Below are 115,343 nucleotides of genomic sequence, written 5' to 3' on the forward strand. Positions count from 1 at the left end.
CCATGTGCTCTCCCCAACCTTTCTCTTACTTCCATTTTAATGGGTTTGAGAGTTTACACAATATATTTTACAGACTCAAAGCCAACTCTCAGTGGGGGGGTTACATCACGATTTATCCAATATATACCATATATCCACATAGCACATCCATTCCTACACTTAATTTATTTTTCTCTTCCTTCTAACACACAACTACAATTTTTTCCATACAAAGAATCGTCTATCGTGTAAAAAATTATTAGCCATTAGTTAAACGGGCATCTAGGTCACTCTTCTTATATAATTAATGTTAAATCTTATCATGCTACAACCAACAGGAAACTTTATACCTGATTCATTGGTGAGGTTTGAGTTTGTAGAATTAAATAAAGAAATTGAGTCTTGAAATTGATGTGAGTAATCTAGGATCGTGAAAAAGAATGTTATTCAATTCAATAAATTAAAAATAACTAATATTGAGTAGTCCAAGGCTCGCAAGATTTGGTTGATTAAAATCCATGCCCTATTGAATCAAAGCATTTCCATATTATGTTTTTTGCATTAAGGAAAAACTTTTGCCCCAATATATGCCCCACGATAAGCCCCCCAGTGATCGAAATCAATGGTTTACATAAATACTTGAATTAAACGAAAAAACAAAAAACCCTTATAGAATAAGGGCTTTAAGCGAGATATGTCTGATAAAACCGTATAGGACGGATGGGGTTCGAACCCATGACCCCTACCCTGTCAAGATAGTGCTCTCCCGCTGAGCTACCGTCCTGCAACGAAATTTATAATACCACAGGATGCAAGGTGAAGGCAATATTTTTTTCTGGGCAGGTTCGGAATTTGGGATCAGTTCGCTAGATCCAGGGAAGTATTCGTATCTGAATCATTTTCACAGAAGGGCTGACGAGATCTTTGTGATCTTTTCGGGCCCGGCCACGAACCTGGGGATCGATATTTGCGAATACCTGGATTCCGGGAAGATCAACATTTTGCCTTAAGAATAAGTCGGTTTCTTCTATTAATACAGTTCCGGTAGTACAGAACGAATCCACAGTTGTCCCGCTCCCCCCACAATAGTGGAATCGCTGCCGTCAACATGATAATCTGGAATCAAACGAAGAAAAAGGAGCAAAGAATTTGCCAGAACCCAATGAACACAAGAATAAATCTTCCGCCGGACTGAAATGGCTGGGAGGCGGGGCAGCCATGCTGCTCCTGAAAGGAAAGGCGATACTGTCTCTTTTGAAGCTGGGAAAAATCGCCGGTCCGCTTATATCCATGATGGTTTCCGTAGGGGCTTATGCACTAATCTATCCTTGGCAATTTGCCATCGGCTTTGTCCTGCTGCTGTTTATCCATGAGCTGGGACATGTAATCGCCGCCAAGCGGATCGGTCTGCCGGTCAGTGCTCCGCTATTTATCCCTTTTTTGGGAGCCTTAATCACCATGAAAAAACAGCCGCTTGACGCAAAAATGGAAGCTTATGTAGCCTTTGGCGGTCCTCTTTTGGGCAGCGCTGGGGCGGCTGTTGTCTTTGCTTTCGCCTATTATTATCACAGTCCGCTGTTGTATTCACTGGCCTATATCGGATTTCTCCTCAACCTTCTGAATCTGCTGCCGATCCATCCACTGGATGGGGGGCGTATTGCGACTGCGGTCACGCGCTGGCTCTGGCTGGTGGGGCTGATTGGCGGTTTGGGCGTGATTCTGTACCTGAAGTCGATCCTGTTCCTGATTATCTGGGTGCTGTTTGCCTATGATATGTACAAGAAATATATCAGCCGGCGCAAGAACAGCCAGGTGAGGACGGTTATGTACAGATTTCTGATTCCTGTAGAGCATTTGCAGGAACAAGGGTATCTGATTCCAGGACCTGAGCATAAACGGGATTTGCCGTTCACCACCTACAGTGATCTGGAGCGGGAGCAATATATCGGCATCCGCTATGAAAGCCTGGATTATTACGGAACCGCCAGACTTCCTGTACAGTGCATTATTGAGAAGGTCAGACTGACCGGGCTTGACCAGGTGACGGCAGAGAACGGACTGCACCTGAGTGCACAATGCGAGGTCCAGTATACGGTGTTTGAGAACGATAAATATTATGAGGTGCCGGCCAGCTCACGCTGGAAATTTGGTGCAGCCTATTTTGCGCTTGCGGGTTGTATCGGCATCCTGATGTACCTGGTGCATGTAGTGGGAAATGTAAATCTGTGATCCCCTGTTTAACAGCACTCCAAACCGTCAAAGCTGTAAAAAGCTAAAGGATAGGAGGAGTATGCTTATGCGCAGAAGATTCATGGTGGAAGCTGCATTCTGCTTGCTGGTGCTGGTGGGAATAGCGGGATGCACGGCTAGAGATGAGGCTCCCGGCGTGATGGAGCTCCATCGGCTGTCTGATCTGGAAGGTCCATTAGACCGGACAGACAGCACGCTGTCGCCGGTACTAGAGGATGTCTATGGTCTTTCCATCCCGGAAGATGTCTATTCCACGCAATAGAGATGCTTGAAGGCCATCTTTCTTGCGCTGTACAGAAAAATGGAATTTCTGTATAATGGGTCAACTATCATTTTTGATCTATGGAGAGGAGATCCAATAAGCTATGGCAGCAGAAATTGTCCGAATAACTACAGAGGAACAACTCCAAATGGGGCTGGATATCCGCAAGAAAGTATTTGTAGAAGAACAGAAGGTTCCCATGGAAGAGGAAGTAGATGAATATGATGTAGTGGGTGACAACGCCCATCATATGCTTCTTGTGGATGAAGGGATTCCGGTAGCGACCGGAAGACTGATCTATTATAAATCCGGAGCTGCCAAAATGCAGCGGATAGCCGTCCTTAAAGCTTACCGCAGCAAGGGGTACGGAAGGATTCTTTTATTGGCGCTGGAGGAGCTGGCCCGGGAGGTTGGCCTGGAAACCTCTATTCTGGACGCCCAGTGCCATGCAGAAGATTTTTATACGAAGTTGGGCTACAAAGTAATCTCCCCGGAGCCTTTCTATGATGCCGGTATCCTGCATGTACGGATGGAAAAGGCGTTGTAGACGGGCAAGTGGATACATACTCTTTGGCTTGGGAGGACAAACTATGGTTGATTTTGACCATGGACAATCCAAATGCGAAGGAGCAGCTTTCAAATGAACAGTAACAGTACACGCGAACGGTTTATTGCGGCTCAGCGTAACGGGGACGGCGATTTAACCAGCTTCCAGACCTCTTCAGGACGGGTGCTTGATTATCAGCAGGCGCTGCAGGAGGTTCAGGCAGGCGCAATTGCCGGAGTGAATGTGTTTAAAGGCAAAGACGGCGAGATGTATATCCGCGGGGATGCGGACGGCGATCCCACCAACAATCTGGATCAGCTTCCGCAATTTTAAGGCGGTATAGATAAAAACAGCCGGACAGGCGTACATTGACGCTGTTGTCCGGCTGTTTTTGTATGTCCCAATCCATCAAAATCTATAGAGCCTCTGTTGTTCCATAAATTCCATTTCTCCCGTCAGGCCTTCAAAGCCAGGCTTCTCATCGCTGTAATGCATCAGCAGAATCAGCTTCCTTACTTCTTCCGGCAGGGACATCAGCTCTTTGAGGGTAGTATGAACCTGCCCTTGTCCACGCAGCTGGCAATCATGCAGGATGGTTGTCACCCCGCGTTCCTGGACAAGGCGGAGCAGAAGCTCAGGCTGAAAGGTCAGATCCGCACTGTAAAAAACCTGCTCATTCAGCAGGAGTGAATAGCTGTCTTTTCCGGGGATATGCGGTGTGCGGATCAGCTCCACGGTTAGTGAGGGTGACAAGGAATGGGGAATCCCTGTTGTAAGCGGCCGGATATCAAACACATCGGATAGGGAGCGGTTGCCTTCCTGATGAAGTTGATGAAGCAGCGGATGCTGCCATAACGGTTCAATCAGAGTCTCAGCCAGCAGCAATTTCATTTTGCCGTGTGATTCCCGGTGCATGGTATGGGCCAGCTCCACCAGTCCGCCGATATGATCACCATGGATGTGTGTAATCAGGGTTTCGTTCACTTCACGGAATGACTTCCCCAGTGCCTTCATAGCTTTGGGGGCAGTTACTCCGCAGTCGATAAGCAGGGTATAGTCATTGACCTGCAGCAGCGCGTTATTATTATAGTAGTTTTTGGAAAAGGCATCTCCTGTGCCCAGCATTTGTAAGTTCATTGTCATGGTAAAAAGCCCTCCAGGAATTGATAACCATTCTATTTATCCTATCGTATCATTCTTCACAAATAGAATGAAATAATTCCCTGTCATTCCGCAACTTGTCGTAATTTTCACAGTATATATTAACAGCATGAATTACTTGGAGGGTCTCTAGGGATGAGATGGAGAAAAATAGCACTGTGCGTGGTTGTATTTTCCTTAATGGGCGGTTCATTATTGTTTGCGGATGCTGTTAATCAGAAGATCAGAGTCTGGAGCAACGGCAAAGAAATATCGGACGGCGGTTACTTGATTGACGGTAAAGCCTATATTCCGGCCAGAGAGGCGGGAGGCGTTGTCAGTTGGGATGGTTCGGGGAGACTGAGTATCCTGAAGCCCAATGTGCATATTGCTCTTTTTAAAGGGGATAACGTCTTTGGCAATGTGAACGTAGGCAAGCTTAAGATCAAGGTGCTGACCCAGGTAGATAGTCTGACCGAGGATGTTGCGGCGGTAAAGGTTGCGATCACAGACCCGTCGGGCAACGTGAAGGACATCCAGGCACAGGAACTGGGGAGCTCGAGGAAAGAGGACTTCTGGTTTCCAACTTCAGAGTTCACCTATGATTTCAAGGCTGCCGGGAAATACCGGGTAGGCTTCTATATCAAACCTTCCAAAGGCGCGGATTATGTACTTGTGTCAGAGAAGGTAATCACTGCGCTGGATTAATCCATTCAGGGCCCGCTCAAATTGACCTTGCTTATCTTACGTGTTACGATACCAAATGTAGGATAATTCTATTCAAAGTGAGGTATTACAATGAGCGATCACAAACATGAGCATGGCCATGAACATGGTGAAGCATGCGGTTGCGGACATGATCACGACCATGAGCACGAGGAGTTTGTGCTGACCTTGACGAACGAGCAGGGCGAAGATGTAGAAATGGTGCTGGTGGAAACGTTCGACGTAGGCGAGAAGTTATATGCTTTGCTGCTGGAACGCGAAAACCCTGAAGCTGACGGCATCATTCTGCGTATGGAAGAAGAAGATGAAGAAATGGTGCTGTACAACATTGAAGATGAAGCTGAATGGAAAGCTGTAGAAGAAGCTTACAACGAGCTGCTTGCCCAGCAAGAATAGATTTCATGAAGCAAGTGGGCCTCTCGATCATTGGACAAGACCTGCGAGGCTTGCATACAAAAACCCGATACTGAAGAAGTATCGGGTTTTTGTATGTACAATGTATGAAGGGGAGGCGATCAGGAGATCGGATCCGCCTCCACAATGACTTTGACGTTCGTGATACTGCGGTCCTCCGGACCTTTGACGGGCAGCCCGATTTCCACATGATCAATGATATAATCGATGTTATCCTGGGTAATTACTTCACCAGGAAGCAGAATTGGAATTCCCGGAGGATATACGTATATGAATTCTGCGATGATATAGCCAGCAGATTCACGGAAAGGAACCAGTTGGGTATCAGCATAGAACGCATCCCGCGGGATCAGCGCCAGCTGTGGAATTTCCGGTACTTGCACCTTGAGCTCGTAGATTTCACCCTTGCTGTAATGAATAGCGGAGAGTACTTTCAGTGCGGCAAGCAACTTGTCCACCGATTCCTGGGTATCTCCTGGCGTAATCAGGCAAAGAATGTTATACATGTCACTAAGCTCAACTTCAATGTTGTATTTCTGGCGCAGCCAGTTCTCGGTTTCGTAACCGGTAATGCCGAGGTGGCGCACATGGATGTTCAGCTTGGTCGGGTCTAGATTGAACGTTGCTTCCGTACCCAGAATTTCTTTGCCGAAGCTGTACAGGCCTTCAATGCTGTTAATGGCATCCCGTGCATAGTTCGACAGGGCAATGGTTCTGGCAGCCATCTCGTGGCCGTTCAGGGCCAAATTACGTCTGGAGGTATCCAGAGATGCCAGCAGAATATATGATGTTGAAGTTGTGGTCAGCATGCTGAGAATGGTCTGAACCCGCTGCGGATTGACCAGGCCGGTCTTGGCATTCAGATTGAGCACCGAGCTCTGTGTCATCGAGCCGCCCAGCTTGTGTACACTGGTTGCCGCCATATCCGCTCCGGCCTGCATAGCCGATACCGGGAGATCCTCATGAAAATGAATCAATACTCCATGTGCCTCGTCCACCAGTACGGGAACTCCGTAACTGTGGGCCAGGTCGACAATCGAACGCAGATCGGCACACACGCCAAAATACGTTGGATTAATAACAAGTACACCCTTGGCATCGGGATGGCGCTTTAAGGCCTTCTCGAGTGCGCTGGTAGTAATACCGTGGTCTATCCCAAGATTCTCATCCTGTACAGGAGAGACAAAAACAGGCTTGGCTCCGGAGAAAATAATCGCAGACATCACGGATTTGTGAATGTTGCGCGGTACAATTATTTTATCTCCTTCCGAGCAGACAGAGAGGATCATAGTCATGATGGCATTGCTCGTGCCTTGTACGCTAAAATACGTATAGTCGGCGCCGAAAGCCTCTGCAGCCAGCTTTTGAGCTTCAAGAATTACGCCGGTAGGCTGATGAAGGTCATCAAGCGGTGCGATGTTGATCAAATCTATGGATAGAGCGTTATCGCCGATAAACTCACGGAATTCGGCATCGGTTCCTAGCCCCTTCTTATGCCCGGGAATATGAAATTGAACTGGGTTTCCGGCGGCATGCTTTTTGAGAGCGGTGAAGAGGGGAGTTACGTGTTGATCCATTTAATGCTGTCACAACCTTTCATGAAGAGTAATTTTTCAAGCAAGCATCAGTATAACAAATCAATCACCATAATACTAGGATGTGATAAAATGTCTGGCAAAGTAGCAGAACGTATGCATATCAATTTGGCCTCTCCGTTTATTATGGAGATGTGGGTCATTATCTTTCTGGTTGAATTTGTAAAAGGGTCACTCCTGGTAGCTCTTCTGCCGGTTTATATGGAGAATGTCCTTGGACTTTCGGTAACGGTAGTAGGCTTCGCATTTGCCATGCAATACCTCGGTGACAATCTTTTCCGCAGCCCGTCGGGCTGGGTTATGGAACGTATTGGATACCGCTGGACGATGACAGGGGCTCTGCTGCTGATCCTTGTGGCCGTTGGACTGATCATCTATGCCAAAGATGCTGTGTGGTTATCGGTTGCCTGTCTGATTCTGGGCATTGGCACCTCGCCGCTCTGGCCTTGTACCATGACCGGAATTACCGAGCTGGCCGGTTCGACCAAAAGCGGAAGCAGCGGGGCGGCCATGGGTGCGGTAGAGATGGCCTCACTGGCTGGGACAGGGATTGGCCCCATCGTCGTCAACTTTATGATGGATCATGGCGGACAGAGCTACCGGGTAGTCTTTCTGGTGCTTATGGGCTGTGCTGCAGCTGTAGCGGCCGTTGCCCTGCTGTTACCGTCAAGGATTGGAACTCATGCGCCTCATGCAGTTGTGCGGGATCTGGGAGATGAGGGAGCGGCAGCCGTACGCGGACGGATGAAACCTCTGGAAAGTCTGAAGCGAACATTGCATCAGGTCAGAACCTCGCTGAAGGTCAGCCGTCTGCTGTTTCCTGCACTGTTTCTGCAGGCATTTGCGATAGGTCTCATGACCCCTGTGGTCACCCTGTTTGCCCGTTCCGAGCTGCATGTGACGCCGAACCAATTCAGTCTGCTGCTGATCGCAGGAGGCGGCATTACCGTTCTGGCACTGATTCCAGCTGGTAAACTGGTGGACCGGATCGGAACAACCATCTTCCTGAATATAGGATTCCTGCTCGCTGCCGGCTCTCTGGCCTTCTTTTCACAGGTGCGCTGGCTGCCGCTCGCCTTCTGTGCAGTAGCACTCGTAGGTATCAGTTATGCATTGATTCTTCCGGCCTGGAATGCTTTTCTGGCCAAGCAAGTACCTAAGGGAGAGAGAGGGACTGTATGGGGGCTTTTCCTAACGTTGCAGGGCTCTGGTATGGTGGCTGGTCCCGTGATCTCAGGGAAACTCTGGGATTCAGTGGGTCACAGCACTCCTTTTCTGGTTAGTGCATTTGTTATGGTAGTGCTATTCGGGCTGCATCTGCTGATTGTCCACAGAACCGGACGGAAGACCGGACAAGCTGAGGTGTGATTAGAGATCGTATTTAAGACAGCATAAGCCGCTGGCAGCCGGAGATTCCGGAAGCAGCGGCTTTTTTTATGTAAATGGGTGCGACGCTTCAGTTTCAATAAGAGCCCTAGGAGGAGAGAACCAGTTATTTGCAGCAAAACCGGAGAATAGCGTTTGAAAATGACGGAAAGCGGGTAAAAATAGTCAATAAACCAAGTTACCGCTACATAAAATGAAGTATAAAATAAGAGTAAGACGAACGCATAATTTTAACAAGCAGGTTGAGGTCCGGCAGTCGGTTCTGCTCGAAGTTAAGCTAATGAAGCTGGCTTTGCTGTAACAAAGCAGTGAGGGGGGAGTGCCGTGAACAAAAACGACGAAGTCGAGTATTGCAATCTGGAGCTGCGCTTTGACAGACAGCATCTCCAGGACCTGATTAAGGACTTGATTAAGGAAGGCTATTCCCTTTATTGGAGCGAGAATGAAACAGTTTTTCTTATCTCGGTGCGCACCGGCCGCAAGCTTGTGAAGCTGCGTTTCCAGCGGATTAAGGAAGGCTTCAAACTGGTGGGAGATTACATGATCCGTGATGCGCGCCTGTCTGAGTGGATGGAGAAGCTGATTGGTGATATGCGGGGGCATGCCGTCGTTAAACGGTTCCGTGACCGCCAGATCATTATTGAAAATATTTTGTTCGGCGAAGTGATCCGGTTGGTGGAAATCTCCGGGTATCAACAGCGGGTGCTCTACCAGAAAGGTCCGCTGCTCTCTGATCAGGAGCTGACTAAGCTGTTCTTCTCTGTAGATGGGGAAGAGCGGATCCGTGACCGCAGGCTTGAGGTGGATGAGTATCTGGACCAGCTTCACGAGGCCATTCAGGCCAAGGATACGGAACGTATAGCGGCATGCAAAGCCAGGCTTCTGGTGTTGACAAGAGAACTCAATATGCTTGAATGGTGAAACAACCGAAATTCACGCAGGTCAGGGCATCCCGCTTATGGGGTGCCTTGTGTTTTGGAGGAGTAGCAGGGCGCGGGGGTTCACTTCTGACGGCAAAACCGTTAAAATACTCATTGTGAGCAATTTCCACGATTTACGCAGGAATTTGTCAATGAAATTGATCGCTTTCAAGCAGGCAGAACTTTGCTGTCTCTGATAAAGGATGGTATTCTAATACTGCGAGAAATGGATTTCACAAAAATATATGGTGCAAAGGGTGGAGAACCAGATGGCAAAACAACAAATCGGTGTGATTGGCTTGGCAGTAATGGGCAAAAACTTGGCTCTTAACATCGAGAGCAGAGGCTTCACAGTATCGGTATATAACCGTTCCCCGGAGAAGACTCATGACCTTATCAGCGAAGCGGAAGGCAAAAACCTTGTGGGTACTTTTTCCGTCGAGGAATTTGTTGAATCGCTTGAAGTACCGCGTAAAATTCTGATTATGGTTCAGGCGGGTAAAGCAACCGATGCTACCATTGAGCAGCTGCTGCCGCATTTGGACCAGGGCGATATTATCATCGACGGGGGCAACGCATATTTCCCTGACACGGTTCGCCGTAACAAGGAATTGGAGGAAAAAGGCTTCCGCTTCATCGGTACGGGTGTTTCCGGCGGTGAAGAAGGCGCGCTCAAAGGACCTTCCATCATGCCTGGCGGCCAGGAAAGCGCCTATAAGCTGGTTGAACCTATACTTACAGCAATCTCGGCCAAAGTGGACGGAGAGCCTTGCTGTACATATATCGGACCTGACGGTGCCGGACACTATGTGAAAATGGTGCATAACGGTATCGAATACGGCGACATGCAGCTCATCGGGGAAGCCTATCATTTGCTGAAGGATGTTCTTGGTCTGGATGCCAAAGAGCTTCACAGCATCTTCGAGGACTGGAACAACGGAGAGCTGGACAGCTATCTGATCGAGATTACCAAGGATATTTTTGCAGTATATGATGAAGAAACCGGTAAACCGATGGTGGATGTCATCCTTGATGCTGCCGGCCAAAAAGGTACAGGCAAATGGACAAGCCAAAGCTCCCTGGATCTTGGCGTGCCGCTGTCCATGATTACCGAATCCGTATTCTCACGCTTCCTGTCTGCTATGAAGGAAGAACGTGTGGCAGCCAGCAAAGTACTGAGCGGTCCGGTAACCGAGCCTTTCCAGGGCGACAAAGCCGAGTTCATTGAGAATGTCCGCAAAGCTCTGTTCGCCAGCAAAATTGTATCCTATGCCCAAGGTTTTGCGCAGCTTCGTGTAGCTTCCGAGGAATATAACTGGGATCTGAAGTATGGCAGCCTGGCCAAAATCTGGCGCGGCGGCTGTATTATCCGCTCCCGTTTCCTCCAGAACATCACTGATGCTTACGAGAACAACCCAGAGCTTAAGAACCTGCTGCTTGATCCGTTCTTCAAGGATATCATGGACTCCTACCAGTCTGCATGGCGTAAAGTGGTATCCGCTGCTGTAATGCAGGGGGTTCCGGTTCCGGGTTTCTCCAGCGCCCTGGCTTACTATGACAGCTACCGTACAGAACGTCTGCCTGCGAACCTGCTTCAGGCACAGCGTGACTATTTCGGTGCCCACACCTTCAAACGTGTGGATAAGGAAGGCGTCTTCCACCACGATTGGTTGTCTGAATAGATTCAGACATAAGCTACAGACAGCAGTCCGAATGGCTACCCGCGCGAATGCGGGGGCTTTCGGGCTTTTTTTTATGCAAACTGCCTCTATTTAATGATCGTGAAGCCTATTCTGCTGGGCGATTTATCATTTGTGCAATGTTTTTACCCTGTGTTATGATATGACAAATGTCGCGGTTGGAGGGTCGTTATGAATTACACCAATAAAAATATCATTCTTGTCGGGATGATGGCCACAGGCAAGTCGACGGTGGGTGCACTGCTGGCGGAGCAACTGGGCTATGAGCTGGTTGACCTGGATCATGTGATTATACAGAACGAAGGACGGAGTATTGCAGAACTCTTTGCTGAGGGCGGAGAAGAATATTTCCGGAAGATTGAATCGGCTGTACTGAAAGAAATGCTAGAGGGGGAAGGGCGTATTATCTCCACAGGCGGCGGCGCGGTACTGGCTCCAGGGAATGCAGAGATTATGCTGCAAAAAGGACTTGTAGTCGCACTGACAGCTACAGAGGATGAGATTATCGCCCGTGTCAGCGGGGATGAGAATAGACCGCTGCTCGCCGGCAACGCACAGGAACGGGTACGCACGATTTTGGAACAACGCCGGGACGCTTACCGTTTTGCACATTGCACGGTCGATACAACGGAGCTTAGTGTGGAAGAAGTGTCGCAGCATATTTTAATGCACTACCGCGGTTGAGCTTTTAAGCGTATGTGTGCTAGACTTAAGCGTCTGCAGTTTCATTCCACTCAATCATCCCGCCGCTGAGGTTGGATGTTCTGTAGCCAAACTGCTGCAAATATTCGCAGACACGCTGACTTCGTGCACCGGAGCGGCAGATGAAGATGAACTCTGCTTCCTTGGGAAGCTCGTCCGCATGCTGGGGAATCTCACCCATGGGGATATGCTGCGCGCCGGGAATCATCCCGAAAGCGACTTCGTCGTCTTCACGGACGTCTATCAGTACAAGGTCTTCACCTGTCTCCAGACGCTGCCGCAATTGCACTGCTGTGATTTGGGGAATTTCATTCATGGTTGTGACCTCTTTTCATCAGAAGAATGCCTTCATGATAACACAATCGCGGATTACCCTGTCAAACCGAGCAATACATAATATATATTCCAACCGATAAGGAGAGCTAATACATGGATGTTATCGTTAGGCCTACACCTGCCCTTCAAGGTGAATTCGGAGCTCTGTCCTCCAAGAATTACACTACACGCTACCTGCTGGTCGCCGCATTATCGGAAGGAGTCAGCACCATCTATCACCCTGCGCACAGTGAAGACAGTGATGCGATCCGCAGGTGTATTGCTGATCTGGGAGCTGTGCTTACTGAAGATGAGGAGAAAATCGTCATTCAGGGCTTCGGCCGCCACCCCCGTGACGTCAAAGAGCTTAATGTCGGCAACGCCGGTGCAGTACTGCGGTTTCTGATGGCTGTGGCCGCGCTCAGTCCTGAGGTCACCTTTGTGAATACGTATCCCGATTCTCTGGGCAAACGGCCCCACGATGATCTGATTACTGCACTTGGTCAGCTGGGTGTTGAGGTTGAGCATCATAACGGCAGATTGCCGATTACGATCCGCGGCGGCAAACCGGCGGGTGGACGGATCACGGTATCAGGCGCGGTCAGCTCGCAGTATCTAAGCGCGTTGCTGTTTCTGACACCGCTGCTTGAGGAAGACAGCGAAATTATTGTGCTGGATGACCTGAAGTCAAAAGTAGTTGTAGGACAGACGCTGGAGGTTCTGGAGCAGGCAGGGATTGTCGTTCATGCTGCTGAGGATTATATGTCCTTCAAGGTGCCGGGCGGCCAGGCCTATGAAGCCAAATCATACACGGTACAGGGAGATTACCCGGGGTCGGCAGCTGTGCTTGCGGCGGCGGCGGTCACGAAATCGGATGTGAAAATCCACCGGCTTGCCGAACAAAGCAAGCAGGGAGAGAGAGCGATTGTTGACGTGCTGCGCATGATGGAAGTACCGCTTACCCATGAGAAAGGTACAGTCCATGTGCAGGGTAACGGTATCCTGAAGGCTGTGGAATTTGATGGTGATGCGGCAACGGATGCGGTCCTCGCGATGGTGGCTGCGGCTGTTTTTGCCGAAGGAACTTCACGTTTCTATAATGTAGAGAATCTGAGGTACAAGGAATGCGACCGCATCACTGACTATTTGGCTGAGCTGACCCGGGCAGGAGCCAGTGTGGAGGAGCGCCGGGATGAGATCATTGTCCACGGCAAGCCGGAGGGCGTTGAGGGCGGTGTAACGATTAATGCACACTATGATCACCGGGTGATTATGGCACTGACCGTAGTTGGCCTCCGCGCCCGTCAGCCTCTGCGGATTAAAGATGCTCATCATGTTGCCAAATCATATCCGCAGTATTTCGACCATCTGCGTTTGCTTGGAGCAAATGTAGAGTGGGTAGAATAAGTCTCCCGCCTGTATAGCTTATTTTATTTTGAGGTGTTAATAATGACTAAGCTTGGTAAGCTAAGCATCAGCACACTTACTCCTGAGGATATTCAGCCGGTCATTCAGCTTTTCACATGTTCGATCTCGGATGCCTTTGAACAAGAAGGACTGGCTCATTTGCAAGAGGACATTCACAATGAGGTTGAAAAAAAGAAGTTAATGGCTGAAGCTTCTCTGGATTCAAAAAATACATCCCCCTATTTCCTCGTTGCAAAAATAGATGGGGTTGTCGTCGGTACGATTTCATTTGCACCGTGTGGTGAGGATATCCGATCATGTACCGGAAACCAGCTTGATGATGTTGGGGAACTGGGGAGTTTATACATTATGCCGAACTATCAGGGGCAAGGTATAGGTTCGGCGCTCATCAAGGAACTTATGGCGTATCTGCGCCAGCAAGGAATTGAACAGTTCTGTCTTGACAGCGGCTATACACGTGCACAGGCAAGATGGCTGCGGAAATTTGGAGTACCCTACAGGACGGTTAAGGACTATTGGGGTCCTGATTCTGTTCACATGGTGTGGTTGTGCAAAGTAAGCGAATTTTAGCTGACGCTGTAAATTTGGATCTTCTTACGCTGCGCGGTATGATGGAATAGCAAAAGATTAATTTGCTGTGTGGAAAAAGCATTTATGTTGCTTAAGTTACCAGCGGCACAATTAGCAGAAAGGGGAAATAGATATGAGCTTTGAGAACCCAAGCCGTGAGCAGATTGGAGAAATCCTTGCCGCCGCAGGCAATATAGCTGTGGTCGGGCTCTCCGACAAAACAGACCGAACTTCGTATATGGTGGCAGGTGCCATGCAGAGCCGGGGCTATCGCATCATTCCGGTCAATCCATCGGTGGATGGCGAGATCCTTGGCGAGAAATGCTATCATACGCTGGCGGAAATCCCTGAGCCTGTGGATATTGTCAATGTGTTCCGCCGCAGTGAATACTGCGCGGATGTAGCCCGGGAAGCCGCCGCTATCGGTGCACGTGTCCTCTGGCTCCAGCAGGGCATCATCAGTCAGGAAGCAGCCGATATCGCGGCTGAGCACGATATGATTGCCATTATGGACCGCTGCATCAAGGTCGAGGAAGCAATCACGATGAAAGGCCGCAGCCGGCTGTAAGGTTGAAGGTGGAGCCAACCGGCCGGAATGGTTATATTGAACGCAGACGAAGAACGTCCTTTTCTCCGGTTCACTCTTGGAGCAGGACGTTCTTTTTTATGGAGCAAGCACACAGTTTCTTCATGGACTTGCATACGCATGAAAGGACTGGCGAGCGGTGGGGAAGGCTATACTGTAGTCCGGAAATCGTGAATTTAATAAATAACACCCTAATAAAATGCAACTATTGCACTTTGTGCGAATTCCTCATTTACCCGGTAATTTAAGTTCATAATCTTTTGACAAAAGCTGCTGTAGCGCTTACCATTCAATATAGAATGAAAGGAGAGGGTCACCTTGAATTGGCTCGGATCTTTGCAGCAATTGGGCAGAGCCATAATGCTTCCAACCATGGTGCTTCCGGCAGCGGCTATCCTTCTTAGTCTGGGCAGTCTGCCGTGGTCTGCATGGGGACTTTCTTCGGTATCCGAAGTGACTACTTACGCGGGGCAGGGGATTTTTTATTTCATGCCTTATTTGTTTGCTGTCGGTGTGGCATGGGGGTTGTCCAATCAGGCCGGACCGGCAGGGATGGCAGCACTCGCAGGAATGTTCACTTATGACCGGATTGTTTCCAACATGGGAGACGGGGCCGTACAGCCCGCAACACTAATCGGAATTATCCTTGGAATTGTCTCCGGTGTAGCGCATAACCGGTTCAAAAATATCAAGCTTCCGGAGGCGATCCAGTTTTTTGGAGGATCGCGTTTTGTTTTGCTGTTTATGGGACTGTTCTCTGCGCTGTTCGCCTGGGTGATGCTTGGACTGTCGCCGGTGCTGCAGCATGGCCTGGACATTATGTTCCAGGATATTCAGGCGACGGGCGGATACGGAGTCTTCGTCTACGGGGTTCTTTACAGGGTTCTCACAGCCTTTGGTCTGCATCATATTTTGAATAATCTGTTCTGGTTTCAAATGGGTACCTTTGCTACGCCTGACGGCAGTGCTGTTGTTCAGGGGGATTTGCCGCGTTTTTTTGCCGGGGATCCTACTGCAGGCGTTTTTATGGCGGGACTGTTTCCAATCATGATGTTCGCGCTGCCGGCAATTGCGTTCGCCATTATCCAGGAAGCGCGTGAGGACTTGAAGCCTAAGATCAAGAAGACGTTTTTGCGCGCCGCATTGGTCTGCTTTTTGACCGGGGTATCGGAGCAGATTGAGTTTGCTTTCCTGTTCGCTTCGCCCTACTTATTTGCACTGCATGTGGTGATGTCCGGACTGGCGATGGTGCTGACCTATTCACTGGGCATCCATCACGGCTTCTCCTATTCTGCAGGGGCCATTGATTTCTTTCTTAATCTGCATTTATCGCAGCGGGCCTGGCTGCTGATTCCGATAGGGATCGGCTATGGCATTGTTTACTATAATGTGTTCCGCTGGGCAATACGGCGCTTTCAGATTCCGACGCCAGGACGCGAAGAGGGCTCGGAGCTTGGGGATTGGGCGGGCAATATCCCTTATCAGGCCCCATTGATCCTGGAAGCGCTGGGCGGGAAAGAAAACATCGTACAAGTGCAAGCCTGCATCACAAGGCTAAGATTAACAGTGCACAATGACCGGAATATAGATACAGGAGCACTAAAAGGTCTGGGCTCGGCAGGTATTATCAAGCTGGGTGGAGGAAATGTCCAAGTCGTATTCGGGACCTATTCGGAGCTGATCCGTGAGGAGATCAATAAGCTTCTGCTCCGCGATCTGCCTCAGGTGCTGTTCAGTTCGCCGATTCAGGGCCGGATGATGCCGATTGAAGAAGTGCCGGACCATATTTTTGCCGCGAAGTTGGTGGGCGACGGTGTGGCTTTTTTCCCGGAAAAAGGGGAGCTCGTCTCACCAGTCTTCGGTAAGGTTATGCACGTATACCCGACCATGCATGCAGTGGGCATTTCGACTCCGGAGGGGCTAGAGGTGCTGATGCATATCGGGATCGATACTTCACAGCTAAAAGGGCCGTTTGAGGCGCTTGTGAAGGAAGGGGACAGCGTGGAGCCAGGGCAGCTGCTGGTCAGGTTTGACCTGACTTACCTGCGTGACCATGCAGCCTCACTCGCTACCCCGATGGTCATCACCAACCCGGACCGCGTTAAGTCCTGGAGCTATGCTCCTTTTAAAAGTGTAAAAAAAGGACAGTCTTCCGTGATGTCCGTAGTTCTACATGAAAGCAATGTTGGAGGGATTGAAGCATGATACAAGGCATAGGCGCCGCAGCAGGTGTAGCCATCGGGAAGGCCTTTGTCTTGCCGAACTGGGAATGGAGCCTACCGGATACACAGGTCAGCCCTGTAGATCTGGCGAAGGAATTTGAACGTCTGTATGAAGGCATCCGTACCTCAAAGGATGAGATCGAGTTCATCAAAAAAGAATTCCGGGAGGTTGTCGGGCCTGAGGAATCAAGCATTTTTGACGCCCATCTGGCCATACTGGATGACCCGGTCTTCATGAGTGAAATCCGCGGTATTATCGAGCGCCAATACAAGGCTGCCGAGGTGGCAGTCAAGGAAGCAATCGACCACTTTGTCGCCATGTTTGATCTGCTGGACGATGAGTATATGAAGGAGCGGGCTGTCGACATCAAGGATGTCGGCAACCGTCTGCTGAAGCATCTCCTGGGGGCGCCAGAGGTCACACTTCCGTCTGATACGCAGCCTTATATTCTGGTTGCTAAGGAACTGTCACCTTCACAGCTGGCCCATTTGAACCCTACTTATGTGCTTGGCATCGTAACTATGATGGGAGGCAAGACCTCTCACTCGTCCATTATGGCGCGGGCGCTCGGGATTCCGCTGGTAGCCGGGCTGGAGAACAAGATACTGACTCCAATTCAGACCGGCGACATGCTGGTTATGGATGGTGAAGCCGGCGTCGTTCAGCTCTATCCGGATGAACGGACTGTAGAGGATTATGCATCCAGACGGGCGAAGCAGCAGCGCAAGAAAGAGCAGCTGGAGCTGCTCGCTACCGTGGAAGCCGTCACCAAAGACGGCGTACCGCTGCGTCTGGCCGGTAATATCAGCTCCGTGAAGGAACTGGATATGGCGCTCAAGTACGGGGCGCAGGGTGTCGGGCTGTTCCGGACCGAATTTCTGTATATGGACCGCACCTCCTTTCCTACTGAGCAAGAACAATTCGAAGTCTATAAGCTCGTTGCGGAAAAAGTAGGTGCCGAAACGGTAGTCATCCGCACACTGGATATTGGAGGAGACAAGCATCTGGATTACTTCCAGCTTCCTGAAGAGCAGAATCCATTTCTGGGCTACCGGGCAATCCGTATCAGCCTGGATCGTAAGGACATGTTCAAAACCCAGATTACCGCTATACTGCGGGCCAGTCATTACGGAAATATGAAAATGATGTTTCCCATGATTTCTTCCATTGAGGAAGTACAGGCTGCCAAAGCGGTACTTAACGAGGTCAAGGATGAGCTCGATCAACTGGGTGTTCCTTATAACCGCAATATACCTGTAGGCATAATGATTGAGGTTCCGGCAGCAGTGATGATAGCAGATCTTTTGGCAGAAGAGGTCGACTTCTTCAGTATCGGCACGAATGATCTGGTACAGTATGTACTGGCGGTGGATCGGATGAATGAGCAGATTGCCCATATGTATCATCCATACCACCCTGCAGTGCTGCGGATGATCCGGATGACAGTGGAAGCAGCGCGGAGAGTGGGGATCGATATTAGTGTATGCGGCGAGATGGCTGCAGACGAACGGTCCTTGCCGCTCTGGCTGGAGCTGGGAATCAGTAACCTCAGCATGTCGCCGCAGGCGCTGCTGAAGGTGAAGCACCGTACCCTGAATACGCTGGCTTCGGAAGCCAGAGAAACGGCCAAGCTCTGTTTCAAACACCGGACCAGTACAGAGACGGAAAAGCTGTTGACAGCTTTTCCTGGACGGAGTGGGGTGCCTCTTGGATCAGGTGCCGAGGCGAAGAGTAAAAGCTCGTAAGTTTCAGGAGGACTCAACTCAGAAGATCAATAGCTACCTAATCTGATAAAAGAAAACCTCCCTCTCCATCCGTAAACAGCTGCATATACCATAATAAAAGCCCTGATCCTCTGCATAGCAGAGGGTCAGGGCTTTCTAATCTTATATTTCCGCCAGCGCATCGCAAAAGGCTTTGCCATAAGGCGGCAGATCTGGTGGGCGGCGGGCTGAGATAATGTGTCCGTCTGTGACGACAGCTTCATCTTTCCAGATCGCTCCGGCATTTTCCATGTCATCACGGATTCCTGGGGTGGAAGTGACAGTGACACCGTTCAGAATTTTCGCGGATATCAGCACCCAGCCGGCATGGCAGATTTGGCCGATCGGCTTCTTAGCAGCATTGAAATCCTGCACCAGCTTCAGTACAGCGCTATAGCGGCGGATCTTATCGGGAGCCCAGCCGCCCGGTACGAGGATGCCATCATAATCAGAAGCGTTCAGTTCATCCCAGGAATAATCGGCTTTGGCGGGTACGCCATATTTTCCAACGTAAGTTTTGTTCTTCTCCAGTCCGGCCAGATGTACCTCGGCACCTTCTTCCCTGACACGGTACACCGGGTACCACAGCTCCAAATCTTCGAACTCATCGTCTACGAGTGCTATGACCTTTTTTCCGGTTAGTCTCATGCTTTGCAGCTCCCTTCATTAATCTTGACTTCAGTACATTCTAGCAAATTTGATATATGAAGTCATCCTGGTGACAGCAATCTTTTACTTAATTTCCAATTAAATCATTTTATGCAAATCAGAAGGGTTTGGAGGATGCGAGTCGAATATAGCAATGGAGCAGGAGAATTTTCGCAATTTTCCCTAGGATAGACGTTCAGTGAATTTTACTATTAAATCTGAGGTGTGGGAGATGTATAAAGAGCCATTAATGAAGAAGTCGTGTGGCTGCGGCGGAATCATGACCATACATATGCATACGCTGATCTACAGCGCAAAAATAAAAATCACACATGTTCCAGTCTACACCTGTGGAGTGTGCGGCCGTTACGACCCTCTGCCATTCATCAGAAGCGATCTGTCCAAGCTGATTCATGAACTTGGGGATTCTCCGCCTAAGAGGCATATTTCCTTTGCGGATAACAATGAATGGGCAAGCGTTCTGAAAGAAACTTTTGCTGCGGGATTGTTCGAAGGCGGAATGTCTGAGGTAGAGGAAACGATCCGGTGTGCCATACAGGGGCGTGTAGATTTACTGCTGGATGTCTACCGGGTAGCGGCAGATAGTTCCGACCGGAAGTGGATGGAGGAAACTGGTAAAAGACTGTCTCAATTGACAGTTGAGCCTGCAGAAAGAACGTAATTAATGCAGAATAAAGCGGATTCTGAAATTTTTTCTGCAAAATCAATGAAAATATTTCACGAATGTTGGATTTTTCACGCGCTTTTTGATACGATAGTATCAGATCAGACAAACCTATGAATGCGACTGGCTCATTAGTGGCAATTACTCGGAGGAAATGTAGCAACACCAGGCCTTTATTCCGTATAGCGAATAGCGTTTTAACCTTTGAAAGAAATTTTGAAAGGAAAATGAAGCGTTATCATTGCACAATTGTACAAAGTGTCGTATCATAATTTTAATTAGTCGAACGATAAAATTTATCGCAATGGAGAGAGTAATTTGACGGTAACCATTTACGATGTAGCTCGAGAAGCAGGCGTATCTATGGCTACGGTATCACGGGTTGTGAATAATAACCCGAACGTGAAACCGCAGACCCGGAAGAAAGTTTTTGAAGCGATTGAACGTTTGGGCTATCGTCCAAATGCCGTGGCGAGAGGTCTCGCCAGCAAGAAAACGACAACCGTTGGGGTTGTTATCCCCGATATCTCGAACTCGATTTTTGCAGAAATTGCGCGCGGGATCGAAGATATTGCCAACATGTATCATTACAATATTATTTTGTGTAATGCGGATAAACGCAAAGAGAAGGAAATTCGTGTAATTAATACGCTTTTGGAGAAACAAGTGGATGGTCTGCTCTTCATGGGCGGGACTGTAACTGAAGAGCATATTCAAGCTTTTCAGACGTCTGCTGTGCCAATCGTACTTTGCGCGACGCGTGATGAAAAGGGTAGCTATCCGTCGGTGGATATCGACCATGAGACTGCTGCCTTTGACGCAGTGAACACACTGATCCGTCATGGCCACCGCGAAATTGCGATGATCAGCGGTACCCTGCAGGATCCTGCCAACGGCTATGCCCGTTTCCAAGGCTATAAGAAAGCGCTGGAAGCAGCAGGTATTGAGTATCAGGAGGACCTGGTGCGTATCGGGAACTATCGTTACGAATCCGGTGTCGAAGCCATGAAGTATTTCCTCGGACTCAAGAAGAAACCAACGGCAGTATTTGCTGCAACCGATGAAATGGCGATCGGAGCCATCCACAGCATTCAGGATGAAGGTCTTAAAGTTCCGGATGACTTCTCCATTATCAGTGTCGATAACATCCGTATGGCTTCAATGGTTCGTCCGTTGCTGACGACAGTAGCACAGCCAATGTACGATCTGGGTGCGGTAGCAATGAGACTGCTGACGAAGCTGATGAAGAAGGAAACCGTTGAGAACCCGCGGGTTATTTTGCCGCATGAGACGATTCTCCGTTTGTCTGTTAATCATTTGAACAAGTAAGCATTCGGAATAGGTTGGAACATAAGTGCGTAAAAAGCTCCTTTTGGGGCTTTTTATGTTTTATATCTTTAAATTTACCGTAGGGGGATACATATGAATGAAGTCATTGGATTAATTGGAGCGATGGATGAGGAGATCAAGCTGTTGTTAGACAGTATGGAAGACAGAGAGAGCACTATTAAGGCAGGTATTGCGTACTATTCAGGTACCATCTCGGGCCAAAAGGTAGTTCTTTGTAAATCTGGGGTCGGCAAGGTGAATGCTGCGGTGACGACGCAAATACTAATCGATAGCTTCGGAGTGGGGTGTGTGTTGTTCACAGGCGTTGCGGGAGCGTTACACCCAGATCTGGGAATTGGGGATATCGTCATCTCTTCACAGTGCATTCAGCATGACATGGATGCTAGCGCTCTTGGATACCCGCGGGGAGTGATTCCTTATCAGGAGGTATCCTTTTTCCCAGCAGATCCAGTCCTTGTGCAGCTGGCAGAAGGGGCTTGCCATGCCATGAAGCAGAGGTCGATTACGGGAATCGTACTGTCAGGGGATCAATTTATTGCCAGTACGGCCGCTGTATCCGAGCTTCGGGAGCAGCTGGGCGGAGCATGTGCGGAAATGGAAGGCGCTGCTGTGGCACAAGTCTGCTTCATGAATGAGATTCCTTTTGTCATTATCCGCTCGATGTCTGATAAAGCAGATGGTTCGGCGCATGCGAATTATCGTGAATTTACGGTAACCGCTGCCGAACGCTCCCATGCCATCCTCGAATATATACTGAAAGCAATGTGAACCATTTCTCCGGAGGTTTATCTGCAGCCTAGTACATGAATCGCTGTCTGAATCGCACCCGGTCAAAAGTTTCCTGTGAAGACATCGGCACTTCATGACCGATACGGACCATGAGGCAATTGGCAGGGTGGGAGCAAATCTCCGGATCATCTGTGGCATACCAGACCATATCCACCGTTTGCATAAGTTTTTCCATCATCTGGCGGTAAGCCCATACATCAAGACCACTGCCTTTAAGATCCCAGTGCCAGTAATATTCAGTGGTGAATACGATGCAGTTCTCCAGCTGTTCCCGCTCAAAAGCAGTGCTAATCAGCAGCTTCGCAAGCCCCATCCCCCTGTATACATTTGCTACTTCTATAGCACCCAGCTCTATAAGATCTACCATACCACCCTGCGACCACAGCTCCAATTCATCGGGATAATGAAACGTAACATATCCGGTGATCATGTGGTCAGCAACAGCGGCTATTACACGCCCTTCAGGCAGTCCAGCAATCTCTATAAGCGCTTCCAGCTGCTCCTGCGGTTTACGGAAGGCGTCCAGATCAGGATGCATTTGGAGCCTCCTCAGCCTGTCTGGAGACAAAGGTCCACTAACGGTAAGGGTGCTTTCTTGATGATGAAGAATATGGGATACAGGGATTTTGCGGTGCTCCATGGACAGGCTCCCCTCCAAGTTAGGCAAATCTAGAATGTAACCGCTTCCTGTGATATACTAGTTCCGACATAAAATATTCACATTTAATCCATTGACAGCATTGCTTAAGAGAAGAGTCTCGCCCTTAAAGCTTAAATCAAACGAGTGAGGGAGGCAAGAGTAATGGGGCAAGTCCACAGCGAAATTTTACCGGGCCGCGTGAAGCAAGCCAATATGGCGGATTATTCCCGGGCAGTTAGCGAATTCCGGTGGGAGGATGTGGAGAAAGACTTCTCCTGGCATGAGAGTGGCAAGGTGAATATGGCCCATGAAGCGATTGACCGGCATGTCCAGGAAGGCCGCGGAGCGGCGACGGCTTTAATCTACAGTGATTCCACCAGGGAAGAGATGTATACGTTCTCTGACCTTCGGGAGAGATCCAATCGTTTTGGGAACGTGTTGCGTGCGCACGGTATTGGCCGGGGGGACAGGGTGTTTATTTTTATGCCCCGCAAGCCGGAGTTGTATTTCAGTCTGTTGGGTGTGCTCAAAGTCGGTGCGGTGGCGGGACCGTTGTTTGAGGCGTTTATGGAAACAGCTGTTAAGGACCGTCTGGAGGACAGTGGTGCCATAGCTCTCGTTACAACCCCGGAATTGCTGCAGCGGGTCAAGCGTGAAGAGCTGCCTGCGCTGAAGCATATTTTTGTGGTAGGAGGCACTGCAGATAGTGAACAAGGGCTAATCAGCTATGAAAAAGAGACCGCTGCGGCATCTGCGGAGCTTGAACCCGAATGGCTTAGTCTGGAGGATGGGCTGATTATGCATTATACCTCCGGCTCCACTGGCAAGCCCAAGGGTGTATACCATGTGCAAAGAGCAATGATACAGCATTATTATACAGGTAAGGTTGTACTTGACCTGCGTCCTGATGATATCTATTGGTGCACAGCAGATCCGGGATGGGTCACTGGAACATCTTATGGGATCTTTGCTCCTTGGCTGAACGGTGTGACCAATGTTGTTCGTGGCGGGCGCTTCAGTCCGCAGGATTGGTATAAGACGATTGAACGTTTTGCGGTTACTGTATGGTACAGCGCTCCTACCGCCTTCCGGATGCTTATGGGGGCAGGAGAGGCGAGCCTGCAGGGGACCAATCTAAGCAGTCTGCGGCATGTCTTGTCAGTAGGGGAACCGTTGAATCCTGAAGTGGTGCGTTGGGGGGATAAATTCTATCAGCAACGCATTCATGATACATGGTGGATGACAGAAACCGGAGCACAGCTGATCTGCAATTATCCGGGAATGGACATCAAGCCCGGCTCCATGGGGCGGCCCTTGCCTGGTATCGAAGCTGCAATACTGGATGACAGGGGTAATCTGTTACCGCCTTATTCCATGGGGAACCTCGCGATCCGGACCCCCTGGCCCTCTATGATGGGACAGATCTGGAACAATCAGGCGAAATACGAGGAGTACTTCCGCATTCCAGGCTGGTACATTTCCGGGGACTCTGCTTACATGGACGATGAAGGTTATTTCTGGTTTCAGGGTCGCATTGATGATGTCATCAATTCCTCTGGTGAGCGGATAGGACCTTTTGAGGTGGAGAGCAAACTGGTAGAGCATCCTGCAGTTGCTGAAGCTGGGGTTATCGGTAAACCGGATGTCATGCGGGGAGAGATCATCAAGGCGTTCATTTCTTTACGGGATGGTTATTTCCCTACGGCAGAGCTGAAGGAGGAAATTGCGGCTTTCGTCAAAACCGGGTTATCTGCCCATGCGGCGCCGCGTGAAATTGAATTCAAGGAAAAGCTGCCCAAGACGCGCTCCGGCAAAATTATGCGCCGCGTGCTGAAAGCCTGGGAGCTGCATCTTCCCGCAGGAGATCTATCCACCATAGAGGATTAATTGATTCCAGAGACATGGCAAAAACACCACCGCCGGTGATGAACCGGTAGTGGTGTTTTTTGGGGTTTCGAAAGTATAATGGTGTCTGCAGACCTAATATTAAGGGGTTTTAGCTCCACCGTTGCCAGAGCCGGCATTCCCGCCGCCGCTGGCATTACCTCCGGCGGCATTGCCGCCACCAGCGGCGTTACTACCACCAGCGGCGTTACTACCACTAGCGGCGTTGCCACCACCAGTTGCGTTTCCGCCGCCAGCGGCATTGCCGCCGCCGGCAACGTTGGTTCCGGATCCCGTAGGAATGTCAGAGCCATCCGATGGCGGGATAATAATCATCCCGGGATCCTCCGTAGCTCCCGGTAGAGCTCCCGGCTCTGGTGTAGCTTCTGCATCTGGAAGATCTACGGGTGGAGGGGTGGTTTCTGGTGTTGGTGTAGCCCCGGCCACGCTGCCGGAAGCTGACTCATGACCGGCAACATCTACTGCAGCTACATAAAAGGACGCATTCACACTGGCCGGAGTGCCCGGTGTGAAAGTAGTTCCTTCGCCAACTGACAGAATGGCCTGCTTTTGAAACGAACCACCATTCAGCGAGCGGTACAAACGGTAGCCAATTACATCCGGCGAACCGCTCGGATTAAAGGTGATAACCGCTTTACCTGTATTGTAGGATATATTGACTCCGCTTGGAGCCGTTGGTGCACTTCCGTCATCCACACGGGGATCAACCTCGGTAGGATAATCGGATTTCGCATCTTCAGGCATATAATATTCCAGCGATTCATGCTCTTTCATTGACGGGAATGCGGCAAGCAGCTCCTTCACCAGATCCTGAATTGGTTTTTCACGCTTGACGACAATTTTTTCTTTGAGGAAATCCTCAGGAGTGCCTTCGAGAGGGATATAATTAACTCCGTTATAACTAATATACTTGGCTCTTGAGATTCCATCATCGCTTGAAGTAGGTACATACTTCACATTAAATACATCTGTGGTGAACCTGTCGGTCAAGTCAGTCGGGAGCTTGCCGCTGTATGCAGAAACTGTCCTTTTGACGATTCCTTCAGGTTTCGGAAATTCCTTGGTAACAAAAAGCTCAGGCTGCTTGTCAATAACGGCGTTCATCACTTTTGTCCACAGGGTCTGTGCCTGACGTTTTTGGGTATCGCCCTGTAGTGTATTGATTTGTTCCTTGTAGCCCACCCACATTCCAAGTGTTACATCCGGTGTATAGCCCATAAACCACACATCTCCATAGTTTTGGGTAGACCCGGTTTTGCCGACAATGGGTACATCTTTGAAGTGTTTATAGTTTTTCTTAACTGTGCTTGCTGTACCGTCGGTAATAACCGTACGCAACATATCCGTCATTAGATAAGCGGTTTGTTTGGAGTAGACCTGCTCCGGATTCACTTTATGCTGGTAGATGATTTTACCCTGTGAATCCACAATCTTCTCGATCATATAGGCATCATTGAATGCCCCCTGATTCCCAATCGAAGAGTAGGCATTTGTTAATTCCTCAACAGTAACCCCATAACGTAACCCGCCGATAACCCCGGTCTGAGCGTTGTAATCATTATCCTGTATAGTTGTAATGCCCAATTTCTTGGAGAAGGCCCATGCTTTCTCGATGCCAACCTTATCGTTGAACAGCTTAAGGGCTGGCAGATTTAAGGATTTGTTAAGCGCATAACGGGCTGTTACCAGTCCCTGATACCGGTTGTTGGCATTCTTTGGAATGTGGAAGCCTTTGCCACCGTCTTTGAGAATAATCGGCGCATCATCCAGAATGCCTGCAGGCTGAATTAATCCGGCGTCCAGTGCAGGGAGGTAGGCTGCTATCGGTTTCATGGTTGAGCCCGGCTGACGAACCATTTGTGTGGCATAGTTCATTTGCTCAATATTAAAGTCTCTGCCTTCAATCATGCCCAGGATAGCCCCTGTTTTGTTGTTGATCATCATGCCAGCTGTCTGTTCCTTACCTCTGGCCTTACTGTCCTTCGTGAAGTTTTCGCTGTCCTCGGAGATGCTGTGCATGGCGCTGTATACTTTTTTATCTATCGTTGTGTATACGCGGTACCCTCCGGTCATAAGCTGCAGGCGTGCTTCCTCCAACTGCACACTGTTATCTTCAGTGGCAGGGGTGTTCGGATCGATCACACCATTATTGCCTTCATTGATGGACAGAATGATCTCGGCCGCTTTGCGCTCCGTCTCCAGCATCAAATAAGGATATGTTGCATAAGCCTTCTTCGTATGCGGTGCTAAAGAACCCTTGATATCAAACTGAAGCGCTTCGTTATACTGGGAGTTAGTAATTTTGTTCTCCTCCAGCATCCGGCGAAGTACAAGCTTCTGCCGCTCCATAGCACGATTAAATGCGGTTTCATTAAATTCACCGACTCCATTAAACGCGGAATATTTGGAGGGCAGTTGGGGGAGTCCGGCTAAATACGCGGCTTGGGCTGTATTCAGCTTATCCAGATCATCCAAGCCAAAAATCCCTTTTGCCGCTGCTTTGATACCGTACACGTTGTAACCGTTCGATCCATTCCCGAAAGGAACCTTATTCAAATAGGCCGTTAAAATTTCCTGCTTGGATAAATAACGTTCCAGTCTTAGAGACAGCAGAATCTCTTTGATCTTGCGGTCCTCGGTCCGGTCCAGATTGAGGAACACGCGCCGCGCCAATTGCTGGGTCAGGGTACTGCCGCCGGTCTGGACAGATTCGTTCAGCAGCTTTTGCTTTACGGCACGCAGGGTGCCGCTGAAATCGACCCCTTTATGATTGTAGAAATTATTGTCCTCTATAGCGAGGACGGCATCAATAACAAGCTGCGGAATATTGTTGAATTCTACAAGTCTGCGGTCCTCTTCAGTCCGGAGCTGGCCGATCGGTTGGCCATCCCGGAAATACGCAAAGCCGGTAACGGCATTCTGGCTGACTTGCTGTTGGATCAATTCTTCGGAACGGACAGGATCGTCCTTCACTATGGAAGTGACGTAGCCTGCCACAGCACCACCGGCAAACAGTATGCCAAGTATGCCGAGTATAAACATCCACTTCACGACGGAACCGAACCTGCGGAGCCAGGATCTACGGGGTGGACGCTGCTTTGCGGTCTTCTTTTTGTTCTCCTCAACCATCGACGTTAATCCTCCTTTTAACGGAACTATTATAGCACAATTTGCCGATTTTGAATGCGCCCCTGCTTTATGGGCTTTTTAGCCTTATATTGACTTTTGAAAAGCCGCTGTGATACAAATAGATTCAATTAGATATCATAAAGGCATAGAAGGACATTAGTAGAAGGGAAGCCAGGTATTTCAGAGAGCCGGTGGGTGGTGCGAACCGGCAGCAGGCCCCTTTGAATTACAGTCTGGAGCTGACCGGAGGAACAATAATCTGAATTCAGATTTGTCCAGTAGTCCGGTTCCGGGTCGATCCCGTTATGGCAATGAAGTGAAAAGCCCTCCGGCGTGCCGGCTGCGAGTGCTTTTAATTAGGGTGGTACCGCGAGTCTTTTTCTCGTCCCTTATGGGATGAGTGGAAGGCTCTTTTTGCGTTGCTTGGCTTGAAACGAAATATGCACTGACAGATTTTCGAGGAGGGGTAGTTATGAAATGGGAAGAGTTGACCCGGGAACAGCAGCTGGAAGTGGAACGGCAACTGAAAGTCGTCTCACGCGGAGCGGCAGAAATTGTGCCTGAGTCGGAACTGAGGGGCAAGCTGATAAAGTCAGTGGTAACAGGGATTCCGCTTAACGTTAAGCTGGGGCTGGACCCGTCCGCTCCCGACATCCACATCGGGCATACTGTGGTGCTCCACAAACTTCGCCAGTTCCAGGTGCTGGGACATCACGTACAATTGATTATCGGAGATTTCACTGGACGGATTGGCGACCCTACAGGCAAATCCGAGACACGCAAACAGCTTAGTGAAGAAGATGTTCAGCGTAACGCTGATACGTACAAGAAGCAAATTTACAAAATTCTAGATTCTGAAAAAACAGAGGTCCTATGCAACTCTGAATGGCTGAGCCCGATGACTTTTACAGAAGTAGTAAATATGTCGGCCAAAGTCACTGTAGCCCGGATGATGGAGCGTGATGACTTCACGAAACGCTTCCAGAGCGGCCAAGCCATCAGCATACATGAATTTTTCTACCCGTTGATGCAGGGAATGGACTCGGTTCACAATAAGACTGATATCGAGCTGGGCGGCACGGATCAGAAATTCAATATACTCATGGGACGTACTCTGCAGAAAGAATACGGCGAAGAGCTGCAGGTTGTGATGCTGATGCCGCTGCTTGAAGGGCTTGACGGAGTTAAGAAAATGAGTAAGAGTCTTGGCAATTACATTGGTATCGATGAAGAGCCGAATGAAATGTACGGGAAAACCATGTCTGTTCCGGATGAGCTGATGCTTAGATACTACGAAATGGTTACGGACCTGAGCAATGAGGAGCTGGCTTCACTGAAGGAAGCTCTGGCATCAGGAAAAGCACATCCCAGGGATGTCAAAATGCAGCTAGCCCATAACTTTGTACGTACATACCACGGTATGGCAGCGGCAGATGCCGCGCAGGAGCATTTCGTCATTGTCTTTCAGCGGCGGTTGCTGCCCGAGGATATCGGGACGTATACTCTCGCAGAGGCTGAGCTTGAGAACGGCATGATCAGACTGGCAGAGCTTCTGACCCGGATTGGTTTTGCAGACTCCAAAAGTGAAGCCAAACGAAGTATCAAGCAAGGTTCGGTTAAATGGAACGAAGTGAAACAGGAGGACATCAACGGTGAACTCCGGCCTAAAGATGGAGATATAATCCAGTCGGGCAAGCGGAAGTTCGTCAAGTTGATCTTGGTCTAGGCATGGCTCTGAGGTTCAATGGAAATGAAAAAAAGCCTCCAGATTGCTCTGGAGGCTTTGCTCGTTTTCGCTTGTAGGCGAAATCTTAACGGTTGTAGAATTCGACGATTTGCTTTTCATCGATATCTTGGGACAGCTCGGCGCGTTCTGGCAAACGAATGTATTTGCCTTCGAAAGAACCTTCAGCATATTCCAGATAGCCTGCAAGGTGGGAACGGTTTTCCAAAGCTTCTTTGATGGAAGCCATAGCGCGGCTTCTTTCACGAAGTCCGATAACGTCGCCTACACTTACACGGTAAGAAGCGATGTCGACTTTTTTACCGTTAACGGTAACATGTCCGTGGGATACCAGCTGACGCGCACCAGCGCGGGAGTTAGCAAAACCAAGACGGTATACCAGGTTGTCCAAGCGGCTTTCGAGCAGGAACATGAAGTTTTCGCCCGCGATACCCTGGAGCTTCTGTGCTTTAGTGAAAAGAGTTTTAAATTGCTTTTCACCCAAACCGTACATGTGGCGCAGTTTTTGTTTTTCCAAAAGCTGCATTCCGTAGTTACTTACTTTTCTGCGTTGGTTAGCGCCGTGCTGTCCTGGTGGGAAAGGGCGTTTAAGGTCTTTGCCTGTACCGCTAAGGGAAATGCCCAGACGGCGGCTGAGTTTGAATTTAGGTCCGGTGTAACGTGCCATGTTATAGTAGACTCCTTTATAATTGAAATTTCATGTTAGGGCCTATTTGCGCCGCAAATCGTATCCGTGAAAGCGTTAGATGGTTTCACTCTGCCGGGGAAGTTCAGCCGCTGCCCTGGCAGTAACGAGATGCGTGAGGGTGACACAACGTTACGCCCAATTAAGACTGCTTACAGTCTTGTTCAACAATAAATATTATATGAAAACGACAGATAAAGTCAAGTGCAAGTTAAAAGAGATTTTGTCTAACTTTGTCGTTAGTTCTTAGGTCCTAAAAAAAATCCCGGTTTTGAGGAAAATATAATGCAATACCCAATGAAAGGGAGTAAAATATAACTAATTAGATGTTATCGGAAAGCTATTTTGAAATTAAGTGTTTATATGTTTCACATTCTAAAAATATCCTTCTCTTTCTCGCTGGAACGGTACAGGCCTCTTGGTGGTTGGCAAAGCCGTTTCTGCTTGTACGAGATGTAAAGGGGATCCTTTTTATGTCAGAACGGGAAGCATACGAACGCAAGGAGAATCGTGTGCTGTTACAGGATACCATGCGATCAAACGGAGAACATCAAGATCCGGCCGCATGGCTCAGGGAAATGGATATTGTATCGTATGACTTTCCTTATGCAGTCAATTTGATAGTGGAGAGCTTCACAGAATGGCAGAGCCAGGCTGCACCGGAATTCGCGAGGTCCTGGAATTGGGGTGTGCTTAATTTTGAAGGTGAATATATTTGCAGTACAGATGATATAGGTCATTCGGTGCACAACTGGAAGGATGAATGGGAAGAGGCTGCCGCTTTTGCCTTGGAATCGAGAGAGGTTTATACGGCCCATCAAGTGGCAGATGGACGCCAAATGACCGTTATTGTTCTGCCGGTATTCTCGCGTACGCAGAATGAAATCTTTGCTCTGCTCGGCTGTGCCATGCTGCAATCTCAATATGAGCAAGGCGGGCTGCATGTTGCGGAAGCTATGGCCGTACATTTCCAGACCTGCTTCTACCGCAGATTTGAGCAGGTGTTCGTCTCTGATATGGCCGGTGTGCACCTTCATGCAGAGCGTGAGAGCAGCAGGCGTTCCCTACTCTTCCAGATTGTGCAGCGGATGCATGACAATATAGATGTGAATGCTGTGCTTACAGAGGTTATTGACAGTATTTCTGCCATGTACCCGGGAGCCAGACTGGAGCTTTTCATGTCTCAAGATCACCGCAGCACACATCCGCAGGTCAAACCGCTCCCGCTCCGCTGGGGGAATGATGATGTGTGTGCAAGGGCGTTCAAAGATGGGCGTGTTACCTTGTATGCCGGCCGTGATAACAGCCATTCCGTTGAAATTGGACTCCCGCTTTGCGGTAAGCAGGGGGTGTATGGAGTATTTCATTTGGTCATGGACAAACCCTCATTCCCGGAAGTTGATTTGCGATTTCTATCAATGGTTGCTGATACAGCAGGGACTGCTTTTGAAAATGCCAAACTGTATGAACGCTCCAATCAGCTGATTCGGGAACTGCGCATGAGCAATGAACTTACTCAGCGCCTGAATCAAAGCTTGCGGCTTGGTGATATTTTTAAATTTGCTTTTGAAGAGCTGCTCGAAATGTTTGATGCAGATTATTGCTGCATTTTACATATGAATGAAGAAAAGGGCGGGCTTGAGACGATTGCCTGCAATTATCATCCGATGCAGGGTGAGATTATTGAGGATAGTGTTGGCCTTGGAGGCAAGGTCTATGCTACGGGCGAAGCGCTTATTCTATCCGATTATCAGAATTCGGCAGAAACCTACTCGCGTCTGATGGATGCTACAGGATCGAATTCCATGATTGCCACTCCGCTTAGTGTCGGTGGAGAGGTTCGTGGAGCGATTATGCTGACCCACCGTGATCCGCATTTCTTCTCATATGACAGCTACAGGCTGCTGCAGGCAATGGCGGGCCATATTGGACTTGCAGTAGGCAATGCCCGTCTGCATGCCGAGGTACGGCGTCTGGCAAACCGGGACACTCTGACAGGATTGTACGCGAGGCATTATTTAGACGAAGTGATCAAGGATAAGCAGGTTACTGATTTCTGCGGTTCTTTAATCGTTGTGGATATCGATCAATTCAAGATGGTTAATGATACATACGGGCATCAACAGGGAGACAGAATACTGAGGCAGGTAAGCGAAATCGTCAAGTCATCCATCCGTCAGGGGGATATTGCCGCGAGGTGGGGCGGGGAGGAGCTTGCGGTCTATTTGCCTCAGCTTGGCGTCCAGCAGGCAGTATTTGTCGCAGAACGTATCCGCAAGCGGGTAATGGCTGAGACTCATCCACATGTTACCGTATCCTGCGGTATTGCGGAGTGGAGTTGGACCGATGATAAAGTCAGTGTGGAATCGCTCTTCTATCGGGCAGATATGGCGCTGTATGAAGCGAAGAATAACGGCAGAAACCTGGTTGTGATAGATAACAAAAAAGTTGAGATCAATGTACAGAATCCTTGGGTGTAAGCCTGAGGATTTTTTTTTGCGTTTAACTGCAAATCTTAAGGCGTATAAGCCGCAGCTGGCGGGAAATCCTATGGAAAGAAATCTAAGCATCCATAACCCGAAAGGCCTGACTGCCATGAGAAAAGTTAACAGGGTGGTAATAAGCACATTTTTGCTGTGTACCGCCATACTTAGCACGAGTTGTAGCTCTCTTAATGACAAACCTGCTGCTGAGAATTTGAGTCTGGTGCTGGCCGGGATGGACGGGAGCGACGGAGTAACCTTTGAAGGGGCTTCTTCCCTGCTGCTTGACGGTAAACCAGTCCCGGAAGCCGCTCTTTACTATGGAGGAACGGTAGCAGACCATAACAAGGTAAGCCTTTATACGCTGTTGCCGGATAGTCGCACACCTCGTACTGCGGTCAGTGGCGAAAAGAAGAACACGCTGAAATCAAGTTCAGCAGGAACTCCGGCCTACTATTCCAAGCTTGAGAAAAAAAATGGCAAGTGGACTCTATTATCGGAGAAGGGTTCTGCCCAGGGCAAGAATCCGCTGCCTTCGCTTAATCCGATCAGCCAGCTTGAAGAGTTGGAGAATCTGGAGAAAAAGGTGAGCGAAGAAGCTGGTGCAGCAAGAGGAACCCGGGTGCTGCGCATTGAGCTCAGTGAAGCGGAGGCCAACAGGCAGTTAACTGCTGAACTGGAGCGTCAGATGGATGCCATCCGTCCCGATGTGGTGATAGCAAACCATCAGATGGTTGACAAGGGATTGGAGCCATTACAGCTTCTCTGGGAAAAGAAGAATAATGAACTTCATCAGAAGCTTCAACGGGCATCCGTCAAGACTGTGTACTACCTCAAGGTAGATACCAAACGAAATCTTCCGAGGAGCCTGACGAGCAGCCGCACAGTAAGCTATCCGGGAGTCCGGGAAGCAAGCGGCAACACTGCAGAGGAAAATTATCTAACACAGGTCAATTTTTATGGTTACCGCTGAGGTTCAGTGCCTCAAATGCCTTGCGCTCCAGTACAGGCATGCTACAATAAAACGGTATGCCTACTATTTAGCATGAGGAAGGAAGAGAGAAAAGAATGAAGGATCCAAGGATTCAAAAGCTTGCGGAGAACCTTGTAAGCTACTCCGTAAACGTGCAGCCGGGTGAAAATGTGCTCGTGGAAATGATTGGCAGCGAAAGAGATTTGATCAAAGCTGTGGTGGAGGAAGTGGGCAAAGCCGGAGGCCGTGCATTTGTGCAACTTACCGACCGTACGGTTCTGCGCAGCATGCTTAAATATGCAACACCCGAAGGTCTTCAAGCCTGGGCTGAAATTGATCTGAACCGGATGAAACAAATGGATTGCTATATCGGTATACGTGCCGGGGAGAACGTTAATGATCTTTCGGACGTCCCTGAAGAGAATATGAAGCTATATAATTCACTGTACTCCCATCCGGTACATAGCGAGCAGCGCGTAAAGCACACTAAATGGGTTGTTCTGCGTTATCCGAATGCAAGTATGGCTCAACTGGCCAATACTACTACTGAAGCCTTTGAGGACTTTTACTTTGAGGTCTGCAATCTGGATTATGCCAAAATGGATAAGGCTCAGGACGCGCTTGCTGACCTGATGCGCAGAACGGACAAGGTCCGCATCGCCGGACCAGGTACAGAACTAACTTTCTCCATTAAGGGAATTGGCGCGGAGAAATGTTCCGGACAGAAAAACATACCGGACGGCGAGGTCTACAGCGCCCCTGTACGTGACTCTGTGAATGGAACGATCAGCTATAACGCGGCTACACTCTATAACGGTGTGACTTTCGAAAATGTCAAATTCAAATTCGAAAACGGGAAAATTATTGAAGCTACCAGCAATGATACCTTGCGGTTGAACGAGATTCTCGATTCTGATGAGGGTGCCCGCCATATTGGCGAATTTGCGATCGGCTTTAACCCCTATATCCTGCACCCCATGAAAGACATTCTGTTCGATGAGAAAATCGCCGGTAGCCTGCATTTCACACCGGGCCAAGCCTATGATGTAACGGATAACGGGAACCGTTCCTCGATTCACTGGGATCTTGTCCTCATTCAGCGTCCGGAATACGGCGGCGGCGAAATTTATTTTGACGATGTGCTGATCCGTAAGGATGGGATTTTTGTACTTCCTGAGCTTGAAGGTCTGAACCCCGAAAACTTGAAATAAAATGGTATCACAAGCGAAATTTGCTGCTTACATTCTATTTTCAGGAAAATTCCTTGCACGAGTAAGCGGATTCAATGTATCATGGTATTGGTTACACCAGACTTAAGTTTCATAATCAAGTTGCGGAGGGATTCCTATGTCCAGTAACAATGCGGCAATCGTGGATATTGCCCAAACGGCAAGCCGGTTCAACTCATCTATCGTTCTGCAAGCAGAGAACAAGTACATTGATGTTAAGAGTATTCTTGGTTTGTTTACAACTCTTGTATCCAGCCAAAGCTACGAGCTGCATGTGCATGGCGCAGATGCTGAAGAAGCCAAGAAGGCAATGAGCGAAGTTTTTGCCAAACACGGTTTGAAATTTACAGTAGTAGCGGAATAAATTATTTATTTCCGTGGGACGTCCTGCCTGTGCGGCAGGGCGTTTTTTCTATAAATATTTGAATATAGACTGCATTTCTGGCTGAGGATGAACTGCATTCTTGTATTGGGTTCCGATTTCGACTAATATTAGACTTAATAGCAATTGCAGCTGTAACTTTTGGGAATGGGGGGATAATGCATGACTTCACCGGATTTACAGGAACAGCTTAATCTAAGAGCAATCACTCTTCTACAAGAAGATGCAGATAAAATTCAGAAGCTCATTGAAGTGCAAATGGAGAATCTGGCGACACGTTACTGTCCTCTCTATGAGGAAGTGCTGGATACCCAGATGTACGGTTTCTCCAGAGAGGTAGACTTTGCGGTCAGAGCAGGGCTGGTTCCGGAAATTACGGGCAAGCTGATTCTGAGCGAACTGGAGCGTAATCTGGCTGTACTGTACGAGGCGTTGAATAAGAAGGCTGAGGAGCGCGAGATGCTGTAATCCTAACCTTTAGAAGCAGTGAATAGCAGGATGATGAATGGTGCACAACCTATAATTCTTATATTATTAAAAAGCACATGGGGACCTTTGGTCCGCCCATGTGCTTTTTTGTCTTACACGAGATAAAAAGAAACGCCGAGAATCATGTACACGGCAAGCAGGAGCAATCCCTCATACCAGTTGGTTGCACCATCCTGAATGATGGATTTGGCGATAAAGACCGATACGGCGATCGCGACAATCTCTATCGTGGTGAAGACAATATCCATTGTGTTGCCCATGAAATAGCTGGCAAAGATCAGAACCGGAGCAACGAATAAGGCGATCTGCAGACTGCTGCCGACAGCAATTTCTACCGCAGCCCCAATCTTGTTCTTCATAGCCAGCATAATTGCTGCGCTGTGCTCTGCGGCATTCCCAATGATGGCTACAAGGAATGCACCAACAAAGAGCTCGCTGAAGCCAAAACGTTCGGTCAAGGTTTCCAGTGTGCCGACCAGCCATTCACTGACGAAAGCAACCATAACCGTTGCCAGCACCAGATAGATAATTGATCTGCGCATAGACCAGGCTGGCTTGTGTTCATTCGGCAGTTCTTCATCGTTGTCTTCGGTAACGTCTGCCAGATATTTTTTGTGTGTAATCATGGAGAAGATCAGCCAGGCCATGTAGGCGGCGATCAGCAGTCCGGCCACCACGAGACTTAGTACATCGGTATCTTTTTCTGTGATGGAATGGGTGTTGAAGAACATGGCGGGTACAAACAGGGCTATAACCGCAACGATCATCAGGGAGCCATTCAGTCCAGCCAGCGTGACATTGAAGTTCTGAACTTTGAATTTCATGCCGCCGGCAAAAATACTGAGGCCCAGTACCAGCAGGAGATTACCGATGATGGAACCGGTGAGGCTGGCTTTGACCATATCGAAGAGACCTTCCTTTACCAGGAAAAAGGCGATGATCAGCTCAGCCGCATTGCCGAAGGTGGCATTAAGAAAGCCTCCCAGCCGCTGTCCGGCATAGTGGGCTACACTCTCGGTAGCTCTTCCCAGAAACCCTGCTACAAAAACGACCGAAATGGCAGAAAGCACGAACTGCAGCGTGTGGTCCCAATTCGCATAGTGTCCGATGGCGCTGAGGAGAAAAGTAACAGCTAACAGCGCCGGAGATATCCATTTTTTCAAGTAAAGCACACTCCAGTCTCAATATGTAGGTTGAATTCATAATCAATATACCCAAATTGTTCCTAAGTGTAAACGGGAATGCAAGAAAGTCATTTGCTTTTTAGCCTGTTTTCGAATTACAATAATTGATAATGAGTGTAGGGGGGTTATGGCATGGCGGAACAACTTCAACTGGAAATGGGTAACATACGGATATCAAATGACGTCGTCTCGAAGATTGCCGGACTGGCTGCTTTGGAGACCCCGGGAATCGCGGCCATGTCTGGCGGCTTGTCGGAAGGCTGGGCTAAGCGTCTCAGCGGTAAGAACGTTCAAAAGGGTGTAACCGTTGAAGTGGGTCAGCTTGAAGCCGCAGTAGACTTGCGAATTATCGTACTGTATGAAACTCCGATTCACGAGGTGTGCCGGATGCTTCAACAGAATGTCCGTGAGGCTGTGGAGAGCATGACAGGACTTCATATCGTTGAAGTCAATGTTAAGGTAGAAGGCGTAGCCTTTAAGAACGACGAAATTTCGTAAAACTGTATAAAGGCTTATGAGGGCAGCATGCTGACTCAAATTACAAAAGGCAGTCCGGGAGGTTATCCTGGGCTGCCTTTTGTGTATTTGGTAAAAAAAATGTTAGATGGGGTTAGTCGATGAGATGACACTTATGTAGCGTCAGCGGGCACGTACTTGTCTAACGGTCGTAACAGATTTCGTGACTTCCTCTTTGGCTGGCCGGTTGGTCTCTCTTGAAATACTCAGCATAATCCCCATGGACAGCATGGTAACAAGCAAGGAAGAACCTCCATAGCTGATAAATGGAAGTGTTACCCCGGTAAGCGGGATGGTGTTGGTGACACCGCCGATGTTGACAAAGGCCTGGATGGCAATCAGACCCATGACACCGATACCGACAAGGGTCCCGAAGGGATCAGTACATCTAAGCGCAATCAGGATGCCTCTCCAAATGAAGTAAAGATAGATCAACAGAAAAATGGAGGTTCCCACAAATCCCAGTTCTTCACCGATAACGGCAAAGATAAAGTCTGTATAGGGATAAGGGAGGTAGTGTAGCTTCTGAATACTCTGCCCGAAGCCTGAGCCGCGGGTTCCACCCTCACCAAGAGCGATCAAAGACTGAACGATATTGAAGCCACTGTCCTCAGCATTTGCGAGGGGGTCAATAAAGGCACTGATCCGGTCCTGTTTGTAGTCTTGGTTGACTACTACGGTCTCTGAAGACGGTGACAGGGAATCTATAACCGTTTTCGCCCCCATAACAATCCCGACACCCAGCACAAGCAGAGCAATAGAGGCCATAATATGTTTCATGCTGGCCCCCCCTGCGTAGATGACCAGCCCGCTTGTGGCTACAAGGATAAGACATGAACCTAAATCCGGCTGCATCATAATGAGTCCGGCGACAATTCCGACAATAACCATCACGGGAATATATCCTGTACGTAAGTCTCTAAGCCGTTCACCTTTTTTGGTAATCAGGGCGGCCAAATAGAGAATAATGGATATTTTGGCCAGCTCCGTGGGCTGGATGCCGAGTCCGCCAATGCCGATCCAGCTTTTGGCACCGTTGATTTTCTCTGTGGATGCCACGAATAATAGCAGAAATAGGGTGATCATGAAGATCGGGGCATACCATTTCTTGAATTTGGTGTAGTGGATATTCATCGTTACAAACATAACAATGCTTCCAAGCACCACCCATATGATCTGGCGTTTAACAAAATATAAGGGATCATTTCCGAACTTCTCACTGGCCAGGGTAAGGCTTGAACTGGAACTGAAGACCATCACCAGTCCAAAGCCGACAAGCAGGAGGGTCAGAATAAGTAACTGGAAATCAGGCGTTCCTCTTTTGGGCAGGCTGACATTTTTGGTCGTCTTTCCCTTTACACTGCTCAAGCCTCCAGCAACGCTTTCAGTTCAAGAATATGCTTCGCTGCATCATCCAGAACAGGCTTGGGCACCGGAGATTCATACTCCAGACCATGCGGAAAGGTAGCTTTACCCAAGTAAACGGCTTCAATTGCAAGCACAGCATCCGATTTTTCCAGCTTACCCTCGACAGCACGTGTATTGATCCGCAAAAAGTACTCTCCACCGTTCTGCTTATCTTCGATTTTGCAGTCGTAAGTGGCACGGTAGTATTCCCACTGCCAGCGGATAAATCCGGCTTTGGCAGCACTTTCGTCCAGATAGACAAGGTCACTCTTCAATCCAACGAGGCCCGTGTTCTCAAATATCATAGCGCACATATCCCCCTTATGAAGTATAATCATAATTTTATGCTCATTATTATAGATGTTCTTTTTCATGATAGTATGTTTCCCGGTGTTCTGCAAGGCACGAGAGGCCTATCGGTACCCTCTTTTTTGTGTTTCTGCTACAATAATAGAAATATAGCCTTAGGGTTGATTGGAAGTAGAACGGTAGACTTATATGCCTTGCCATAGCAGGAATCAGGAGAAGGGAATGGATTGGATATGGAGAGGTTAGAGCTTGAACAGCTGATGCCGGATATGGTGGAATGGCGCCGGCACTTACACCGTCATCCGGAGCTGTCTTACCAGGAGAAAGAAACGTCGGCATTTGTTGCTGCCAAGCTGGAAGCATTCGGGATTGAAGTCATTAGAAGCAAAGCCGGTTATGGATTGACCGGGATATTAAAGGGAAGGCAGCCTGGTAAAACAGTTGTGCTGCGTGCTGACATGGATGCTCTGGCCATTACAGAAGAGAATGGCCGTGAATATGCCTCGCAGAAACCAGGAGTCATGCATGCCTGCGGTCATGACGGACATACGTCCATGCTGCTAGCGGCGGCGGCTTATTACAGCAGCCGCAAGGAAGAGCTGCAAGGAGAGCTGCGCTTCCTGTTCCAACCGGCGGAGGAGATATGCCCCGGGGGAGCACTGGGAATGATTGCAGAAGGGGTGCTGGAGGGTGCAGATGCGGTCTATGGGCTTCACCTGTGGACACCATTGCCGATTGGAACAGTAGCTAGTGCACCTGGACCATTGATGGCCTCAGCCGATGAATTCTTCATTGACATCACCGGTAAAGGCGGGCATGCGGGTACACCGCACCGCACAGTTGATAGTATACTGGCCGGAGCTGCTCTTGTGACACAGCTGCAGAGCATTGTCAGCCGATCCGTAGACCCGCTTCGGCCCGCTGTAGTCAATGTAGGCACGATTCAGGGAGGCTCCGCTCAGAATATCGTCTCGGAGCGCTGCCGGCTTACAGGGACAGTGCGCGCGTTTGACGAGGAGACCCGTTATCTCATTAAGAAGAGAATGGAAGAGATGGTGGTTGCCGTGGCGGCTACTTACGGTGCGGAAGCCAAGATGGATTATTTAATGGGGTATCCTCCGCTGGAGAATGATGAAGCGGAGTTTCGGCGTTTTCTCCGTGTGGCGCCATCCGCGCTCGGTGATGCGGTCAGCGTTGTACAGATGGAGAAGATCATGCCGGCTGAGGATTTTGCATACTATGTCAAGGAAATTCCCGGCTGCTTTATCTTTGTTGGTGCAGGGAACCCTGATAAAGATGCAGTATACCCGCACCACCACAGCAAATTTGACTTTGACGAGGATGCTTTGCTGTATGGAGCGAAACTGCTTATAGCGATGGCTGATTCCTGTCTGAATGAATAGATGACTCACGCATAAATTTTGGACTTCAAGGGGAACCTACTTCCGAATAGCATGGATAACATGACAGGAGGGTTCAATCTTGAAGACAGTCAAAGAAGTGATGACAGCACATCCTGTATGTGTGAAGCTGCAGGATAATCTGTATGAGGTTGCTGTGAAGATGAAAGATGCCGATACAGGTGTAATTCCTGTTGTGGATTCGGATGGAGAAACCCTGATTGGCATCATTACGGACCGGGACTTGGTCATCCGCGGTTATGCGCAGAAGCATTCCGGTTCAACTTCCGTGGAAACGGTGATGACCAAAGGGATCACAGCAGTATCTGAGACCACCTCTGTAGATGAAGCAGCCGATCTGATGGCTTCCAAGCAAATTCGTCGTATACCGGTCGTAGAAGGGAAAAAGCTGATCGGAATTGTATCGCTAGGCGATTTGGCAGTGAAGAACATTTTCGCTGATGAAGCAGCGGATGCCTTGACTGACATTTCGCAGCAGCATCTGCATTAGATAAGAATTAGGGGAAGCTCATGTCCGTTGTTTACGGGGGTGGGCTTTTTCCTGCTATCTTATTTTTTTCAAAAGATACATAGTGCCGTAGATCATTGAGAGATTTGTAATGGAGGTTATTGGATGAAAGGTAGCGGAATGGGAGTATGCACTGTTCGTAAGGACGGGTCCTTGCTGCTGGAATGCGGGCATTCGGGTTTTGAGGCGGCGAGGATGGTTTTGGCTGATTTTTGTGAGCTTGTGAAGAGCCTGCCGGCCTATCACACTTACCGGATTACCCATCTGTCACTTTGGAATGCGGCGGCCTCAGGCAGAACAGCCGAAGATATACTGCAGAATCTGGCTCTGCTATCTAGCTCGGGAGTTCCTGCAGGTCTGGAGGAGGAGATCAGACTTTTGGTCTCCCGTTACGGAAGATTGCAGCTCCATACCGATTCGGCTGATCCTTCGCTGCTCATTCTGCGAGCGGATAACCCGGGGCTAATAGAAGAATTGGCAGAGCAAAACTGCTTGAGCGGGGTTGGTCTGATAAGAACAGCTCCTTTGGAATACCGATGTCCGTCGGAACAACGCGGTCTGTTAAAGCAGGAGCTGACACGGATGGGGTATCCTGTTCTTGATTATGCAGGTTATCGGGATGGTCAGGCATTGGATGTGCCATGGAAAGAGTCGGCGCCGAGCGGGACGGCTTCCGTTAAGGATGTTTTTGGACTTCGCGACTATCAGGAAGCAGCAGTCCGCAGATTCAAGGAGATGGGTGCTAGCGGAGTTGTAGTTCTGCCCTGCGGTGCTGGTAAGACAATTGTGGGTCTGGCTGTGCTGGCGAGCCTGCAATGCGAGACATTGATCTTAACTTCAAGCGCCATCTCAGTGGCGCAGTGGCGGGATGAGCTGCTGGAGAGAACGGGACTGAATGAAGAATCTGTAGGGGAATACAGCGGCGTGAAAAGAGAGGTCTTACCTGTAACGGTAGCGACGTATCAAATGTTGACACACCGGCGTTCCAGGGGAGGTGCTTTTGTTCATATGAATCTGTTCACGCAGCGGAATTGGGGACTGATTATTTATGACGAGGTACACCTTCTTCCAGCTCCGGTATTTCGAGCTACGGCGGATATTCAGGCCACCCGGAGACTTGGATTGACCGCAACCTTAGTCAGGGAAGATGGACGGGAGAGTGATGTGTTTTCGCTTATCGGTCCCAAATGCTATGAATTGCCGTGGAAGGTGCTGGAGAAGCAGGGATGGATAGCTTCAGTAGACTGCATAGAGGTTGTCGTACCCATGACCACTGAGATCAGGCTGAAGTACTTGTATGCCGGAGAAAAAGAAAAGTTCCGTATCGCTGCATGCAATCCGGCTAAGATTACTGCTGTAACAAGGATCGTTAGTGCACATCCAGATGAAGCAGTGCTGGTGATCGGACAATATCTGGACCAGCTCAACCAGCTGGCGGCAAGCCTGGGTGCACCGCTTATTACCGGAAAAACACCGCAGCGGCAACGCAGCGAGTTGTATTCTGCTTTTAGAGATGGAAGAATACGGATTCTGGTTGTATCCAAGGTAGCGAACTTTGCCGTGAATCTTCCGGATGCCTCTGTAGGCATCGAGGTGTCTGGTGCCTACGGTTCTAGGCAGGAGGAAGCCCAGCGACTGGGACGTATTCTACGGCCAAAATCCGGAGAGAACAAGGCTTACTTCTATACACTCGTGTCTGGAGAGAGCAGGGAGCAGGATTTTGCACTGCGCCGCCGCAGGTTTTTGACCGAGCAGGGTTATGATTATGCGGTCCAGACAGAGCAACAGGAGGAGATTATCTTATGATGGGGTTATCGCCTGAAGCATTGCTGGTACTCCACCAGATTATCAAAGCCTACGCTGCCCGCCCGTTTAATGAAGCGCAGGCGGTGCAGCTGTCTCCAGTGTCGCTGTGCCGGGCAGATCTGCATCTGGCTCTGCTGGAACTGCGGGAGGCTGGTGTGCTGGAGCTTCGGCAGAAATTATGGGGAGAACTGCTGTATCAAATCCCCGTAGAGCACCTGTCCGGTCTTTTGCACAATTTGTTCCCCAGACGTAAGCCTATGCCGACTACAGAAAGGGTAACGGGAATTGAAGCGGAGGCCGGACCGGAACTCGCGGGAGAATTATTTCGAACTCTTATGTTCATCGCCGGCGATGGGCTGCCGGTTACAGCCAAAGGAGCTGTTCATAAAAAAAATATCAGCCGTCTAGCTGCCAAGCTTACTCTGTCCGAGGAACTGCTGAAAGGATTGTTCCCGCCGGAGCAGCTTGCAGTGTATCCTTTTCCACTTCCGGTTATGGTTATGCTCGATCTGCTGCTATGCCTTGGGCTTATCCGCCGAACGGAATCGGCATACCTTGTGGAAACGGACATACTGGGAAGCTGGCTGCAGCTTACCGGCAAGCAGATGTCAAATCAGCTGTACGGATTGATATTGAATCGTTACGGTCTTCTGGGACCAGCAGAGCAGCTTTTCCGTTATATCATTTCCTCATCCGCATATCATTCAGGCCAGTGGTATATGATCCGGGATGTTCTGGCCTGGATGTCTGAACAGGGAATGGCGCATGGACAATCTCTAGAAACATTAGGGGGTTCTGCACATCGTTGGCTCAAAGGGCTGGCAGGATTCGGCTGGTGTGAGCTGGGAAGTACGGAGGACGGATCAGCTTGTTTCCGCTGGGCACCGGCTAAACCGGAGATCCATTCGGACGAGTCTGCTATGCTAATATGCTCAGGCAGCGGTATTGCAGAACGGGATATCGAAGCTGAGATAAAAGGGGATCAGCAGGGTAAACAGCAAGCGGGAGAAGTGGGCATTCCGGCATCTAAAGGGTTCATTATTCACCCTGATTTTGAAGTGCTGGTTCCTCCGGAGTGTCCTTACATCCAGCGCTGGATACTCGCAGCCTGTGCAGAGCTTCTGCACAGTGACGATATTTGGAGCTACCGGCTGACCCGGGAAAAGCTGGAGTCTGCAGCAGAGTTCGGGCTCTCACCGCAAACTGTAATTAGCTGGCTGGCAAGTCATGCAATAGGCGGACTGCCGGAACAGGTGGAGTTGTCTCTGGAGCAGTGGGGAAAAGGGATTGGCAGGACGGAAATCACACAGGTAATCTTGCTTGCCTGTCTGTCCGAAACAGACGGCAATGATATCGCTGCCCATCCCCGCCTGGCAGGAAAGCTGTCCCGTATTGGTCCCTTGCATTTTATTATCCAAGCAGAAGATATAGGAGCAGTACGTAAGGAGCTGGGAGCAGCAGGAATGGCTCCAGCCAAGCGGATAGCGGGAGTGGAAGAGAAGCCGGGGAAGGAATGGCCATTAATCAGCGGGAGCCAGGTGCATCTCTCATCCGCATCTGCTTTTTCCGCTTATGTGCCTGAACGAGGGCTGCTTGTCACCGCACCGGACCTGCCAAAAGTCCATTTGAATCCGCATACGGACGAGGAGGCGATGCTCACCGGTCTTGCGTCTGTGCCACAGATGTGGATGAAGCAATGGCGCCAGTATCACGTTACGACCGCTCAGAAGGTGATGGAGCAGGCTTGGGACTGGGGGATTAAGGTCCGTTTGTCCGTTAAGGGCCAAATCTATGAATTCGTTCCCGCACACATCCGCCGGAATCCTTGGGAAGTACAGGGTGTGCTGCTCTCTGTGGATTCGGATAGTGTGGAGGAGGCATGTCTAGGCGCAGAGGATTGGCAGGAAATGCAGCTCATCATTCCCAAAATGCGGAGAAATTCCTCTTCTGCTTAGGCGGCCGGGTATGGTATGATAAGTAAGTCTACGATATGAAGTAGAACATTAACAGAGAAACGAGTTGAAGTTCATGAGCGTAGCGGAATTGAATACGGTTGATATGGCCGAAGTGCTGACATACGCCTATGAATTAGGTGATATGATTAATCAATCCGCCGAGGTATCGGATTACTTATACTGGAAGGGCCAGGTGGATGCCAACCCGGAAGTCCAGGCCATGGTCAAGCAGCTGCAAACGAAAAAAGAGCTGTTTGAGGAGACGCAGCGGTTTGGACATTTCCATCCCAATTATCATTCGGCTAAGGATGAGGTTACGGCGGTTGAGCAGAAGCTTGAGCTGTTCGAAGAGGTTGCCCGCTTCAAGCAGGCTGAGAAAAACCTCGATGACATGCTTCATTCCATGTCGGAAACCATTGCTTTCTCGGTATCGGAGAGCATCAAGGTTCCAAGCAATGACCCGTCTCCCAAGGGCGGCGGATGCGGAAGCGGCGGTAGCTGCTCCTGCGGATAGGCTTCGGATCAGGGCAAGAGAAAGAGAGGCGAATAGCTGATGTTTGCGGAACGAACAGGATATATTGTATGGGTAAGTGACGTTAAGGCGGCACGGAATCTGGAGAAATACGGGACTTTGCATTATGTTTCCAGGAAAATGCATTACGCCGTAATGTATGTGAACGCTGAACGTGCCGAGGAAGTAATGAAGAACGTCCGCAGACTCTCCTACGTGCGCAAGATTGAAAGATCCTACCGGAATGAACTGAAGACGGAATATACAAGCAATGGACCGGACAAGACCCGTTATTATGGTCTGTAGGTTCTGATCTTTGAGAATGAGCAGGTGCCAGGGGCATCTGCTTTTTTTTTGTATAAGGAGGTTAAAAATGAGCTTTGGACTTTTTTTGAAGCTGTGAAGTTTGTCGAAATGCCTCTGTTTTCCCTTGTATTTTATCGCTGCTTAATACTTCCGGATTAAGCTGGGGAGAGAGTGGCCAAATTCACGAGGAAAAGCATACAGGTGACCAAATGACGAAACGAATGGCAATAACCCAAAAACTATCAGCAATTCCCCAGTATGTTCAACATATCAGCGGAAGGCTGCGTAACGAAGTGAAAGAGCTGGGAAGGCTGTCTGCTCTGCTGGATATTATGAATCATGGGCGGCTGGATACCTTTTTTCAACCGATTTTGCAGCTGAGAAGCGGGCAGACGATGGGACATGAGGTTCTGAACAGGCCGCCCAACTCTGCACAATTTCCCACCACGGAGCATTTCTACGAATTTGCTTGCCGCACAGATCAGATGTTCAGATTTGAGCATTACTGCCGGCGGATTTCACTATCTCGCTACATGGAACGGCTGCCGGAAGATGAAGTATGGACAGACAGGCTTGTATTTATCAACGTACACCCTGGAGTCCTGAACGATGCCCGGCATAAAAGCGGAGAAACGCTCAGTCTTCTGCAGGAGCTGAATCTCTCCCCGGAGCGGGTTGTATTTGAATTAACCGAGCGGCAGGCGGTCCAGGATTATGTAGGATTCGAGAAAGTGTTGTCTCATTATCGTGAGCAGGGCTTTCGTATTGCGGTGGATGATGCCGGCTCCGGCTATAATAGCCTCAAGACGCTTGTCTATCTGAAGCCAGAATTCATAAAACTGGACAAATCACTGATCCGAGGCATCCACGGCAACAGGGAGCAGCAGGAGCTTTTGGAGCTGATCCGTGAATATGCTTATCGCTCTGCTACCCGGATCATTGCCGAAGGCATTGAAACGCGGGAAGAACTGCTGTATCTGCAAATGGCAGGCATTGAATTCGGACAGGGTTATGCGCTTGGCAGACCCGGCTACTTGCCTGTGCGAGGCGCTTTTCCAACGGATTCACTACAAGTTCCAGTTAGAGGAGGTTATAAGCATGTTTCTTCAGATCGGTGAAATTGCTGAACAAATTCCGGAGATCTCCCCTCACCAGAAATGCGCGTATGTGGATCAAATTTTCAAAAGCAACCCTCAGCTTCAAGGTGTGGCGGTGACGGAGGGCGGACAAGCGGTCGCACTGATTATGAGGATTCGATTTTATCAGCAGATTGGCACGCTCTATGGCTTCACGCTATATATGGGCCGCTCCGTCGGACTGATCATGGACGGTTCTCCGCTAGTTGTAGATTACAAAACGCCAATTACCGAGGTTAGCCGGCTGGCAATGGACAGAACTGAAGAGCATCTGTATGATTACGTGCTGGTCACCCATGAAGGGGTATTGTTCGGAGCGGTAAGTGTGAGGGATTTGCTGCTGAATTTTGCCGAGATCCAGGCGGTGGCCGCGAGCTTTTTGAATCCACTGACCGGTCTGCCGGGAAATCTGAGCATCAATGAGTGGATGGTGAAATCGCTGCTGCAAGAGCAGTTCAGTGTACTGTACATAGATCTGGATCATTTCAAGGCATATAACGATACTTACGGGTTTAAGGAAGGCGACCGGATGATTCAGGCCACGGCGGAGATCCTAAAGCATTGTACCTTGCGGCTGGAAGGATTTTTGGGGCATATCGGCGGGGATGACTTTATTATTTGTATAGACGATTATCACTATGAGGAATATTGCCAGACCATTATGGCAGAGTTTGACAAAGTGATGCTAGAGTTCTATCATCCCGGGCATTTGGCACAGCATTACGTGCTGACCGAGAGCCGTTCAGGCGTGGTGGAAGAAATTCCACTGGTCTCGATCTCCATAGCCGTTGTTACGAACCGTTACCGCCCATTCGATTCTATTGAGGACCTCTCTGGTGAGGCCGCAAGGCTTAAGAAAAAATGCAAATCGATCAAAGGCAGCAGTTATGTGGATGATAGGGATCTATCCGTAAATAAACCCAGCTAATCATTTGCGGCACCAGGGTCTGAAATGGGAGCATGCTTGAACAACAAACGTCAATGCGGTAAGATTGACAACAATAAGAGCATGCCAAGACCCTTTCAGTGGAGTGTGATGATTATGCATGTCAAGGGGATGGAAATGTGGGGGGTGTACGAGCCCTTTCACATCATGCTGAATGAATACAGGGTAGCCGATATTGTTATAACACCGCATGCGAAAAGCCGATATGCAGACCGGATCAGCAATGAAGACGGTAAGGAAGCGGATATTGGCGCGTGGATATGGCAATGCGTGAAACAGAACCGGGTAAGGCCGTATTCGCAGAGTGAATATAATGCTTACTTGATCGACAACAATACGTCGATGGTGGTTCAGTTCAAGGAACTGGAAGGTACCACCACACTCTCAGGCCAACCGCTGTATGTGATGGTTGTGGTTAGTTTTCTCGGCAACATTTCGGTAACTCCCCAGCTGCGGGATCTGAGAGCCTACTTTTCGTGGCTGCGCCATTCCCGCCGCATAAAGCTGGTGAAGAAACGCCGCAGACGCAGGTAACAAGTGCACGGTTACAGAGAAGGCATGCGGCGGAAGGCTGCATGTTCTTTTTTTGATATAGAGAAATAGTAGGCCTACACTACATTTAAGGAAGGCGTAGCCGTTTCTACTTGGATTTTGATGAAGGAGTAATGAGGATGAATTTTCATCAGCTGCATATTTTTTATACCGTTTCAGAGCGTGGGAGCTTCTCTGCCGCAGCCCAGACGCTGCACATGACTCAGCCTGCAGTGACCATGCAGGTTCAGGCGCTGGAGGATTATTTTGGAGCCAAGCTCTTCGACCGTTCCAGCAAAAAAATCATACTCTCAGAAGCAGGCCGAACCCTGATGCCGTTCGCACTGCGCAGCATTCAGCTGATGCGTGAGACGGACCAGGCGATGTCGGCATTTACTCATATGCTGGAGGGACGACTGCTGCTGGGGGCAAGTCTGACTATTGGGGAGTACGTGCTGCCTCGCCTGTTAGGTCCATTCGGCAAAACTTACCCCCATATTTCTATAGTGATGAAGGTAATGAATACTTCGCAGCTGCTGGAGGAGATTCACAAACATCAGCTGAATTTCGGCCTGATTGAGGCGCCGATCTCTCATCCGGATATGGTCATTGAACCGGTGATGGGGGACGAACTGAAGCTGATCGTGCCCCGGGAGCATCCGCTGGCTGAGAGAGACGAAGTCACACTTGTTGAAGCGCTGGAGCATCCGTTTGTTCTGCGTGAGCAGGGCTCGGGGACGCGCCGGGTTATGGAAGAACAATTGCTGGCCAAAGGACTGGACCCGGGAGCGATGCGTGTGGTGATGGAGCTGGGAAGTACAGGAGCTGTGAAATCTGCGGTGGAAGCAGGGCTCGGCCTCACTATAATCTCTACCTCCTCGGTCAAGCATGAAGTGGCACTGGGATTACTGAAGATTGTCAACATTGCGGATGCCTCGTTTAAAAGGCAGTTTTATGCAATCCATCTCAAATCGACGCTGCTGCCTATCTCGGCGGTGACGTTTTTGACGTTTTTGCGTGACCATGCAGGAGATCAGTAAAGAGTATAATTATGTTGTAAATACTAGACCTGAAGGGCAGGGAGAAGCGATGGGTCAGAAGCATATGAATAACTATTTAAAAGAACAGACAGGCAGCGGTTTCTCAGGCAGAGCCGATTTGCATACCCATACATTATCTTCGGACGGAATGCAGCCTCCGGCTGAGAATGTGCGTTTGGCCTATGAAAAAGGGCTGGCGGCAGTGGCAATCACGGATCACGATACGGTAGCCGGAGTTGCTGAAGCGCTTGAGGCTGGGCGGAAATATGGTATTACCGTTGTTCCTGGTGTCGAGATCAGTACACGAGCCGGCGGTAAAGAGATCCATGTGTTGGGATATTACATGGATACGGAGCAGGATCTGTTCCTGTCCCGGCTTGCGGAGCAAAGAGATACCCGCGCGCAGCGGAATGAGGCTATTATTGCTAAGCTGCAGGGACTCGGCATCGACATTACTCTAGACCAAGTCATCACAGGTATAGGACGGGAACTGAAACCGGACGAGAGCGTGGGGCGTCCGCATATCGCTGACGCATTGGTTCGACTCGGTGCCGCCTCAGATATGCGCGATGCATTTGACAAATACCTGGCTGAAGGTGCAGCAGCTTATGTGTCACCGCCGCGTATTACGCCGGAGCTGGCTTGCGAATGGATTGCCGAAGCAGGAGGGGCAGCTGTACTAGCTCATCCGGGAATCTACGGGGATGATGAGCTGGTCCGCGGTATTATTGAACGCAGCACACTGCGCGGCATCGAAGCCTACCATTCGGATCATAGCCGGGCCGATGAAGATCGTTACCTCTCGCTTGCTGAAGAGTACGGGCTGCTAGTCACCGGTGGTTCGGATTTTCACGGTGCACGCCAAGGTGTTGTATTCCATGGAGAGATCGGCAGTGTCTCGGTACCGGTGTCGGTGCTGGAACAGCTGAAGGGCGAGGCAACTGGAGCTTAGGTGAAAAATAGGTAGGAATAACGGCAGAAATGCCTTTATTTGCACCCCCTCGCTTATGCTGTCAACGAATTCTTGATACATAAAGAACCACCAGCCAAAGGACGGATGCGGCTGGTGGTTCTTTATGTTTAGGTTAGAGCTTAGGTTGCGTTGCGCTCAATTTTGCAGCAGCAATCCTAAGTATGCGTTAACTCTTGAGCGTATTCGGCAGACTCTTGATCCTTTCCTCGTCAGGAGTGACGAAAAGAGTCTTCTGATGATCATAGATGACGAAGCCGGGCTTGGCTCCGCTAGGTTTGCGGACATGACGAATGAGTGTGCAGTCCACAGGGACGCTGCTCGACTGCTTGGCTTGACTGAAGTAAGCAGCCAGCTGTGCAGCTTCCTCGAGGGTAGCATCTCCAAATGTTTCACTCCGGATCACCACATGAGAGCCGGGAATGTCCTTGGTATGCAGCCACGTATCATTGGCCGAAGCCAGACGGTTGGTGACATACTCATTTTGAAGATTGTTTTTACCAACATAGATTTCCACGCCTTCCGAGGAAGTGAATACCTGCAGGGTAGGGCGGGTGACTTTTTTCTTTTTCTTGCCCTTCTTGTTACGGTCGCGCAGATAGCCCTGACCTACAAGCTCATCGCGGATTTCTTCGATGTCATTCAATGAAGCATGGGCCAACTGCTGGAGTAGTGTTTCCATATAGGCTATTTCCTCATGGGTTTTGAGCAACTGTTCATTGATCACCAGCAGGCTGTTCTTGTATTTATTATATTTCTTGAAATACCGCTGTGCATTGTCTGAGGGGGTGAGCAGCGGATCTAGCGGGATAGTAATTTCTGCCTGGTCCTCATCGTAGTAATTCACAAGCGTGGCTTGCTTGTCGCCTTTGGAGACGGCGTGTAATGAAGCGAACAGCAGCTCGCCCCAGATCCGGAATTGATCGGCATCCTGGGCTTCGTCCAGGTCCTTTTGCAGATTGGCGAGCTTCTTGATATTTTTGGTCCGTTCATTGCTCAGGAAACGGATTAAGTCACTAACCCGCTGTTTCACTGTATCTCGTTCGGCTTTATCTCCGTAATAATCCTCCAGGCAGGCGCTGATAGAGCTGTAATGCTTCACATGCTCATCCGGAAGTGTCAGTGTAATGGCCGAGAAGACAGGCTTACCTTTGGCATTCGCTCCTGACATCGGGGAGAAGCTGCATGCCCGTACGGGTGCAAGCACTTTGTCGAAGGCTCTCCATAAGGAAGTGATCCCTTGCGTCCAATGTTCATCCAAATCAGGTGAAGCCACAGAAGGTTCACCTGCGCAGCCATCTGCTGCAGCAGCGCCGGTCACGCCGCTCTTCCGCACAATCTCACCGGCAATCAGAGGGCTCATGCCGCTGAAGGCATGCACTATCCAGCCTATAGGATCTGCGGATGGCGCCGGTCCCCCCGAACCGTCAACCTTAGGCTCCTCCAGCGACTTCAATAGGTCGGCCAGCTCGCCCTCAATGATCTCTTCGGGCTCCTGATCTTCACCGGAGCCGGCTGAACGTGCTTCCTGCTCGGCAGCTGCTGCCAGATCGATGAATGACTCTTGATCAATTTCCAGAGGATTCAGCTTATGCTGCTGCGGCGGCTCAATATAGGCAATACCAGGCATAACATTCCGGTAACTGCTGATCGTCGGTGTAACATGATGAATACCGTCGATAATGGTGCCTGTCGCAAGATCGGTAAGAATGATGTTGCTGTGGCGGCCCATCAGCTCGATGATGATTTTTTTGGCCGATACATCCCCGAGCTCATCCCGTGTCCGTACCTGAATATGAATAATGCGCTCCATACCTACTTGAGTGATGCTCTCAATGGCTCCGCCTTCACAATGTTTGCGCATCAGCATGCAGAACATCGGCGCTTCCGCCGGGTTAATGCTGTTTCTGTCGGTCAGATGAACCCGCGGATAAGTAGGATTGGCCGAGAGCAGCAGCTTGCCGCCACCGCCGGAGCCACGCAGGATGAAGATTAGATCGTGTGTGCTGGGCTGATATATTTTGCCGATGCGTGCACCGATAAAGGGCTGAAGCTCATGCACGATCGCTTTGGTTACAATGCCGTCTAATGCCATAATCATGTTCTCCTGTCGCCTGATAATAAAGTTACTCTCTCTATGATGCCATACTTTGACACAATTGCGCAAAAGGAGAAGCCGGGCGAAGGTGATATTTTGGGACGACCATGAATACACTTGGACATGAACAGGTGGAAAAGCTGTGCGCCGCCGGAAGTCAAGAAACGACCGGGAGGGGAAAGAAGAAATATGGAACAAAAAAGTTGGCACCGGCTCGGTGCAGAGGAACTGCAGCAATTATTCGGCGTTCATCCGGGATCGGGCCTAAGCGGAGAGGATGCCGCGCAGAGGTTAAAGGAGAATGGCCACAATGAGCTGTCGGAAGGAAAAGCGATATCCCCGCTTATCCTGCTGCTCAACCAGTTCAAGGATTTTATGGTGCTGGTGCTGATGGGAGCAACACTGGTGTCCGGTCTGCTGGGAGAATACCTGGATGCCATAACGATTGTCGCCATTATTATGTTGAACGGAGTGCTGGGTTTTGTACAGGAATTCCGCGCAGAACGTTCGCTGCGTGCGCTTAAGCAGCTCTCGGCACCCTCTGCCAAAGTGCTGCGGGACGGTAAGATTGAGCATATTCCTGCTAAAATGCTAGTGCCTGGGGACATTGTGCTGCTGGAGAGCGGTGACCGGATTCCGGCAGATGTCCGTTGGCTCCAGTGCAGCGCCCTGTACGCCGAGGAGTCTGCGCTAACCGGTGAATCGCTGCCTGTCTCGAAGCACTCGGAAACCATTCATGCCGAAGAAATTCCACTTGGTGACCAGAAAAATATCGGGTTCATGGGCACGATGGTCACACGGGGAACCGGCCGGGCTATCGTGGTAAGAACCGGCATGGATACCGAGATGGGCAAAATTGCCGATCTGATCCTGAATACCGAATCCCAGGAAACTCCACTCCAGCACCGGCTGGAGCAGCTGGGTAAAATTCTGATCTATGTTTCATTAGGATTAACGATTGTAGTTGTCGCGGCGGGTATTTTACACGGGCAGCCTGTTGCTGCTATGTTCCTTGCCGGGGTAAGCCTTGCGGTAGCCGCGATTCCGGAAGGATTGCCGGCAATTGTCACCATTGCTCTAGCACTCGGTGTTCAACGGATGATCAAGCGCAAGGCCATTGTCCGCAAGCTTCCATCGGTCGAGACACTTGGCTGCGCCTCGGTAATTTGTTCCGACAAGACAGGGACGCTGACTCAGAACAAGATGACGGTTACTCGGCTATGGAGCGCCGGACGTAAGTTGGAGGTTACGGGTGAGGGTTATGCTCCAATCGGACATGTGCTGCAAAAAGGCAAGCCCATTGACCTGAAAAATGACCAAAACCTTCGGCGCATGCTCCAGATCGGTGCATTGTGCAGCAACGCAGAGATTATTGAGACTGCTCCCGGAGAAACGCGCGGCAAGCGCAAAGGCAAGGAGAAAGAAAAGGGCAGTGAAGCCGACAAGAATATGGTTCAGTCGTCCGTGTGGGAGCTGAAAGGGGATCCTACAGAAGGGGCGCTGGTTGCATTATCCGCAAAAATGGGGCTCACTGCGCAGTCGCTCGCTGTAACCTATACTAGGGAAACTGAGTTCCCGTTTGATTCGGAACGCAAGCTGATGTCAGTGGTTGTGAATCATCCGGGTGGTAAAATGATCTGCACCAAAGGTGCACCGGATGTTCTACTGAGCTGCTGCTCTTATATGCTGTGGGAGGGTGCAGTCGTGCCTTGCACGCCTACCTTGCGCCAGAAGGTGCTGGAGGCCAATGAAGAAATGGCTTCAGGCGCACTTCGGGTACTGGGAATGGCCTACAGGGACATGCGCTCCGGAGAAGTTGCGGGCAGTGAAAAAGAAGCGGAATGCCAGCTGGTATTCGCCGGACTGGCCGGGATGATCGACCCGCCGCGCCGTGAGGTCCGTGATGCCATCAGTATCACCCGCAGAGCTGGAATTAAGACAGTAATGATCACTGGGGATCATGGTACCACTGCTGAAGCGATTGCCCATCAGCTGGGTATTTTGCAGCGTGGCGGCACTGTATTGACCGGCAGTCAGCTTACACGGATGGATGACGATGCACTGGATAAAGTGTCGGATAACGTATATGTATATGCCCGGGTTTCCCCTGAGCACAAGCTGCGTATTGTCAAGTCGCTGCAGCGTCATGGACATGTGGTGGCTATGACCGGAGATGGTGTTAATGATGCTCCTGCGATCAAAGCGGCGGATATCGGGATCTCCATGGGCATCACAGGTACAGATGTAACAAAAGAAGCTTCAGCACTCATCCTTGGTGACGACAACTTTTCTACTATTGTAGCGGCTATTGAAGAAGGGCGTAACATTTACGAGAATATCCGTAAATTCATCCGTTACCTGCTCGCCTCGAATGTCGGAGAGATTCTGACAATGTTCTTTGCCATGATGCTGGGATTGCCTCTGCCTCTGGTTCCTATCCAGATTCTCTGGGTTAATCTGGTGACCGATGGCCTGCCTGCGATGGCGCTGGGTGTGGATCAGGCCGAGAAAGATCTGATGGAACACAAGCCGCGCGGATCCAAGGAAAATATCTTTGCCCGCCGTCTCGGCTGGAAAATCATCAGCCGGGGGCTGTTAATCGGCCTGTGCACCTTGGCTGCATTCTGGCTTACCCTGCGAATTGACCCTAACAGTCCGCAGCAGCTGATTCGGGCGCAGTCTGTTGCTTTTGCCACCCTGGTTATGGCTCAACTGATTCATGTCTTCGACTGCCGCAGCTCCCGTTCGGTGTTCCACCGGAATCCGTTCCAGAACAAATATCTGGTGCTAGCGGTGCTATCATCTGTTCTGCTGATGCTGGCAGTTATGTATCTGCCTGTGCTCCAGCCAGTCTTTAAGACTGTGCCGCTTAGCTTCCGTGAATGGTGTCTGGTACTTGTCACCGCTGGCATCCCTACCTTCCTTATGGGAGCGGGCAGTGTCTGGGGTGGTAAGAAAAACCGCAGCCGCAGCGGAGGACGGACGATGATAAAAAGTACAAAAATTTCGGCATAAAATCAATAGCTTAAACCTACTCCTTAAGGTATGCTTGGTTAACGTTAATAACATTTAGGAGTGGGATCTCAATGGAATTTACCAAAATGCACGGCCTTGGCAATGACTTTATTATCGTTTTCGGCGAACAGGAGCTTCCTGCCAATGCCTCTGAGCTTGCAGTAAAGCTGTGTAACCGGTTCTTCGGCATTGGTGCTGACGGACTGGTATATATCCTGCCGTCTGAACGCGGCGATTATATGATGCGCATCATGAATTCAGACGGATCCGAAGCCGAACAATGCGGGAATGCGATCCGCTGCGTATCCAAATATGTCTATGAGCACGGCCTGGTAAGCTCGGAGCAGATCGTTATCGAAACTATCGGTGCCGGCGAACAGAAAGTATCTTTGAAGGTGGATAATGGCGTGGTGGAGACTGTTACGGTTGATATGGGCGAGCCTGTATTGTCGGGAACACAGATACCTGTAGCTATTGACGCTGAGCCGGTACTGGATCAGCCGATTGAAGCGGATGGCAGAGAGTTCAAATTCACAGCTGTATCCATGGGCAATCCACACTGCGTAATCTATGTGGACGATGCTGTAGGCTTTGACCTGAACACTTGGGGACCGAAGCTGGAAGTTCATCCGCTGTTCCCGAGAAAAGTTAACGTTGAATTCGCTACCGTGCTGGACCGCGGACATGTCGATATGCGTGTCTGGGAACGCGGCGCGGGACCTACTTTGGCCTGCGGAACCGGCGCCTGTGCCACATTAGTCTCCTCTGTGCTGAATGGTCTCACCGACCGCTCCGCGACGATCAGTCTGAAGGGCGGGGATCTGTACATTGAATGGAACGAACAAGACAATCATGTCTACATGACCGGTCCGGCCCAGGTGGTTTACACTGGTTCTGTAGATATCTAAACGGCCCAACTATAAGATGAATTAATAACTAGAGCTATTTTCGAGTGGGTTATTCACTTGGAAGTAGCTCTTTTACATTCGGCGTTTGTCCTTGAAATACTTTTATTAAAAAATAAGCTAATCTTTATAACTTTACAGCAAGTCTCTAATAAGAAGATTTACTTTTTTTGGATCTAGTAAGAGGTTTGGATTTAGCTGGGCGAAAGCTTATCATCCATCCCGTTTTATGTTACATTAGTATGAAACTATGGACTGAATAGGGGAGGTTCTTACGGTGAAGCCGGATTTGCGCTCTGCGTGGAAGAATAACGTGTTGGTCGGAGACGGAGCGATGGGAACTTTTTTATATCAAAAAGGCTTCCCGGTCGGTATCTCCTATGAAGAATTGAATCTGACCTCTCCGGAGGTTATTGAAGATGTACACCGGAGCTATATGGAAGCGGGAGCGGTGCTGCTAGAGAGTAATACGTACTCCGCCAATTATGATAAGCTGTCCAAATTTGGCCTGGAGGCCAAGGTGGCTGATATCAACCGCGCAGGTGTGCGGATCGCACGGCATGCCGCTGGAGATAACGGTTACGTTGTAGGTGCGGTAGGTTCAATCCGTGCAGGTAAACGGGCAAATCTGTCCAGCTCGGAGCTGAAGCGGTTTTATACCCAGCAGTTTTCGGCGCTTCTGGAAGAGCAGCCTGACGGGATTATGCTGGAAACATTCTATGATGTGGAGGAGCTGCATCTGGCATTAAGATCAGTCCGCAAGCTCAGCGAGCTCCCGGTCATCTGCCAGCTCGCTGTAGATGAGACCGCGCGGACCTTGGACGGATTAACACTGACGGAGGCCTTTCATATTCTTGAACAGGATGGGGCGGATATTATCGGCTTCAACTGCCGGACCGGACCTAATGGCATTAAGCGGGCGCTGAATTCGCTGCAGGGAAGCCTGAGGCTCCCCGCATCGGTGTATCCCAATGCCGGGATCGCAGATTATGTGGACGGCCAGTACCGGTATGGTGCGTCGCCGGATTATTTCGGCCAGATGGCCCCGGTCTTTGCGGATATGGGCGCCCGTATTATTGGCGGCTGCTGCGGCACAACACCACAACATATCACCGAAATCTCTGCTGCACTTAGAGGGTATTCTCTGCAGCCCCTGCCGGAGCCTACCGCCCAGAACAATCTGGAACGAATCATAGTGCAGGAGCATTTGGGAGAGAACGAGGAACGCGATGGCCGTGAACCGACACTGGTTGATCTGGTTAAGGAACGTCATACGGTAATTGTTGAGCTTGATCCGCCGCGTGATCTGGATATCGCAAAGTTCATGCGTGGAGCGGAAGCGCTGCGCAGAGCAGGAGCAGATGCGCTGACTCTGGCGGATAATTCGCTCGCTGTGACACGGATGAGCAACATGGCGCTGGGACATCTGGTACAGGCCCGTACGGGGCTGCGCCCGCTGGTTCATATTGCCTGCCGCGACCGCAATCTGATTGGAACCCAATCTCATCTTATGGGTTTCGATGCCTTAGGGATTGATCATGTGCTGGCAGTTACCGGTGACCCGGCCAGGTTCGGCGATTTACCGGGCTCAAGCTCGATTTACGATCTGACCTCTTTTGAGATTATACGGATGATCAAGCAGTTGAATGACGGTATCGCCTTCTCCGGCAAGCCGCTGAAACAAAATGCGAATTTTGTCATCGGAGCCGCTTTTAATCCCAATGTTAAACATTTGGACAAAGCGGTTGAACGGTTGGAGAAAAAAATCGCCTCCGGTGCAGACTATATCATGACCCAACCTGTCTATGATCCAGAGCTGATCGAACGAATTGCAAAGGCTACGGCACATCTGGAGATTCCAATTTTTATCGGCATTATGCCGCTGGCCAGCGGACGTAACGCTGAATACCTTCACAACGAAGTTCCCGGCATACAGTTGTCCCAGGAAGTGAGAAGCCGAATGCAGGGCTTGGAAGGCGAAGAAGGACGTGCAGAGGGTGTACGGATAGCCAAAGAACTGCTGGATGCGGCTACTGCGCATTTTAATGGTATCTATTTGATGACGCCTTTTATGTTCTATGATATGAGTGTGCAGCTACTGGAGTATGTGTGGGAGAAACAAGGACGCAAATTGTCCCCCTTGTTTCGCTAGTAATAATCAATTACAATAGTGTAATGGATGTGATTCCGTTGTCATTTAGCATGACCGGATACGGTCAGTCTTCCCTGCAATTCGGCGGTTACAAGATTACATTCGAAGTCAAATCGGTGAATAACCGTTACTGCGAAGTTGTACTGCGGATGCCCCGGGAATGGACGGTTTATGAGGATATGCTGCGAAGACAGGTTCAAACTCATATCAAACGGGGACGAGTGGATGTCATCATTAACAGGGAGCATACCGAAGAAGCTGAGTTAGCACAAGTGCTGAACCTTTCGGCGGTACGTTCCTATTTGAAGTCTGCAGAGCAGCTGCGAGAAGAATTTGGAATTCAAGGTGAGCTGCTGCTGCGAGATGTCCTTTCGCTACCCGGTGTAATGGAGTCCAAGGAAGATGCCCATGCATCCGACTTGTCCCAGGACTTCAAGGATATTCTTGTGCAAGGTCTGAACCAGAGTCTGGAAGCCTTGATAGCGATGCGGGCACGTGAAGGCGGATTTCTAACCGCTGATCTGGGGCACAGGCTGAATCATCTGGAGGAGCTGCATGCTGAAATGGCTGTGCTTGCTCCAGTGGTCGTGAACGAATACCGTGAGAAGCTGCGCCAGCGTCTTAGCGTGCTGAGTGACGGGACGTTCCCTTTTGAAGAGCATAAATTCGGAATGGAAATGGCTATCTTTGCCGACCGCTGTAATATTGATGAAGAGCTTACCCGGTTGTATAGTCATTTTGAACAATGTAAGGCTTTGCTGAAAGGAAGCGAGCCGGCAGGACGCAAGCTGGATTTTCTCATTCAGGAGATGAACAGGGAGACGAATACAATCGGGTCCAAATGCAATCATCTGACTCTGGTTAACCTCACGCTGGATATGAAGGCTGAGCTGGAGAAGATACGTGAACAAGCAGCGAATTTGGAATGACAGCTATCTGAAGCAAGCAACGATGTAACCTATGGGGGGAACAACCGGAACATGGCAATTAAATTAATCAACATCGGCTTTGGAAATATCGTATCGGCCAACCGAATTATTTCCATTGTCAGCCCGGAATCTGCACCAATCAAACGTATTATTCAAGAGGCCAGAGACCGGCATATGCTGATCGACGCCACTTATGGCCGCCGGACGCGGGCCGTCATCATTACTGACAGCGATCATGTCATTCTCTCGGCTGTGCAGCCGGAGACTGTGGCACACCGTCTTTCCAGCAAAGATGACGATAACGACGAATAACAACAAATGGAGTGTACTATGTCAAGAGGATTGCTGATCATACTATCCGGTCCGTCCGGTGTTGGCAAAGGAACCGTGTGTTCCGCACTGCGGCCGAAGATGCCTGAACTAGTCTATTCCGTATCTGCTACCACACGTATGCCGCGTGAAGGCGAAGAGAACGGAGTCAATTATTTCTTTAAGACCAGAGAGCAGTTTGCAGCTATGATTGAAGCTGACCAACTGCTTGAATATGCGGAGTACGTAGGCAACTATTACGGTACTCCGCGTGATTTTGTGGAGAGAACACTCGACAGCGGAAGAGATATTATTCTGGAGATCGAAGTTCAGGGAGCCCTCAAAGTCAAAGACAAATTTCCCGAAGGTATCTTTGTATTCCTCCTTCCACCGTCTATGGACGAATTGAAGGACCGCATCCGCGGACGCGGTACGGAGCATCCTGATGTCATTAACCACCGTATGTCCGTGGCAGAGGATGAGATCGGCCTGATCCGACATTACGATTATGCAGTAGTGAATGATGAGATTGATCTGGCCTGCAAACGAATAGAAAGTATCATCATCGCCGAGCATTGTAAGGTGAGATGATAGCTACATCAGAACTCAAGCTCATATCACAGTAAAAGATGAAGAGGTGTTTTACATGCTATATCCATCCATTGATGAAATGATGACCAAAGTCGACAGCAAGTATTCCTTGGTTGTTGCGGCAGCCCGCCGTGCAAGAGCGCTGCGTGAAGGCGGCAAGACTGATGTCAAAGCTCCGAGATCACATAAGAACGTCGGTGTTGCTCTGGAAGAAATTTACGAAGACCGCATCGTTGTAACTCGCGGCGAAGAGTAGTCCGAGCTATTCCTGCTAAGCCATGATCAGAAACGGACGCAACCTTTTGTATGGGCTGCTGCCGTTTCTTCTTGGGTTAGAGGTCCAATATTTTAAATAGCCCGGACCGGGCTGTACCTGACAACCGGAAGGTTGTTATTTTTTTCTCAAAAAGTGAGGATTTTCGGTTTTTCTTTTCATAATTGAGGATAGTAGAGGTGCCAGCAAGGAAACAGGGGGGAGATTAAGTTGAAGAGCTTACAGGGCAAAACGATTATATTGGGGATTACCGGTGGAATTGCTGCATACAAAGGAGCCGCCTTGACCAGCAAGCTTACGCAAAAAGGGGCTACGGTGCATGTGATCATGACAGCTTCAGCGAAACAGTTCATAACCGAACTGACATTGCAGTCATTGTCCAAACAGCGCGTATACAGCGATACTTTTCAGGAGCGCGATCCGTCTTCGATTTCGCATATTGACCTAGCAGATTCTGCCGATCTTATTCTGATAGCACCGGCAACCGCCAATATCATCGCTAAAATGGCACATGGGCTGGCGGATGATATGCTGTCCACTACACTGCTTGCTGCAACGGCTCCCGTAATGGTGGCACCTGCTATGAATGTGCATATGTACCAGCATCCGGCGGTGCTCGAAAATATTAATACGCTGTATAAGCGGGGTGTGAAGTTTATCGAACCCGGCGAGGGTCTGCTGGCCTGCGGCTATGTAGGGAAGGGTCGGCTGGAGGAGCCTGAAGCTATAGTAAAAGTTGTAGAGCAATTTTTCACTCTTCAGCATACTTCAGCTAACGGGCCCCTAACCGGCAAAAAAGTGATCATCACCGCTGGCGGAACCATTGAACGGATTGATCCGGTACGCTACATTACCAATGATTCCTCCGGAAAAATGGGTTTTGCACTCACCCGGGCTGCGCGTGCAATGGGAGCTGAGGTAACACTTATCGCAGCACGAACGGACGAAGCACCTCCACAGGACCCGGAGATCCAAGTGGTTAAGGTTGAATCGGCTGCGGAGATGTATGAAGCAGTGGTAAGCCGCTGGAAGGATTGTGATCTCCTGATCAAGGCTGCTGCAGTATCAGATTACCGTCCTCGGCAGAGTGCTGAATCCAAGATCAAAAAAAGCGGCGATACGATGACACTTGAATTGGTGAAGACAACCGATATTCTGGAGAGTCTCGGGAAAATGAAGGATAAGCAATTTTTGATCGGATTTGCTGCCGAAACAGGTAATGCCGAACTTTATGCCAAGGACAAGCTGATCCGCAAAAATCTGGATTTGATCGTTGCCAATGATGTGGCAACCGAAGGTGCGGGTTTTGGGACAGATACCAATATCGTATCCATCTATGACGCCAAGGGTCTAGTGCTTGATCTTCCGCTGGTTTCCAAAGACGAAGTTGCGAGGCAAGTGCTGCAATTGGCCGCAACTCGCATTTCCGGAGCTGGATTATAATGGAGATAGCCAAGGTCATTGTCGATGTTCCTGTACGCAGCACTGACCGGCCTTTTGACTATTTGATACCGGACTCGCTTAAGCTGTGGATTGAAGTGGGAAGCCGGGTGGCGGTGCCTTTTGGACACCGGACGGTGCAAGGCTTTGTAGTCTCACTGGAATCAGGGGAGACTAGTGCAGTATCGGGATTGAAGCCCATACAGGAAGTGCTGGACTTGCTTCCCCCGCTATCCCCTGAGCTAGTGGAGCTCGGTGACTGGATGAGTCAAAGATATGCCTGCAGACGTATTTCTGCGCTTCAGGCGATGCTTCCAACCGCTCTGAAAGGCAAGGCCGAACGGCTCATCACACTTGGCGATACTTCGGAAGACAACGGAAGCAATCCGGATGAGCTGTTCCCTATGTTTCTGGAGACCGATCAGGAAGAAAGCCGGATTACTGAATTCGTGGGACGTCATGGTGAAGTCTCCATGAAGCTGCTGACACGTACCTTTCCTCATGCTGCGGAAACGGTGAAGTTTATGCTCCGCCGCGGTGTATTGGCTGAGAGCCAGTTGATTAAGGATAAGATGGGTAAGAAAAAGCTAAAGGCAGTCGATTTGGCCATTGGCCTTTCCGCAGCCCGCGAATCCCTTGCCGGATTTCCGGCGCGTTCAGCCCGCCAAAAAGAAGTGCTGGCCTTTTTGATTGAAATGGAAGCCGTGCTGCCCATGCCGATGAAGGACATATTATCAGTTCTGCAAGTCACGGCCGGGACGGTGAAAGCACTGGAAGATAAGGGGTTTATTGAGATCACAGAGATTGAAGTATACCGTGATCCTTACCGCGGTCGTGACTTTAAGCCCACTGCTCCATTGCCGCTGACAGCCGAACAGGAAGCAGTGTATACGCGAATCGCAGCAACCGTCGATGAGCAGCGGCATGAGGTGTTCTTGCTGCATGGGGTAACCGGGAGCGGTAAAACAGAAATTTATCTGCAGTGTATTCAGCGCTGTGTGGACCAGGGCAGACAGGCCGTGGTTCTGGTTCCTGAGATTGCCCTTACTCCGCAGATGGTCGAACGCTTCAAAGGCCGCTTCGGAAGCGGCGTGGCGGTGATGCACAGCCGCCTGTCTGTCGGTGAACGATATGATGAATGGCGTAAAATCCGTGAAGGCAAAGCAACAGTGGCGGTAGGCGCACGTTCCGCAGTTTTTGCACCGTTTGTGAATCTTGGCCTCATCATTATGGACGAAGAACATGAATCCTCTTATAAACAGGAGGAGAATCCGAAATATCATGCCCGTGATGTGGCGGTTCGTAGAGCAGAACAGGGAGGAGCTGCTGTGATTCTCGGCTCAGCGACTCCTTCGCTGGAGAGCTATCATGCGGCCCGCTCCCAGAGCGATATTCATTTCTCTCCGGTTCTCCTGCACATGCCAAGCCGTGCGCTCGGCAATGAATTGCCTAAGGTGCATGTGACTGACATGCGGGAGGAGCTCAAGGAGGGGAACCGTTCGATGTTCAGCCGCCGGCTCCATTCGGCTCTGGAGAGCAGACTGGAACGCGGAGAGCAGACAGTATTACTATTGAATCGCAGAGGGTTTTCCACCTTTGTGATGTGCCGTAGCTGCGGGTATGTGGCCGGCTGTCCAGAGTGTGATATTTCTCTTACCTACCACAGCCGCAGCGATAACCTGCGCTGCCATTATTGCGGCCATGCCGAACCGGCGCCCAAGCTGTGTCCGGAATGCGGCAGTGAGCATATCCGTTTCTTTGGTACGGGGACTCAGCGGGTGGAGGAGGAGCTCGGAAAGCTGTTCCCGGGTATCCGTGTCATCCGAATGGACGTTGATACTACCACGGAGAAGGGTTCGCATGAGAAACTACTTAACCAGTTCAGAGATAAGAAAGCAGATGTGCTGCTGGGCACGCAAATGGTAGCCAAAGGGCTGGACTTTCCTGATGTTACACTGGTGGGTGTGATCACAGCAGATTCAGCACTGAATTTGCCGGACTTCAGAGCGGCAGAAAAGACTTTTCAGCTGCTGACACAGGTGGCAGGGAGAGCTGGGCGACACCAGCTTCCGGGAGAGGTGGTTGTACAATCGTATACGCCGGAGCACTATTCAATTGTGCATGCCAGCGGACACGATTATCACTCGTTTGTGCGGGAAGAGCTGAAACACCGCCGGGAGCTGCATTATCCGCCGTATTGCCGCCTGATTCTTGTTACCCTTTCCCATGAACAGCTTCCAGTGCTGCTGCGGATGGCAGAAAATTATGCGCTGAATCTGCAGGGAAAGGCCCGGCAGCTGCGCTGGTTCGGCAGTCTGGATAAGCTGTCATCCGATGCGCTGGATTTGCTCGGACCTGTCGCTTCTCCGCTACCGCGGCTGAAAGGCAGATACAGATTCCAATGTATTATCAAGTGGCGCGGCTCTATTGATGCGATTGGGCTGGCCCGTCAGGTGGCTGAAGAACTTGAGGATTCAGTGCGCGATACCGGGCTTCAAATCAGTCTGGACGTAGACCCGCAGATGTTGATGTGATCATCAGGCATGTTACAATAGGTACGCATTTCAGAAAATTCTAAAATGCAAATATAGAGCGCAAGCAAGCTTGGATTTATTAGAATTAGATAACCTATAGAAATCTTCAAGGATGGTGTGTGTATATGGCGATAAGGCTGATTGTAAAAGAACCGGATGAAGTGCTGCACAAGACAGCAAAGACAGTAACGAAGGTAACTCCCAATGTTCAAAAACTGCTGGATGACATGGCGGATACTATGTATGATGCGGAGGGCGTCGGACTCGCTGCCCCGCAGGTTGGCATTCTGAAGCGTCTCATCGTAGTGGATGCAGATGAAGAGCATGGACTGATCCAGCTGATCAACCCGGAAATTGTTAGTATGGAAGGTGAGCAGTTCGGACCGGAAGGCTGCCTGAGTATACCTGGCTTAAATGGAGATGTGCGCCGTGCAGAGACAGTGACTGTACGCGGACTTGACCGTGAGGGCACGGAAGTGACTATCACGGGAAGTGGCTTGCTGGCCCGGGCGTTTCAGCATGAAATAGATCATCTGAACGGGGTGCTGTTCACGGATATTGCCGAGAAGGTATATGAGTATACAGCTGAACGCAGCGAAACTGAGGAGTGAAGGAAATGAAGATAGTATTCATGGGAACTCCGGCGTTCGCGGTACCCTCCCTGCAAATGCTGCTTGAGCAGGGCTATGAGGTTGTGGCCGTCGTCACCCAGCCGGACCGTCCGCAGGGACGCAAAAAAACACTGACGCCTTCTCCAGTGAAGGAAGCGGCTCTGGCTCTGGGCCTGCCGGTCCTGCAGCCTGAACGGATGCGGCGCCCTGAAGCCGTAGCTGAGCTGGCAGCCTACAAGCCGGATCTGATTGTTACGGCTGCTTACGGGCAGATTTTGCCCAAATCGGTGCTGGATCTTCCGCAATTCGGTTGTGTGAACGTCCATGGATCACTGCTTCCGAAATACCGGGGGGGTGCTCCAATTCAGCGTTGTATTATTAATGGGGAAAAGGTTACCGGCGTTACTCTGATGTATATGGCGGAGGGTCTGGATACTGGTGATATGATCTCACGGGTAGAGGTTCCTATTGAAGATACGGACACCTCGGGAATGTTGTTTGAGAAGCTTAGTCTGGCCGGCTGCGAGCTGCTTAAGAAAGAAATGCCGAGGCTTGTCAGTGGCCGCGTGCAGGCAACTCCTCAGGACGATAGTGAAGCAACCTACGCTCCAAATCTCAGCAGAGAAGATGAAAGGATTGACTGGAAGGCGAGTTCGCTTGACATCTATAACCGTATTCGCGGACTGGTCCCGTTCTCCGGCGCTTTTACACTTTGGAATGGAGAAACGTTCAAGGTATGGGGTGCGCAGAAACCTGCCGGGAACAGTGAAAGCAAAGGGACTATGCCAGGAACGGTGCTTGCAGTGAGCAGTGACGGTATTGAGGTGAAGTCAGGGGATGGATTTATACTGCTTACTTCAGTTCAACCAGCAGGTAAAAAAGCCATGACTGCAGCTGACTTCAGCCGTGGAGGGGTGATGAAGCCCGGGATGGTGCTGGGTTGAGCGCGGGCAAAGGCGGCGCGGACCGCCAAGGTCCACAGGTGAAGCCGAACGTCAGCGGTAAGGGATCTGGAGCGAGACCTGCAGGTGGCAGCAAAGGCAAAGGAGCTAGTGGTAGGAATAACCGGTCAGGTGCTTCGGGTAGCGGAGCAGCCGAATCTGCACGGGAAGTAGCGCTAGATATTCTTGTCCGTGTTGAGCAGCAAGGAGCATACAGTAACCTGCTGCTCAACAGCAGCTTGCAGAAGTCCTCGCTTAGCCGTGAAGATACGGGACTGGCAACGGAGCTGGTATATGGCAGTATCTCTCGCCTAATTACCTTAGATTATGTACTTGGTGGTTTCGTAAGCAAAGGTGTTGCCAAGCTCCAGCCTTGGGTACGCAATTTGCTTCGACTTAGCTTGTACCAGATTATGTATCTGAACCGTGTCCCGTCCCATGCAGCTGTTAACGAAGCGGTGAATATCGCCAAAAAACGCGGGCATCAAGGGATATCTGGCATGGTGAACGGTGTACTTCGAAGCGTGCTTCGCGCCGGGGATCTCCCAGTTTTGCCAGAGAATCTGAGCCGCGAAGAACGGATTTCCGTACTCCATTCCCATCCGCTGTGGATGGTTAGACAGTGGGCTGCGGAGTATGGGCTGGAGGCTGCTAAAGCGATATGCGCTGCGAACAATGAACCGCCAGTATCCAGTGTTCGTGTGAATCTTACGATGATCAGCCGCGAAGCACTGCTGGCACAAATGGTTGAAGCAGGACTGGAGGCCTCCCCCTCCCAGCTCAGCCCTTATGGCATTATTGTCAAAGGCGGCGGCAATCTCGCGCTTAGTACCTGGTACCGGGACGGCTATTTGTCTGTTCAGGATGAGAGCTCCATGCTGGTGGCGGAGGCAGTTGCACCGGAACCTGGCATGAGAGTACTTGACTGCTGTGCTGCTCCTGGCGGCAAAAGCGCCCATATGGGTGAGCTGATGAAGGACGAAGGGTTCATCTATGCAAATGATCTGCATCCTCACAAGGCACAGCTGATTGGAGACCAGGCTAAGAGGCTTGGACTCGATAGCATAGTTACGGGAAGCAGTGATGCACTGCAGCTAGCACAGAAGTTCGAGCCGGAATCGTTTGACCGGATTCTGCTTGATGCCCCTTGCTCCGGACTTGGGGTAATCCGCCGCAAACCGGATCTTAAATGGCGTAAACAGCCGGAGGATGTAGCCAGTGTGGCTGAACTACAGTCTGAGCTGCTGCAGACAGTCTCTGGTTTATTGAAACCCGGTGGTATTCTGGTCTATAGTACATGTACAACTGAACAGGCGGAAAACAGCAAAATTATCGCTGAATTTCTTCAGAATAATCCCGGATTTAGCTCTGTAACCTTCAGCTCCCCAGTATGGGATAGAGTAGAGGGAACCGCGCTTGCTGAGGGCGACGGAATACAGCTGCTGCCGCAGCATTATGGCAGTGATGGTTTCTTCATTTCCCGGCTTCAAAGACTCTTGTAATATAGCAAACTTTAAGACATTTTACGGTCTCCCGCCCGCACGTCTTTATGCGCGGCGGGCTTTTCTTTTACCGTCTCTGAAATTTGTGTTAAAATAGGAAGAATGAGAAATAATACGCATATGATAAAAATGTATAAATTGATGCGTATTCTAATAAATTTCAATATTTTAAGAAAGTACAGGTGCTGAATCTAATGAAACCTTTAATATATGATTTTTCTCTGGAAGAGTTGCAGCAGTGGGCCAAGGAGAATGGTGAGCCGGCTTTTCGCGGAGGCCAGATTTTTGACTGGCTGTATGTCAAACGGGTGAATGATTTTGAATCGATGAGTAACTTGTCCAAGGCGCTGCGCGCCAAGCTGGAAGAACAATTCCGTATTACGGCTCTTACGGAGATCACTAAGCTTGAATCCAAAGATGGTACTGTGAAATTCCTCTTCGGGCTGCATGATGATCATGCGATAGAGACTGTAATTATGAAACACAATTATGGCAACAGCGTGTGTGTTACGACTCAGGTAGGCTGCCGGATCGGGTGCACATTCTGTGCCTCTACACTTGGTGGTCTTAAGCGTGATTTGACCGCGGGCGAGATAGTGGCTCAAGTCGTCCGGTCCCAACAGATTTTGGATAGCCGTGGGGAGCGGGTCAGCAGCATTGTCATCATGGGAACGGGTGAACCTTTTGAGAATTATGACGCCACCATGCGATTCCTGCGTCTCATGATCCATGAGAAAGGCCTGAATATTGGACAACGGCATATCACTGTCTCAACCAGCGGTATAGTGCCGAATATATATAAGTTTGCTGATGAAGATACACAGATCAATCTGGCTATTTCCATTCATGCACCTAATGATACACTTCGTTCGAAGCTGATGCCGGTTAATCGGCGGTATCCTTTTGATGATGTGATTGAGTCTCTGCGGTATTATCAGGCTAAGACAGGTCGGCGGATCAGCTTTGAGTACGCCCTGATTGGTGGCGTTAATGACCAGAAGGAGCATGCCGAGGAGCTTGCCGGAGTTCTTAAGACGATGCTGTGCCATGTGAATCTGATTCCCGTCAATCATGTGCCTGAACGCAAATATGTACGGACTTCACGCAATGATATATTTGAATTTCAACGTATTTTGGCCGATCACGGTGTGAATGTAACCATCCGCCGTGAGCAGGGCCATGATATAGCGGCCGCATGCGGACAGCTGCGCGCCAAACATATGGAGTTGGGGTGAGGATATTTGATCAGAACAGTTCATGCCAGCGACATTGGCCGGGTACGTACGGTCAATGAGGATTCAGTCTGGATCGGGGTGACACATAACGGCTATACCCTCGGCATTATAGCCGACGGAATGGGTGGACATTTGGCTGGCGACACCGCGAGCCGTCTTGCTCTGGAGACCATAAAGAATGCCTTGGACGGGCTACAGCCTGATCTTCCGGAGGAAGAACTTCAGGGTGCGCTCGCTGCTGCCATTTATGAGGCCAACAGTGCAGTCCACAATGAGGCTTCCCGCGATGAGAAATACCATAACATGGGTACGACTGTCGTTACTGTCCTTTTAAATGGTCCGGATGGATATATCGGCCATATCGGGGACAGTAGAGCCTATTTGATCAAGGATGGTATAGCCGTGCAGTTAACCGATGATCATACGCTGGTCAATGAGCTGTTCAAGAATGGCCAGATCAGCCACGAGGAGCTTGACAACCATCCGCGTAGAAATGTATTGACCAGGGCGCTGGGTACGGATGCGGAGGTAACGGCTGATCTGGCACCTGTCCATCTGTCACAAGGGGAGCTTTTGCTTCTGTGCAGTGATGGATTAAGCAATTTCGTCAGCCAGGAGCATTTGGGTAAGGTGGCAGGGATACATGAAATATCCCTGGAGGAAAGAGCGGACCGTTTACTTCAGCTGGCTTTGCTTGCCGGCGGTGGCGATAACATTAGCGTCGCTTTGCTAGAACATCAAGGAGTGGCCGCTGTGCCCGAAACGAAGGAGTGGGATAAATGATCGGTCACGAATTGGGCGGCCGTTACCAGGTTATCGAACGGATTGGAGGAGGTGGCATGGCGCTCGTCTATAGGGCCCATGATATCCTGCTTAACCGTAACGTCGCGATTAAAGTTTTGCGTAACCAGTTTGTGCATGATGAGGAATTTATCCGCCGGTTCCGGCGGGAGGCGCAATCCGCCGCATCCTTGTCTCATCCAAATGTGGTCAGCATATACGATGTAGGACAGGAAGATGAAGTTCATTATATTGTTATGGAATATATAGAAGGCAAGAACTTGAATGAGATTATTAAAGAACGGGCCCCGCTTCAGGTAGATGAATCCATCCGTATTGCTTCACAGATATGCGATGCCCTGGACCATGCACACCAGAACCAGATCATTCACAGGGACATCAAACCCCACAACATTCTGATTGGCCGTAATGGACGAGTCAAGGTAACAGATTTCGGAATAGCCCGTGCAGTTACTTCTACTACCATAACCCAGACGGGATCTGTAGTTGGTTCAGTTCATTATTTCTCGCCAGAGCATGCAAAAGGGGTAGCGACTGGGGAAAAGTCCGATCTTTATTCCCTGGGAATTGTCCTTTACCAGATGCTTACCGGAGTGCTTCCATTCTTGGGTGAAAGCCCGATTAGCGTAGCTTTGAAGCATTTACAGGAGGAATTTGAAGAGCCACGTCTTCTGAATCCGCTGATACCCCAAAGCGTAGAGAATGTTATTTTAAGATCCATGCGCAAGAATCCTGAAGAGAGATACCAGTCTGCCAAAGAAATGCTGCAGGATTTGGAGACTTGTCTGCTGCCTGAACGTCGAAGCGAATCCAAAGCTCAGTTTCATGATGAAGAAGATGAGGACAGAACCCGTATTATTCCGGCAATCCGGCCGATGCAGCGGACTTTAGGCAGCCGTGGCGGCGAAGATCGGATGAGGCGTGATGACGAAGAAGAAATGCCGCGAAGCCCTTCCAAACGGAAATGGGGACGTCCTATGCTATGGATCGGCCTCACACTGCTGCTTTTGGCGGCGATGGGCGGGCTGGTGTGGTATGTCAGTGACAAATTCGATGTGGATGAAGTGGCAGTACCCTCGGTGACCGACATGTCCTTTGAAGCGGCCAAAGCAGAGCTTGCCAAGGTAGGGCTCGTCGCGGAAGAACCACCACTGACGGAGTACAATCCCAATAAGGAGCCTGATGTGGTATTTAAGCAAAATAAAGCTCCGGATACCATGGTCAAAGAAGGAACCTCTATTCTGCTCACAGTTAGTATTGCCAAGGAGCTGCCTGAGATGATTGAGTTATCGGGCAAACCTAAAGACGAAGCCGAAAAACTGCTGATCGCCGAGGGTGTTGAACAGAACCGGATTACTGAAGATCCGCGTTATAGCGAGGACTTTCCTGAAGGGCAGGTCATCAGCACAGAGCCGGCCGCGGGCAGTCCATATGACCCTGAGACAGCAACGATCAAGCTGATCGTCAGTCTGGGGCAAGAGACGACACCTATACCTGATCTCAAAGGCCACACGAAGGAAGATGCGAAGGCTATGCTGGAGGCAGCCGGTCTTGTCCTTGGTGAAGTTAAAGAGGAATCCAGCTTCTCTGAAGAAAAAGGCATCGTAATGAACCAATGGCCATATGAAAAAGGCGATACGGCCTCACCGGGTGAGAAGATCAATATTACGGTAAGTACAGGTTATCCACCTGAGGCTTTGGAATTCACATTCAATGTGCCGGTGACCCCTTCAGTCGAAGGTAAAAAGACAAAAATCCGCATTATTTATGCTGACGCCCGCAAGGATGGCGAGAACCAGGAATGGGGAACCCGCACGATAGCCAAAAGCCAGAATCTGGCCGTGAATCTATTGCTCGCTCCTAATAAGGACGGTTCCATCTCTGTATATCAGGATGGCGATTTCATCGAAACCTATACGATAAAATATTCAGACGCCAAAAATGGAACGGTTCCTGATCCAGAGCCACCGGTTCAGAATACTCCTGAGCCGACTCAGGCCCCTACGGAGGCACCAGCTTCAGCTGATCCTACAATAGCACCGGAGATTCTACCTCCTTCTACTGAAGGTGGCAGCACTGGAGCAGCGGATCAGACCGGATTTACGAATAACAATGCCGGAAACGTACAGGCATCTTCGAAGAGTGGAAAAGACAAAAAAGGTAAATAAATGGATAAAAGCTGCAGCTTTTCTGAAGAAATTCCGGAGCTGACTGCAGCTAGCAGAATGACCCGGGGAGCTTTTTATAGACTTGGGTCATTTGTGCAATATCAGGAGAGGAAGGCTTAGGATGTATGCCTGAAGGAATTATAATCAAAGCATTAAGCGGTTATTATTACGTCAAGCCGCTTCGTGAAGGATTGATAGCTACGGAGGAAGAGGCTGTACAATGCAGAGGGCGGGGAATCCTCAAGAAGAAAGGGGTTGCTCCGCTTGTGGGTGACCGGATTAAATATATTCTGACCGAAAATGGAGAAGGGATGGTTGATGAGCTGCTTCCCAGGGAGTCCGAGCTGATCCGTCCGCAGGTAGCCAATGTCAAACTGGCTGTGCTTCTCTTCTCGGTGCGGGAACCGGATATGAATCTGAATCTTCTTGATAAATTCCTGGTACACATTGAACACTCTGGTCTGGATACTCTTATCGTGCTGACGAAGCAGGATCTGGCTGACGATAAAGGTGAAGCCACTGCACTTGTCAAAGAGCTGTATGAGCGTATTGGTTACGAAGTGTTGGTCACCAGTTCGCTTACCGGCTCCGGCAGTGAGGAGCTGCGGAATCGTCTGGCAGGCATTATCAGTGTCTTCTCCGGCCAGTCCGGTGTCGGCAAGTCTACACTGTTGAACCGCCTTGTGCCCGGCCTTGAACTGGAAACAGGAGAAATCAGTCTTCGCTTGGGCCGGGGGCGGCATACTACCCGTCATGTGGAGTTAATGGATATTGGCAACGGAGGTTTTGTGGCCGATACTCCGGGCTTTAGTCAGCTGGATTTTCTGGAGCTAGGTGTGGATGAGTTGTCTACTTGTTTCCGGGAGTTTGCCCCTTTTGCCGAACAATGCAAATTCCGCGGCTGCAGCCATCTGCATGAACCCGGATGTCATGTCATTGATGCCGTGAATACGGGAGTGATTGCAGGCAGCCGTTATGACCATTACAAGCTGTTCTATAGTGAAATGAAAGATAAAAAGCGGAGGTACTAACCCTATGATTACAATCGCACCATCGATATTATCAGCTGATTTTGCCGCACTGGGCGCAGAGGTCGCAGAAGCCGAAGCCAGTGGCGGGGACTGGATTCATGTGGATGTCATGGACGGCCATTTTGTGCCGAATATTACCCTAGGCCCACCGATTGTAAAAGCTGTCAAAGCACACACCTCATTGCCGCTCGATGTCCACTTGATGATTGAGAATCCGGAACGCTATATCCCAGAGTTTGCAGCCGCAGGGGCATCGGTTATTACAGTGCATGCCGAGGCTTGTGTTCATCTTCACCGTGTAGTTCACCAGATTAAGGAGCTTGGACTAATGGCCGGTGTGGCGATTAATCCGGGTACACCTGCATCAGCTGTGCAAGAGGTGCTGGAGGATATTGATATGGTGCTCGTAATGACGGTAAACCCCGGTTTTGGAGGTCAATCGTTTATTCCGCACACCTTGAAGAAGATCCGTCAGATCCGGGAATGGGCCCGGGAAGTGAATCATACCTCCCTGCGGATTGAAGTAGACGGTGGAATCGCCGAAGAGACCGCTCCACTAGTTGCAGAAGCTGGTGCGGATATTTTGGTCGCCGGAAATGCGGTGTTCGGACGAAGAGACCGCGCAGCTGCCATCAAGGCCATTCGGGAAGCGGCGGAGGCAGCCCTGCGCTAAAACGTAAGCGATACGTTCGATCTAATGGTATAGGCCAAGTTGCCGACGCATAAATATGGTTACATGAGCAGAAATCTCATGTAGCCTTTTTTGAATAGGAAAGCCAAAGTTCCAGTATTCCCTGTATCCTTTTATTTTTGAGAAACAAAAACACCGCCTCTTCCAGGGGACGGCCAAGTCGTTTCTTCTTATTCAATAAGGGAGGTCTGCATTCGCCAGGTTATCGGCTCGCCAGGAAAGTCTCCTACCGTATGGCATGAATTGATGGGAGGGTTAATAATGAAATTTTACACGTTCAAGCTGCCAAGATTTTTGGGAGGTTTTGTTAAAGCGATTTTGAACACTTTTCAGAAAAGTTGAGGGCGGAGTAGAAAAGAAAACATGAAAAAAAGCACCTTACATATGTAAAGGGTGCTTTTTGCTTCATATGAGATATCGCTAGGTCCTAGGAAAACCTAAGACTAAACGCGTTCAACTTTGCCGGCTTTCAAAGCACGGGTGCTGACGTACACGCGTTTCGGTTTGCCGTTCACGAGGATACGGACCTTCTGAACGTTAACTCCCCAAGAGCGACGGTTGCGGTTGTTCGCATGAGATACGTGGTTGCCGCTGCCCGGTTTCTTGCCAGTTACAGTACATTTGCGGGACATAGATTACACCTCCTTGTTACTTACACCTGCGTAAAACAATACTTAAATATAATATCACAGCAAAATTTGCTTCGTCAACCGCTTCAAAAACATTTATTTCTTTTGGCTCTTATAGTACAATATAAATTAGTGTATTATGTCCAGTTAATCATAGAATTGATTAGGCATGAAGTTAGGAAGGGGAATTCTCATTGAGTAAGCGTTCTATAAACGGAACAGATTTTACCGCAATGGTACTCGCCGGAGCGGAGAAGCTGCAGCAGCATGCAGAGCACGTCAATTCCCTGAATGTATTTCCTGTACCTGATGGAGATACGGGAACCAACATGAATTTGACGATGACTGCAGGCGTGAACGAATTGAAGAAAAATCATACCGCCTCTGTTGGCCAATGTGCAGGAGTATTGTCTAAGGGTCTCTTAATGGGCGCGAGGGGAAATTCCGGCGTTATTTTGTCACAGCTGTTCAGAGGTCTTGGACGGTACGCTGCCCAATACGAAGAATTGAACACGCAGCAGTTCGCAGCAGCGCTGCAGACCGGAGTGGATACAGCCTACAAAGCGGTGGTCAAACCGGTAGAGGGAACGATACTTACAGTTGCCAAGGAAGCTGCAAGACATGCCGGCTACTATGCACGGCGCACAACGGATGTAATAGAACTGATGACTGAGGTCCTGGCCAAAGCCAAAGAAGCGTTAGCCAATACTCCAGAACTTTTGCCTGTGCTGAAACAGGTAGGGGTAGTTGATTCCGGGGGGCAAGGCTTGGTATATATTTACGAAGGATTTCTTGAACATTTGACGGGCCATGGAAGCACGGCAGTTCCCGTTACTGTGCAAGGACAAGCCCCCGCTCCTGCAGCGGCCCCAGCCCCAGTGCTGACCAAACATGAGAACGTATTGTCCTCCGTGCAGTCCTCCGCTCAATCCCGGCTGTCTACGGAAGACATTGAATTTTTATACGATATGGAGTTTTTTATCAACCGTTTGCTTGGCAATTCGGTGAAAACGCACTTTGATGAAGAGGCATTCCGCAGAGCACTATCAGTTAATGGTGATTCGATTATCGTCATTTCGGATGATGAGACCATCAAGGTACATGTTCATTCCAAGACTCCGGGAGAGGTACTGAATCTGGCGCTTCAATATGGTGAGATCACACAAATCCATATCCTCAACATGCGCGAGCAGCATCGTGATCTTCTGACTGCAGGAATGGATATTGCGCCTATGCCTGAGGTATTTGCAGATATTCCTAAGGAAGTGAGCAGTGTACAGGCTCCAGCTGTTCCTCCTGCGGATGATATGGCTCAGTACGGATTCATTGCCGTTTCTTCGGGTGAAGGCATCTCTGATATTTTCAGAAGCCTGGGGGTGGATGCTATTCTGTCCGGCGGGCAGACGATGAATCCGAGTACCGAAGATTTCGTTAACGCGATCTCATCCATTTCGGCGAAGCATATTTACATCTTGCCAAATAACTCGAACATTGTGCTTGCCGCCCAGCAGGCCAAGGAATTGCTTGAAGGAGAACGGGAAATCACCGTTATTCCAAGCAAAAGCATCCCGCAGGGGATAGCCGCTGCCTTTGCCTTCCAGGAGGAGGACACGGTAGACTCGAATACAAGCAATATGCTGGAAGCTATCACTCAAGTGAAATCGGGGCAAATTACCAATGCCGTCCGTGATACGGTTATCGAGGAGCTGGAGATCAAATCGGGGCAATATATCGGAATTTCCAATTCGAAGATTGTATCCGCTGCCGATGATCTGCTGGTTGCAAGTCAGGCGCTGCTCACAAGCATGCTTGTGAATGGTGATGAGATTGTCACTATTCTGACAGGTGCTGAATCCGAGGAAAAGGTTACCGAAACACTCAAGAGCTGGCTTGAACAGGCTTACCCGCAGGTTGAAGTTGAGGTTCATGAAGGCGGCCAGCCGCTGTATTATTACCTTTTCTCTGTCGAACCGTAGGCTTCATTTACTCCTTATATAGTCTTAAGCAGAATCAGCATGGTGTCCTTTATCAGGTCTGCCATTCTGTCTGCCACATCATAGTTTGGGGAGGAAATCCATGAATCGTACTGTGATCGTCACCGACAGCACTTCCGATATCCCGCCGTCCATGGCGGAAGCGTATGGTATTGAGGTTGTTCCTTTGACTCTGATGTTTGGCGAGGAGGCATTCCGGGATAATGTGGACATGACGCCGGAGCAATTCTATGAACGTCTTCCCCGTTCAACGCAGCTTCCGACCACTTCTCAGCCATCACCGGCTGAATATATGGATGTCTACCGGGGGATTCAGGAACGTGTACCGGGTTGCCGAATTCTATCTTTTCACATTTCCTCAGGTCTTAGCGGTACGTATCAATCGGCTGTTCTGGCTAAATCCATGCTGGAAGAGGAAGGTGAATCAATTACTGTAATTGATTCACTCTCCGCTTCCTATGGATTCGGCTTTATGGTTATCGAGGCAGCGAGGCTGGCGGCAGTGGGGCATAGCCCAGAAGATATTTTGACTAAAGTGGAGAGTCTTCGTCAATCCCGCAAGCTGTACTTTCTCGTCGATACCTTGGAATACCTGCAAAAAGGCGGAAGAATCGGCAAAGCCTCCGCGTTTCTGGGGACTCTGCTTAACATCAAACCGATCCTTTCTATTGATGCAGAAGGAATTATCTACGCGGTTGAGAAGGTTAGAGGACGTAAAAAGGCAGTAGCCCACATGATCGAGCTGTTCAAAAATGAACTGCCGGGTGTGGACAAAATCAACGTGGCCGTGGGTCATACGGCTGAACCGGCTTCCGGCGAAGAGTTCCTTAGGGAATTGGCCGGACACTTCACCCTGGAAGAGAAAGTGCTGACCAATGTGGGCCCGGTTGTGGGGAGCCATGTTGGCAACGGTACCTTAGCCGTTTTCATCTGGCCTGCGTAAATAGGGGATGAATATGGGACTATCTTTGGATTCAATCGAAGTGAAACAAATAAATGGCGTGAGCGCTCAAAAGCAAAATGAGCTTCACGCCTTTGGCGTCTTTACAGTGAAGGATTTGCTGGAGTATTATCCATTCCGCTATGATGATTTCAGCCCCCGCTCACTGAGTGAGATCAAACACGGTGATAAGGCTACGCTTGTCGCGAAGGTTATCGGTATACCTGTCCTGCAGCGTTTTGGGGGTAAATCCCGACTGAGCTGCAAAATGGTAGCAGAGCCTTGGATGTTCACAGCTACATGGTTCAACCAGCATTATGTACGTGAGCAGCTGACCGTGGGGCGTGAAATTGTAATAACCGGCAAATGGGATCAGAAACGTAACGCCATCACTGTTACGGATTATGAATTTACTGATCGGGGAGAAGGCAAAATCGGCACCCTGCAGCCGGTCTATTCTGTAGGGGGCAAGATAACACAGTCCTGGATACGCAAAATGATTCATCAGGGCCTGCAGCAGTATGGTGAGCTGATTCCGGAAATTCTTCCGCAGATGATTATACGTAAATATGATTTTATGTCCCGCAAACGGGCTATTGCCACCATCCATCGGCCTGAAGATACGCGGGAAGGCCAGCAGGGGCGGCGGCGGATGGTATATGAAGAACTGTTTCTGTTCCAGCTTAAGGTACAGGCTTTCCGGGTGCTAAACCGCGGCAGAATGGATGGAGTGGTGCATACGGTAGACAATGCCACGGTCCGGCAGTTTGTCCGCAGCCTGCCTTTTGAACTGACCGATGCTCAGAAGCACGTGGAGCTGGAAATCCTGCAGGACATGCGTTCTCCGCATTGCATGAATCGTCTTTTACAAGGGGATGTGGGTTCCGGTAAAACAGTACTCGCAGCAATTGCCCTGTATGCCACAGTGAAATCCGGATTTCAGGGAGCGCTGATGGTACCTACTGAGATTCTTGCAGAGCAGCATATGCGTTCACTCACTAAGATGTTTGAGCCATTTGGGATTACGGTCGGTCTCTTGACAGGAAGCGTCACCGGACGCAAACGGAAGGATCTGTTAGCCTCCCTGCAAATGGGAATGCTCGATATTGTGGTGGGTACGCATGCCTTGATTCAGGAGGATGTTTTTTTTCGGGGTCTGGGGATGGTGGTCACGGACGAGCAGCATCGTTTTGGCGTTAACCAACGCAGTATTTTGCGACGCAAGGGCTACAATCCGGATGTGTTGACCATGACGGCAACGCCTATACCACGTACGCTTGCGATTACGGTCTTCGGAGATATGGACGTGTCCACACTTTCTGAGCGGCCTAAGGGACGTGTACCGATCACAACCTATTGGGTAAAACCGGACTTGATGGAGAGGGTGCTGAAGCTGATCAGCCGTGAGATCGATCAGGGCAGACAAGCCTATCTAATCTGTCCGCTCATTGAGGAATCGGAAAAGCTGGATGTGCAGAACGCGATTGACCTGCATATTCAAATGTCGCAGTCTTTTCCCAATTACAAGGTAGGGCTGCTGCATGGACGGATGACACCTGGGGAAAAGGACGAAATCATGCGTGCTTTTTATAGTAATGAGGTTCAACTGCTGGTCTCCACAACGGTGGTAGAGGTTGGTGTCGATGTTCCTAATGCTACTCTGATGATCATTATGGATGCAGACCGCTTTGGACTGTCCCAGCTGCATCAGTTACGCGGACGGGTAGGACGGGGCCAGCACGCCTCCTTCTGTGTGCTTGTAGCTGATCCCAAATCAGAGATAGGGCGTGAGCGCATGACGGCAATGACCGATACAGACGATGGATTTGAGGTGTCGCGAAGGGATCTGGAGCTGCGGGGCCCGGGGGATTTCTTTGGGACTAAGCAGAGCGGGCTTCCGGAGTTCAGGCTGGCCGACATGACTGCCGATTTTGATGTGCTGGAGCAAGCCAGAGATGATGCTGCAGGATTGCTGAAAGAAACTGACTTCTGGACCTCTACTGACTATGCGCCGCTGCGGAGCTATTTGCAGAATGAGCAGATTTTTCAAGGGGACTTAATCGATTAATTAATTAGGCACATGTGCCAGCTCTCCCTCATATACTGTGAATGGTTGGAATATGACAGGAGGTGCTGCGCGTGGGCTATCAGCAATTTGGAATCAGTCCCCAGCTGGTGGATCGCATCAAGCTGAAGATGAAAAATCCGGCTGTTAAAGAACGTATTAAGAATATGATCAACGGAGTCTCCAAGCAGGAGCTTCAGGATCCTGCGGTGGTGCGCAGACTGGTGCGAAATGCCTCGGGGGTACTGGGTGAGAAGCTGACCTCAACGCAGGAAGAGCAAATTGTTAAATTTGTTATTGCGCAGAAGATTGACCCTAATAATACTTTTCATTTGATCCGGTTATGGGGAATGTTCCGGTAGTAATATGCAAACTTAGGATGACCCGGCCGGCCGCAAAAAATGCAAGGAGAGTCTGTACTTCGGCTACCCGGAGTCCTGATCCCCTTGCATTTTTACGTAATGGTGCGTTGCCGGTTTAAAGAACTCTTTGCATGTGTAGCATGACATTACTCCAGTAGCCAGTATCCAGATCACTGATCTGGACACCCGGATCACCCCAGGTATGAATGAATTTGCCGTTTCCGATGTATATGCCCACATGTCCCGGAACCGCATCACTCTCAAAACGTCCCGGGACTGTAAAGAAGATCAGGTCGCCAACCTCCAGTTCACTGCGGCTTACCCGTCTGCCCCGATTATCCTGGTCTTTGGCTAAACGGGGGAGGTCTACACCAAATTTCTTATAGACATGGCGAGTGAATGAGGAACAGTCGAACCGCTTGGTTTCCTCGTATGGTCCAGCGCCGAAGTCATACGGCACGCCGAGGAACCTTTTGGCATAGGCAACCAGTTCTCTGCTGTCTGCAGTGGACAGACTTTGGATACGCAGAGTATTGGCTGATTCGGGTCTGCCAGTCTGTTCAGCACGCTCCTTATCGGCGGGAGAAGCGACGTTGATCTCACCGGTACGGGAGTTCCAGCCGACTTCGGTCTGCAATAATTTAGACAGTGAAGTAGGAGTGATATAAATTTGACCGTTTCGACGTATCGGAGCATCCGGCAATTTTATTTTTTCGCCCAAGGAGAATACTTGTGTTGAATTCGGATGAAGCATGTACATTACATCGGTATAGCCGATTTTGGCATAGCCCCCGCTGGCGGTATCATCCTTCATCCGGTAACCGATAGAAGCGGCTGCCGGTTTCAGAGGGATCCAGTATTTACCTTGTTTATCGGTGAACGAAGCTTTTTCATAATAGCTGCCTGAAAGTGATCCGGCAGGCGTGACTGCATTGACCTTTGGCTTCTGATCGCTTGTGCCGTAGCTGCAAGCACTATTTGCTATAATTGCTGCAGTCAACAAAGCGGTGACAGTGATGGATTTTACAGATCGGTTTGTTGTCATAAGGGCACGCTCCATATTCAAACTGTAGTATAAGTTTGCACAGTGAGCCCTATTTTATGTAGGAAGAGAAGAAGACAAGCGCTGTAAAGATCACCCAGATAAATTAGATGGAATCCAATATTGTGCGTTTATTGTAAAAAGTGGTCCTGTCATAAGTGATTGACGGAAAATGAACCTTTATATAAGATAAGCATATTATATTTACTTTTTAGTTACGGGCTTCGTGGCTGATTTTGCTTTAATGCTTTTAAAGATGAAAGTGTTACTGCTGAGACGCTACCCTTGAAGCACGCGCTGATTCGTAAAAAGAAGAGGGGTTTATACGATGAAAACAAAGAAAATATGGCTAGGTTTAAGTCTAAGCGCATTGCTGGCGGTTACTGCCTGTGGTTCCAACAATAACAATGCTGCGGATTCAGGAAAAGCTGATTCCGGGAGCGCGGATTCCAAAACTTACAAAATAGCTATCTCACAATATGTCGAGCACCCTTCTTTGGATGCTACACGGGAAGGGTTCCTCGCCGCTCTGAAGGACGCTGGATTGGTGGAAGGCGAGAATCTGAAGGTGGATCTGGAGAACGCCCAGGCAGACTCATCCAATAATCTGTCTATCGCCCAGAAGATAGCGGCTGACAAGAATGACCTTGTGCTGGGAATCGCCACACCTTCGGCTCAGGCCGTTGTTCAGGCAGAGGGCAAGGATACACCGATTCTGTTCGCGGCGGTCACAGACCCGCTGGATGCCAAGATCGTAACCGATCTGGATCATCCCGGCGGCAATGTATCCGGGGCTTCGGATACCAACCCTGAGTCGATCACACGCCTGATGACATTTATCGCCGAACAGTTCCCGAAGGTCAAAAAACTCGGCCTTATTATCAATGAGGGTGAACCGAATGCTGTCGTAATGGCTGATATTGCCAAAAAAGAGCTGGACAAGCATGGCATCGAGCTGGTTAAAGCTGCGATTACTAACACCTCTGAAGTGAAGCAGGCAGCAGAATCACTTGTTGGCCGTGTGGATGCCTTGTACATCACTCTCGATAACTCGGTAGTAAGCGCTGTGGATACGATCATTCAGACTGCTAATGACAACAAAATTCCGTTTTTCTCCGCTGACCGGGATACGGTAGAAAAAGGGGCTTTTGCAACCGTCGGGTTCAAATACTATGATCATGGCTACCAAGTAGGCCAAATGGCTGTGGAAGTGTTGAAGAACGGCAAGAATCCGGGGGACATGAAGGTGACCATGCAGGAGAAGCTGGACCTGATTATGAATCTCAAAGCTGCGGCGGCGCAGGGGATTGAAGTGACAGATGCTATGAAAGCTGAAGTTGCTGATCCGACTAATAATATTATTCAATAATTATGACAACAATGGGGGGAATCCGAAAGGAGCGCCCCTTGCCGCTTGAAGGAGGAAGTCAGCAATGGTTGATTCAATAATTGGAGCCGTGGAAATGGGCTTGTTATATGCTTTTATGGCTTTAGGAGTATATATTACATTTCGTATTCTTGATTTTCCTGATTTGACTGTGGATGGAAGCTTCACTACAGGTGGAGCAATTGCCGCGGTTATGATTACGCACGGCTATTCGCCGTGGCTGGCCACAATATGTGCACTTGGCGGAGGAATGGCAGCGGGAATGTGTACAGGACTTCTGCATACCAAGGGGAAGATTAATGGCCTGCTGTCCGGTATTTTGATGATGATCGCATTGTATTCCATTAATTTGCGGATTCTGGATAAGCCTAACGTCTCAATCATGGGCGAAGATTCTTTATTTACCTCTATTAACCCTCTACTGGTAATGCCCATTGTGATGATTGCCGTCAAAATTCTGATGGATCTGTTTCTGCGTACCGACCTTGGGCTTGCTCTTCGGGCTACTGGCGATAATTCCAGAATGATCCGAAGCTTCGGAGTGAATACGGATACCACTACTATCCTCGGCATCAGTCTGGCAAATGGAATGGTGGCGCTCTCGGGTGCGCTGGTCGCCCAATATTCAGCTTTTGCTGATTCTACTATGGGGATAGGAATGATCGTGATTGGTCTGGCTTCGGTCATTATAGGTGAGGCCATCTTTGGAGCGGGAAATGTGTTCCGGGCAACGCTGGCAGTCATACTGGGTTCCATCGTCTATCGCATAGTTGTTGCGCTGGCGCTACGGGTTCCTTGGCTCAAGGCATCGGACCTAAAGCTGATCACTGCAATCATTGTCATTATTGCACTCGTATTCCCTTCGGTTCAGCGTTTCATGAAGCAGAAGAGAATGGCGCGCAGACGTAGTGTGGAGCTGGTGCAAGAAGCGCTGAACAACAAGAAAGGGGGCGCAGCCGATGTTAAAGCTTAATCGTGTATCCAAGCTATTCAATCCGGGTACACCGGATGAAAAAATTGCGCTCCTCGGTATTGACCTTGAGCTTCGAAGCGGAGACTTTGTGACCGTCATCGGCAGCAACGGTGCTGGCAAGTCCACTCTGATGAATGTCATCTCCGGTGTGATGAAACCGGATCTTGGGGAAGTACACATTGAAGGGAGCCCGATCAGCTCCCTGGCCGAGTTCCAGCGGGCCCGCTGGATTGGCCGGGTTTTTCAGGACCCTATGGCGGGTACAGCACCTCACATGACGATCGAAGAGAATCTGGCTATGGCTTACAAAAGAGGTCAGAGCCGTCGTATGTCTCTCGGTGTGTCTGCTGCACGCCGGACCCTTTTCCGTGAGCAGCTAAGCCGGCTTGGTATTGGTCTGGAGAACCGGCTAAGAGCCAAGGTAGGACTGCTCTCCGGCGGGGAGCGCCAGGCTCTGAGTCTGCTCATGGCGACCTTCACGAATCCGCAGATTCTGCTTCTGGACGAGCATACGGCTGCACTGGACCCCGCCCGAGCGGAGCTGATCACCGGGCTCACGGAGTCTATTGTCCGCGAGTTGAAGCTGACGACACTTATGGTTACCCATAATATGGAACAGGCCATACGTCTGGGCAACCGGCTGATCATGATGGACAAAGGAAGCATCATACTGGATATTAATGAGGACCGCAAGCAGGATCTGACGGTCGAGCGGTTGCTTGGTGAATTTGAGGCCATCAGCGGACATAAGCTGGCGGATGACCGGATGATGTTGGGTTAGATGCCAATAGGCAAAAGCAAACAAACTTGGATTTCAGTCAAATGTGACTGATATTCAAGTTTTTTTGGTTTATATTTCCATGGCAGGCGCTTTCGATTATTATATAATGAAGTACATATTTTACAACAGAATGAGAAAGCAGAGGGAGAGACATGATGTTGCATAGAAATAAGAGCGCTTTCAAGAATTCAGGAATTTTTAGCAAGATGATCATGCTGATTTCGTTTTTACTACTACTGTCGTTCTTGTTCTCTCTGATCTTCCTCCAATATGTCTATCGAATTTATGACCATCAAATTTACGAAAAAGCCTCAGAGGTGCTGGGTATGTCGTCGATCAGCATTGAGAACGAGCTGAAAGAACTGGAGCAGCTATCCTTCACTGTTGTATCAGATGAACAGATTCAAAACTGTCTGCGCCAATTATTGGACAATCCTTCACCGTATCAGCGTCAGCTGCTCCACAACAAGATCATCAACCGGCTCGTGGCTTTTGCGGGTGCGGAGAAATATGTGTATTCGATGATGATATTGGATGCGAACGACGGAGTGATGACTGCGGGGAACAGGGAAGGACTGTCACAAGATCTGCAGGACCGGCTTAAACCGCTCGCGATCGAAGGTGCAGGCAGTAATGTATGGTACACCCAGGGAAGCAAAAATTCACTTCTGGCCATTCGACAAATCAAATCGTACACCGGGTCTACCTTCACACTGGACCATTTGGGAACCCTTGTCATCCGTATCCGCGTCGAACGCATTATTGCGGACAGCACCAGCACAGCGGAGGATGGCAGCCAGGTCATTGTAATGGATAAAGGTACCGGAGAGTCGATTTACCCGGTTAATCCGTTCCTTCTACCGCAAGAACTGACTGAGGAAGTACGTCGCCAGGAATCCTACAGAACCGTTAGCTACAGCAAGGGCACGTATTTTGTAGCCAAGACGAATTCTTCTTATATGGACTGGACCTACATTAATGCTACACCGTTCAATGAAATGTTCAGACAGATCACCTTTGTCAAAAGACTAGTGGTAGTCATCTTCGGTTGTATCCTCCTGCTGGGGCTGCTGCTGGGATACCGGCTGGCACGGAGCATTGCGCGGCCTATCTCCAAGCTGACACAAAAGATGCGGCGGATTGAGAAGGGCGACCTGGATAATCTTGAGGAGCAGGCGTTAGGGTTTGTCTCGCAAACTGCGCAGGATGAAGTAAGTCAATTGAACCGGACTTTCCAGATGATGATCCGGCGGATCCGGGAGCTGATCGACGAGAATTATGCCAAGCAGCTGGTGATTCGGGAGACAGAATTGAAAGCGCTCCAAGCCCAGATTAATCCACACTTTTTGTATAATACGCTGGAATCCATCAATTGGCTGGCAAAGGTCAACAAGCAGAAGCAAATTTCTGAAATGGTTGAGGCACTGGGATTTCTGCTCCGTAGTTCTATCGGCCTTAAAGACCCGCTGATCTCCCTGGAAAAGGAGCTGAATATCGTCCGAAGCTATATAACGATTCAGCGCACAAGGTTTGAGGAACGTCTGGATTTCAGGATGGATGTTCCTGAGGATCTGCTGGATGCGCTGATTCCCAAGCTCACGCTGCAGCCATTGGTAGAAAATGCGATCCGGTATGCGCTTGAGCCAAATATTGAGCCGTGTATTATTTCGATTATCATCAACAAGACGGAAAGCGGACTGGATCTGATGGTCAGTGACAACGGTCCGGGAATGACGGCTGAATTCATCCGTGAACTGCAGCAGGGCAACATTCAGACACGTGGCGAAGGGATCGGGCTGGCTAATATAACAGAGCGAATTCAGATTGTTTTTGGGCAGGAATGGGGAACGGACATTGAGAGTGAACCGGGAGAAGGCACTACGATTCATGTGCATATCCCGTATTGGAGAGGAGAAGTAAGACATGTACAAATTGCTGCTGGTAGATGATGAACGCCTAATTCTGGAGGGGATATCCCAAGTGGTGGAATGGGGGCTTGCAGGGACCGAGCTGGTGGGAACGGCGCGCAACGGTCTTGAAGCGCTGGAACAAATTGAGCTGCTGGAACCGGACATTGTAATCACTGATATTTCCATGCCGGGGCTGGATGGACTTGGGCTTGTAGACCGCTGCAGCGGCAAGTATTCCGGGATAAAGTTCATCATGCTGACCGGCTATAAAGATTTTGATTATGCCCGCAGCGCCATGCAGCATGGAGTAAGGCATTACCTGCTGAAACCTTGCAATGAGCAGCAGATTCATGAAGCGCTGACGGAGCTTGTGCAGGAACTGGATGAGCAGAGCCGCCGTGAGCAATTTGTTACCGAGATGAAACAACGCCTCACCAAGGTGCTGCCGCATGTCAAAACACAATTTCTAAAGGAATGGATTTCCAATAAGATGTATGGCAGCCATGACCTGGATTATTACCAGGAGCTGTTCGGCATTGAGCTGGGCAGCAAAAACGTCCGGCTTATTCTTTTCAGGCTGGAGGATTCCTTTGAGTATGAGCATTTGTTCGCCCTGCAAAATATCGCCCAAGATATGCTATGTGAGGTACTTCTCAGCACAAATATCGGATCACAACTTCTGATTCTCCTGGAGCAGCCGGAAGAAGCAGTCCCTCAGCAACATCTGCTTGAGCGGATTTCAAGTGTGAAGGAGGTATTTTTTAACTTTTATAAAATCCATGTCACGACCGCTGTCAGCGACCAGGGAAGGATGAGTGAGTCGCGCAGTCTGTTCAGGCAGACGCTGCAGTGCATGAGTCACCGCTTTTATCTGGAAGAAGGCAGTCTGATCACTGGCAGCGATATTCCCGAGGATGAGCTTAGCGGCCTTGGCGAAATAGATCTGCAAGAGGAGCAGATCTGTCTCCTGATCAAAGCCGGGGATCAAAATGCAGTGGTGAACGAGCTGGACCGCTTATTCAGCGTACTTGCAGACCAGCGCTATGATATGAATGTAACACGTTCTTATGTGCTCCAGCTGTATTCGGCTATGATCCGGTTATGCGTTCCCGACGAGCGCAGCAGCTTTACTTCCGGGCTGGCAGAGCTGGCAGAGCTGGGTACGCTGGGCAATCTCAAAGGTTTTGTTATGAGGGCGGCAGAAAGACTTACTGGAATGTATGACCGCCATTTTGTGACCCGACAATCGTCCATTGTAGATAAAATGCTCCGGATCATCGAGGCGGATTATCAGAACTCGGAGCTGTCGCTCGGTTCGGTGGCTGCAGAGATGCTATATATGAATCCGGACTATCTCGGCAAAATATTCAAAAAAGTGACCGGCGAGAAGTTCTCGAATTATGTCACTAATTATCGGATCGGCAAGGCCTCTGAGCATATTACCCGCAGCGGTGATGTGAAGGTATTTGAGCTTGCAGAACTGTACGGATTTGGCGGCAACGCGCAGTATTTCAGTCAGGTGTTCAAGAAGGTAACCGGGATGACGCCGACTGACTTTATGAGCCTCAGTGATTGATTGAACACTTGGACCTGATTATTGAACAAAGATGACGGTTTTTTGTATTCAAGAAAGCGGCGAAATTTGAGAAAATCTATTCATGGAAGCGTTACCAGAATAACTGGACTTCCTACTCATTTCACTAAAAGGGGAGATATCCAATTGAAAAAGAGATTCGCATTAATGGCTGTTCCGATGCTGCTGTCTATACTGGCAGGATGCGGCGGCAACAATAGCAATAACGCCGCCAAGGATGCAGCTGCCACAAACGCAGCAGGCAACCAGCCAGCCGCAGCAACGGCCGCCAGCTCGTCAGATCCCGTAACCCTGCGGATTGCCTGGTGGGGCAGCGATACGCGTCATTCGTATACCCAACAGGTCATTGATATGTATGAAGCCCAGAATCCTAATGTGAAGATCGAACCGGAATATGCATCTTTTGATGATTACTGGAAAAAGCTTGCTCCCCAAGCTGCAGCTAACCGCCTCCCTGATATCGTACAAATGGATGTTTCTTATATTAATCAATACGGCACCAACGGACAGCTGGAGGATCTGACGCCTTATCTGAACAAAACGATTCAGGTGGGTGATGTGAATGAAAATGTCCTCTCTACCGGTGTTATCGACAGCAAACAATATGGTATTCCGCTGGGAGTTAACGTACTCGGGTTCCAGTATGATCCTGCGTTGCTGAAGAAAGCCGGTGTAGATTCGATTCCAGAGAACTGGACGTGGGATCAATACAAAGAAATTGCCATGAAAGCCAAGGATGCCGGACTCTTCATGGACTCCTCGATGGCCGCGGATATTTTCTTCAACTACTATCTGCGTACTAAAGGCCTGTCACTCTATAATTCAGAAGGCTCTGCTCTCGGGTATGATGACGATGCGCTGTTCACTGACTTTTTCGGGATGACATCTGATCTGATTGCCAAAGGGGCAGTACCGTCGCAAGATAAGCTGAGTCAGAATAAAGGCGTTATCGAAGAATCTGACATCGTCAAAGGAACTGGAATCGGTATGTGGCAGTGGTCCAACCAATATGTCGCGCTGCAAATCGCGGTGAACCGTCCGATGGAACTGGCCCCGATGCCGGGTCCAGATATGGAGAAAGGTCTGTATATGCAGCCGAGCATGTACTGGTCGATCACATCGAACTCCAAAGCCAAAGAAGAAGCAGCCAAGTTCATTGATTTCTGGACGAATAATGCTGAGGCGAACAAGCTGATCAAGGGCGAACGCGGCGTACCGATTTCGAGTAAAATCAAGGAATCGCTTGCTACAGAATTAACAGATTCCGGCAAACAGGTATTCAAATTCGTTGCTGATATGGAGCCCAAAACTTCACCGATGAGTCCTCCTGTAGGTTCACCTGAAGTGGTTGCCCTGCTGACTGACCTTGCAGAGCAGATGAACTTTGGCCAGATTACACCAGAAGCAGCTTCAACCCAGTTCCGCAAAGAAGCCAGCGAGATTCTTGCGAACCGCTAAAATGGTGATTGCCATACTGTGAATTTAACTGGATAGGAGTTGGAGAACATTGGGCTTAAGTAATCCCATTACCGTAAGTCCTGGCACTTATAGAGCGAAAAAATCGCTGGGTCAGCGGCTGCGCAAAAATTTGACGGGGTATGCCTTTATCAGTCCTTTCATTATCGGTTTCCTGTGTTTTACACTGGTGCCGATGGTCATATCACTGTATCTGTCTTTTACCAAATATAATCTGTTCGCTCCGCCGCGCTGGATAGGACTGGATAACTATGTCAAAATGTTCACCGGCGATCCGAAGTACTTGCATTCCCTTAAGGTTACGCTGCTGTATGTGTTCATCGGAGTGCCGCTTCGGCTGGGTTTCGCCTTGTTCGTAGCGATGATTCTGAATACAAAATCCAAGATGGTGGGAGCTTACCGTACGGTGTATTATCTGCCTTCTATCATCGGGGGAAGTGTAGCAGTCTCCATCATGTGGCGTAATATTTTTAGTGATACCGGTATTATCAACGGCATGCTTGGCTTCTTTGGTCTTGGACCGGTTAGCTGGTTTGGTAATCCGAATGCCGCACTGTTCATGCTGATTACTTTGTCAGTCTGGCAATTCGGCTCCTCCATGCTGATATTCCTGGCCGGGCTGAAGAATATCTCAGGTGAGATGTACGAAGCCGCGAGTGTGGACGGAGCGAGCTTTTTCCGTAAATTTTTCAAAATCACGCTGCCGCTGCTCAGCTCTGTCATCTTGTTCAACATGGTTATGCAGACGATCAGTGCATTCATGACCTTTGTTCCTGCCTACATCATCTCTAAAGGCGAGGGCGGCCCAATGGATGGCACGATGCTCTATTCCCTGTATTTGTTCCGTCAGGCCTTCATGTTCAACAACATGGGATATGCTTCGGCTATGGCTTGGGTGATGCTACTGCTGGTCGGCATTATGACAGGTATTCTGTTCAAGACCTCCAAATCATGGGTCTTCTACGAATCGGGAGGAGGAAAGTGAGTCATGGCGAAGAATAAAATCAAATGGCCGATCTATCACATCCTTATCGGCGGGCTCGCCATCATTATGCTCTACCCGATTCTATGGATGATCATGAGCTCCTTCAAGGAAAGCCGTATGGTTTTTGTTACGGCGAAGACTCTGCTTCCGCATCCCTGGGAATGGGGGAACTATGCTAAAGGCTGGGAAGGGGTAGCCGGTTATTCCTTCGGTGTCTTCATCAAAAATTCGTTTGTAATTGTTATCGTAGCTACAATTGGAGCAGTATTTTCCTCATCGTTGGTCGCTTTCGGCTTCGCCCGCAATAAATTTGTCGGTCATGGCCTTTGGTTCGGAATCATGATGATGACACTGATGTTGCCGGCTGATGTCGTGCTTGTACCGCAATATATTATTTATACCAAGCTGAACTGGCTGGACAGCATCCGCCCGATCGTAATTCCGCAGTTCTTCGGAGTTCCATTCTTCATCTTTCTGATGCTGCAGTTCATCCGCACCATTCCCGGTGAATTGGATGAAGCGGCAACCATCGACGGGTGCGGCAAGTTCAGACTGTATTACAAAATCATCCTTCCGTTGATCCGTCCTTCGATGGCAACAGCAGCAATCTTCTCCTTCTATTGGCGTTGGGAGGATCTGCTGGGACCTGTGCTATATCTGAATTCCCCGTCCAAGTATACCGTGTCTATGGGCCTCAAAATGTTCCTGGACAGTGAGTCCGTATCCAATTGGGGGCCAATGTTCGCCATGTCCGTATTGAGCCTGACACCGGTTATGCTGATCTTCTTCATCTTCCAGAAGCAGATCGTGGATGGCATCAGCACCAGCGGGCTCAAAGGCTAGATATGCATGCATGGGGAAAGGATGCGCTTCGCCTGTGAAAAGTTATTGTTTTGATTTTGGCATACAGGCTGCTGCACCCGGCTACACCAAAGTGAAGCCGGATAGCCTTTACAGTCCTGAGCAAGGATTTGGATTCGCTCCTGGTTCATCTGTATTTGGACGATTCCGGGGTGGAGAAGATACACTCGTGAGAGACTTTTGTATCCCGCAGAAGGCTAAGTTTCTGGTGGATATGCCGGATGGCATCTACCGGGTCACGCTATTGGTCGGCGATATACTGGCTGACACCATTACCACAGTTAGAGCGGGCAATGGCAAATATGTCCTTGAAACGTTGAACGTTCCGGCAGGACAGGTTTTGCACGAAGCCTTCGCGCTTAGGGTGAGCGGAGGGCAGCTAAGCCTGTCCTTTTCAGGACAGGCGCCACGGATTAACACACTTGTGATTCAAGAGGATACCGAGGCGTTGGCGATTGTACTCGCTGGAGATTCAACTGTAACCGACCAGGGAGAGGAAGGTTATCCCTACGCAGGCTGGGGGCAGCTGCTTCCGCTCTTCTTTAAACCCGGGGTTGTCGTGGATAACCGCGCTTTATCTGGACGCAGCACTCGCAGCTTCATCCAGGAAGGCCACCTACAGGAGATCAGTGCCGTTCTCAGGCCACGCGATTACCTCTTCATCCAGTTCGGACACAATGATTCGAAGCCCGATGAAGCCAGACATACGGAACCGTACACGACTTATAAAGAGAACCTGCTCCAGATGATTATGGCCGCGCGTGACGCTGGTGCCTATCCGGTGCTAGTCACTCCAATGCACCGGCGGAGGTTCGATCAGGCAGGCTTGATCGTGGATACCCACGGCGAATATTTAGCGGCAATGCAGGAACTAGCCGCTGACGAGCAGGTGCCGCTGATTGACCTGGCTTCCAAAAGCCGCAGGCTGTATGAAACTTACGGTCCGGAGGGTAGCAAGGACTTGTTCATGTGGAGTTATCCCGGTGAGTATCTATGCCACTCTGCCGGAGTACAAGATAACACTCATTTTCAAATCCTGGGAGCACGTCTTATGGCACAGCTTGTTGTGGAGGGCATCCGTGAAGCCGGACTGAATGATCTGATTATTCACTTGCGCCAGGGTGAATGAACGTAAGCAGTACTTTTCACTATATCAAGTTACAATAATTAAATACACACAGCAGCGGTCCCCCATCCGGGGAGCGCTGCTGTGTGTATTTTTCATTGGCGGGAACCTTTTAGCATGTATTGTACATAAGAGCATTAGCTGCCCTATGGAGCCAATTGGCCAACACTGCACCTCCAAATACCCGAAGTTCCGATGATTTACCGATTCACGACAAGGTATGCGAGGTATAAGTTAGGGAAACAACATAACTTGAACACGTAATTACTTAGGAGGGACATCAGGTATGGCAGAACAAAGGCTTCAAGGCAAGGTAGCCATAGTCAGTGGAGGCGGATCAGGCATAGGACGGGCGTCTGTGCTGGAATTTGCCCGAAACGGGGCAAAAGTCGCGTTGCTTGACCGGACGGTTGAGAATGCCGAGAAGGTGCGCCGGCAGGTTGAGGAAGAAGGCGGAGAAGCTGTGGTCATCGAGTGTGACATTGCTGAACCGCAGCAGGTGGAAGAGGCGGTGAAGCAGGCTGCAGCGAAATGGGGCAGACTTGACATTGTCTTCGCCAACGCTGGTATTAACGGGGCGATGACACCTATTGAGACCATGGACATTGAATCCTGGGACCAGACGATCAACATCAACTTGCGCGGTACCTTTGCCACTGTCAAATATGCAATTCCTTTCTTGAAAGAGAATGGCGGCAGCATATTGATTAACAGTTCGATTAACGGTAACCGTGTTTTTTCAAATATTGGCTTCTCAGCTTATAGTACCACCAAGGCTGGGCAAGTCGCTTTTATGAAGATGGCCGCGCTGGAGCTGGCTCAATTCAAAATCCGTGTCAATGCGATATGTCCGGGAGCGATCACTACCAATATTGACGACAATACCTATCCATCCGAGGATCTGAAGGAAGTGCAGATTGCTGTGGAATTCCCGGATGGCGGTGAGCCGCTGGAAAAAGGCCCTGGACGTCCGGATCAGGTTGCTAAGCTGGCATTATTCCTGGCTTCCGATGATTCCGACCACATTACCGGTACGGAAATCTTTTGTGATGGTGCTGAGTCGTTACTGCACGGGTGACCTCTTCTAACCGATAATAAAAAAGCATACCTTGAATGAAACAGTGGTCTGGAGAAACGGACTCTGTCTTCTGCACTTGCGCAGCTCTGAACGGCTGCAAGCATAGCAGATCACAGCGATGCCGTTTCTTCATTTTCTATTGATGAGACAACTTCACGTTAATATCCTTAATAAGGATCCCTTATTAAAGATGGCGCGGGCGTTGCTGCTTAGGTATACTATTTTTATCGTCTTAGAAGAGAGGGCATTTATGAGTATGGATCTAAATTTGCACATGGAATCGATTATCAAATTGCTTGTGGCCATGCTGTTCGGGCTGTTCATCGGGATTGACCGGCAATTGAAACAGAAGCCGCTGGGCATCCGGACCAGTATGGTCATCAGTATCGCGAGCTGTCTGGTGACGCTCGTCTCTATTCACGCTTACGACAAATTTGGTGGGACGTCGCATCCGAATATGGACCCCATGCGTCTCGCGGCACAGATTGTCAGCGGGATCGGGTTTCTCGGCGCAGGTGTTATTCTCCGGCGCGGCGGGGATGCTATTTCGGGCCTCACCTCGGCTGCACTGATCTGGACAGCGTCCGGGATCGGGATTGCCGTCGGGGCAGGCTTTTATATGGAAGCCGGGTATGCGGTTGTGCTGCTGATGTTCGCTGTCAATGCTGTCCCGCATCTGATCAAAGCCATTGGCCCTGGGGTGCTGAACAAGCATGAGATCTCTATCAAAATCATCATGGAGCCTAATTATGTACTGACAGATGTGATTCAGAAAATTGAGGAACGTCATGCCGTCGAATCCAGGAAGTCGAAGAGGAACGGAAGAACGATTCGCCGGATGAAAATCAAGGATCTGGATGATGGCAGACAAATGATCGATATGGTTATTTCCGCCCCTGACCGGGATTACGCAACAGAAATCTATTATGACGTGAAGAAAATAGAGCATGTAATGAGCGTTGAAGTAGAACAGTTGTAAAAATGACATGTTCCCTCCTGGACAGATGTGGTAATCTATCTAGGAGAGCGTCATTTTGAGATTATGGAAGGGAGAAACACACTATGACAATTACAGCTTATGAAGGTCTATATGAAGGAGAGGCTGCGGTCTGGTTGAAGGCGGGCCGGTATGAAGCAGCTATTCTACCAGGCATCGGCGGCAATCTGATTTGCTTCCGCGATACCGAAAACGGTTACCGTTTTCTGCATGAGCCGGGTGCAGATGAGATGGATGCGTTCAAGGCGAACCCAGGAATCCACGGTATCCCTGTACTGTTTCCACCGAACCGTTATGAGGACGGGGAATTTCCATGGAATGGACAAACCTATCGTCTTCCGGTGAATGAAGAGGCTACGCACAACCATCTGCACGGATTCTTACATACAACAGCCTGGCAGGTTGAAGAATTCGGCAGTGGGGTTAGTGAGAGCTTTGTTACGGTGTTCATTAAGGTCGACGAGAATCATCCATCGTATCAATACCTCCCGTTCAATTATACGGTCAAACTGCGTTATAGCCTTAGCGATGCCGGTTTGTCCCAGCAGCTTCTGGTGCATAATGATGGTAAGGAACTTATGCCATGTCTGCTCGCATTCCACACTGCGATTAATGCACCATTTGCACCGGGAAGCACTCCTCAGGATTACCGGGTGAAGCTAACCATCGGGAACCGCTGGGAGCTCAGCAACCGTATGCTGCCAACTGGCTCCTTCCAGGAACTGACCGCCGATGAGATTGCTCTTCGTGACGAAGGCTTGTATCCTTTTTATGCGCCAATGGACAATCATTACACTGCAGTCGCCCAGAATGGACGCAACCGCATGGAGCTTACGGACAGCAAGGCCGGAGTCACACTCGTATACGATGTGGGAACTTCCTACAAGCAATGGATGATCTGGAACAACGGCGCAACCGAAGGGTTCTTCTGTCCGGAGCCGCAGATCAATCTGGTTAACGCACCTAAGGTAGATCTACCAGCAGATGATATCGGATTGTTTGGCCTGGAGCCGGGCGAATATTGGGAAGAAACCAGCCGTATTTATGTAAAATAAGTCACTAAGTGCGGGAGTTCAGTAAGCAGTGTTACGGATGGGGTGCAGCGAATGTGGCTGCGCCCTGTTTTTTTGCAGCTATATAGTATGAAGCTTAATTTATGAGGCCGCTTTAATGCTCCTTTAAGCTAAGAGGCGTATACTGTACGTTTAGTACAGATAGGAGTGAAAGCAATGCGTTATATTCTACCTTCCAAAAAACTGGGTTTTCTGCTGCTTGGCCTGCTGCTGGGCGGTTTTGTGCTGAACTTTATGATTCAAGCGGCTTCGCTGGACATGAATTTCATAAGCGTGCTCCAGTGGATCGGGAAGTCTTATTGGCTGTATGTAGGCGGCAGCTTGTTCTTTTTCTTCGTGCTTATGGCCTTTTCGGCGATCTTACCCAATATGTATATTGGCCCGGTGATTGGGACTCTTCTGATTCTTCTGCTGGGTATCGCGAATTACAAGAAGCAAGGTACAACAGGGGAGCCTCTGTTCCCTTGGGATTTGATGCTGGTGAAGAATGCCGGAGAAATGAGCAAGATTACGAAAGGTATGATTTCTCCGCTTGCGGCTATATTTGCTATTCTGGTGATTGCGGCGGGGGTATGGCTGCTGCTTAAGTTGCCCAAGGTCAGAGTGCAATTGCCGCTGCGAATGCTGCTCACTGCGGTGTCAGTGGGTATGATGGCCGGTTTTGTGGTGATGGTCAGCGGACAAACGACCTTTGCTTCCTCCCTGAATTACCAGAATATTTTCTGGAACCAGAAGGTGAATTACTCCCAGAATGGCTTTGTGTTTGCATTCACAGGGAATCTGCGGCAGAATCTGCTGGAGAAACCGGAAGGATACACCCGGGCGGCAATTGAAGTCATAGCTGCAAAATATGGCTCTTTGCCGGATACTCCTGCAGCGTCAAAAGCGGTGGAGCAGCCGAACATCATGTTCATGATGGATGAGGCGTTTTTTGATCCCACCCGGCTGCCTGGCCTCCAGTTCAGTGAAGATCCGTTGTCATTTATTCATCAAGAGGAAACGGTAACCCCGGCAGGGTACCTGCTTTCCCCTGAGTTTGGAGGCAATACGGCGAATGTGGAATTTGAAGCGCTGACGGGGATGTCGATGTATTTTTTGGGGGACGGGTCGATTCCTTATCAGCAGCGGATTGTCAAAATGTCCTCACTTCCCTCCATCGTCAGCATCCTGAAGGAAAGAGGTTATCAGACGCTGGCTCTGCATCCGTTCGATGAGACATTTTACAACCGGAACCGGGTATATCCTGTACTTGGGTTTGACCGTTTTACGAGCGAGAAGGATTTACAGCATGCAGAGCGGATCACACCAGAGGGATATATTTCTGATAAAGCTGCAGTCCAAGAGGCTATCCATGAGCTGAAAGCTTCAGATACTCCGACCTTCTTGCACATGGTTACCATGCAGAATCATTTTCCATTTACCAAAGGTCATAATGGCCCGAATACGATCACTGTACAGGGTGCTAAGGATTCCTGGAAGGATGAGCTCGAAACCTATGTTCAGGACACCAAGCTGACTGACGAGGCATTGTCTTATTTGCAGCAGGAACTGAAGACGATCGAACGGCCAACCATTGTAGTGTTCTGGGGGGACCATCTGCCGGCGTTGTCGGCGGGAATCTATACGGATGCTGGCTGGGACCAGGAACCCCGGCTGAAGCATGAGACCAAGCTTATGATCCTGGCCAATTATGATATCGGGAAGGAAAAGCTGGGAACGCTGAGTCCTGCCTATCTTGGACCAACCGTGTTCAAGCTGTCTGGCCAATCGCTGCCGTCCTACTATAAAATGCTGGAGCAGGTGCAGACACAGCTGCCCGGCCTCAGTAAAAACGTACTGATCGGTGCAACAGACAAGATAACCACGGTGACTCCCGAACAGCAGCCGCTGCTGGATGACTACCGAATGGTGGAGTATGATCTGCTTGAAGGAGAAGGATATGCGGCAGATTTGATGTTCTGAGTAACCCTATTGTTCCGGAGAAAAATGATACTTTTGAAAGATGAGAATTCTGCTGTTATGGCAGAGTTCTTTTTTTGATTCTAGGAATCGGACAAGGGAATGTCTGGTACATTCATTGACGGAATCAGCATGTTGGACTTAACATATGAGGGTGGGAGCGGGTATAAAGCGAATAGCTGTTATTTTATTATTGAAAGGGGTTACATGTTGAAAAAGCTGGGGCTTGTCTATGTGCTTTTGATTGGCCTATTCCTGATTTATGTGCTGAATTACAAGCTGCAGCCGGGCCCCGAAGACCCTTGGGAAAATGCCGGTCTGCGCGGGAACATCGAAGATAAGTACGTGATGGTTACGTTCCAGATCGGCATAGATTACTGGAAAAGTGTGCTCAAAGGCTTCGAGGATGCGGCTGAGGAGCTGAATGTATCTGTAGAATATCATGGCTCAACCCAGCATAATGCCAATGAGCAGATGACGGTGCTGGAGCAGACGATAGCCAAAAAACCAGCGGGAATCGCCATTTCTGCGGTGAATTCAAAGCTGCTTACAGCTACGATAAACAAAGCGGTGGAGAGTGGAATTCCGGTGGTTCTATTTGATTCGGGGGCGCCTGACAGCAAAGCCTATTCTTTTCTTGGGACGGATAATTACAATGCCGGTGTTGAAGCTGCCCGCAAAATGGCCGAGCTTACTGGAGGCAAAGGCGAAGTGGCGGTGATTACAACACCTGACCAGCACAATCACCAGGAACGCACGGATGGGTTCAGTCATACGATCCGCAGTGAGTATCCGGAAATGAAGCTGGTATCGGTCAAGGATGGACGTGGAGATCAGGTAGCTTCACGGCAGGCGGCAGAGCAGCTGTTGATTCAGTATCCGCAGCTTCAAGGGATATTTGCAACAGAGTCGAACGGTGGAATAGGCGTAGCCGAAGCCGTGCAGGCGAAGCAGGGAGACAGTTCCACGCTACAGATTATCAGCTTCGATACCGATAAGGGGACACTCGACCTTGTAAAGGAAGGCAGGATTGCTGCGACTATGGCGCAAGGGACCTGGAACATGGGTTATTGGTCGCTGACCGAGCTGTTCCACCTGCACCGTGATTTGCAGCAAGACCGGGCGGCCTATGAGGGCAGCAAGCCGAGGCCCGTGCCGGATAATGTGGATACCGGGATTGATGTAGTGACCCGGGCCAATGTGGATAATTACTATGCCAAGTAGTGAGAAGCAGGGGAGGGCTGCCTGTGCGCAAGAATAGCCTGAATGTGGAAAAGCTGAAGCTGAATAACCTCCCGATCCGCTATAAGCTAATTATTCATTTTCTCTTAATCAGTATTCTCCCCTCCATCGGACTCGGGCTGCTCATCGGCTGGACAGTTGATCGGATTGTAGAGGAAAGAAGTAACGAGAATACAATGCAGCTTATCGGCAAAGTCAACTCCTCATTGGAAAATGAAGTGGAGGATCTCCAGAAGATCACCTACCTGATCTCTTTTGACCCCGGTGTGCAGGCCTTTATGAACGGCTCAATGAAGGATCCGGAGCAAGCTGGGAAATGGTACGAAGGCGGGGAGTCTGCGGAATATAACATCCGTAAATTTCTCCAGGGCTTTACCACCCTTAGCTCCGAAATTGCGGGTATTATGCTGGTTAATCGTGAAGGCGATTTCATCAGCAATGAGATGTATACCCGGCCGGGCACCTCTGTGATTAACGAAGCCTGGTATAAAGAAGCTGAAAACAATAAAGGGATATTCAAAATCATCGGTCACCCTTATGGCCGTGCCGTAATGTCACATGTGGATTATAAGGAGAGCGAGGTGGTGTCTGCTGTAAGAGCCATTGTTGACCCAGAGACACAAGTGGTTCAGGGGGTTGTACTGATTGATCTGAAGCTGAGGGTCATCGCTGAAACAGCAAGAGACGTCACACTGGGCAAAACCGGTTATCTTACCGTCGTCGACAGCAGCGGGGAAATCATCTACGCGCCGCAACATCCTTTTATGAACAATATCCCAAAAGCATTGTTCACTGAAACCTCGGGTTTTACATCAGAGACCGTGGCTGGCCGTCATCTGCAGCTGATTTATCGAACCTCTCCCTTTACGGGCTGGACCACCATGGGCGTGTTCCCTATGGACGAATCGGCCTATGGGGTCCGGGAGATTACGTTCAATGTGGTCACCTTCGTATTTATCGTCTGCATGCTGGGGATGACAGCCTCGTTCTATCTGGCCTACTCGATTTCGCGTCCGATCGGTCAACTGGCCTCCTTCATGAGCAAGGCGCAGTCCGGTGATCTGACGATCCGTTACTGGGGCAACCGTTCCGACGAAATTGGCCTGCTGGGCCGCAGCTTCAACTCGATGCTGGCCCAGATTGCCCGGCTGCTCTCGTTGACAGAGCTTCAGGCCCGGCAGAAGCGGGAAGCGGAGCTGCGCAGCCTGCAGGCGCATATCAAGCCGCATTTTCTCTATAATACACTGGATACGATCCACTGGATGGCCCGCAACAAGGGGGCGGAGGATATTGCGGAAGTGGTTCAATCCTTATCCAAGCTGTTCAGGCTAGGCCTCAGCAAAGGCAGTGATCTGGTTCCGTTGTCCGACGAGCTGGAGCATATGGTGAGCTATCTGAAAATTCAGCAGGTGCGTTACAGCAGCAAGCTGGCTTACCGTATTGAAGTGGATCCGCAGCTTCACGAGCTATATGTGCTTAAGCTGCTGCTGCAGCCCATTGTGGAGAATGCCATCTACCATGGCATCAAGGAGCGCCGGGGGCCGGGCCATATTTCCATCGAGGTGGTACAGCAGGCAAATGAGCTGTACCTGACGGTTCGAGATGATGGGGCAGGAATGACCCCGGAAAGGCTTGCTATGCTACAGGAGCGTCTTTCGGCTGTGGGCAGAAATGACGGGGATGCCGGGGAAATCGAGCAGCCGGTGCCGGGCAGTGCGGGTAGTGGCTACGGCATTCTGAATGTGCAGGCCCGCCTGCGGCTCACTTATGGAGAGCCCTATGGGCTGCATATTGAGAGCGAACGCGGTAAGGGAACGGTAGTAACTGTGCGACATCCCGTTGTCCTTGACAGCTATCCGGAGAAATGAATCTGATAGGGAGGAGCCGTAAGCAATGGAACCTTGGAAAGTAATGATTGCCGATGATGAAGCGATCATCCGTGAAGGGATCAGACGAAGTGTGGATTGGGAAGGTCTGGGGCTTCAGGTAGTTGCGGAAGCGGAGGACGGCGAGGAAGCGCTGGAGCTGGCCGTCCAGCATGAAGTACACATTGCCTTAGTGGACTTGAACATGCCGATCATGCATGGCCTTGAGCTGATGAAGCAGCTGCGGGAGCACCGTTCTGACTGTAAAATCATTGTGATTACCGGCCATGATGAGTTCTCCTACGCTCAGGAATCGATTCGTCTGCAGGTTCACGACTATATTCTCAAGCCTGCCGATCCCAAGCAGCTGATGCAGGTGCTTCGCGGAGTCAGGGATCAGCTGGTCTTGGAGAAGCAAAAGAGCCAGCATCTCCAGCAGGCCTCCCGGCAGATTCTTAAGAACTTCCCGCTGCTCAGGGAACGCTTCTGCCAGGAATGGCTGGAAGGGAATCTGAGCCGGGGCGAAATCAGGGAGCAGCTGCACTTCCTGCGCCTGCCGCCGGAGCGTCCTGAAGTTATCGGCATGATCCGCTGGAGGGAGACACAGAACTCAGGGATGCAGGAGAAAGAGCGGCAGCTGTTTCTTTTTGCGATTGAGAACATTGTGGCAGAGCTGTTTCAGGATTATCGTAAGGTAATCTTCCGGGATGCTGCAGGTCAGATCATCATTCTGTTGTGGGATGAATCTGGGGAACCGGTACTGGCCGGGGTTGAGGCCGTAGTGCGAACCCATCTCAAGATCGCCGTTGAGGTGGGCATCCAATCTGTTGAGGGAGATACCTCAAGTCTGGCAGCCGCTTACCGCAAATGCAGAGTGAACCTCTCCAGGGAACAGCCCTTGTCCCCCTTGGTCCGAAGAACGAGGCAGTATATGCTGGAGCATTTTAACGAATACGGGCTCACTCTAGAATCCACTGCCGGCAGCCTTCAAGCCTCACCGGTCTACCTCAGCCGGCTATTCAAGCAGGAACTAGGTGAATCCTTCGGGGCGTATCTGACCCAAATCCGCATCCGCAAAGCGGCACAGCTGCTGCACTCCACAGAACTTAGCATTAGCGAAGTGGCGGAACGTACAGGTTACGAAACCCAGCATTATTTCAGTACCGCTTTTAAGAAGCAGACGGGCGTATCCCCGCTCCAGTTCCGCAAAGGTGTACTGCCGGAAGATGGAGAGCGTGCAGGTCGCGAAGGAGAGTAAGACTATACTCATAGGCTATAAAAGGAACCACATGCGGCTTATCCCGTATGTGGTTTATTTATCGTCATAAATAAATCAAAAGTTCGACATACATATCAATTTTGAAAACGCTGACAAAAGTTCTGATTTTATAAAAACAGTAGCCTGAGTGTAAATACCGACCCCTGTTCCCCTTGCTATACTCAACTTGTCAAACGGGCAGACTGCCCGCGACACCAGAATAGTTCAGGGGGTAGCGCAGATTATGAAAAAGTATTCATTCATTATGCTGGCATTGGCACTTGTACTGGTATTATCCGCTTGCGGCAATAACGGAGGAAACAGCTCCGGCGGCAGTTCGGAAGGAACGAAGGGCAAGGTGGGCATTGCGATGCCGACGAAGTCCTCAGAGCGCTGGGTGAACGACGGCAACAATATGGTAAAAGAATTCAAGAGCCTGGGTTATGGCACAGACCTGCAATACGCTGAGGATGTTGTTGAGAACCAGGTATCACAGATCGAGAATATGATCACTAAGGGCGTGAATGCTATTGTTATCGCTTCCATTGATGGTGAAGCCCTGACAGACGTTCTGCAAAAAGCGCATGATGCTAACGTCAAAGTCATCGCCTATGACCGTCTGATCAAGAAAAGCGAATACGTGGATTACTACGCTACCTTCGATAATTTCAAAGTTGGTGTGCTGCAAGGCTCTTATATCGAGGAAAAGCTGGGACTGAAAGAAGGCAAAGGGCCGTTTAACATTGAACTTTTCGGCGGCTCGCCGGATGACAACAACGCCTACTTTTTCTTTGACGGAGCCATGTCGATCTTGAAGCCTTACATTGATTCGGGCAAGCTAGTTGTCCGCAGCAAGCAGATTACGATGGACCAAGTGGCTACACTTCGCTGGGATGGTGCGGCTGCTCAAGCCCGCATGGACAATCTGCTGAGTGCCAATTATGCCAGCGATAATCTGGATGCTGTCCTTTCCCCTTACGATGGCATCAGTATTGGTATTCTTTCTTCACTGAAAGGCGTGGGCTATGGTTCGGGTGACAAGAAGCTTCCGGTTGTAACCGGACAGGATGCTGAGCTCGCTTCTGTGAAGTCGATTCTGGCCGGAGAACAGACACAGACTGTATTTAAGGATACTCGTCTGCTGGCCAAAAAAGCGGTAGAGATGACGGAGAGTGTACTGAACGGCACAGAAGCAGAAGTCAACGATACCACCACCTATGACAATGGAGTCAAAATTGTACCATCTTACCTGCTGGAGCCAGTATCAGTGGATGCTGCCAATGTGGATAAAGTGCTCGTAGAAGGCGGCTATTATACAAAAGAACAGCTTGGCGAATAGCAGGCTGAGAATGTTTTTAGCGGAATGCGGCAAGCAGTGCTTGTAAAGGCTGCAAGCCGCAACAACCGCTGCAACAGTCATAAAGGAAAGCTGGGTGAGAGGCAATGAGCGAGATTATTCTGGAAATGAAGGGCATAACCAAAACCTTTCCCGGGGTCAAGGCACTCTCCAACGTGAACCTGCAGGTTAGAGCCGGGGAAATTCATGCCCTCTGTGGGGAGAACGGAGCTGGAAAATCTACTCTGATGAAGGTACTGAGTGGCGTCTATCCGCATGGAACCTATGAGGGGGATATTTTATTTCAAGGACAGGTCTGTCAGTTCAAGGATATTAAAGATAGTGAAAGCTTGGGGATTGTCATTATCCATCAGGAGCTGGCCCTGATTCCTTATCTGTCCATCTCGGAGAATATTTTTCTCGGCAATGAACAGGCAAGACGCGGGGTGATCAACTGGAACGCAACCACGGTCAAAACCAAGGAGCTGTTGGAGACCGTCGGCCTAAGTGAATCGCCGTTCACACAGGTATCCACGATTGGTGTCGGCAAGCAGCAGCTGGTGGAGATCGCCAAAGCGTTGTCCAAAGAGGTTAAGCTACTCATACTCGACGAACCGACAGCGGCATTGAATGAGGATGACAGTGAAAACCTGCTTACATTAATTCTCGAGCTAAAAAAACGCGGGATTGCTTCAATTATCATTTCCCACAAGCTGAATGAAATTGAGAAGGTAGCAGACTCTGTAACCATTCTACGGGATGGGCAGACGATCCGCACTTTGGATATGAAGCAAGATGAGGTTACCGAGGATGTCATTATTAAAGGCATGGTGGGCCGTGATTTGACCAATCGTTATCCGGAGCGGACGCCGAATCTGGGAGAGACAATTTTTGAAATCCGAGATTGGGAAGTATACCATCCGACTCAGGCGGGACGCAAAATGCTAGACAATATCAATCTCCATATCCGGCGCGGGGAAGTGGTTGGCATTGCCGGACTGATGGGAGCAGGGCGGACAGAGCTGGCAATGAGTGTATTCGGCAAATCGTACGGCAGACGGATCAGCGGCCAGTTGTTCATGCAGGGTAAAGAGGTCCATCTGAATGATATCAACAAAGCAATCGACAGCGGTTTGGCCTATGTGACTGAAGACCGCAAGCATTACGGACTGATTCTAATCGATGACATCAAACGTAATATTTCGCTCAGCAGCTTGAAGAAGTTGTCCCGCCGGGGTGTCATTAATGAGAACGAGGAAGTGCTGGTCGCGGAGGAATACCGCAGGAAGCTGAACATCAAGACGCCAAGCATTTTGCAGAAAACCGTGAACCTCAGCGGAGGCAATCAGCAAAAAGTTGTCCTCAGCAAATGGATCTACGCCCAGCCGGATATCCTCATTCTTGATGAGCCTACACGCGGAATTGATGTGGGAGCCAAATACGAAATTTACTCCATTATTAACGGGCTGGCGGCAGAAGGCAAAGGGGTGCTGGTCATTTCGTCGGAACTGCCGGAGATTATCGGAATGTGTGACCGGATTTATACCATGTGTGAAGGCCGCATCAGCGGCGAAGTAGAACGGCAGGATGCATCGCAGGAGCTGCTAATGAAATATATGACACGAAGCAGGGGGTAGCACCGCATGGGAGCGATAACTGAAATTTTCAAAAAGAATATCCGCCAATACGGCATGATCATTGCTCTGATCTTTATCTCGATTTTCTTTCAGATTCTTACAGACGGAATTCTGCTTAAGCCGCTTAATGTAACCAATCTGATTCTGCAGAACAGCTATATTCTGGTGCTGGCCATCGGGATGGTGCTCGTAATTATCACGGGTCATATCGACCTTTCTGTCGGTTCCGTAGCCGCTTTTATCGGGGCGCTGTCCGCAATAATGATGGTGGACATGCAGATGAATCCAGTGCTGGCGGTCATTCTCTCACTGCTGATGGGAGCAATGGTTGGAGCTTGGCAGGGCTTCTGGGTCGCTTATATCAAAATCCCCGCGTTCATCGTAACGCTTGCAGGTATGCTACTGTTCAGGGGGCTGACGATGATTGTGCTGAATGGCCAGTCGATAGCCCCTTTCCCCAAAACCTTTCAAAAGATCAGCTCCGGGTTCATCCCGGATATCTTTGGAGGAAGCACGCTGAATGTCCTGACATTAGTGGTGGGCGTTATACTGTCCGTACTGGTTGTCTATCAGGAGTTCCGTAACCGGAAAATCTCTGTCAAATACGGCTTTGAGCAAACCTCTGTCTGGCTCTCCATTGCTAAGGCTGCAGCGCTAGTAATCGTCATTAACTTGTTCACTTATGTCATTGCCCAATATAACGGGATTCCGAACATTCTGGTGATCCTGATGGTGCTGATCGTTATCTATTCCTTTGTTATGAATCATATGACGATGGGGCGTCACATTTACGCACTTGGCGGCAACGAGAAGGCAGCCAGTCTCTCCGGTGTCAAAACCAAACGTGTCACCTTCTGGGTATTCGTTAATATGGGTGTGCTCGCAGCCCTGTCCGGTCTGGTGTTTGCAGCCCGTCTGAATTCGGCGACACCAAAAGCCGGCACCAACTTCGAGCTGGATGCCATCGCAGCCTGCTTCATCGGAGGAGCATCTGCATCTGGCGGGATCGGAACGGTGGTAGGCGCCATCATCGGCGGCCTGGTCATGGGTGTTATGAACAACGGGATGTCACTTATCGGACTCGGTGTAGATTGGCAGCAAGGTATTAAAGGCCTGGTGCTGCTGCTGGCTGTGGGCTTTGATATTTACAATAAGTCGAAGACTGCTTAACAACACTGGCTACTGTAATACAAGAAGTACAAATGGGAAGAACCGCTCCTGGTATTATAAGGGAGGGGTTCTTTTCTATATAGAATTCAACTCGGATCATGATCTGGCCGATAGTAAAGGAGAGGTATGAACCGGATCTTTTCGTAGAATCAGGATGGAATTGACAGTTCTTTCTTAGTAAACTGCTTACATCTCTGCTATAATGTTGACAATATGTTTACATAAGACGTCATCCCATCATTCATTCAACTGGAGGCCACAGATGCAAATTCTCGCGATGCTGACCATGCTGATTGATCATATCGGCTACATTTTTTTCCGGGAGAGATGGCCTGGAGATATGTGGGGAGAATTGCTTTTCCAATATACTGCTATGCGCTCGTACAAGGGCATATACATACATCATCAAGAACCCGTTATTTGAGGCGGCTGCTATGGATTGCGCTGTTAGCCCAGATTCCCTATAATCTGGCATTGGATCCTGGTGGCTGGAATGTCGTATTCACCTTGCTGCTCTCTGCAGCAGTTTTATTTATACTCGATAAGCTGCCTAATCTCTGGTATGGAATTCCAGTAATCCTTATTGCATTAATTCTCATGGACCGTCTACCGATGGATTATAATGCCTATGGTCTGCTGCTGGTGCTTATCTTCCGTTATGCCCGATTCTACTGGCTCATTCTGGCCCATTTCATACTCAATGTTGTGTATTTATTCTATTATGGATGGTTCATACAAATGTTCAGTATCGTGCCTGCTATTCTCATAGGAGCGGTTCCGGATTTCTGGAGACTTCTGGAGAAAAAACGGCTGCCGCGCTGGATCTGGTGGTCATTCTACCCGGCCCATTTGGCGGTACTGGCAATAGTGAAGATTCTGATATTTCAGGAATGGGTATTTATAGATTGGCAGAGTCTGTTTACAATATAATCCTGTTAGCGGTTTCCTTTTATGCACGATCCTCCCTCTTTATGAGTTGATGGATATAGATTGTAAATATGATCAGAGGAGAAATGCTATGAAGAAAATGAAAGCAAGAACCAAGTGGTTGCTCCCTTTTCTCGCCGTACTGCTGATATTGGCAGGCTGCCAGAGTATTGCGGGATTTGATGTGAACAAGGCGCTACTGGGAGATCTGGATGTGAAGTCTTCTGAATCCAGCACCACCATGTCATTGAATGCTGTACCTGCTGCGGGAATTAGTGCGGAAGATAAGGAAATGGTAGATCTCATCAATTCCTTCTCTCTGAATCTTAGCAGTATGAAGCTTCAGGACAATGGCAACGTATCAGCAGCTGGAGTTGTAGGCTTCAAGCAATTATCTATTCCTTTTACATTCTTTATGGATAAAGAGGCTGTCGTCTTTAATGTTGAAGGAGCAAAACATCCATTCTACTACCCGATTGCCGGGTACGAAGAATCCATGGGCATTGAAGGACTTGACCAGAACAAAGCACAGGAGATTTCCAAGCTGCTGACCCAGTTTGTGGTGAAAAATCTGCCGAATCCCGGCGCGATCAGTGTAGCTGCTGTAAATGAATCTGTATATGGCGAACAACTGAATTTGACTAAGCTACATACGGAGATTACTGGCGATGAAATGCCGGTGCTTGTGAAGAGCTTCCTGAAATCCATTTCTAAGGATTCTGAAGGCTTTACGACTTTCATCAGCAGTCTCTATGATTATCTGTACCCGCTTCTCGAAGCCAATGGTATCGGGGCAGACGAACTCAGTGATCTGGGACTGGGAGAAATCCCGCTTGAAGACAAGGAAGGTGTAGTGACTGTAGTGCATGATGCGGCCAAATTGGCTGTAGATGCCCTTCTGCTTATCTATGATAAACAGCTGGATAATCTATACTCATCCACCCCAGAACTGAAAACCATCCTGAGCAAAGAGACCAAGCTTGATATCGATATGTTTGTAGATAGTGGATTCCATGTCCGCAAGCAAAATATCAATCTCTTTGTCGCATTGCCGGCAAGTGAGGATCTACCGCTTCAGAGTATTTCCCTCAAAATGGCTACACAAACCTGGAACGTGAATGGTGTGGTAACCGCAGATTCGATTTCAACAGACGGAGCAATGGATTTGACTTCTGCCGGGCTTACACCAGGAGAGACCCTCCGAAGCTTTGCGCCAGGCTCAGATGTCTACAACATGCTCAAGAATGATATGAATATTACCGCAAAATCCCTGATGATTGCACCTGATGATGAATATTATTATCCGATTGTCGAAGGAGGCACTACCTACGTGCCACTACGGTATCTTGCTGAAGATATGGATGCAGCAGTGGAGTGGGATGGGGCAAAACGTGCGATTACTGTAACCGATGACGTCTACGGAGATAAGCTGGTATTCACAATTGGGTCTAACAAGGCTCTGATTAACGGGAAGACAGTGAAACTCCCGCAGCCGGTATTCGTAGACGAGTATGGTGATGCTTATGTACCGCTTCGTGTACTGGCAGAAGCGCTCCATGCGAAAGTTGAAGTGGACGAAGATGGATACATCTATATTGACCGTCCATAAGCTAAACTAAACAACAAAAAGCCGGAATCTCTTATACAAGAGGCTCCGGCTTTTTGACGTTCTATATTTTGCAGGATCATTCTTCTAAAGATTTAAGATTTGACAGTACCATTCTTAGTGAAACATTGCTGAGTTCTTTACCCTTAGCCATACTTTGGATATATCCAGACATGAATCCGCCGTCCATACCCATCCACAGTTCATAACCCGGCATGGCCTTGATTTCATCCAGCCTACTCGCAGCCGTCCCGGCGAAATAATTCACGTTAAGCCGTGACATCACTTCAGCCATCGACTGTTTTTCATCTTGGCTGAAGGTGGAGTCTTTGAGCTTGGACATTGCCTTCTCATACGACTGTCCCGCGAATACCTTCTCTGCATAATTTTTAAAGTCTAATAAATGGGGATCGGTACTTCCATTGGCCTTGGCCCAGCCCTCCACATCGACCGCTGTAGTGTGATAAGTGACTTCCCGGGTAACAGGATCAAAGTGCATTGCACCATACTGGTGCGGGTTCACAGCCATAGCACTAGTAGCAATATCATAGACCGGTGAGTCTCCGGAACCGGCAGTACCGTCAGTCACTTCTTCTGGATCACGTGCGATATCCTGCATATGTATATGTCCGGACAATACCAGGTTTAGCCCGTCTTTGCGCAGGGTCTTCATCGTCTCCTGACTGTTGTTAAGGGTGAATCCCGATACAGACATGGAGGTATGGCTGATCAGGTTATGGTGCATCACCGTAATGACGGAGGCCTGCTTCTCTGCTGCAAGCTTCGTGCACTCATCTATCCAGGATAGGGTTGAAGGGAGGATACGGCCGTCTGTCTGGGGAAACCCGTAGCTTTCGTTGTTGGCATACTGACTGCTGTCAATCATCAGCAGATATAATTCAGGTGCCGCTTGAACGAGGTAGCTAAGGCTGTCCTTGTCACGGGTAATAGCTTCCTTATAGCCGAAATCCGCATACAATTCTGTGAAATTCTCCGGAGTGATATGCGGAGCTACTACTTGCTTCCCCCCTTTGAACGATCTTGCCCATGGATTATTCAAGTCGTGATTGCCAGGAATAACATAGACATCGGTGCCCGCGGCTTCCACACGCTTCAGCTTCTCGGCTAGTTTCTTGTGGCTGCTTGCTTCCCCGTTATTGGTAAGATCCCCGCTGAGAATCAAAAACTCCGGCTTCTTTACCCCTGCATCATAGACAAGGGCTTCCATTAGTTCATCGCTGTAAGGCAGAATTTTACCATCTCCGCCATTCACATAAGCCTGAAAAGCTTCCCCGCCATCCTGAAGATCATTATCGAGATAATGGGTATCCGTAGCTACCCAGAAAGATATAGGAGCCATTGTTTCTTCCGCAGATACTACGCTTGCTGCTGCAGTATTTCGTAGTGACAAAGTTGTGTCCTTGCAGCTTGCAAGAGCGAAGCCGGCCGCTAAAAGTAAGGAAAGTGCATATATATTGGTCTTTTTTGTAGAAAACATCTCTTTATGGCTTTGAAATCTCATTCGATCAACCCTTCTTTTGAACTTTTGCTGAATTATTGTAGCTTATTTGATGGGGGATTGTATATCGAAAAGTGAGTAACTGTTTCTTAATCATGGGAATGGAGTATACAGAATAGGGGAACGTATAATTATATTCGAGGCAAACAACAATAAGCGTTGGCATTGAAAATCAGACAAAGGAAAAATTAAGAAAAGTATTGTGCATTCGGAATAAAAGTGTTAAGATTTAAAAAAGTAAGTTACTAAATAAATGGAGGTTGAAATTTTATGTCTAAGAACTTTTTTGAAGCAGTAAAAGGCAGACGTTCCGTATATGCAATCAGCAAAGAATCCCCGATCTCTGATGCGGAAATCCAGGAAATTGTAGAAACGGCGGTTCTGCATAGCCCGACTTCTTTTAACTCCCAGAGCTCGAGAGCAGTAGTACTGTTGGGAGATAAGCATGATAAGGTATGGGATATTACTTCAGAAACCCTTCGTAAAATTGTTCCCACAGAACAATTTGAAGGTACAGCCCAGAAATTATCTTCATTCAAAGCTGGTTACGGTACAGTACTTTTCTTTGAAGATCAGGCAGTGGTGAAGCATCTGCAGGAGAACTTTGCCTTGTATGCTGAGAATTTCCCGATTTGGTCCAACCAATCCTCCGGGATTCTTCAGTTTGTAGTATGGACCGCATTCGCTGAAGCCGGTCTTGGTGCTTCACTGCAGCACTACAATCCGCTCATTGATGATGAAGTGAAAGCAACCTTTGATATTCCGGCAGACTGGAAGCTTATTGCCCAAATGCCTTTTGGCAAAACCGTGAACGCACCGGGTGAAAAAGAATTCCAGCCGATCGAAGAACGTGTAAAAGTTATTAAATAAGCGATCCAGAAATGGTTTAAAACCTCCTTGATCAGGCTAATGATATCTATAGCCCGAATAAGGAGGTTTTTGTGATGCCATGGAACAAAGATGATTATCCGGATTCTCTGAAGAATTTTATGGCCCCGGTGCGCAATAAAGCAATTGAGATCGCCAATGCCCTCTTGGACGAAGGATATGAAGAGGGAAGGGCAATCTCCATCGCCACGGCACAAGCCAAAGAATGGGGCGAGAACCATGATAAGCAGATCCGCAAAAAGAACCAGTAACCATTGTCTGCCCGAATTGAATTTAAAAAAGAGGACGGCACGGTAGATGTGCCTGTCCTCTTTTTAGGGTCATAAATATAAATGGCCGGTAAAGTTACCGTCTACTTAGTAGCAGGGGCTTCCGTGGCTGCCGGATCCGCGCTGGTAGCAGGAGATGCGGATGCTTTCGCTTTGGCATCAGTCAATGTATTCGTAATCTTGGCGCCAGCTTTCAGATCCGCAAGCCAAGTGCTAGACATTTCGGATACCTTTTGAGATTTCAGGGTTTTGGTGATTTCTTCTTTTTTCTCTGCAAGCGTATATACATGAGCTTCTTTACGGTCAGTTACTTTGATAATATGGTAGCCGTACTCTGTTTTGACAGCGCCGCTAGTTTCACCAACTTTGAGCTTGAAGGCAGCATCAGCGAATTCAGCAACCATATCGCCCTTCTTGAAGAAATCAAGATCGCCGCCTTTATCTTTGGAGCCGGTATCAGCGGATTTCTCTTTCGCAAGCGCAGCAAAATCTGCGCCATCTTTCAGCTGTTTCAGAATGGCATCAGCTTCTTCTTTTGTCTTTACAAGAATATGGGAAGCGCGGACTTGTTCCTCCTGGTTGAAGGTAGCTTTGTTGTCCTCGAAGTATTTGGAAATTTCATCATCGGTAACAGTCACCTTAGGCTCAACGAGCTTGCGGATTTTAACCTGCAGCGGCATTTGTTTTTTCAGATCATCCAGCGTCATTGAACTTTGCTGCAAGGCACTGTTAAGCGCTTCTTCACCGCCAAATTGTGTTTTCAGATCTTCAATTTCAGTAGTGATATCGGCATCGGTAACCGTAATATTGGCCTTTTTGGCCTCTTGGTCAACGAGCGTTGTGGTGATCAGGTTCTCCAGGGTGGAATCCCCGCCGGCTTCAACGAGCTTGTCGTATAGCTCAGCTTTGGTAATATCAGTACCATTGACCGATGCAACGGCTACTTTATTGTCATCCTTTTGGAAGGGCTGAACGATAAGAACAACGATAAGGGCTGCAGCCAGTACAAGTGATGTGATCATCCAGCCCTTTCCGCTCTTGGAGGATGGGGTGGATGGAGGTGTTCCATCCCCGACTTTATTCATAACGGGAACATTGGCAGCGCTGTCAGGTGTAGCATCTTCTTCGAATACTTCTGGAGCTTCCTGAGCGGTTACTGGTTCCAATTCAGGAGCAGATGAAGATTCCTCCAGAGTTGCTTCATTGATACCGGAAGTGCTGTTATCTTCCGTTGTTCCATTGTTGTCTAGCTGTTCATTCTCATTGAAATCCTTTTTGTCCATTATAATTAATGACTCCCTTCAATATAGGTGTTGCCTGTCTTTCTACAACTTTACCAGAAATCAGGATTCCAAACCTTAAGAAAGTATAAAAAAGCCGATTTACTTTTTAAGTTTTTCTTAAGATACAAAGAAAAAGCCGGAGTAACAGGGATATACCCATGTTACTCCGGCTTTGTGAAGGCTCCGCAGTCCTCAGTTGCAGCGGATATGTACCGCTTAGGAACTGAGGCTTTTCAACAGATGGCGAATGCTTTCCTGTTTGCGTCTTGGCACGCGGACCGTTTTGGCAAACAGGCCCATCTCCCCGAAATAAATACTGTCGTCTTCAATGGAACTGATCTTGTTGAGGTTAACGTAACAACCCCCATACACATGATAATAACTTGGATTAGATAACAAACGGTTAAGCTGTTCGGCAGTCATTCTCTTTTTAATATTATAGTTTCTGCCGTGAAAAATGACCAAATCATGGTCTCCGACCTTAAAGAACAGAATGTCCGTTTCCACCTCGAAGTCCTCATACACATTTCTGGCTTCCAGCAGGCTGCTCATTCATGTTCCCCCTTTATACAAAATAAAAACTCAATGTTAGCGCTTTCATTATAGCATATTGATTTGACCTTGAGAAGCCTTATTTTTAAAATGTTTTATGACATTTTCCGCTTGAGATTTGTCATAGACACTGAAAAAATGTAAATTATATAGATGGCTAACCCGAAATGAGATGCCTAGGCTTACAAGAGAGATGAACCATTGGAGGAGGATGACCGAGATGAAAGACCATACTAGACTGCTGCTGTTTACCGGTTCCTACGCAAGCGCTGAGGAAAGCGGGGTTCAGGTATTTGAATTCGATGGAGAAGCTGGAGGTACACTTACATTGGTGGATAAGATTCAGGGCATTACTAACCCGACCTTTGTGAATGTAAATCCTGCCGAAGGCCGGCTGTATGCCATCGGAGAAAAGCCGAATGGGGAAGGCGGCAAGGAAGGGGAAGTGGTATCTTTTTCCATCGATCCGCAGTCTGGCGAGCTCACCGAATTGAACCGTGTTTCAACGATGCCTGCCACAGGCAGCAAACAAACTACAACTTGCCATATTTCAAGAGATGCTCACAATGAATATCTTATAGTATGCAGCTATCATAGTGGACTGGTGGGTCTGTTGACTCTGGATCAGGAAGGACTGCCGGTTCGGTTGGAGGATACTGCTGTACATACGGGTCAAAGAAATCTGCCTGGGCAGGAGAAACCTCATCCCCATTCTGCCATCTTCAGTCCGGATGAGAAATTCCTCTTCGTTGCTGATCTTGGGCTTGATCTGATTCGTACTTACCGGATTAACCACGAGGCGAAGAAGCTGGAAGTGCTGGGGGATACTTTGCTGCATGAAGGAGCCGGACCGCGCCATTTCGTTTTTCATCCAGACGGCAAATCCGCTTATGTCATTAATGAGTTGGATTGTACCGTTACATCTTTTCTCTATGATCGGAATGCCGGAACGCTTCAAACGGTTGCCACAATCTCTACATTGCCTGAAGGCTACCCATCAGCTGACAATGGCTGTGCTGAAATTGCCTTATCTTCAGATGGTCTTTATTTATATGGATCAAACCGCGGACATGACAGTATTGTGGTCTACGCCGTTGACCCAGCAACTGCCGTACTTACACTAGTAGAACATGTCTCCACCCGTGGTGGGCATCCCCGCCATTTTACCTTGACTCCGGACGGGGCTTACCTGATAGCTGCCAACCGTGATGGCAATAATCTGGTTGTATTCCATGTTGACCGCGCAACCGGGAGGCTTGCCTTCACGGGTCATACAGCTGAGGTCTCCAAACCGGTATGTGTAAAACCAGCATATTTTCCTTTGGTACTATAAATTTCGGGAGAATCCCGCACTGTGAGGAACAGGGGGATGTTGTACGAGGTTAGCCCTTAACATCCCTACAAATTTATGCAAAAGGAACACCGGAGCTGCATGCTCCGGTGTTCCTTTTGAGAAGAGGCTTGTGGCAAAATATGCTTATTTTAGCGAAACGGGCTTCAGCGGCACGATGGTGGAAACAGCCGATTTGAACAGCACATTCTGTCTACCGTCACCTTGACCCTGCAAAGTGATGGTATATGCGTCGTAGGAGGTTACTTGTCCCTGCATTTTGACTCCATTGGTAGTAAAGATTGTCACGGGAACCTTGGTTGAGATGCATTGGTTCAACAAACGTTCCTGTAATTTCAGAGTTTCCACTTTGGCAGCACTCCATCTTTTTTGAATTGTCTTCCAAGGTATTATACCACGGGTAAGACCTTCTCAGGAAATAGAGTCGCCAAGTTTAAGAGTATACAAGGAGGTAGTCAAGCTGCAACTTCTATATAGATACAAAAGTTTTCGTGGTTTTTTATGTTTTCTGCTTGTGTTTGCTGTGATCGCTGTGTTTGTGAAACTGGATCGGATCTCTGGTTTTGATATCTCGATCATACACGCGGTACAATCAGCAGAAATTCCGGCACTCACTTCCCTGGCCAAAGGTCTATCTCTGGTGGGTTCCTCAAAACTTGCGATAGGTATTTCACTTATTACTATGGCCCTGTTGTTCTTTGTACTGAAGCACAGGTTGGAACTTCTCTTGTTTCTTGTAGTCGGCTTAGGCTCGCAGGTGCTGAACACATGGATGAAGTTATGGTTTCACCGGGAGCGCCCTAACGTTCACAGGCTTATTGAACAAGCAGGATACAGTTTCCCCAGCGGCCACTCTATGGCGGCATTTTCGCTCTATGGTGTGCTTGCGTTCCTGCTGTGGAGGCATATGAGGAGCAGTACCGAACGGATATTGCTGATTCTCTTTACTGTGTTGATGACAGGAGGGATCGGCTGGAGCCGTGTGTATTTGGGCGTTCACTACCCTAGTGATGTCATTGGAGGATACGCTGCAAGCGGGGCTTGGTTGCTGCTGTGTGTCACCTGCTTTGAGGTATATCGGAATTCCAGGATGCAGGGAAAGCAGAGCCTATAAAATATACGGATCCCCTATACAGCTCGTATGGGAATCCGCATTTGCTAACAATTGGTTCGTGGATATGAAATCAAGGTGTTCTGGAAGGCAAGGCTGAAGATTTGGGCTCCTGAACATGTGCCGTGCGGCTGATACTCAGTTTCATAAGCGCCGGCAGGCTGGCTTTTAGCTTATCCGCCTCTTCCCGGGTAATCTGACCTTCTTTAATCGAAGCGTCGAGCTTTAGGCTGGCTGCATCGCTTAGCTTTTGAATATATTGCTCTTCGGTCCAGCCTTTTTTCTCCTGAGCTAAAGTATATAGCGTTTTTCCTGCTCTAAGGCTGCGGATTATTTCTGTACGGTCCATCTCCAGCAGCTTGGACGTTTCATTGATGATGAAATGTGCGCGTGCGGCCTTAAATCCCTTGTCCATATTAGGCGCATGGTGGTGGTGTTCTTTTTCAGCATGAACCGCCGAATCCGGCTTAGCGGAAGGAATATTACCTGCCGTATTCTCAGCATAAGCGGCGGCAGGAGCCAAACAGAGCAGGAATGCTGTTGCGAAGGCTGTGATTCTTTTGACATTGTTGTTCATTGTTTCACCCCTACTGTAATGTGTTGGGACTGCAGTACCCAGTATTCCCCGTATGCTGAAAGAAACCTGAAAGCCGGCTTAAGACATACTAAAATTCGCCAGCCCGCATC

General features: G+C 49.4%; 102 protein-coding genes, 1 tRNA gene and 1 other annotated feature. Of the genes, 84 read left to right on the forward strand and 19 right to left on the reverse strand.

Annotated features, from left to right (window positions below):
* Positions 1 to 691 precede the first annotated feature (691 nt).
* Positions 692 to 763: transfer RNA gene (locus AC0MA3_RS00005), tRNA-Val, on the reverse strand.
* 365 nt (positions 764 to 1,128) lie between these two features.
* Between AC0MA3_RS00005 and AC0MA3_RS00010 the strand changes: the two genes are divergently transcribed.
* The 4 genes from AC0MA3_RS00010 (at position 1,129) to AC0MA3_RS00025 (ending at position 3,371) form a co-directional block, all read left to right on the forward strand.
* On the forward strand, positions 1,129 to 2,208 hold the full coding sequence (locus AC0MA3_RS00010; protein ID WP_474654713.1) for a site-2 protease family protein: 1,080 nt from the start codon (positions 1,129 to 1,131) through the stop codon (positions 2,206 to 2,208).
* A 67-nt stretch (positions 2,209 to 2,275) separates the two neighbouring features.
* Positions 2,276 to 2,491 (forward strand): hypothetical protein, encoded by a 216-nt coding sequence (locus tag AC0MA3_RS00015; RefSeq protein WP_474654714.1) that lies wholly within the window; start codon positions 2,276 to 2,278, stop codon positions 2,489 to 2,491.
* 103 nt (positions 2,492 to 2,594) lie between these two features.
* Positions 2,595 to 3,038, forward strand: a complete 444-nt coding sequence (locus AC0MA3_RS00020; protein WP_474654715.1) for a GNAT family N-acetyltransferase — start codon at positions 2,595 to 2,597, stop codon at positions 3,036 to 3,038.
* A gap of 93 nt (positions 3,039 to 3,131) precedes the next feature.
* Positions 3,132 to 3,371 carry a DUF3892 domain-containing protein gene (locus tag AC0MA3_RS00025; RefSeq protein WP_379153313.1) on the forward strand — a complete coding sequence of 80 codons (240 nt, stop codon included), beginning with the start codon at positions 3,132 to 3,134 and terminating at the stop codon, positions 3,369 to 3,371.
* A gap of 75 nt (positions 3,372 to 3,446) precedes the next feature.
* Here AC0MA3_RS00025 and AC0MA3_RS00030 read toward each other — a convergent pair whose 3' ends face one another.
* Positions 3,447 to 4,181: an MBL fold metallo-hydrolase gene (locus AC0MA3_RS00030; RefSeq protein ID WP_474654716.1), complete on the reverse strand. Its 735-nt coding sequence runs from the start codon at positions 4,179 to 4,181 to the stop codon at positions 3,447 to 3,449.
* 153 nt (positions 4,182 to 4,334) lie between these two features.
* On the opposite strand from AC0MA3_RS00030, the gene AC0MA3_RS00035 reads away from it, so the two are divergent.
* Both AC0MA3_RS00035 and AC0MA3_RS00040 read left to right on the forward strand, forming a co-directional pair.
* Positions 4,335 to 4,886 (forward strand): copper amine oxidase, encoded by a 552-nt coding sequence (locus AC0MA3_RS00035; RefSeq protein ID WP_379153309.1) that lies wholly within the window; start codon positions 4,335 to 4,337, stop codon positions 4,884 to 4,886.
* Between the two features lie 90 nt (positions 4,887 to 4,976).
* On the forward strand, positions 4,977 to 5,300 hold the full coding sequence (locus tag AC0MA3_RS00040; RefSeq protein ID WP_019911532.1) for a DUF1292 domain-containing protein: 324 nt from the start codon (positions 4,977 to 4,979) through the stop codon (positions 5,298 to 5,300).
* Between the two features lie 119 nt (positions 5,301 to 5,419).
* Here the strand turns inward: AC0MA3_RS00040 and AC0MA3_RS00045 are convergent, their stop codons facing one another.
* Complete coding sequence (locus tag AC0MA3_RS00045) at positions 5,420 to 6,895, reverse strand: aminotransferase class I/II-fold pyridoxal phosphate-dependent enzyme (protein ID WP_379153307.1); 1,476 nt, start codon at positions 6,893 to 6,895, stop codon at positions 5,420 to 5,422.
* Between the two features lie 90 nt (positions 6,896 to 6,985).
* On the opposite strand from AC0MA3_RS00045, the gene AC0MA3_RS00050 reads away from it, so the two are divergent.
* The 4 genes from AC0MA3_RS00050 (at position 6,986) to AC0MA3_RS00065 (ending at position 11,603) form a co-directional block, all read left to right on the forward strand.
* A complete protein-coding gene (locus AC0MA3_RS00050) occupies positions 6,986 to 8,281 on the forward strand; it encodes an MFS transporter (RefSeq protein WP_474654717.1) in 1,296 nt (431 codons plus the stop codon).
* 342 nt (positions 8,282 to 8,623) lie between these two features.
* Positions 8,624 to 9,220, forward strand: a complete 597-nt coding sequence (locus AC0MA3_RS00055) for a hypothetical protein (protein WP_474654718.1) — start codon at positions 8,624 to 8,626, stop codon at positions 9,218 to 9,220.
* A gap of 268 nt (positions 9,221 to 9,488) precedes the next feature.
* Positions 9,489 to 10,901 (forward strand): NADP-dependent phosphogluconate dehydrogenase, encoded by a 1,413-nt coding sequence (gene gndA / locus AC0MA3_RS00060; RefSeq protein WP_474654719.1) that lies wholly within the window; start codon positions 9,489 to 9,491, stop codon positions 10,899 to 10,901.
* Between the two features lie 189 nt (positions 10,902 to 11,090).
* Positions 11,091 to 11,603 (forward strand): shikimate kinase, encoded by a 513-nt coding sequence (locus AC0MA3_RS00065; RefSeq protein WP_474654720.1) that lies wholly within the window; start codon positions 11,091 to 11,093, stop codon positions 11,601 to 11,603.
* Between the two features lie 25 nt (positions 11,604 to 11,628).
* On the opposite strand, the gene AC0MA3_RS00070 is transcribed toward AC0MA3_RS00065, so the two are convergent.
* A complete protein-coding gene (locus AC0MA3_RS00070; RefSeq protein WP_474654721.1) occupies positions 11,629 to 11,937 on the reverse strand; it encodes a rhodanese-like domain-containing protein in 309 nt (102 codons plus the stop codon).
* Between the two features lie 113 nt (positions 11,938 to 12,050).
* On the opposite strand from AC0MA3_RS00070, the gene aroA reads away from it, so the two are divergent.
* The 5 genes from aroA to ptsP all read left to right on the forward strand — a co-directional run bounded on the left by aroA (position 12,051) and on the right by ptsP (position 18,488).
* Positions 12,051 to 13,343, forward strand: coding sequence for a 3-phosphoshikimate 1-carboxyvinyltransferase (aroA, locus tag AC0MA3_RS00075; protein ID WP_474654722.1), 1,293 nt, complete (start codon positions 12,051 to 12,053; stop codon positions 13,341 to 13,343).
* Between the two features lie 42 nt (positions 13,344 to 13,385).
* Positions 13,386 to 13,934, forward strand: a complete 549-nt coding sequence (locus AC0MA3_RS00080; protein ID WP_474654723.1) for a GNAT family N-acetyltransferase — start codon at positions 13,386 to 13,388, stop codon at positions 13,932 to 13,934.
* Between the two features lie 133 nt (positions 13,935 to 14,067).
* A complete protein-coding gene (locus AC0MA3_RS00085) occupies positions 14,068 to 14,502 on the forward strand; it encodes a CoA-binding protein (protein WP_474654724.1) in 435 nt (144 codons plus the stop codon).
* A 336-nt stretch (positions 14,503 to 14,838) separates the two neighbouring features.
* Positions 14,839 to 16,725, forward strand: a complete 1,887-nt coding sequence (locus AC0MA3_RS00090) for a glucose PTS transporter subunit IIA (RefSeq protein WP_474654725.1) — start codon at positions 14,839 to 14,841, stop codon at positions 16,723 to 16,725.
* Complete coding sequence (gene ptsP / locus AC0MA3_RS00095; RefSeq protein WP_474654726.1) at positions 16,722 to 18,488, forward strand: phosphoenolpyruvate--protein phosphotransferase; 1,767 nt, start codon at positions 16,722 to 16,724, stop codon at positions 18,486 to 18,488. Before AC0MA3_RS00090 ends, ptsP begins: the two co-directional genes overlap by 4 nt.
* Positions 18,489 to 18,629: 141 nt before the next feature.
* Here the strand turns inward: ptsP and AC0MA3_RS00100 are convergent, their stop codons facing one another.
* Positions 18,630 to 19,154, reverse strand: coding sequence for a type 1 glutamine amidotransferase domain-containing protein (locus AC0MA3_RS00100; RefSeq protein ID WP_379153285.1), 525 nt, complete (start codon positions 19,152 to 19,154; stop codon positions 18,630 to 18,632).
* Between the two features lie 250 nt (positions 19,155 to 19,404).
* Between AC0MA3_RS00100 and AC0MA3_RS00105 the strand changes: the two genes are divergently transcribed.
* The 3 genes from AC0MA3_RS00105 (at position 19,405) to AC0MA3_RS00115 (ending at position 21,957) form a co-directional block, all read left to right on the forward strand.
* Positions 19,405 to 19,836, forward strand: a complete 432-nt coding sequence (locus AC0MA3_RS00105; RefSeq protein WP_379153283.1) for a hypothetical protein — start codon at positions 19,405 to 19,407, stop codon at positions 19,834 to 19,836.
* Positions 19,837 to 20,157: 321 nt separating this feature from the next.
* Positions 20,158 to 21,168 carry a catabolite control protein A gene (ccpA, locus tag AC0MA3_RS00110; protein WP_379153281.1) on the forward strand — a complete coding sequence of 337 codons (1,011 nt, stop codon included), beginning with the start codon at positions 20,158 to 20,160 and terminating at the stop codon, positions 21,166 to 21,168.
* Positions 21,169 to 21,261: 93 nt separating this feature from the next.
* Positions 21,262 to 21,957 (forward strand): 5'-methylthioadenosine/adenosylhomocysteine nucleosidase, encoded by a 696-nt coding sequence (locus AC0MA3_RS00115; protein ID WP_474654727.1) that lies wholly within the window; start codon positions 21,262 to 21,264, stop codon positions 21,955 to 21,957.
* A 28-nt stretch (positions 21,958 to 21,985) separates the two neighbouring features.
* On the opposite strand, the gene AC0MA3_RS00120 is transcribed toward AC0MA3_RS00115, so the two are convergent.
* Positions 21,986 to 22,618 (reverse strand): GNAT family N-acetyltransferase, encoded by a 633-nt coding sequence (locus AC0MA3_RS00120; RefSeq protein ID WP_474654728.1) that lies wholly within the window; start codon positions 22,616 to 22,618, stop codon positions 21,986 to 21,988.
* A gap of 162 nt (positions 22,619 to 22,780) precedes the next feature.
* Between AC0MA3_RS00120 and acsA the strand changes: the two genes are divergently transcribed.
* Complete coding sequence (gene acsA / locus AC0MA3_RS00125; protein WP_474654729.1) at positions 22,781 to 24,505, forward strand: acetate--CoA ligase; 1,725 nt, start codon at positions 22,781 to 22,783, stop codon at positions 24,503 to 24,505.
* A 99-nt stretch (positions 24,506 to 24,604) separates the two neighbouring features.
* Here acsA and AC0MA3_RS00130 read toward each other — a convergent pair whose 3' ends face one another.
* Complete coding sequence (locus tag AC0MA3_RS00130; RefSeq protein ID WP_474654730.1) at positions 24,605 to 27,652, reverse strand: transglycosylase domain-containing protein; 3,048 nt, start codon at positions 27,650 to 27,652, stop codon at positions 24,605 to 24,607.
* Between the two features lie 137 nt (positions 27,653 to 27,789).
* Positions 27,790 to 28,045: a binding site (T-box leader), on the forward strand.
* 79 nt (positions 28,046 to 28,124) lie between these two features.
* Between AC0MA3_RS00130 and tyrS the strand changes: the two genes are divergently transcribed.
* The gene (gene tyrS, locus AC0MA3_RS00135) at positions 28,125 to 29,378 is read left to right on the forward strand and encodes a tyrosine--tRNA ligase (protein WP_474654731.1); all 1,254 of its coding nucleotides are present in this window, start codon (positions 28,125 to 28,127) and stop codon (positions 29,376 to 29,378) included.
* A gap of 85 nt (positions 29,379 to 29,463) precedes the next feature.
* Here tyrS and rpsD read toward each other — a convergent pair whose 3' ends face one another.
* The gene (gene rpsD, locus AC0MA3_RS00140; protein WP_379153268.1) at positions 29,464 to 30,063 is read right to left on the reverse strand and encodes a 30S ribosomal protein S4; all 600 of its coding nucleotides are present in this window, start codon (positions 30,061 to 30,063) and stop codon (positions 29,464 to 29,466) included.
* 491 nt (positions 30,064 to 30,554) lie between these two features.
* Here rpsD and AC0MA3_RS00145 point away from each other — a divergent pair, with 491 nt between their 5' ends.
* The 5 genes from AC0MA3_RS00145 to AC0MA3_RS00165 all read left to right on the forward strand — a co-directional run bounded on the left by AC0MA3_RS00145 (position 30,555) and on the right by AC0MA3_RS00165 (position 35,616).
* Complete coding sequence (locus AC0MA3_RS00145; protein WP_474654732.1) at positions 30,555 to 32,561, forward strand: sensor domain-containing diguanylate cyclase; 2,007 nt, start codon at positions 30,555 to 30,557, stop codon at positions 32,559 to 32,561.
* A gap of 70 nt (positions 32,562 to 32,631) precedes the next feature.
* Complete coding sequence (locus tag AC0MA3_RS00150) at positions 32,632 to 33,537, forward strand: hypothetical protein (RefSeq protein WP_474654733.1); 906 nt, start codon at positions 32,632 to 32,634, stop codon at positions 33,535 to 33,537.
* A 95-nt stretch (positions 33,538 to 33,632) separates the two neighbouring features.
* Entirely contained in the window at positions 33,633 to 34,748 is a 1,116-nt protein-coding gene (locus AC0MA3_RS00155) for an aminopeptidase (RefSeq protein ID WP_474654734.1), read from the forward strand.
* A 136-nt stretch (positions 34,749 to 34,884) separates the two neighbouring features.
* Positions 34,885 to 35,130: an HPr family phosphocarrier protein gene (locus tag AC0MA3_RS00160; protein ID WP_019911485.1), complete on the forward strand. Its 246-nt coding sequence runs from the start codon at positions 34,885 to 34,887 to the stop codon at positions 35,128 to 35,130.
* A 180-nt stretch (positions 35,131 to 35,310) separates the two neighbouring features.
* A complete protein-coding gene (locus AC0MA3_RS00165) occupies positions 35,311 to 35,616 on the forward strand; it encodes an Fpa/YlaN family protein (protein WP_379153259.1) in 306 nt (101 codons plus the stop codon).
* A 113-nt stretch (positions 35,617 to 35,729) separates the two neighbouring features.
* Here the strand turns inward: AC0MA3_RS00165 and cax are convergent, their stop codons facing one another.
* Positions 35,730 to 36,800, reverse strand: a complete 1,071-nt coding sequence (gene cax, locus AC0MA3_RS00170; RefSeq protein WP_379153257.1) for a calcium/proton exchanger — start codon at positions 36,798 to 36,800, stop codon at positions 35,730 to 35,732.
* Between the two features lie 153 nt (positions 36,801 to 36,953).
* On the opposite strand from cax, the gene AC0MA3_RS00175 reads away from it, so the two are divergent.
* A complete protein-coding gene (locus AC0MA3_RS00175) occupies positions 36,954 to 37,319 on the forward strand; it encodes an Asp23/Gls24 family envelope stress response protein (RefSeq protein ID WP_019911482.1) in 366 nt (121 codons plus the stop codon).
* 141 nt (positions 37,320 to 37,460) lie between these two features.
* Here the strand turns inward: AC0MA3_RS00175 and ftsW are convergent, their stop codons facing one another.
* Both ftsW and AC0MA3_RS00185 read right to left on the reverse strand, forming a co-directional pair.
* Positions 37,461 to 38,705 (reverse strand): putative lipid II flippase FtsW, encoded by a 1,245-nt coding sequence (ftsW, locus tag AC0MA3_RS00180; RefSeq protein WP_474654735.1) that lies wholly within the window; start codon positions 38,703 to 38,705, stop codon positions 37,461 to 37,463.
* Positions 38,702 to 39,049: a YugN family protein gene (locus AC0MA3_RS00185; protein ID WP_379153253.1), complete on the reverse strand. Its 348-nt coding sequence runs from the start codon at positions 39,047 to 39,049 to the stop codon at positions 38,702 to 38,704. The genes ftsW and AC0MA3_RS00185 overlap by 4 nt, the downstream gene beginning before the upstream one ends.
* A gap of 237 nt (positions 39,050 to 39,286) precedes the next feature.
* Between AC0MA3_RS00185 and AC0MA3_RS00190 the strand changes: the two genes are divergently transcribed.
* From AC0MA3_RS00190 to AC0MA3_RS00240, 11 genes are all read left to right on the forward strand, one after another.
* A complete protein-coding gene (locus tag AC0MA3_RS00190; RefSeq protein WP_474655147.1) occupies positions 39,287 to 40,456 on the forward strand; it encodes a M20 family metallopeptidase in 1,170 nt (389 codons plus the stop codon).
* Positions 40,457 to 40,535: 79 nt separating this feature from the next.
* On the forward strand, positions 40,536 to 40,964 hold the full coding sequence (locus AC0MA3_RS00195; RefSeq protein ID WP_379153251.1) for a CBS domain-containing protein: 429 nt from the start codon (positions 40,536 to 40,538) through the stop codon (positions 40,962 to 40,964).
* Between the two features lie 123 nt (positions 40,965 to 41,087).
* Positions 41,088 to 42,788 carry a DNA repair helicase XPB gene (locus AC0MA3_RS00200; protein ID WP_474654736.1) on the forward strand — a complete coding sequence of 567 codons (1,701 nt, stop codon included), beginning with the start codon at positions 41,088 to 41,090 and terminating at the stop codon, positions 42,786 to 42,788.
* On the forward strand, positions 42,785 to 44,743 hold the full coding sequence (locus tag AC0MA3_RS00205) for a helicase-associated domain-containing protein (RefSeq protein WP_474654737.1): 1,959 nt from the start codon (positions 42,785 to 42,787) through the stop codon (positions 44,741 to 44,743). The genes AC0MA3_RS00200 and AC0MA3_RS00205 overlap by 4 nt, the downstream gene beginning before the upstream one ends.
* 73 nt (positions 44,744 to 44,816) lie before the next feature.
* Positions 44,817 to 45,257 carry a YlbF/YmcA family competence regulator gene (locus tag AC0MA3_RS00210; RefSeq protein ID WP_474654738.1) on the forward strand — a complete coding sequence of 147 codons (441 nt, stop codon included), beginning with the start codon at positions 44,817 to 44,819 and terminating at the stop codon, positions 45,255 to 45,257.
* A gap of 39 nt (positions 45,258 to 45,296) precedes the next feature.
* Positions 45,297 to 45,560 (forward strand): YlbG family protein, encoded by a 264-nt coding sequence (locus tag AC0MA3_RS00215; protein ID WP_074088579.1) that lies wholly within the window; start codon positions 45,297 to 45,299, stop codon positions 45,558 to 45,560.
* Between the two features lie 209 nt (positions 45,561 to 45,769).
* Positions 45,770 to 46,678 (forward strand): EAL domain-containing protein, encoded by a 909-nt coding sequence (locus AC0MA3_RS00220; RefSeq protein WP_474654739.1) that lies wholly within the window; start codon positions 45,770 to 45,772, stop codon positions 46,676 to 46,678.
* Positions 46,659 to 47,624, forward strand: coding sequence for a diguanylate cyclase domain-containing protein (locus AC0MA3_RS00225; RefSeq protein WP_474654740.1), 966 nt, complete (start codon positions 46,659 to 46,661; stop codon positions 47,622 to 47,624). The genes AC0MA3_RS00220 and AC0MA3_RS00225 overlap by 20 nt, the downstream gene beginning before the upstream one ends.
* Positions 47,625 to 47,660: 36 nt before the next feature.
* On the forward strand, positions 47,661 to 48,176 hold the full coding sequence (locus tag AC0MA3_RS00230) for a hypothetical protein (RefSeq protein ID WP_474654741.1): 516 nt from the start codon (positions 47,661 to 47,663) through the stop codon (positions 48,174 to 48,176).
* Positions 48,177 to 48,313: 137 nt separating this feature from the next.
* Positions 48,314 to 49,213, forward strand: a complete 900-nt coding sequence (locus tag AC0MA3_RS00235) for a LysR family transcriptional regulator (RefSeq protein WP_474654742.1) — start codon at positions 48,314 to 48,316, stop codon at positions 49,211 to 49,213.
* Positions 49,214 to 49,262: 49 nt separating this feature from the next.
* Complete coding sequence (locus AC0MA3_RS00240; RefSeq protein WP_474654743.1) at positions 49,263 to 50,165, forward strand: PHP domain-containing protein; 903 nt, start codon at positions 49,263 to 49,265, stop codon at positions 50,163 to 50,165.
* Positions 50,166 to 50,352: 187 nt separating this feature from the next.
* On the opposite strand, the gene AC0MA3_RS00245 is transcribed toward AC0MA3_RS00240, so the two are convergent.
* Complete coding sequence (locus tag AC0MA3_RS00245; RefSeq protein WP_474654744.1) at positions 50,353 to 52,278, reverse strand: Rqc2 family fibronectin-binding protein; 1,926 nt, start codon at positions 52,276 to 52,278, stop codon at positions 50,353 to 50,355.
* Positions 52,279 to 52,470: 192 nt separating this feature from the next.
* Between AC0MA3_RS00245 and AC0MA3_RS00250 the strand changes: the two genes are divergently transcribed.
* From AC0MA3_RS00250 to spoVM, 18 genes are all read left to right on the forward strand, one after another.
* Complete coding sequence (locus tag AC0MA3_RS00250; RefSeq protein ID WP_474654745.1) at positions 52,471 to 55,296, forward strand: calcium-translocating P-type ATPase, SERCA-type; 2,826 nt, start codon at positions 52,471 to 52,473, stop codon at positions 55,294 to 55,296.
* Between the two features lie 71 nt (positions 55,297 to 55,367).
* Positions 55,368 to 56,204, forward strand: a complete 837-nt coding sequence (gene dapF / locus AC0MA3_RS00255) for a diaminopimelate epimerase (protein WP_474654746.1) — start codon at positions 55,368 to 55,370, stop codon at positions 56,202 to 56,204.
* 274 nt (positions 56,205 to 56,478) lie between these two features.
* Positions 56,479 to 58,353, forward strand: a complete 1,875-nt coding sequence (locus AC0MA3_RS00260; protein WP_474654747.1) for a bifunctional homocysteine S-methyltransferase/methylenetetrahydrofolate reductase — start codon at positions 56,479 to 56,481, stop codon at positions 58,351 to 58,353.
* A 38-nt stretch (positions 58,354 to 58,391) separates the two neighbouring features.
* Positions 58,392 to 59,282, forward strand: a complete 891-nt coding sequence (locus AC0MA3_RS00265) for a YicC/YloC family endoribonuclease (RefSeq protein WP_474654748.1) — start codon at positions 58,392 to 58,394, stop codon at positions 59,280 to 59,282.
* Between the two features lie 51 nt (positions 59,283 to 59,333).
* Complete coding sequence (gene remA, locus AC0MA3_RS00270) at positions 59,334 to 59,594, forward strand: extracellular matrix/biofilm regulator RemA (RefSeq protein ID WP_006209218.1); 261 nt, start codon at positions 59,334 to 59,336, stop codon at positions 59,592 to 59,594.
* Positions 59,595 to 59,612: 18 nt separating this feature from the next.
* Positions 59,613 to 60,182, forward strand: coding sequence for a guanylate kinase (gene gmk / locus AC0MA3_RS00275; RefSeq protein WP_474654749.1), 570 nt, complete (start codon positions 59,613 to 59,615; stop codon positions 60,180 to 60,182).
* Between the two features lie 55 nt (positions 60,183 to 60,237).
* Positions 60,238 to 60,438 (forward strand): DNA-directed RNA polymerase subunit omega, encoded by a 201-nt coding sequence (gene rpoZ / locus AC0MA3_RS00280; RefSeq protein WP_379153216.1) that lies wholly within the window; start codon positions 60,238 to 60,240, stop codon positions 60,436 to 60,438.
* A gap of 228 nt (positions 60,439 to 60,666) precedes the next feature.
* Entirely contained in the window at positions 60,667 to 61,899 is a 1,233-nt protein-coding gene (gene coaBC / locus AC0MA3_RS00285) for a bifunctional phosphopantothenoylcysteine decarboxylase/phosphopantothenate--cysteine ligase CoaBC (protein WP_379153214.1), read from the forward strand.
* Positions 61,899 to 64,430, forward strand: a complete 2,532-nt coding sequence (gene priA / locus AC0MA3_RS00290) for a primosomal protein N' (RefSeq protein ID WP_474654750.1) — start codon at positions 61,899 to 61,901, stop codon at positions 64,428 to 64,430. Before coaBC ends, priA begins: the two co-directional genes overlap by 1 nt.
* A 125-nt stretch (positions 64,431 to 64,555) precedes the next feature.
* A complete protein-coding gene (def, locus tag AC0MA3_RS00295) occupies positions 64,556 to 65,041 on the forward strand; it encodes a peptide deformylase (protein ID WP_379153210.1) in 486 nt (161 codons plus the stop codon).
* A 5-nt stretch (positions 65,042 to 65,046) separates the two neighbouring features.
* Positions 65,047 to 65,985 carry a methionyl-tRNA formyltransferase gene (fmt, locus tag AC0MA3_RS00300; RefSeq protein WP_474654751.1) on the forward strand — a complete coding sequence of 313 codons (939 nt, stop codon included), beginning with the start codon at positions 65,047 to 65,049 and terminating at the stop codon, positions 65,983 to 65,985.
* Positions 65,986 to 66,023: 38 nt separating this feature from the next.
* The gene (gene rsmB / locus AC0MA3_RS00305) at positions 66,024 to 67,484 is read left to right on the forward strand and encodes a 16S rRNA (cytosine(967)-C(5))-methyltransferase RsmB (protein WP_474655148.1); all 1,461 of its coding nucleotides are present in this window, start codon (positions 66,024 to 66,026) and stop codon (positions 67,482 to 67,484) included.
* 194 nt (positions 67,485 to 67,678) lie between these two features.
* The gene (rlmN, locus tag AC0MA3_RS00310) at positions 67,679 to 68,719 is read left to right on the forward strand and encodes a dual-specificity RNA methyltransferase RlmN (protein WP_379153206.1); all 1,041 of its coding nucleotides are present in this window, start codon (positions 67,679 to 67,681) and stop codon (positions 68,717 to 68,719) included.
* Positions 68,720 to 68,725: 6 nt separating this feature from the next.
* Positions 68,726 to 69,502 (forward strand): Stp1/IreP family PP2C-type Ser/Thr phosphatase, encoded by a 777-nt coding sequence (locus AC0MA3_RS00315; RefSeq protein WP_379153204.1) that lies wholly within the window; start codon positions 68,726 to 68,728, stop codon positions 69,500 to 69,502.
* A complete protein-coding gene (gene pknB, locus AC0MA3_RS00320) occupies positions 69,499 to 71,688 on the forward strand; it encodes a Stk1 family PASTA domain-containing Ser/Thr kinase (protein ID WP_474654752.1) in 2,190 nt (729 codons plus the stop codon). The genes AC0MA3_RS00315 and pknB overlap by 4 nt, the downstream gene beginning before the upstream one ends.
* 125 nt (positions 71,689 to 71,813) lie before the next feature.
* On the forward strand, positions 71,814 to 72,719 hold the full coding sequence (gene rsgA, locus AC0MA3_RS00325) for a ribosome small subunit-dependent GTPase A (RefSeq protein WP_474654753.1): 906 nt from the start codon (positions 71,814 to 71,816) through the stop codon (positions 72,717 to 72,719).
* Between the two features lie 4 nt (positions 72,720 to 72,723).
* Positions 72,724 to 73,392 carry a ribulose-phosphate 3-epimerase gene (gene rpe / locus AC0MA3_RS00330; RefSeq protein WP_474654754.1) on the forward strand — a complete coding sequence of 223 codons (669 nt, stop codon included), beginning with the start codon at positions 72,724 to 72,726 and terminating at the stop codon, positions 73,390 to 73,392.
* 279 nt (positions 73,393 to 73,671) lie between these two features.
* Positions 73,672 to 73,752: a stage V sporulation protein SpoVM gene (gene spoVM, locus AC0MA3_RS00335; RefSeq protein WP_020431362.1), complete on the forward strand. Its 81-nt coding sequence runs from the start codon at positions 73,672 to 73,674 to the stop codon at positions 73,750 to 73,752.
* A 101-nt stretch (positions 73,753 to 73,853) separates the two neighbouring features.
* Here spoVM and rpmB read toward each other — a convergent pair whose 3' ends face one another.
* Positions 73,854 to 74,042, reverse strand: coding sequence for a 50S ribosomal protein L28 (gene rpmB, locus AC0MA3_RS00340; RefSeq protein WP_019911441.1), 189 nt, complete (start codon positions 74,040 to 74,042; stop codon positions 73,854 to 73,856).
* Between the two features lie 191 nt (positions 74,043 to 74,233).
* Between rpmB and AC0MA3_RS00345 the strand changes: the two genes are divergently transcribed.
* From AC0MA3_RS00345 to AC0MA3_RS00360, 4 genes are all read left to right on the forward strand, one after another.
* Complete coding sequence (locus AC0MA3_RS00345) at positions 74,234 to 76,015, forward strand: DAK2 domain-containing protein (protein ID WP_474654755.1); 1,782 nt, start codon at positions 74,234 to 74,236, stop codon at positions 76,013 to 76,015.
* A gap of 100 nt (positions 76,016 to 76,115) precedes the next feature.
* Positions 76,116 to 76,976, forward strand: a complete 861-nt coding sequence (locus tag AC0MA3_RS00350; protein WP_474654756.1) for a DegV family protein — start codon at positions 76,116 to 76,118, stop codon at positions 76,974 to 76,976.
* Between the two features lie 13 nt (positions 76,977 to 76,989).
* Positions 76,990 to 79,041 (forward strand): ATP-dependent DNA helicase RecG, encoded by a 2,052-nt coding sequence (gene recG / locus AC0MA3_RS00355; protein WP_474654757.1) that lies wholly within the window; start codon positions 76,990 to 76,992, stop codon positions 79,039 to 79,041.
* A gap of 71 nt (positions 79,042 to 79,112) precedes the next feature.
* Complete coding sequence (locus tag AC0MA3_RS00360) at positions 79,113 to 79,400, forward strand: stage VI sporulation protein F (RefSeq protein ID WP_474654758.1); 288 nt, start codon at positions 79,113 to 79,115, stop codon at positions 79,398 to 79,400.
* A 115-nt stretch (positions 79,401 to 79,515) separates the two neighbouring features.
* Here the strand turns inward: AC0MA3_RS00360 and AC0MA3_RS00365 are convergent, their stop codons facing one another.
* Complete coding sequence (locus AC0MA3_RS00365) at positions 79,516 to 80,445, reverse strand: C40 family peptidase (RefSeq protein ID WP_474654759.1); 930 nt, start codon at positions 80,443 to 80,445, stop codon at positions 79,516 to 79,518.
* A 325-nt stretch (positions 80,446 to 80,770) separates the two neighbouring features.
* On the opposite strand from AC0MA3_RS00365, the gene AC0MA3_RS00370 reads away from it, so the two are divergent.
* The 21 genes from AC0MA3_RS00370 (at position 80,771) to AC0MA3_RS00470 (ending at position 107,686) form a co-directional block, all read left to right on the forward strand.
* Positions 80,771 to 81,811 (forward strand): ABC transporter substrate-binding protein, encoded by a 1,041-nt coding sequence (locus AC0MA3_RS00370; RefSeq protein WP_474654760.1) that lies wholly within the window; start codon positions 80,771 to 80,773, stop codon positions 81,809 to 81,811.
* 64 nt (positions 81,812 to 81,875) lie between these two features.
* Entirely contained in the window at positions 81,876 to 82,802 is a 927-nt protein-coding gene (locus AC0MA3_RS00375) for an ABC transporter permease (protein ID WP_474654761.1), read from the forward strand.
* On the forward strand, positions 82,789 to 83,583 hold the full coding sequence (locus tag AC0MA3_RS00380; protein ID WP_379153182.1) for an ABC transporter ATP-binding protein: 795 nt from the start codon (positions 82,789 to 82,791) through the stop codon (positions 83,581 to 83,583). The genes AC0MA3_RS00375 and AC0MA3_RS00380 overlap by 14 nt, the downstream gene beginning before the upstream one ends.
* Positions 83,584 to 83,738: 155 nt before the next feature.
* On the forward strand, positions 83,739 to 85,532 hold the full coding sequence (locus tag AC0MA3_RS00385; protein ID WP_474654762.1) for a sensor histidine kinase: 1,794 nt from the start codon (positions 83,739 to 83,741) through the stop codon (positions 85,530 to 85,532).
* Positions 85,507 to 87,069 (forward strand): response regulator transcription factor, encoded by a 1,563-nt coding sequence (locus AC0MA3_RS00390; protein WP_474654763.1) that lies wholly within the window; start codon positions 85,507 to 85,509, stop codon positions 87,067 to 87,069. Before AC0MA3_RS00385 ends, AC0MA3_RS00390 begins: the two co-directional genes overlap by 26 nt.
* Positions 87,070 to 87,213: 144 nt before the next feature.
* Positions 87,214 to 88,545 (forward strand): ABC transporter substrate-binding protein, encoded by a 1,332-nt coding sequence (locus AC0MA3_RS00395; protein ID WP_474654764.1) that lies wholly within the window; start codon positions 87,214 to 87,216, stop codon positions 88,543 to 88,545.
* 106 nt (positions 88,546 to 88,651) lie between these two features.
* The gene (locus AC0MA3_RS00400; RefSeq protein WP_379154183.1) at positions 88,652 to 89,548 is read left to right on the forward strand and encodes a carbohydrate ABC transporter permease; all 897 of its coding nucleotides are present in this window, start codon (positions 88,652 to 88,654) and stop codon (positions 89,546 to 89,548) included.
* 3 nt (positions 89,549 to 89,551) lie between these two features.
* Positions 89,552 to 90,391 carry a carbohydrate ABC transporter permease gene (locus tag AC0MA3_RS00405; RefSeq protein ID WP_379153173.1) on the forward strand — a complete coding sequence of 280 codons (840 nt, stop codon included), beginning with the start codon at positions 89,552 to 89,554 and terminating at the stop codon, positions 90,389 to 90,391.
* Between the two features lie 34 nt (positions 90,392 to 90,425).
* Positions 90,426 to 91,538, forward strand: coding sequence for a rhamnogalacturonan acetylesterase (locus AC0MA3_RS00410; RefSeq protein WP_474654765.1), 1,113 nt, complete (start codon positions 90,426 to 90,428; stop codon positions 91,536 to 91,538).
* A gap of 283 nt (positions 91,539 to 91,821) precedes the next feature.
* Positions 91,822 to 92,613 (forward strand): SDR family oxidoreductase, encoded by a 792-nt coding sequence (locus AC0MA3_RS00415; RefSeq protein WP_474654766.1) that lies wholly within the window; start codon positions 91,822 to 91,824, stop codon positions 92,611 to 92,613.
* A gap of 256 nt (positions 92,614 to 92,869) precedes the next feature.
* Positions 92,870 to 93,592 (forward strand): MgtC/SapB family protein, encoded by a 723-nt coding sequence (locus AC0MA3_RS00420; RefSeq protein ID WP_379154181.1) that lies wholly within the window; start codon positions 92,870 to 92,872, stop codon positions 93,590 to 93,592.
* 83 nt (positions 93,593 to 93,675) lie between these two features.
* Positions 93,676 to 94,665 (forward strand): aldose epimerase family protein, encoded by a 990-nt coding sequence (locus tag AC0MA3_RS00425; protein ID WP_474654767.1) that lies wholly within the window; start codon positions 93,676 to 93,678, stop codon positions 94,663 to 94,665.
* Between the two features lie 174 nt (positions 94,666 to 94,839).
* Positions 94,840 to 96,645, forward strand: a complete 1,806-nt coding sequence (locus AC0MA3_RS00430; RefSeq protein ID WP_474654768.1) for an LTA synthase family protein — start codon at positions 94,840 to 94,842, stop codon at positions 96,643 to 96,645.
* Positions 96,646 to 96,852: 207 nt separating this feature from the next.
* Positions 96,853 to 97,866 (forward strand): substrate-binding domain-containing protein, encoded by a 1,014-nt coding sequence (locus AC0MA3_RS00435; protein WP_379153163.1) that lies wholly within the window; start codon positions 96,853 to 96,855, stop codon positions 97,864 to 97,866.
* Positions 97,867 to 97,889: 23 nt separating this feature from the next.
* Positions 97,890 to 99,752 (forward strand): cache domain-containing sensor histidine kinase, encoded by a 1,863-nt coding sequence (locus AC0MA3_RS00440; protein WP_474654769.1) that lies wholly within the window; start codon positions 97,890 to 97,892, stop codon positions 99,750 to 99,752.
* A 25-nt stretch (positions 99,753 to 99,777) separates the two neighbouring features.
* Positions 99,778 to 101,007 (forward strand): response regulator, encoded by a 1,230-nt coding sequence (locus AC0MA3_RS00445; protein WP_474654770.1) that lies wholly within the window; start codon positions 99,778 to 99,780, stop codon positions 101,005 to 101,007.
* Positions 101,008 to 101,251: 244 nt separating this feature from the next.
* Positions 101,252 to 102,346, forward strand: a complete 1,095-nt coding sequence (gene chvE, locus AC0MA3_RS00450; RefSeq protein WP_379153157.1) for a multiple monosaccharide ABC transporter substrate-binding protein — start codon at positions 101,252 to 101,254, stop codon at positions 102,344 to 102,346.
* Between the two features lie 104 nt (positions 102,347 to 102,450).
* Entirely contained in the window at positions 102,451 to 103,980 is a 1,530-nt protein-coding gene (gene mmsA, locus AC0MA3_RS00455) for a multiple monosaccharide ABC transporter ATP-binding protein (RefSeq protein WP_474654771.1), read from the forward strand.
* A 6-nt stretch (positions 103,981 to 103,986) separates the two neighbouring features.
* Positions 103,987 to 105,150: a multiple monosaccharide ABC transporter permease gene (gene mmsB, locus AC0MA3_RS00460; RefSeq protein WP_474654772.1), complete on the forward strand. Its 1,164-nt coding sequence runs from the start codon at positions 103,987 to 103,989 to the stop codon at positions 105,148 to 105,150.
* Positions 105,151 to 105,477: 327 nt separating this feature from the next.
* Positions 105,478 to 106,080 carry a TraX family protein gene (locus AC0MA3_RS00465; protein ID WP_474654773.1) on the forward strand — a complete coding sequence of 201 codons (603 nt, stop codon included), beginning with the start codon at positions 105,478 to 105,480 and terminating at the stop codon, positions 106,078 to 106,080.
* Between the two features lie 88 nt (positions 106,081 to 106,168).
* Positions 106,169 to 107,686 (forward strand): copper amine oxidase N-terminal domain-containing protein, encoded by a 1,518-nt coding sequence (locus AC0MA3_RS00470; RefSeq protein WP_474654774.1) that lies wholly within the window; start codon positions 106,169 to 106,171, stop codon positions 107,684 to 107,686.
* Between the two features lie 76 nt (positions 107,687 to 107,762).
* Here AC0MA3_RS00470 and AC0MA3_RS00475 read toward each other — a convergent pair whose 3' ends face one another.
* Positions 107,763 to 109,094: a metallophosphoesterase gene (locus tag AC0MA3_RS00475; RefSeq protein ID WP_474654775.1), complete on the reverse strand. Its 1,332-nt coding sequence runs from the start codon at positions 109,092 to 109,094 to the stop codon at positions 107,763 to 107,765.
* Positions 109,095 to 109,472: 378 nt separating this feature from the next.
* On the opposite strand from AC0MA3_RS00475, the gene AC0MA3_RS00480 reads away from it, so the two are divergent.
* Positions 109,473 to 110,072 (forward strand): nitroreductase family protein, encoded by a 600-nt coding sequence (locus AC0MA3_RS00480; RefSeq protein ID WP_474654776.1) that lies wholly within the window; start codon positions 109,473 to 109,475, stop codon positions 110,070 to 110,072.
* A gap of 74 nt (positions 110,073 to 110,146) precedes the next feature.
* Positions 110,147 to 110,341: a DUF2188 domain-containing protein gene (locus tag AC0MA3_RS00485; RefSeq protein WP_379153143.1), complete on the forward strand. Its 195-nt coding sequence runs from the start codon at positions 110,147 to 110,149 to the stop codon at positions 110,339 to 110,341.
* Positions 110,342 to 110,442: 101 nt separating this feature from the next.
* Here the strand turns inward: AC0MA3_RS00485 and AC0MA3_RS00490 are convergent, their stop codons facing one another.
* A complete protein-coding gene (locus AC0MA3_RS00490; RefSeq protein WP_474654777.1) occupies positions 110,443 to 111,642 on the reverse strand; it encodes a peptidylprolyl isomerase in 1,200 nt (399 codons plus the stop codon).
* Between the two features lie 216 nt (positions 111,643 to 111,858).
* A complete protein-coding gene (locus AC0MA3_RS00495; protein WP_379153139.1) occupies positions 111,859 to 112,194 on the reverse strand; it encodes a LytTR family transcriptional regulator DNA-binding domain-containing protein in 336 nt (111 codons plus the stop codon).
* Between the two features lie 220 nt (positions 112,195 to 112,414).
* Between AC0MA3_RS00495 and AC0MA3_RS00500 the strand changes: the two genes are divergently transcribed.
* Entirely contained in the window at positions 112,415 to 113,527 is a 1,113-nt protein-coding gene (locus AC0MA3_RS00500; protein ID WP_474654778.1) for a lactonase family protein, read from the forward strand.
* A 144-nt stretch (positions 113,528 to 113,671) separates the two neighbouring features.
* On the opposite strand, the gene hfq is transcribed toward AC0MA3_RS00500, so the two are convergent.
* Entirely contained in the window at positions 113,672 to 113,893 is a 222-nt protein-coding gene (hfq, locus tag AC0MA3_RS00505; protein ID WP_379153135.1) for an RNA chaperone Hfq, read from the reverse strand.
* A 190-nt stretch (positions 113,894 to 114,083) separates the two neighbouring features.
* On the opposite strand from hfq, the gene AC0MA3_RS00510 reads away from it, so the two are divergent.
* On the forward strand, positions 114,084 to 114,659 hold the full coding sequence (locus tag AC0MA3_RS00510; RefSeq protein ID WP_379153133.1) for a phosphatase PAP2 family protein: 576 nt from the start codon (positions 114,084 to 114,086) through the stop codon (positions 114,657 to 114,659).
* 70 nt (positions 114,660 to 114,729) lie between these two features.
* Here the strand turns inward: AC0MA3_RS00510 and AC0MA3_RS00515 are convergent, their stop codons facing one another.
* Positions 114,730 to 115,233, reverse strand: coding sequence for a hypothetical protein (locus tag AC0MA3_RS00515; RefSeq protein WP_474654779.1), 504 nt, complete (start codon positions 115,231 to 115,233; stop codon positions 114,730 to 114,732).
* Positions 115,234 to 115,343: the final 110 nt, after the last annotated feature.

The organism is Paenibacillus sp. LS-5, assembly GCF_056121505.1.

What these genes read in the sequence shown, in the direction of transcription:
- ptsP (WP_474654726.1), top strand. Translation starts at nt 16,722, where the DNA reads ATGATACAAGGCATAGGCGCCGCAGCAGGTGTAGCCATCGGGAAGGCC.
- dapF (WP_474654746.1), top strand. Translation starts at nt 55,368, where the DNA reads ATGGAATTTACCAAAATGCACGGCCTTGGCAATGACTTTATTATCGTT.
- AC0MA3_RS00465 (WP_474654773.1), top strand. Translation starts at nt 105,478, where the DNA reads ATGGCCTGGAGATATGTGGGGAGAATTGCTTTTCCAATATACTGCTAT.
- rpmB (WP_019911441.1), bottom strand. Translation starts at nt 74,042, where the DNA reads ATGTCCCGCAAATGTACTGTAACTGGCAAGAAACCGGGCAGCGGCAAC.
- AC0MA3_RS00105 (WP_379153283.1), top strand. Translation starts at nt 19,405, where the DNA reads ATGAAGAAGTCGTGTGGCTGCGGCGGAATCATGACCATACATATGCAT.
- rpe (WP_474654754.1), top strand. Translation starts at nt 72,724, where the DNA reads ATGATTACAATCGCACCATCGATATTATCAGCTGATTTTGCCGCACTG.
- priA (WP_474654750.1), top strand. Translation starts at nt 61,899, where the DNA reads ATGGAGATAGCCAAGGTCATTGTCGATGTTCCTGTACGCAGCACTGAC.
- AC0MA3_RS00515 (WP_474654779.1), bottom strand. Translation starts at nt 115,233, where the DNA reads ATGAACAACAATGTCAAAAGAATCACAGCCTTCGCAACAGCATTCCTG.
- rlmN (WP_379153206.1), top strand. Translation starts at nt 67,679, where the DNA reads ATGAAACCTTTAATATATGATTTTTCTCTGGAAGAGTTGCAGCAGTGG.
- AC0MA3_RS00070 (WP_474654721.1), bottom strand. Translation starts at nt 11,937, where the DNA reads ATGAATGAAATTCCCCAAATCACAGCAGTGCAATTGCGGCAGCGTCTG.
- AC0MA3_RS00035 (WP_379153309.1), top strand. Translation starts at nt 4,335, where the DNA reads ATGAGATGGAGAAAAATAGCACTGTGCGTGGTTGTATTTTCCTTAATG.
- AC0MA3_RS00065 (WP_474654720.1), top strand. Translation starts at nt 11,091, where the DNA reads ATGAATTACACCAATAAAAATATCATTCTTGTCGGGATGATGGCCACA.
- gmk (WP_474654749.1), top strand. Translation starts at nt 59,613, where the DNA reads ATGTCAAGAGGATTGCTGATCATACTATCCGGTCCGTCCGGTGTTGGC.
- AC0MA3_RS00045 (WP_379153307.1), bottom strand. Translation starts at nt 6,895, where the DNA reads ATGGATCAACACGTAACTCCCCTCTTCACCGCTCTCAAAAAGCATGCC.
- AC0MA3_RS00165 (WP_379153259.1), top strand. Translation starts at nt 35,311, where the DNA reads ATGACTTCACCGGATTTACAGGAACAGCTTAATCTAAGAGCAATCACT.
- mmsB (WP_474654772.1), top strand. Translation starts at nt 103,987, where the DNA reads ATGGGAGCGATAACTGAAATTTTCAAAAAGAATATCCGCCAATACGGC.
- AC0MA3_RS00485 (WP_379153143.1), top strand. Translation starts at nt 110,147, where the DNA reads ATGCCATGGAACAAAGATGATTATCCGGATTCTCTGAAGAATTTTATG.
- AC0MA3_RS00200 (WP_474654736.1), top strand. Translation starts at nt 41,088, where the DNA reads ATGAAAGGTAGCGGAATGGGAGTATGCACTGTTCGTAAGGACGGGTCC.
- tyrS (WP_474654731.1), top strand. Translation starts at nt 28,125, where the DNA reads ATGAAATGGGAAGAGTTGACCCGGGAACAGCAGCTGGAAGTGGAACGG.
- pknB (WP_474654752.1), top strand. Translation starts at nt 69,499, where the DNA reads ATGATCGGTCACGAATTGGGCGGCCGTTACCAGGTTATCGAACGGATT.
- AC0MA3_RS00470 (WP_474654774.1), top strand. Translation starts at nt 106,169, where the DNA reads ATGAAGAAAATGAAAGCAAGAACCAAGTGGTTGCTCCCTTTTCTCGCC.
- AC0MA3_RS00425 (WP_474654767.1), top strand. Translation starts at nt 93,676, where the DNA reads ATGACAATTACAGCTTATGAAGGTCTATATGAAGGAGAGGCTGCGGTC.
- gndA (WP_474654719.1), top strand. Translation starts at nt 9,489, where the DNA reads ATGGCAAAACAACAAATCGGTGTGATTGGCTTGGCAGTAATGGGCAAA.
- AC0MA3_RS00490 (WP_474654777.1), bottom strand. Translation starts at nt 111,642, where the DNA reads ATGGACAAAAAGGATTTCAATGAGAATGAACAGCTAGACAACAATGGA.
- AC0MA3_RS00495 (WP_379153139.1), bottom strand. Translation starts at nt 112,194, where the DNA reads ATGAGCAGCCTGCTGGAAGCCAGAAATGTGTATGAGGACTTCGAGGTG.
- AC0MA3_RS00160 (WP_019911485.1), top strand. Translation starts at nt 34,885, where the DNA reads ATGTCCAGTAACAATGCGGCAATCGTGGATATTGCCCAAACGGCAAGC.
- AC0MA3_RS00415 (WP_474654766.1), top strand. Translation starts at nt 91,822, where the DNA reads ATGGCAGAACAAAGGCTTCAAGGCAAGGTAGCCATAGTCAGTGGAGGC.
- AC0MA3_RS00130 (WP_474654730.1), bottom strand. Translation starts at nt 27,652, where the DNA reads ATGGTTGAGGAGAACAAAAAGAAGACCGCAAAGCAGCGTCCACCCCGT.
- AC0MA3_RS00015 (WP_474654714.1), top strand. Translation starts at nt 2,276, where the DNA reads ATGCGCAGAAGATTCATGGTGGAAGCTGCATTCTGCTTGCTGGTGCTG.
- AC0MA3_RS00245 (WP_474654744.1), bottom strand. Translation starts at nt 52,278, where the DNA reads ATGGCATTAGACGGCATTGTAACCAAAGCGATCGTGCATGAGCTTCAG.
- AC0MA3_RS00210 (WP_474654738.1), top strand. Translation starts at nt 44,817, where the DNA reads ATGAGCGTAGCGGAATTGAATACGGTTGATATGGCCGAAGTGCTGACA.
- AC0MA3_RS00220 (WP_474654739.1), top strand. Translation starts at nt 45,770, where the DNA reads ATGACGAAACGAATGGCAATAACCCAAAAACTATCAGCAATTCCCCAG.
- AC0MA3_RS00430 (WP_474654768.1), top strand. Translation starts at nt 94,840, where the DNA reads ATGCGTTATATTCTACCTTCCAAAAAACTGGGTTTTCTGCTGCTTGGC.
- AC0MA3_RS00120 (WP_474654728.1), bottom strand. Translation starts at nt 22,618, where the DNA reads ATGGAGCACCGCAAAATCCCTGTATCCCATATTCTTCATCATCAAGAA.
- AC0MA3_RS00185 (WP_379153253.1), bottom strand. Translation starts at nt 39,049, where the DNA reads ATGATATTTGAGAACACGGGCCTCGTTGGATTGAAGAGTGACCTTGTC.
- aroA (WP_474654722.1), top strand. Translation starts at nt 12,051, where the DNA reads ATGGATGTTATCGTTAGGCCTACACCTGCCCTTCAAGGTGAATTCGGA.
- def (WP_379153210.1), top strand. Translation starts at nt 64,556, where the DNA reads ATGGCGATAAGGCTGATTGTAAAAGAACCGGATGAAGTGCTGCACAAG.
- AC0MA3_RS00385 (WP_474654762.1), top strand. Translation starts at nt 83,739, where the DNA reads ATGTTGCATAGAAATAAGAGCGCTTTCAAGAATTCAGGAATTTTTAGC.
- AC0MA3_RS00250 (WP_474654745.1), top strand. Translation starts at nt 52,471, where the DNA reads ATGGAACAAAAAAGTTGGCACCGGCTCGGTGCAGAGGAACTGCAGCAA.
- AC0MA3_RS00040 (WP_019911532.1), top strand. Translation starts at nt 4,977, where the DNA reads ATGAGCGATCACAAACATGAGCATGGCCATGAACATGGTGAAGCATGC.
- AC0MA3_RS00175 (WP_019911482.1), top strand. Translation starts at nt 36,954, where the DNA reads ATGGCGGAACAACTTCAACTGGAAATGGGTAACATACGGATATCAAAT.
- AC0MA3_RS00235 (WP_474654742.1), top strand. Translation starts at nt 48,314, where the DNA reads ATGAATTTTCATCAGCTGCATATTTTTTATACCGTTTCAGAGCGTGGG.
- rsgA (WP_474654753.1), top strand. Translation starts at nt 71,814, where the DNA reads ATGCCTGAAGGAATTATAATCAAAGCATTAAGCGGTTATTATTACGTC.
- AC0MA3_RS00190 (WP_474655147.1), top strand. Translation starts at nt 39,287, where the DNA reads ATGGAGAGGTTAGAGCTTGAACAGCTGATGCCGGATATGGTGGAATGG.
- AC0MA3_RS00020 (WP_474654715.1), top strand. Translation starts at nt 2,595, where the DNA reads ATGGCAGCAGAAATTGTCCGAATAACTACAGAGGAACAACTCCAAATG.
- AC0MA3_RS00420 (WP_379154181.1), top strand. Translation starts at nt 92,870, where the DNA reads ATGGATCTAAATTTGCACATGGAATCGATTATCAAATTGCTTGTGGCC.
- AC0MA3_RS00115 (WP_474654727.1), top strand. Translation starts at nt 21,262, where the DNA reads ATGAATGAAGTCATTGGATTAATTGGAGCGATGGATGAGGAGATCAAG.
- AC0MA3_RS00370 (WP_474654760.1), top strand. Translation starts at nt 80,771, where the DNA reads ATGAAAACAAAGAAAATATGGCTAGGTTTAAGTCTAAGCGCATTGCTG.
- AC0MA3_RS00145 (WP_474654732.1), top strand. Translation starts at nt 30,555, where the DNA reads ATGTCAGAACGGGAAGCATACGAACGCAAGGAGAATCGTGTGCTGTTA.
- AC0MA3_RS00205 (WP_474654737.1), top strand. Translation starts at nt 42,785, where the DNA reads ATGATGGGGTTATCGCCTGAAGCATTGCTGGTACTCCACCAGATTATC.
- AC0MA3_RS00390 (WP_474654763.1), top strand. Translation starts at nt 85,507, where the DNA reads ATGTACAAATTGCTGCTGGTAGATGATGAACGCCTAATTCTGGAGGGG.
- AC0MA3_RS00050 (WP_474654717.1), top strand. Translation starts at nt 6,986, where the DNA reads ATGTCTGGCAAAGTAGCAGAACGTATGCATATCAATTTGGCCTCTCCG.
- AC0MA3_RS00080 (WP_474654723.1), top strand. Translation starts at nt 13,386, where the DNA reads ATGACTAAGCTTGGTAAGCTAAGCATCAGCACACTTACTCCTGAGGAT.
- rpsD (WP_379153268.1), bottom strand. Translation starts at nt 30,063, where the DNA reads ATGGCACGTTACACCGGACCTAAATTCAAACTCAGCCGCCGTCTGGGC.
- AC0MA3_RS00480 (WP_474654776.1), top strand. Translation starts at nt 109,473, where the DNA reads ATGTCTAAGAACTTTTTTGAAGCAGTAAAAGGCAGACGTTCCGTATAT.
- recG (WP_474654757.1), top strand. Translation starts at nt 76,990, where the DNA reads ATGGGACTATCTTTGGATTCAATCGAAGTGAAACAAATAAATGGCGTG.
- AC0MA3_RS00350 (WP_474654756.1), top strand. Translation starts at nt 76,116, where the DNA reads ATGAATCGTACTGTGATCGTCACCGACAGCACTTCCGATATCCCGCCG.
- spoVM (WP_020431362.1), top strand. Translation starts at nt 73,672, where the DNA reads ATGAAATTTTACACGTTCAAGCTGCCAAGATTTTTGGGAGGTTTTGTT.
- chvE (WP_379153157.1), top strand. Translation starts at nt 101,252, where the DNA reads ATGAAAAAGTATTCATTCATTATGCTGGCATTGGCACTTGTACTGGTA.
- AC0MA3_RS00240 (WP_474654743.1), top strand. Translation starts at nt 49,263, where the DNA reads ATGGGTCAGAAGCATATGAATAACTATTTAAAAGAACAGACAGGCAGC.
- AC0MA3_RS00375 (WP_474654761.1), top strand. Translation starts at nt 81,876, where the DNA reads ATGGTTGATTCAATAATTGGAGCCGTGGAAATGGGCTTGTTATATGCT.
- remA (WP_006209218.1), top strand. Translation starts at nt 59,334, where the DNA reads ATGGCAATTAAATTAATCAACATCGGCTTTGGAAATATCGTATCGGCC.
- AC0MA3_RS00155 (WP_474654734.1), top strand. Translation starts at nt 33,633, where the DNA reads ATGAAGGATCCAAGGATTCAAAAGCTTGCGGAGAACCTTGTAAGCTAC.
- mmsA (WP_474654771.1), top strand. Translation starts at nt 102,451, where the DNA reads ATGAGCGAGATTATTCTGGAAATGAAGGGCATAACCAAAACCTTTCCC.
- AC0MA3_RS00365 (WP_474654759.1), bottom strand. Translation starts at nt 80,445, where the DNA reads ATGACAACAAACCGATCTGTAAAATCCATCACTGTCACCGCTTTGTTG.
- AC0MA3_RS00085 (WP_474654724.1), top strand. Translation starts at nt 14,068, where the DNA reads ATGAGCTTTGAGAACCCAAGCCGTGAGCAGATTGGAGAAATCCTTGCC.
- rpoZ (WP_379153216.1), top strand. Translation starts at nt 60,238, where the DNA reads ATGCTATATCCATCCATTGATGAAATGATGACCAAAGTCGACAGCAAG.
- AC0MA3_RS00100 (WP_379153285.1), bottom strand. Translation starts at nt 19,154, where the DNA reads ATGAGACTAACCGGAAAAAAGGTCATAGCACTCGTAGACGATGAGTTC.
- fmt (WP_474654751.1), top strand. Translation starts at nt 65,047, where the DNA reads ATGAAGATAGTATTCATGGGAACTCCGGCGTTCGCGGTACCCTCCCTG.
- AC0MA3_RS00500 (WP_474654778.1), top strand. Translation starts at nt 112,415, where the DNA reads ATGAAAGACCATACTAGACTGCTGCTGTTTACCGGTTCCTACGCAAGC.
- AC0MA3_RS00405 (WP_379153173.1), top strand. Translation starts at nt 89,552, where the DNA reads ATGGCGAAGAATAAAATCAAATGGCCGATCTATCACATCCTTATCGGC.
- AC0MA3_RS00150 (WP_474654733.1), top strand. Translation starts at nt 32,632, where the DNA reads ATGGAAAGAAATCTAAGCATCCATAACCCGAAAGGCCTGACTGCCATG.
- AC0MA3_RS00030 (WP_474654716.1), bottom strand. Translation starts at nt 4,181, where the DNA reads ATGACAATGAACTTACAAATGCTGGGCACAGGAGATGCCTTTTCCAAA.
- AC0MA3_RS00025 (WP_379153313.1), top strand. Translation starts at nt 3,132, where the DNA reads ATGAACAGTAACAGTACACGCGAACGGTTTATTGCGGCTCAGCGTAAC.
- acsA (WP_474654729.1), top strand. Translation starts at nt 22,781, where the DNA reads ATGGGGCAAGTCCACAGCGAAATTTTACCGGGCCGCGTGAAGCAAGCC.
- AC0MA3_RS00225 (WP_474654740.1), top strand. Translation starts at nt 46,659, where the DNA reads ATGTTTCTTCAGATCGGTGAAATTGCTGAACAAATTCCGGAGATCTCC.
- AC0MA3_RS00445 (WP_474654770.1), top strand. Translation starts at nt 99,778, where the DNA reads ATGGAACCTTGGAAAGTAATGATTGCCGATGATGAAGCGATCATCCGT.
- AC0MA3_RS00380 (WP_379153182.1), top strand. Translation starts at nt 82,789, where the DNA reads ATGTTAAAGCTTAATCGTGTATCCAAGCTATTCAATCCGGGTACACCG.
- AC0MA3_RS00215 (WP_074088579.1), top strand. Translation starts at nt 45,297, where the DNA reads ATGTTTGCGGAACGAACAGGATATATTGTATGGGTAAGTGACGTTAAG.